Here is a 115,343-nt window from a genome sequence, read left to right on the forward strand (position 1 = left end):
GGCGCCACGCGGGCCGTGGCCAGGCGCTGCAATGCCAGGCCCGGCACGGCGGGTAATTCCTCGAACGCGGCGGCATCATCGGTCACGACCCAGCCGATGCCGGCCGCGCCGGCGGGCCATTGCTGCAGCATGGCGTACAGGGCGGGAATGCCCGTCTCGTCGAGGAAGAGGGCGATTTTCTTTTCGGCGCCGGCAGGAATGACGAACTGCGGGCGCGGTCCCGTCAGGCGGAAGACATCGCCCGCGCACAGCTTGCTACTCCAGCGCATCATCGGACTCGCGTGTGCATGCCGCACGATGTCGAAGGTAAACGTTCCTGCCGGCGCGTCAAAGCTGCGCACGGTGTAGATGCGCGAGGCGCCGCCATACGCGGCCCCGTCGAGATGGATGCGGAAGGCCACGTTGGGCAGCGCCCAGTGGGGATCGTCGCCGGAACGCGCCAGCCTGGCCGTGACGCGCAGCACACTGGGCACGGGGCGCGCGATGGCGGTGACGCTGGCCGTGACTTCATGCAGGCTGCGGTCATGCTCGGCGTTGCGCAGGGCGCCGCCCGATGGCGCTTCGTGGGATGTTGCCATGGCAAATACTCCTGTGTCTTGGGTAATTAGTTTCATCATGCTAAACTAATTACCGCAAAACGACAACGCAGCTGCCGCCACGGAAAATAATGATGACTATTTCACCCACTTTGCCCCGTCCCGGGCGTCCCCCCAGCATCACGCGCGCGCGCATCGCGGACGCCGGCATCGCCATGGGCTTGCCCGCCATGACGTTTACGGGCGTGGCCGCCGTGCTGGGCGTGAGCCACGTGGCGCTGTACAAGCACGTGGCGCACCTGGCCGCGCTCAAGCTGCTGGTGGCGGAGGAAATATTTGCGCGCTGGGAATTGCCGGCGCCTGGCGCGGATGAGCTGGAGCACTATCTGCTGGGTTTCAGCGCCTCGCTGCGCCAGCTGGTCAAGTCGCATCCTGGCCTGGCGCCATATCTGCTGCGCCGCAAGGCGACGACACCGGCCATGCTGGCCCGCATCGACGCCCACCAGGCGCAGGTGGCGCACGCCTACCAGCTGCCGAAGCAGCGCGCCCGCTGGCTGCTGTCGACCGTGGCCTTCCACTGCGTGGCCCTGGCCGACACCGTGTATGCGCCCGCCGGCGAGGCGTGGGCAGACGAGGACGATCAGGCCATCGAGGCCGAGTTCGACCTGGGCATGCGCGCGCTGGTGATCGGGGCGCTGGCCATGCCAACGCAGTGATGCCGCTTCCTGCCTACGCGTGGTCCGGCCGCCATTGGCCGCCGGCGCGCGGCAGCGCCAGGGTCACCACCAGTCCCCGTTCCTCGCCGTTGCGCAGCGACAGCTCCCCATGGTGGGCCAGGGCCACCGTCTGCGCGATGGACAGGCCCAGGCCGAAGCCGCCCGTGGCCGCGTTGCGCGAGGTTTCCAGCCGATAAAAAGGTTCCAGCGCCCGCTGCAGCAGGGGCGCGGGTATGCCGGGGCCGTCGTCGCGCACTTCGATCGTCACCAGGTTTGCCTCGTCGCGCACGTGCACGCGGGCCGCGCCGCCGTAGCGGATGGCATTGTCGACGATGTTTTGCAGGCAGCGCTTCAGGCTGCGGGGGTGGGCGGGCAGGGGCGCCGCCTGGCCGGTGATGCTCACCTGGCCGCCCGTTTCCGCGCAATCGCTGCGCAGGCTGGCCAGCAGGCTGTCGATATCGACCATCTGCCGCTGTTCGTGCAAGCCGCTGTCCTGCACCATGGTCAGGGTGGCGCCCACCAGCGCATCCATTTCGTCGAGGTCGCGGCGAAATTTCACGCGCTCCGCCTCGCCGGGCAGCAGTTCCGTGCGCAGCTTCATGCGCGTGATGGGCGAGCGCAGGTCGTGCGAGACGGCGGCCAGGAAGCGGGTGCGCTCGGCGATATTGTCGATCAGGCGGCGCTGCATGGCATTGAAGGCCTGCGAGGCCTTGCGCACTTCCGTGGGACCGTCCGTACTCAACGGCGGGCTGAAGATGTTCTCGCCCAGCTTGTCGGCCGCGGCGGCCAGCTTGCCCAGCGGCTGCATCACCAGGCGCACGGCCAGCCAGGCCAGCAGCAGGATGGCGGCGATGCGCAGCACGTAAATGCGCAGCAGATAATCGACGGCGGCCGCGCGCGGTGCCGTGCTCATGCCCGCCTGGCCTTCGCGCGCTTCCGCCTGCAGCCAGGCGCCGTCGTGCAGGCGCAGCTGGACGATGAAGTGGCCCGTGGGGAAGGGGTCGCGCAGCAGCGTCAGCCAGTTGCCTTCGCGCGGCACCGCGTGCGCCAGTTCGCTGTCCAGCACGCGCACGCCATGATGGGCCAGTTCGTCGGCCTGGCCGCCCAGGCGCTGGCGCAGCACGTCGAGAAACAGTTCGCTGCTGAAGACGTCGTTGCGGTCCAGGGGCGGCGGCGTCGCGGCGGGGCCGTCGACGGCCCGCACGGAAAAATCCGCGCTGCTGATGGCGGCCAGCATGGCGGGCCGGCTGGCGGGCGGCACGGCGTCGAGCATGCGCACGGCGTCGGCCAGGCGGGTGGCGGCCAGGCGCGTGGGAATTTCCATCGCCTTGCCGTAGCGCATGTCATACCAGATGGTGCCCGTCAGGGCCTGCGCCGCCAGCATGCCGAGCACCAGCACGAGGGCCAGGCGGCCCGACAGGCTGCGCGGCCACAGCCGTTGCAGCAGGCTGCCCGGGCCCGTCATTCCTCGTACGCCACGTCGGCGTTGAGCATGTAGCCGCCGTTGCGGATGGTCTTGATGAGGGCCGGCAGGCGGGGATTGTCGCCCAGCTGCTGGCGCAAGCGGCTGACGCACACGTCGATGGAACGGTCGAAGGGCAGGCTTTCCTTGCCATACACGGCGGCCAGCAGGAAGTCGCGGCTCAGGGTGCGTTTCGGATGGTCGAGCAAGGCCCGCAGCACCAGGTAGTCGGAGCTGCCCAGCGACAAGGTCACGCCCTGGGGCGAGCGCATCTGGCGCGCCCGCGTGTCCAGTTGCCAGCCGTCGAAACGCAGCGTGCCGATGCGGTCCGCTTCATGCTTTTCCGGAAAGCTGCGGGCGCGGCGGATGATGACCTTGATGCGCGCCAGCAATTCGCGGGGATCGAAGGGCTTCGGCAGGTAATCGTCGGCGCCCACTTCCAGGCCCACGATGCGGTCGACCAGGGTGCCGCGCGCCGTCAGCATGATGACGGGAATGTTGCGCCGCGCGCGCAGCTGGCGGCACAGTTCCAGGCCGTCGTCGCCGGGCAGCATCAGGTCGAGGATGATCATGTCGATGGGCGTGCTGGCCAGCACTTGCCACATTTCATCGCCACCCGACGCCGCGTGCGCCTGGTAGCCCGCGTTGTCCAGATAAACTGACAGCAATTGCCGGATTTCCGCATCGTCGTCGACGATCAATACCTGGTCCGCCCGTTTCATTCCTGTTGCCATGTTCCCGTTGTCTATGGTGAAGAGTGTGCCGATTTTTGTAATGGCATGTGACGGCCATGTTGCGCCAACACATTTCATTACATTCCCGCCGCCGGGCCTGTTCTGGCCCTGCCAGCCGGCCATTATAGTGCCTGTAGTGAGAATCATTACAATCTACAAAGGAAGCCACATGCACCAGGGTAAACAATGCAGCCGCAGCAATAGCACGGCCGAGACCATCGAATCGCTGTTCGCGCAGTACGGCAAACTGTCGGCCACCGTCGGCCTGGCGTTGACGTCGCTGGGCGCCACGGCCGCGGCCCTGGCCGTTGACGCGGGCGATGCGGCCACTTCGGCCACGACGCAGCCGCAGCCATTGAACGAGGTGGTCGTCAAGGCCGAACGCGAAGCGCCCGCCTACAAGCCGGAACACCTGAGCTCGGCCAAGTTCGCCCAGCCCCTGCGCGATACGCCGCAAAGCATCACCATCGTGCCGCGCGAAGTGCTGACGGAACAGAATGCGCAAAACCTGCAGGACATCCTGAAAAACGTGCCCGGCATCACGTTTACCTCGGGCGAGGGCAACCTGGGCTGGGGCGATTTGTTTACCATCCGTGGCTTTTCTTCCGAGCAAAGCCTGACGGTGGACGGCATGCGCGACGCCGGCATGTCCAGCCGCAACGACACCTTTAACCTGGAGCAGGTGGAAGTGTTCAAGGGCACCGGCTCCATCGAATCGGGCACCTCGGCCGTGGGCGGCACCGTCAACCTGGTCAGCAAGGAAGCCAAACTGGGCAACGCGAATACGGCGTCCTTCGGCGCGGGCAGCGCGGCCTATCGCCGCTTGACGGCCGATGTGAACCGGCAGCTGGGCACGGGCAGCGCCCTGCGCCTGAATGTCATGAAGCAAAAGAATGACGTGGCGGGACGCGACGTGACGAACAACGAGCGGCAAGGCCTGGCCTTGTCGGCGGGCACGGGCCTGGACGGCGCCACGCGCGTGTGGGTCGACCTGTTCCACCAGGAAGACGACAACGTGCCCGACGGCGGCCTGCCGATCCAGCGCGGCACGGGCGGCCAGCCCATGGCGAACGTGCCGCACAGCGCCTGGTTCGGCGCCGATTCGTACACCCAGCGCACCACCTCCGATGCGGCCACCATCAAGGTCGAACACGATTTCGCCCCGGACGTCAAAATCCGCAACCAGACGCGCTGGGCGCTGACGGACAACCTGTCCGTGATGTCGCCGGCCCGCTTCAACGGGGCCGGCGCGGATGGCGCCACCCTGGGCACGTCGCTGGGCTACACGGGCGTGGGCGGCTTGACGAAAATCAATGGCATCGCCGCGTACACGGCCTTCCGCAACAAGACGGATGCGTATGGCGTGCTGCGCGGCAGCGATTTCGGCACCTCGAAACGCTACAAAATCCTGGCGAACCAGACCGACTTCAGCGTTGCCTTCCAGACGGGGGCCGTGCGGCACGAAGTGGTGACGGGCCTGGACCTGTACCGCGAAACCTATGGCGACTACCAGCGCACGGTCAATGCGCCTGCGGGCACCCTGTGGTTCGACATGGCGCATCCGCAAGTCGCGCAGGGCAGCGTGCCCACCGTCAAGGGCAATGGCGGCCTGGAATCGGTGATCAGCAATGCGGGCCTGTACGTGACGGACGCCATCCGTCTGACCGAGCAGTGGCGCATGGTGGCGTCCCTGCGCTATGACCACTGGAAGGCGGACACGTCGCTGAAGGGCGTGAATACGTCGCGCAGCAGCGACGGCGCCACCAGCGGGCGCATCGCCGCCCTGTACAAGCCCGTCGACGAGGCCAGCCTGTACCTGGCCTACGCGCAGGCGGCCCAGCCATCGGCCCTGGGCGCCTCGACGAACAACGCCATCTACGGTTCGGCGGCGGCGTCCGCGTATGCGCCGGCCACCTCGAAGACCATGGAGCTGGGCGGCAAGTGGGATGTGCTGCGCCACCGCCTGGCGTTGACGGGGGCCATTTTCCGTACGGAAGTGAGCGATTCCTGGGAGTACGGCGACGATGAAGTCTCGCCCGTGCGCGCCTTGCCGGCCAAGCGCGTCAAGGGCGCGGAACTGGGCGTGCAGGGCAATGTCAGCGAGCAATGGTCCGTGTATGGCGGCATGTCGCGCCTGATGAGCAAGCAGACCAAGGGCGCCAACAGCGGCAGCGAAGCGAAGAATGTACCGGACTGGACCTTCAACCTGTGGACCTCGTACACGCCGGTGGCGGGCCTGGTGCTCAGCTATGGCGCCCAGTACGTGGGCGAGCGCCGCTATTCGGACAATGCCTATGTGGGCGGCTTGAACAATAACAGCAGCACCGTTGCCGGCCCTGCGGGCAAGGCGCCCACGTATGTCTTCGACACGGAAAAGGCGCCGTCGTACTGGGTGCAAAGCATCGCCGCGCGCTACCGGGTCAACCCGCGCCTGGCGCTGAACCTGAACGTGCAAAACCTGGCCAACAAGTTTTACTGGGCGCGCATCGGTTCCTCGCTGGACGGTTTCCAGCTGTACGGCGTGCCGGGCGCCAGCCGCAGCATCAGCCTGAGCGCGGACCTGAGCTTTTGATGCGGGCCAGCGTCGAGGCACTGCGCCAGCTGCCTGCGGCGGACTGGTCCGCCATGCTGGCCGGTGGCGCTGGCGAGCAGGCGCTGGCGTGGCTGCAGGCCGCCGCGCGCCAGGGCGTGCCGCGCGCCCAGGCCATCCTGGCGCAGCGCCTGCTGGTGGGGCAGGGCGTGCCGCCCGACCCCGCGCAAGCCGTGCACTGGTTCCGCCAGGCAGCCGCGCGCGACGATGTGGAAGCCGTCAACATGCTGGGCCGCTGCCTGGAGAACGGCTGGGGCGTGGCGGCGGATGCGCAGCTGGCCGAGTACTGGTACCGCCAGGCGGCCGTAGGCGGACTGGACTGGGGCATGTACAACCTGGCCAATCTGCTGATGAGCGGCAAGGGCATCGCCGCCGACCGGCCCGCCGCGCTGGCGCTGTACCGCCAGGCCGCCGGACTGGGGCACGCCAAGTCCCTGAATATCCTCGGTCGTTTCCATGAAGAAGGCTGGGAAATGCCGCCCGATCCGGCACGGGCCGCCGTGCTGTATTGCCAGGCGGCCATTGGCGGCGACTTTCGCGGCCAGTTCAACCATGCGCGCTTGCTGTTGCAACGCGGCAAGCCGCAGCAGGCCGTGGCGTGGCTGCGGCGCATTCCCGCCACGGCCACGCCCGCGTTCATGGCCAACCTGCGCCCATGGCTGGCGCAGGCGGACGCGCCCGCCGTGCGCGGGCTGGCGGGCGAAGCATCATTTACTGAATAAGAGAACAACATCATGCTGCATTTGAAAGCCGTGCTGAACGACACCGAACTGGCCCATGCGCGCGCCGCGCTGACAGGCGCCGACTGGGAGGATGGCAGGATCACGTCGGGCAGTTTGCCCGACAGTATCAAGCGCAACGGGCAATTGCCCCAGCAGGGCCCCCTGGCGCAGCATTTGCAGCAACTGGTGCTGCATGCCTTGCGCCGCAACCAGCTGTTCTTTTCGGCCGCCTTGCCGCGCCACATCGCGCCCCCCATGTTCAGCCGCTACGACGGCGAACGCCAGGACTACCTGGACGACCACGTGGACGTGGCCATGCGCTACCTGCCCGATGGCGAACGGGTGCGCACGGACCTGTCTTGTACCTTGTTCCTCAGCCATCCCGATGAATACGAGGGGGGCGAGCTGGTGCTGGCCGACAGCTGGCGCGACGAACACGTCAAGCTGGCGGCCGGCGACATGCTGCTGTATCCGGCAGACAAGATCCACCGCGTCAACCCCGTCACCAAGGGGTGCCGCTATGCCAGCTTCTTTTGGCTGGAAAGCATGGTGCGCAGCGAAGCGCAGCGCCGCCTGCTGTTCCAGATGGACCGCGACCTGATGCTGCTGCGCATCGAGGCGCAGGATGCCTCGTCCACGGCCGTGCTGGGGCTGACGGGCGTGTATCACAACCTGCTGCGCATGTGGGCGCAGGGCTGAGCGCATTTGCGCTACCATGGCCTGCATTGTCGAAGGAGAACAGCATGAGCCAGGCTTGCCAGCATCTGCAGGACATCCATACCCGTGGCGCCAATAGCGATGGCTGCGAGGAATGCCTGAAAGCGGGCGACAGCTGGGTACATTTGCGCGTCTGCATGGTCTGCGGCCACGTCGGCTGTTGCGACGACTCGAAGAACCGGCATGCGACCCGGCACTTCCACGCCACGGGCCACCCCATCATCCGCTCGAAGGAGCCGGGGGAAAGCTGGGGCTGGTGCTATGTGGACCAGCTATTTTACGATCCCATCTAGCCGGCGCGCCGGCAGCCGCCAGCGCCGGCCTGCCGGTGGGATCGCGCATACCGGAGTAAGATGGCGGTATTGTTCAAGATCTTGAGAGGCCCGGGTGCGCGTGTTGCTGGTGGAAGACGATCCGATGATCGGGGAAAGCATGGTCGAGGGCCTGCTTGGCGAGTGCTATGCCGTGGACTGGGTGCGCGATGGCAAGGATGCGGAACTGGCGCTGGCCGGCTTCGACTATGACCTGATGCTGCTGGACCTGGGCTTGCCCGGCAAGGAAGGCATGGACGTGCTGCGCGCCACGCGCGCGCGCGGCGGCGAATTGCCCGTGCTGATCATCACGGCGCGCGATGGCACGCCGGCCCGCGTGGAAGGGCTCGACAGCGGCGCCGACGATTACCTGGTCAAGCCCTTCGACCTCGATGAGTTGCTGGCGCGCATACGCGCCTTGCTGCGTCGCCGGGTCAGCCGTTCCCGTTCCGTCATCGAGCATGGCGCGCTGGTGCTGGACCTGGCCAGCCATGATGTCACCTTCGAAGGCGAGCTGATCAAGTTGCCGCCGCGCGAGTTTTCCGTGCTGCGTGCCTTGCTCGACCATCCTGGCAAGGTGGTGTCGAAGCGCCAGCTGGGCGAAAAGCTGTATGGCTGGGATAACGAAGTGGAAAGCAATACCGTCGACGTGTATGTGTATCAGCTGCGCAAGAAATTCGGCGCGGAGTGCATCCAGACCGTGCGCGGCGTGGGCTACAAGATGCGGGTCGCGCCATGATGACCATCCGCCGCCAATTGCTGCTGGGTTTGCTGGCGGCCACCTTGCTGTGCGTGCTGGGCGCGGGCATTTCGCTATTCCGTTCGCTGTTGGAAGAAACCAATGAACTGGCCGACCTGCAGCTGCGCCAGCTGGCCGTGGCCTTGCCCGACGAGTTCGAGCCGCAGACGGGCTTGCCGGCCGCGCAGGATCCGGAAGAGGCGTTCGTGCTGCAGGCGTGGGACGAGGATGGCCAGCCATTGCCCGTCTTGCCGGACCAGCTGGAACTGCCGCGCTATGCGCTGGCCGGCTTTGCCGATGTCACCTTGCGCGGCGAGGACTGGCGCCTGTACGGCGAGACGCGGCGCGGGCGCTACGTGCAGGTGGCGCAGGCGCAGGCCGTGCGCGACCAGCTGGCCTGGCAGATGACCGTGCGCGCCGGCGCGCCGCTGCTGGTGTTTGCGCTGATCCTGGCGCTGCTGATCGTCGCCGTGGTGCGGCGCGCGCTGGCGCCGCTGCACCGGCTGGCAGAATCGGTGGCCGGCCGGTCGCCCGACGCCCTGACGCCGCTGGCGGCCGGCGACATGCCGCCGGAATTGCGGCCCGTGGTGCTGGCGCTGAATGGCCTGATGGGCCAATTCGAGGCGGCGCTGGCATCGCAGCGCACCTTTGTCGCCGATGCCGCGCACGAATTGCGCTCGCCGCTGACGGCGCTGAAACTGCAGCTGCAAGTGGCCGAACGGGCGACGACGGAAGAAGAGCGGCGCGCCGCGCTGGCCAAGCTGCACGGCCGCCTGGACCGCAGCACGCACCTGGTGCGCCAGCTGCTCAGCCTGGCGCGCCATGAAACGGCGCTGACGGCCAGCCAGCTGCACACGGTGGACCTGGGGCAATTGCTGGAAGCGGCCGTGGCCGACCACAGCGCCCTGGCGGACAGCCGCGAGATCGACCTGGGCGTGCTGGAAGCGCCGGGGACCATCGCCGCCGCGCCCGTGCTGGTGAAGGCCGACCCTGATGGCTTGCAAGTGTTGCTGAACAACCTGATCGACAATGCCCTGCGCTACACGCAGCGTGGCGGCAAGGTCGACTTGCAGGCGGCGCTGGAAGGAGGGCGGCCGCTGCTGCGCGTGTCCGACAACGGCCCCGGCGTGCCGCGCCAGCACCATGGCCGCCTGTTCGACCGCTTCTTCCGGCCCGACGGCAACGACGCCTGGGGCTGCGGCCTGGGCCTGTCCATCGTGCGCCATATCGCCGAACACCACCAGGCCGACATTGCGCTGGGCGACGGCGCGGCGGGGCGGGGCTTGCAGGTGACGGTGCGCTTTCCGCAGGCGGCATGAGCGAAAAAAAAGCGGCTGCCGTCGCCGGCATCCGCTTTTGCTGAAAGGCGCGTTGCTTACGCCAGCTCGGTGATGAATTGCTCGCGCGCGGGGCGCACTTTTTTCAGGTCCACCAGCCAGTCGCCTTCGTCGGCGCGGTAGCCCAGCGGCAGCATGACGACGGAACGCAGGCCTTTTTCGCGCAGGTTCAGGATCTCATCGACCTTGGCCGGGTCAAAACCTTCCATCGGCGTCGAATCGACTTTTTCTTCCGCTGCGGCGATCAGGGCCGTGCCCACGCCGATATAGGCCTGGCGCGCCGCGTGCTGGTAGTTGGTTTCCGCGTCGCGCTGCGGATACGTGGCCAGGATCTGCTGGCGGTAGGCTTCCCACCCTTCGTTCTTGAAGCCGCGCACGGTGTTGACCAGGTCAAACATCTTGTTGATGCGCTCCACCGTGTAGTTGTCCCAGGCGGCGAACACCAGCAAATGCGAGGCGTCCGTCACTTGCGACTGGTTCCATGCATGCGGCTTGATCTGCTCGCGCAGGGCCGGATTCGTCACCACGAATACTTCATACGGGTGCAGTCCGCTGGAGCTGGCCGTCAGGCGCACGGCTTCCAGGATGCGCTCGACTTTGTCTTGCGGCACCACTTTTGTTGGGTCCATCTTTTTGGTGGCGTAGCGCCATTGCAATGTTTCGAGCAGTGCGGACATGTAAATCCCTTTCATAATGAACAGTTCAGATTGGAAATGATAGCGGATTCTGCCATTTCAAGTGCGCTGGCCAAAAATAGCGCACCGATGCATTGTTGTCTACAGGCCAAGCATGGCAAGCTCATGCTGCGGGTAGCGCGCCCCCTGCACGGCGCCGGGCGCGATGGCGGCGCCGATGGCGGCCAGCTCGCTGCCGCTCAGGGCTATCCGCGCGGCGGCCACGTTCTCTTCCAGGTGGGCCAGGCTGCGGGCGCCGGGAATCGGCACGATGTCAGCGCCTTGCGCCAGCAGCCAGGCCAGGGCCAGCTGCGCCGCCGTGGCGCCGCGCGCGGCGGCCAGGCGCTGCAACTCGGCAACGAGATGCCCGTTGGCGGCCATGGCTTGCGGCTGGAAGCGGGGCAGGCTGTGGCGGTAGTCATCGGCCGCCAGCGCGGTGCTGGAAGGCAACTGGCCCGTCAGGAAACCCCGGCCCAGCGGGCTGTAGGGCACGAAGCCGACGCCCAGTGCGCGGCAGGCGGGCAGTACTTCCGCTTCCACGTCGCGGCTCCACAGCGCGTATTCGGACTGCACCGCCGTGATGGGGTGCACGGCGTGGGCGCGGCGCAGGGTGGCGGCCGACACTTCCGACAGCCCCAGGTGGCGCACCTTGCCCGCCCGCACCAGGCCGGCCATGGTGCCCACCACGTCTTCGATGGGCACGGCGGGGTCCACCCGGTGCTGGTACAGCAGGTCGATGCAGTCGATGCCCAGCCGGGCCAGCGATGCTTCCACGGCTTGCACGATGTGCTCGGGGCGGCTGTCCACGCCCGCCATGCGCGCCACGCCTTGGCCGTGGGGCAATATCCTGAAGCCGAACTTGGTGGCGATGCTGACCTTGCCGCGCAGCTGCTTCAGGGCGCGGCCCACCAGTTCCTCGTTGGCGTACGGGCCGTAGACCTCCGCCGTGTCGATCAGGGTCACGCCCAGTTCCACGGCGCGGTGCAGCACGCGCAGCGAGGCGCCTTCATCCGCGCCGCCGTAGGCAAAGCTCATGCCCATGCAGCCCAGGCCGACGGGGGCGACGCGCAAGCCGGAGGTGCCCAATGTTCTGTATTCCATGCCCATTCCCCTCAAAAAAAGATGCGATGAGTATGCGGGAAGGAACTGCATGCGATAAGATGGCTTATCCTGCATGCATTACTGAATCTGGCTCATGAATTATCCAAGATGGCTGACCTGAATGAATTGACGGCCTTTGCCGCCGTCGCCCGCCTGCGCAGCTTCCGCAAGGCGGCCGTGGAGCGGGGCGTGTCCGCCTCCGCGCTCAGCCATGCGCTGCGCGCGCTGGAAGAGCGCCTGGGCGTGCGCCTGCTGAACCGCACCACGCGCAGCGTCACGCCGACGGAGGCGGGGCGGCAGCTGCTGGCGCGGCTGGAACCGGCCATGCGCGAAATCACGGATGCCTTGCTGGACCTGAGCACCCTGCAGCAGGAACCGGCCGGCAAGCTGCGCCTGAATGTGCCGCGTCCGGCCGCCCGGCTGCTGCTGGCGCCCATGCTGGCGCGTTTTGTCGCCCGCTATCCACGCGTGCAGGTCGAACTGGTCACGGATGACGGCATGATCGATATCGTGCGCGACGGATTTGACGCGGGCATCCGCTTCGGCGAGCACGTGGCGGCCGACATGATCGCCGTGCCCGTGGGCGCCCCGCAGCCCTTCGTGGTGGTGGCGTCGCCCGCCTACGTGGCGGCCCGTGGCGTGCCGGCCACGCCGCGCGCGCTGCTCGAGCACGCGTGCATAGGACGGCGCTTCCCCAGCGGACGCCAGTATGCGTGGGAATTCGGCCCGGCGGGCGAGGGTGTCAGCATCGCCGTCGACGGCCCGCTCGTGTTCGACGACGATGAACTGATGTTGCGCGCGGCCCGCGACGGCGCGGGGTACGCCTACGTGTACGAAGCCGATGCGCGCGCCGATATCGCGGCGGGGCGGCTGGTGTGCGTGCTGGAGCGCAGCCTGCCGCCAGCGCCCCGTTACTTCCTGTATTACCCGGGCCGGCGCCAGATGCCGCCCATGCTGCGCGCCTTTGTCGACATGGTGCGCGCCGATGCGGCCACGCCGCAGGCGCCCGCCTGATCAGCCGGCGGCTGGCGGCGCGCCATGCTCCACCGGCCACTTCACCGTAAACAGGCTGCCGCCCGCCCTGCCGCGCGTGCAGGCCGCGCTGCCGCCGTGGGCGCGGGCGATGGCTTCCACCACGGCCAGGCCCAGGCCGCTGCCCGCGTTCAGGTCGACCCGGGCGCTGTCGCCGCGGCGGAACGCCTCGAACACGTGCGGCGCCAGCTCTTCCGCAATGCCGGGGCCCGCATCCTCGACGCTCAGGTAGTACTGGCCGGCCTGCACGCGGGTGCGCACGCGCAGCAGGCCCGGATGCGCATAGCGGCGCGCGTTGTCGAGCAGGGCCAGCACGATTTGCCGGATGCGCGCCGCGTCGCAGCAGACGGGATGGTCGGACAGCTGCAGCTGCAGGGAAAAGCCGGCCGCTTCCATGTCCGGCGCCAGCAGGCGGCCCACTTCCTCGATTTCCAGGGTCAGGTCCGTCCACGCCATGCGCAGCTGCATGTAGCCGCTGTCGGCCAGGCTCAGGGTGCGCAAGTCCTCGATCAGGCGGCCCAGGTCTTCCACTTGCGACAGCAGGCTGGAAAACGGCACTTCCTCGGGCTTGAAGACGCCATCGACGACGCCTTGCAGGGTGCCGCGCAGGATGGTCACGGGCGTGCGCAGCTCGTGCGCGATGGCCGCATTCCACGTCGCGCTTTCCTTGGCCGTGCGCTGCAGGCGTTCGGCCATGCTGTTGAAGTCATCGACCAGCACGGCCGTCTCGCCCAGGCTGCGGTCGCCCGCGAAGGCGCGCGCGGACAGGTCGCCATGGGCCACGCGGCGCACGCTGTCCATCACGGAATTGATCGGTTTCAGGATGCGCGAAGCGAGCTTGATGGCGAAAAACGCGGCCAGCAGCAGACCGAAGATGGTAATCGAGAGTATCCACAGCCATTCCGCCGTCGTCGGCGACCAGTCGTCCGGTTCGGACAGCATGTTGGGGTCGATCTTGAAGGCGACGGCAAAGAAGATCCACGAGCCTATCCAGATGAGCAGGATGCTGCACACCATCAGCACCGACATCGACAGCACGATCTGCCGGTTCAAGCCCGTGAAGCGCATCAGTCGCTTTCCAGGCGATAGCCCACGCCGCGCAGGCTGGCCGGCATGTTCAGCACGCCCGCTTCCTCCAGCTTCTTGCGCAGCTTGCTGACGTGGCTGTCCACCGTGCGTTCCATCGAATTGCTTTCTGGCATGCACGACTCCAGCAATTCCAGCCGGGTGCAGACGCGGCGCGGCGTGCGCGCCAGGTGCGCCAGCAGGCGAAATTCCGTCAGGGTCAGGCTCAGCGGCACGGCGGCGCCGTCGCGCAGCACGCTGGCGACGTAGGTTTCCTGGTCGATGTCGATGGGGCCGCAGCGCAGGCGCTGGCCGCCGACCGGATGGTGGCGCACGCGCGAGCGGCGCAGCACGGCCGCCACGCGGGCCACCACTTCGGCCGGATTGAAGGGCTTGATGATGTAGTCGTCGGCGCCCACGCGCAGGGCGGCCAGCTTGTCCGCGTCCTGGTCGCGCGCCGTCAGCATGATGACGGGCGTCTCGCCGCGCCGCCGCACTTCCGTCAGCACGCCCCAGCCATCGACACGGGGCATCTGCACGTCGAGCAGCAGCAGGTCCGGCGCCAGCGCCAGGTGCTGGTTCAGCGCTTGCTGGCCATCGGGCGCGAAGGCCGTGCGGTAGCCGTCGCGCTCCAGGTAGCCGGCCAGGATGCGGGCGATTTGCGGTTCATCTTCGGCGATCAGCACGAGGGCGGCGGGCGGGGTGGTGGCAAGGAAGGACGGTTGGCTGGCGCTATGGAGATAGTTCATGGGAAATAGTCTAGCATTCTTCGCCCTCTCCATCGAATCTCCACATTTCTTTGACGGAACATCCACGCACGGCTTTTATGCTGCGCTTATCTGTCGACCGGACCGCCGGTTGGGATCTGCCATAGAGAAAGACCATGCATCCGAGCCATTTCACCAAAAAAAATAGTTTGATCGCCGCGGCGCTGTTCAGCCTTGCCGCCTGTTCCCAGCCCGCGCCGGAAGAAGCGGCCGCGCCGCCCGCCGCCGTGACGGTGCTCAAGCTGCGCGCCGCGCCCGTCGTGCTCAGCGACGAATTGCCGGGCCGGGTGGCCGCCTTCCGCACGGCCGATATCCGCCCGCAGGTGGGCGGCATCGTGCTGCGCCGCCAGTTCGAGCAGGGCGCCGACGTCAAGGCGGGGCAGAAGCTGTTCCAGCTGAACCCGGCGCCATTCCAGGCGGAAGTCGATTCGGCCGCCGCCGCCCTGCAGCATGCGGTGGCCACGGCAAGGCGCGCCAGCAGCCAGGCCGAGCGCCTGAAGCCGCTGGTCGAGGCGGACGCCATCAGCCGCCAGGCGTATGACGATGCCGTGGCCCAGCACGAGCAAGCCGCCGCCAGCGTGGCGCAGGCGCGCGCCACCCTGGCGCGCCGGCGCCTGGACCTGGCCTTTGCCAGCGTCGAGGCGCCGATCGCCGGGCGCATCGGCTCCGAGCTGGTGACGGAAGGCGCGCTGGTGGGCATGACGGATGCGGCGCCGATGGCGCGCATCCAGCAGATCGACAAGGTGTATGTGGACGTGCGCCAGCCAGCCGCCGCGCTGGCCGCGCTGCAAGCCTCCGGCAGCAGCGGCAAGGACGGCGCCGACAAGCTGCCCGTCACCATTGTGGGCGCCGATGGCCAGCCGCATCCCGTCACGGGGCGCATCCTGTTCTCCGGCATCAGCATCGACGCGGGCACGGGCGACGCCACCATCCGCGTGCTGGTGGATAACCCGCAGCGCCAGCTCTTGCCGGGCATGTTCGTGCGGGCCCGCATCGCCCGCGCCGTGCAGCCCAATGGCGTGCTGCTGCCGCAGCAGGCCGTCCTGCGCAGCAGCGATGGCCAGGCGCAGGCCTGGGTGCTCGATGGCGCGCACAAAGCAAGTCTTAAAGCCATCAGCGTGGGCGACGTGATCGAGCACCAGTACGTGGTCAGCGGCGGCCTGCAGGCGGGCGACACGGTCGTCGTCGAAGGCCAGGAACGGCTGCAGCCGGGCGCCACCGCCGCGCCGCAGCCGTGGAAGCCGGCCGTCGTGGCCACGGCGGCTGCCGCCAAGGCCCGTTGATCCGTATTCATTGCAAGCGTACTTGTTGAAAGTCTAATTCCATGCCTCAATTTTTCATCAACCGCCCCGTCTTCGCGTGGGTGGTGGCGGTCTTCATCGTCCTGTTCGGACTGATCGCCATACCGCAATTGCCGATTGCGCGCTTCCCCTCGGTGGCGCCGCCCAGCGTCAGCATCAGCGCCAGTTATCCCGGCGCCACGCCGCAGACCATGAACGATTCCGTGGTGGGCCTGATCGAGCGCGAGCTGTCCGGCGTCAAGCACCTGCTGTACTTCGAGTCGTCCACCGATACCTCGGGCTCGGCCTCGATCACCGTCACCTTCCAGCCGGGCACCAATCCCGAGCTGGCGCAGGTGGACGTGCAGAACCGCCTGAAAGCCATTGAGCCGCGCCTGCCGCAGGCAGTGCGCCAGAACGGCTTGACGGTGGAGTCGGCGTCGTCCGGCTTCCTGATGATCGTCAGCCTGATTTCCGATAACGGCGCCCACGATGAAGTGGCGCTGGGCGACTACCTGGCGCGCAACGTGACGGAAGAACTGCGCCGCATTCCCGGCGTGGGCAAGGTGCAGCTGTTCGGCTCCGAGCGGGCCATGCGCATCTGGGTCGACCCGGCCAGGCTGGTGTCGTACAACATCGCCATGGGCGAGCTGACGGCGGCCGTGGCGCAGCAGAACGCGCAGATCGCGCCGGGCCGCCTGGGCGATGCGCCCGTCGTGGAAGGCCAGCGCGTGACCATCCCGCTGACGGTGCAGGGCCAGTTGCAAACGCCGGCCGAATTTGCCGCCATCGTGCTGCGCGCGAACGCGGACGGCTCGAAAGTGACGCTCGGCGACGTGGCAAGAGTGGCGCTGGGCGCGCAAAGCTTCAATTTCAGCATCCGCGAAAACGGACAAGCCGCGTCGGGCGCCGCCATCATGCTGTCGCCGGGCGCCAATGCCGTGCAGACGGCGGCCGCCGTGCGTGCGCGCATGGCCGAACTGGCGCACACCATGCCGGCCGGGATCAAGTACTCGGTGCCCTTCGATACGGCGCCGTTCGTGAAGATCTCGATCGAGAAGGTCATCGTCACCTTGCTGGAGGCGATGGTGCTGGTGTTCCTCGTCATGTACCTGTTCCTGCAAAAGATACGCTACACCCTGATTCCCGCCATCGTCGCGCCCATCGCACTGATGGGGACGTTTACGGTGATGCTGCTGGCCGGCTATTCCGTCAACGTGCTGACCATGTTCGGCATGGTGCTGGCCATCGGCATCATCGTCGATGACGCCATCGTCGTGGTGGAAGCGGTGGAGCGCCTGATGGCGACCGAGGGCCTGTCGCCGAAGGAAGCGACTTCGAAAGCCATGCGCGAAATCACCGGTGCCGTCGTGGGCATCACCCTGGTGCTGACGGCCGTGTTCATCCCGATGGCGCTGGCCAGCGGTTCCGTGGGCGCCATCTACCGCCAGTTCACCCTGGCCATGGCCGTCTCCATCCTGTTCTCGGCGTTCCTGGCCTTGACCCTGACGCCTGCCCTGTGCGCCACCATGCTCAAACCCATCGGCCCGCACGAGCATGATAAAAAAGGGTTTTTCCTGTGGTTCGACCGCCAGTTTGAGCGCATGACGGGCCGCTATGAGCAGGGCGTGGTGGCGATGCTCAAGCGCGCGGGCCGTTCGATGGTGCTGTATGGCGCCATCGTCGCCGCATTGGGCGTGGCCTTCGTGCAGCTGCCGTCGGCCTTTTTGCCGGAAGAAGACCAGGGCTATTTCATCACCTCGATCCAGCTGCCGTCCGACGCCACCATGGAGCGCACGCTCGATGTCGTCAAGCTGTACGAGCAGCACGTGGCCACGCGCCCCGGCATCGAGGTGAATCAATCGATCCTCGGCTTCAGCTTTTCCGGCGCGGGGCCGAACGCGGGCCTGGCCTTCACCATGCTGAAAGACTGGAAGGAGCGCAACGGCGCCACGGCGCAGGAAGAGGTGGCGCTGGCGCAGGCCGCCATGGCGCAGGCGAAGGAGGGCGTGATCATGAGCCTGATGCCGCCCGCCATCGATGAACTGGGTAATTCGTCCGGCTTTTCCCTGCGCCTGCAAGACCGTGCCAACCAGGGTATCGCGGCCCTGCAGGCGGCGCAGAACCAGCTGCTGGGCCTGGCCGCGCAAAGCGCCAAAGTGGCGGGCGTGTATCCGGACGGCTTGCCGCCCGGCGCCAGCGTGCGCCTCGACATCGACCGCACCAAGGCGGAAGCGTTGGGCGTGTCGTTTGCGGCCATCGCCGACATGCTGACGGCGGCCATGGGGTCGACCTATGTCAACGATTTCCCGAATGCGGGCCGCATGCAGCAGGTGATCATCCAGGCCGACGCGCCCGCGCGCATGCAGCTGAACGACGTGCTGGCCCTGCGCATCCGCAACAGCGCGGGCGGCATGGTGGCGCTGGGCGAGCTGGTGCGCCCCGTGTGGAGCGAATCGCCGCTGCAGCTGGTGCGCTACCAGGGGTATCCGGCGGCGCGCATCTCTGGCAGCGCGGCGCCGGGCGTGTCCAGCGGCGACGCCATGCTGGAAATGGAACGCCTGGCAAAACAGCTGCCGCCCGGCTTTGCGCTGGCGTGGACGGGGCAGTCGCTGCAGGAGAAGGAATCGGCCTCGCAGGCGCCCATGCTGATGGCGCTGTCGATGCTGGTGGTCTTCCTCGTGCTGGCGGCCCTGTATGAAAGCTGGAGCATTCCCGTCTCCGTGATGCTGGTCGTGCCTCTGGGCTTGCTCGGCGCCGTGCTGGCCGTGATGTTGCGCGGCATGCCGAACGATGTGTTCTTCAAGGTGGGCATGATCACCATCATTGGCCTGTCGGCGAAGAACGCCATCCTGATCGTCGAATATGCGCGCCAGCTGCAGGCGCAGGGACGCGGGCTTGTCGAGGCGGCGGTGGAGGCGGCCCGCTTGCGCCTGCGCCCGATCCTGATGACGTCATTGGCGTTCGCGCTGGGCGTGGTGCCGCTGATGCTGGCCACGGGCGCCAGCGCCGAGACGCAGCACGCGATCGGCACGGGCGTCTTCGGCGGCATGATCACCGCCACCGTGCTGGCCGTGTTTTTCGTTCCCGTGTTCTTTGTCGTGGTGCTGGGCGCCGTCGACAAGCTGGACCGCTATGTCAACAAGCGCAGTAATCGCATCGCCGTCAAGGCGGTGGAAGGAGAGTTGTAATGCGTTTGATTTTTATCACGCCGCTGGCCGCGCTGGCCTTGTCGGCCTGTTCATTGACACCGCCGCTGGCCAGGCCGGCGGCGCCGATTCCCGCCGCGTATGCCGGGGTTGCCGCGCCAGGCACGGCCGACACCGCGGCCAACCTGGGCTGGCGCCAGATGCTGCTTGATGCGCGCCTGCAGCGCCTGGTCGATATCGCGCTGGAAAACAACCGCGACTTGCGCGTGGCGGCCCTCAACGTCGAAGCCGTGCGGGCCCAGTACCAGATCCAGGATGCGGGCCGCGCTCCCGCCGTCGGCGCCACTGCGGGCGGCACGCGCCAGCGCGCCGGCGATGGCGCGCGGCAGAACCAGTTCACGGCCGGCATCGCCATGAGCGCGTTCGAGATCGACCTGTTCGGCCGTTTGCGTTCCCTGTCGGATGCGGCGTTTGCCCGCTACCTGGCCACGCAGCAGGGCCAGCGGGCCGCGCGCATGGCCCTGATCGGCGGCGTGGCCGGCGCCTACCTGGAGCAGCGCCTGGCCGAGGAACAGCTGGCGCTGGCGCGGCAGACCCTGTTGGATTGGCGCCAGGCCCTGGAGCTGACGCAGCGCCTGCACGGCGCGCAGCAGGGCAGTGGGCTGGACGTGGCGCAAGCGCAAGGGCAGGCGGCCACGGCGGAAGCGGACGTGCAGGCGCGCGAGCGGGCCAGTGCCCTGGCGCGCAACAACCTGGAATTGCTGCTGGGCGCGCCATTGCCCGCCGACTTGCCGGCCGGCCGCGCGCTCGACGGCCAGCCCGTGCTGACGCAGCTGCCGCCCAGCCTGCCGTCGGACTTGCTGGCGCGCCGGCCCGACATTTTGCAAGCGGAATATGCGCTGGTGGCGGCGAATGCGGAAATCGGCGCCGCGCGCGCCGCCTTCTTCCCCCGCCTGTCCCTGACGGCGCAGCTGGGCCTGGCCAGCCCGGAACTGGGCGACCTGTTTCGTGGCAGCGCGCGCAGCTGGTCCTTCGCGCCGCAGGTAACGCAGCCCCTGTTCCAGGGCGGCCAGCTGCGCGCGGAGCTGCAGCTGTCGCGCCTGCGCAAGGAGGTGGCCGTGCTGCAATACGAGCACGCCATCCAGACGGCCTTCCGCGAAGTGCGCGACGGCCTGGCGGGCAGCGCCACGTATGGCCGGCAGATCGCCGCGCAGGAACGCGTGGTGACGGCGGCGCAGCAGCGCCAGCGCCTGTCGCAGTTGCGCTATGACGCTGGACAGGACAGCCGGCTGGAATTGCTCGATGCGCAGCGCCAGTCGTATGCGGCGCAGCAAACCCTGCTCGACGCGCGGCGCGACCAGTTCAAGTCGGCCGTGGCCCTGTACCAGGCGCTGGGCGGCGGGCTGGAAGAGTAGGCGCGGCGGGGACTTAGCGCCGCCTCGCCTGCGGCGCCAGGGCCAGCGACCACGCTTCCCTGCCAGGACGCAAGGCATAGACGACCAGGGTGCCGTCGCCGCTGGAGTCGGCCAGCACGGCCGCCAGCCCATGGGCCGGATTGCCGGACAGGGCGCGCACGTCGAAGCTTGGCGTGGACAGGCGGCTCCAACTTGGCTGGGCGCCCGTGCTCAGCATGCATAGCTGTCCCTCGCCGTAGGCGAGGAAGCCATCCTCAAAATTCCCCGTCACCATGTCGATGGCGAGCGGTGGCGCCGGCAGCGCCGTCCAGGTGTCGCCGGTGCCGTCGCTCGCCAGCTTCGCTGCCGCACCATCGCCCAGCGCCAGCATGCCATGCTGCCAGTCGCCGGCGATCAGCGTGGCCTTGTCGCCGAAGGGCGGCGCGGCGCAAGGCTTCCATCCGCTCCCTTCACCGCGGCCGTCGGCCATCCCGGCGAGCCGGTACAGGCTGCGCCCATCGGCGCCCAGCAGCAGGTAGCCTTCCTGGGGACCGCCGGCCAGGCCGGCGATGCCCGTGCCGGCGGGCGGCGAGGCGACGTCTTTCCAGCGCGCCTGCGGCTGGCCCAGGGCAGAGAGATAGCGGATGGCTGTGCCATGGGCCACCGTGGCATAGTGCGCGCCGCCGAGCAGGCAGGCAAACGCCGCCTCGCCGCGCACGAAGCCGGCGACCTGCGAGCACTCTAGCCAGACTGGCGTTGGCCCGACCTGGCCCAGGCTGCGCACCGCGCCGTCGTCGCCCAGCAGCACGATGCCGGTTGCGGGGCTGCCGGCGATGCGGATGTAATTGCTCATGCGGCTTTCCTTGTGGAGGTATCGGTCCGGCGCGCGCCTACCATGTCACATGCACGGGCTGCGGCATCCATGGGTGGCGAATGACGGTCATGGACCATGGCAGCTGGCGCATCAGCACATCGAGCGTCCTGCGCTGCACGGACAGGGTGCAGTCTGCGCCGCGCCATTCCAGCCGGCCTTCGCGCTGCAGAAAGGTTTCGCGCAGGGCCGCGACCGAGGCATGGCCGATGGCGGGCCAGTTGCCGATGACGGCATGCAGCAGCTGGTCGCAGACTGCCTGTTCGTCCTGGCCCAGTTCCACGGGCGGGCAGGGGAAATCTGCCGGCAGCCCGCACAGCAGCTTGTTCAGCGGCAGGGCCTGCACTTGCCTCTGTTTCGGCGCATCGCTGCCGCCATCGACCAGGTATTGCAGCCGCCGCACGGCGCGCGCGCCCTGTTCGCCGCGCAGCCGTGGCCTGCCATCGTCGCCAGTGGAGAGCAAGTCCCGCCGCTGGAACAGCGCCGCCAGGAATGGATGGACCAGCGCCAGGCCGGCATTGCCGATGTAGGCGATGTCAGGAGAATCTGCTGCTGCGTGCATGTGCTTATCCCGTGAAGGCCCCGATAGGGCGGTTGCGCGCCAGGCTCCAGCCTGTCGCATGCTGGGTGCCGGGCTGGCCGTCCGCCTGCGGCACGCTGTGGCTCCAGAGGATTTCCGTAAAATGGAGCTTGAACTGCTCGGTCGGCATGTCGTCGGGATGGGTTTGCAGCTGGATTTCGCTGATCAGCGCGTCGCGCAGCGCAATGGTGATGATGTTGGCCGTCTTGCCGTTCGCGTGGCGGGCGATGTGCAGCCTGGTGGGCTGGGCCGCGCCCCTGCCCATCGGCTCGGCGCGCAGGCACAGTTCATACAGCTTGACGGACGTCTGGTCGACATATTTGACGCAGGTAAATTCCGTGATGACGGGCCGTCCCGACGTGCGCGCCGCGTTGCCGACGTCCGTCGTCACCTGCTGCCGCATGCCCTGGTGCAGCGAGACCAGTTCGATGCATGGACCCAGGTCCCGCAGCGCACTGGCAGTGCGCCAGGTGGCGTCGCTGCCGGCGCTGCCAGCTTCGGACGCCTTGCCAAACACGAATTCCGGATTGCCCGGTTCCAGCAAGATCAAATCCATGGCGACGCCTCCTTTCAGTCAGTGTGCACGGGCCCTCATGCGCTACAGGCGGATATGGCGCGGGCGTGGCACTTGCCAGCCCGCTTCGCCGTAGCTGTCGACAAAGCAGATTTTCAGCTGCGCCATGCCCGGCGTGGTAAAGCACAGGAGCGTCGTGGCGCTCTGGCGGTCGCGGGTGAGGTACCACAGGCTGTCGCGCTGCGCCAAGCCCCTGCTGGACACGCGGTGCACCAGCAGGTCGGCGCTGCCGCGTTCCACCAGGGCGACGCGCAGCTGTGCTTCTTCCAATGTTGTTGTCTGATACACGATTGCCACAGTCCGCGCCATTTTTTTGATTGTCTTGCGCAAGACTATACACCGAAAAAATTGCTTAAACACAAGCATAAAGCGAGCTGAAATAATTTTTTTGCGCGACTGCATCCAAACGCGGGCCTGGCGGGTAGTACAGGGGTGCGCTCGCCGCAAACCACGGCATGGGCGGCACATCCACTCACTTTTTCAGGGGCCACGACCATGCCAACTTTGCCGACCTTGCCATACGCCAAGCTGCTGCTTGCTTCCGCCATCGCCATGTCGCTCGCCGCTTGCGGCGGCAGCGACCATGACGATGGCGTCGTCGCGCCACCGCCACCCGTGGCGGTGGCTGGCGACGTCTTCGTCCTCACCGCCAGCAACAAATTGCTGTCGTTCGACCGCGCCACGCCGGCCACCATCCGCACCACGGCGGCAGTGACGGGCCTGCAGGCCGGTGAAAACCTGCTGGGCATCGACTTCCGTCCCGCCGACGGCCAGCTGTATGGCGTCGGCAGCACGGGGCGCATCTATACGCTCAATGGCGTGACGGGCGCCGCCACCCTGAAGGCCAGCCTGGCGGCGGACGCGGCCGACACGACGGCGCCTTACGCGGCGCTGGACGGCACGCAGTTCGGCATCGATTTCAACCCTGTGGCCGACCGCCTGCGCATCGTCAGCAACACGGGGCAAAGCCTGCGCATCAACGTCGACACGGGCGCCACCACGACGGATGGCAATATCAACGGCGGCGCGGCCAATACCGCCATCACGGCGGCGGCCTACACCAACAGCTTCGCCGGCACGGCCAGCACCACGCTGTTCGTCATCGACGCGGCCAATGCCACCCTGTACACGCAAAATCCGCCGAATAACGGCACCCTGGCCGGCGCCGTGCCGCTGGGCGTGGCAGCCACGGGCGTCGCCGGCTTCGATATCGATGCGCGCACCAACACGGGCTACGCCGTCATGACGGTGGCCGGCGCGCGCAATCTGTATACCGTGAACCTGGCGGCGGCCACCGCGCCGGCGACCCTGGTGGCGGCCATCGGCGTGACGGAGGAGCTGCGCGGCATCGCCTTGAAAGGGCCGGGCGCGCCCATCGCCTACGGCTTGACGGACGACGCCCGCATCGTCACCTTCAAGACGGCCACGCCGAATACCCTGGACGCCAACGTGGCCGTCACGGGCCTGGCGGCGGGCGAGCGCCTGCTGGGCTTTGACATCCGTCCCAAGGATGGCCTGCTGTACGGCATATCCTCGATGGGGCGCATCGTCACCATCGACCCGGCCACGGGGGCGGCCACCGTCAAGGCGACGCTGGCCGCCGATGCGGCGGACGCCACCGCGCCGTACACGGCCATCTCCGGCACGGCCTTCGGCGTGGACTTCAATCCCGTCGCCGACCGCCTGCGCGTGATCGGCAACACGGGCCAGAGCCTGCGCATCAATGTCGACACGGGCGCCACCACCACCGATGGCGCCATCAACCGCGCGGGCGCGGCGCCCGTCGTGACGGCAGCGGCCTACACCAACAGTTATGCGGGCGCGACGGCCACCATGCTGTTCGATATCGACACGGCCAGCGCCGCGCTTGCCCTGCAAAATCCGCCCAACGACGGCACCCTGGCGAACGTGGGCCTGCTGGGCGTGGCGGCGGCGGGCGACGCGGGCTTCGATATCGCGGGCGGGGCGAATGGCCTGGCGCTGGCGGCCTTGCGCACGTCGGCCACGGGACCGAGCTCCCTGTACCGTATCGACCTGGCGACGGGGGCGGCCGTGCCGAGCGGCGGCGCGGCCACGCCGGCCGCATCCGCCATCGGCAATGGCACGGTGGGCTTGACCGATATTGCCATCGCGCTGCAATAAAAAACGCCGCCGCGGCTTTGCATTGATTCAATAATTCTAGTATTATGGAATTATTGTTGATATTCACAGGCTGCGGCGCATGGTGCCCGCGATGCCGCATCCACGGGACTTTTCCCCATGCTGACCGCTTTCCTGATCTTTCTCGCCACCTTAACCCTCGTCATCTGGCAGCCGCGCGGCCTGGGCATCGGCTGGAGCGCCGTCATCGGCGCGGCCGTGGCCCTGCTGGCCGGCGTGATCCACTGGGCCGACCTTCCCGTCGTCTGGCATATCGTGTGGAATGCCACCGGCACCTTCATCGCCGTGATCATCATCAGCCTGCTGCTGGACGCGGCCGGCTTCTTCGAATGGGCCGCGCTGCACGTGGCGCGCTGGGGCGGCGGCAGCGGGCGCAAGCTGTTTATTCTGCTGGTCCTGCTGGGCGCGGTCGTCTCCGCCGTGTTCGCCAACGATGGCGCCGCGCTGATCCTCACGCCCATCGTCATCGCCATGCTGCGCGCCCTGAAATTTTCCGCCAGGGCCACCCTGGCCTATGTGATGGCGGCCGGCTTCATCGCCGACACGGCCAGCTTGCCGCTGGTGGTGTCGAACCTGGTGAACATCGTCTCGGCCGATTTTTTCAAGATCGGCTTTGCCGAGTATGCATCCGTGATGGCGCCTGTCAACGTGGTGGCCGTGCTGGCCACCCTGGGCGCCTTGCTGCTCTTTTTCCGCAAGGATATTCCGACTGACTATGCGCTGGCGCAGCTCAAGCAGCCTGGCGCCGCCATCCGCGACCCGGCCACGTTCCGCGCCGGCTGGCTGGTGCTGGCGCTGCTGCTGGCGGGATTTTTCTCGCAAGAACACTTGGGCGTGCCCATCAGCCTGATCGCCGCCGTGGGCGCCGCGCTGCTGCTGGGCGTGGCCGCCAAGGGCCACGTCATTTCGACCCGCCACGTGATCCGCCATGCGCCATGGCACATCGTCGTCTTTTCGCTGGGCATGTATCTGGTGGTGTATGGCTTGCGCAATGCGGGCTTGACGGCCTACCTGACGGGCGTACTCAACCACTGCGCCCAGTACGGCGTGTGGGGCGCGGCCATGGGCACGGGCGTGCTGACGGCTTTATTGTCGTCCGTGATGAACAACCTGCCGACCGTGCTGGTGGGCGCGCTGGCCATCGACCCCACCACGGCGCAGGGCGCCGTGCGCGAGGCGATGATCTACGCCAACGTCATCGGCAGCGACCTGGGGCCGAAGATCACGCCCATCGGCAGCCTGGCTACCCTGCTGTGGCTGCATGTGCTCGACAGCAAGGATATCCACATTTCCTGGGGATACTATTTCCGCGTCGGCATCGTGCTCACCGTGCCCGTGCTGCTGGCCACCCTGGCGGCACTCGCGCTGCGCCTGTCCTGAGTTCCGTGTATGGTTGTGCCTACGAGCAACTCGATAGCAGGCAGCGATGAAGATCTTATTAGCGGGGGCCACGGGCCTCGTCGGCAGCCATGTGCTGCAACTGGCGCTGGCCGATGCCCGCGTCACGGGCGTGGTGGCGCCGGTGCGGCGGGCGCTGCCCGCCCATGCGAAGCTGCAGGCGCCGCTGGTTGACTACGACCGCCTGCCGGCCGGGGCGCCCTGGTGGCAGGCGGACGCCGTCATCTGCACGCTGGGCACGACCATGAAGGTGGCGGGCACGCGCCAGGTGTTCCGGCGGGTCGACCACGACTATCCGCTGGCCGTGGCGCGCCTGGCGCTGGCGGCCGGCACGCCCGCCTATGTGCTCAATTCGGCGGCCGGCGCCAACGCGGCGTCGCGCATCTTTTACAACCGCGTCAAGGGCGAGCTGGAACGCGACCTGGCCGCACTGGGCTTTGCCTCGCTCACGCACGTGCGTCCGGGCCTGATCGGCGGCGAGCGCGCCGAGGCGCGGGCGGGCGAGGGCGCCGCGCTGCGCGTCCTGCGCGTGCTGGGGCCCGTGCTGCCGCCGCGCTGGCGCATCAATCCCGCTTCCAGCATCGCCGCGGCGCTGCTGGAAGCGGCCATTTCCGCCGCGCCCGGCGTGCACGTGGTGACGTCCGAGCGGCTGCTGTAGTCACTGTCAGATGCAGTCGAGCGACAGTCGCCTGATCTGCAGGCCGTTCGGCACGCCCGTGTCGATGCGCAGCGACAGCGAGGAACCGGCGCCTGCGGGCCAGGCGGCGTCGTTCAGGGTCCAGCTCCAGCGGTTCTCGCCGGCGACGATATTCCTGCTGGCCACCGTGACCACCGTGCCCGCCTTGCCATGCGGCGAGTTGCCGCTGCCGGACGTGTTGTTGTCCACGCCGACGGTCAGGTTGCCCGTATCGCTGGCCAGGCCGGCGCTGGCCGCATCGAGCACCAGCGTGCACGCCTTGCCGACGATGTCGAAAACGCCTGGCGGCGCGCCCGACGCCGTGGTGGCGGTATTCGCGGTGGAACCGATCATCAGGATGGCGCTCTTGGCCAGCGTCAGCGCGCCCGCGCCGGCGCTGATCCTGTTGTTGCCGATCTGGTAGTACAGGGGCAGCGCGGCGTCGGTGGGCAGGGGATAGGCGGCCGCCGTCAGCAGGCTGGCCGTGGTCGCGGCGGAAAAATCGCCGCGCCAGCTGGCGGCCAGGCCGCCGCCGGCGGCGGGCGCGTCCGGCGTGGCGGCTTCGCCGCTGTCGGCGCTGGCGCTGGCGTTGCCGGGCACGGCAAAGGCGCCAATGCGGCCTGCGCCGCTATGGATCTGCACCTGCGTGCTGGCCTCGGCGGCGTCGAGCGCGGCATAGGCATACGGCGGCGTCCAGCCGATGTCCGCTGCCGGCAGGGCGGACTTGGCGCAGCCGGCGGCCGTCAGCGCGGCCGTCACGTCGAGCGCACCGGCATAGGTGCCGGCCCAGGGCTTGCCATTGTCATCCTTGTCACTGACAAGCTTGGCGCCCGTGATGCGGTAGCCGAGGGCATCCTTGCCCGACACCAGCTTGCCGCACACCTGGCCCGGCTTCAGGCCGGTAAACAGGTGAAAGTTATTTTCCGCGAACACCGATGCCTGCCAGCGCACGTCCAGGCCGGAACCCTGGCTATGGCCGTCCGCCGCCGCGCTGCCCGTCCAGCCCTGCATCAGGTTGTTGAGCGTATGCAGCTGCGCGTAGCGCACCAGCGGCAGGCGGCTGCCGATGCCGCGCCACCACAGGCGGTGGAAGGTCACGTGCAGGCGGCCCGCGTCGCTCCAGGCGCGGCCGGAATCGCCATTGCCCACCAGCGTGTTCTTGGCGTGGTCGCCGAAAAAGGAATGCGACACGGTGACATAGTCCGAGCCGCGCACGATGTCCAGGTTGCCGTCGTGCCGCGTGGGGGAGGCCAGGCCGGCGGCGAGGGTGTCGGGCGTGTCGCCATCCGTCATGCTCAGGTGGTCCAGCCAGACATTCTGCGCGCGCGACAAGGTCATGCCGTCCGCATAGGCATTGCCCGCGTCTTCCGGGTTGACGTCCCACGGCGTATCGATCTTCAGGTTGCGCACGATGACATTGCGCGTCCAGGTGGGATACAGCTCGCCATCCTTGCCGGCCGCGATCCAGGCCTTGAAATCGTGCTCCGGGTCGCCATTCGCGCCCGCCAGCTGGGCCGTGCTAAGTCCCAGCTCGCCGCCGATCAGCACCGCGGTGCCCGTGATGCGCGCCGGCCGGCCTTGCGCATCGTTGATGCCCACCAAGGTGGTATTCGACGGCACGCTGATCGAGCCGCCGATCTTCTGGTCCGCGTAGCTCGTATATTCGCGAAAGACGCTGTTGCTGGCGCTCATGCGCATGTCGATGTGCCCGACCACGCGCACGATCTTCGGCGCCAGCCCGGCCGCCTTCAGCGCCGCCACCAGCTGCTGGCCGTTATAGACCGTGTAGATATGCTGCGCCGTCGCGTTGCGCCCGCCCGTGACGGTGACTGCTTTATGGCTGATATTGGCCGACGTGCCGCTGTTGCGCGCATAAGCATGCCAGCCCAGCGTGGGCGCGGGATCGCATTCGAGGGCGCCCAGCACGCCATTCGTCGGGTCCTGCGTGGCGAATTGCCAGACGGGCAGCTTGGGCGCCGCCAGGTAGTTGGCCGGATCATGCGAACCGTCGACCAGCACGGGCGCCGAGTAGGTGCGTACGCCATAGCTGTTCATCTGCAGCGGCGTGGTGTCGCCCGTCAGCGTTTGCGCGTCCGTGGCGGCAAGCGCGATGGCGGGGCAGGTGGCCGCGGCGGCCGTCACCGCATCGCCGCCCGCGACGCCATCGAGCTGCGGCGGCGTGGCCGCTTCCGGCGCGGGCGCGGGGACGACCGGCGCCGGCGTGCTGTCGGTGCCGGGCACGCCGGCGATGGCCAGGGCGCTGGCGCCGCCCGACGGGGTGTTGCCGCCGCAGGCCGCCAAAGTGCCAGCCGCCACCAGCAGCGCCAATAGCTGCATGGGGCGCTGGCCTTGCGTTACGTTTTTTAACATGGTGTCTCCTCTGCATCAACAAGGGAATCCCTGTGCCGGCAGGGTGCGCTCTGCCTGGACGGGTTTTTTTCTATCAACAACGCCTGCAGGATGGACGGAAAGCCCGCCGGCACGGCATTGTTGTGATATATCAGAATAGCATGTCTAATATATCAATAAGAAAAAAATTTCTTGGTGTTAATCTCTTCAGGACCGCAAAGGGGAGACGTGGCCGGACAGCCGGGATGGCGCCCGTATAATCGCGTTTTATCGTCGTTGCCGGCCGCCGCGCATGCCATGGGCCCTGCTTGCGGCGGCCGGGCTTTCAAGGAGAAGCAATGCCTTCGCTGGAACACCCCCACATCGCCGCCGTCCCGCTGGAAAAAGCCTACCGCCTGCTCAATCACGGCCCGTCCATCCTCGTCTCGGCGCGCCATGCGGGCGTGGACAACGTGATGGCGGCCGCCTGGGCCTGCGCCCTGGACTTCGCGCCGCCCAAGCTCACCGTGGTGCTGGACAAGGCCACGCGCACGCGCGCGCTGGTCGAGGGCAGCGGCACGTTCGTCATCCAGGTGCCGACGGCGGCGCAGCTGCAGCTGACGCATGCGGTGGGCACGCACAGTCTCGACGCGCAGCCCGATAAACTGGCGCGCGCCGGCGTGCGGCTGTTCCAGATGGACGGGTGGGAGGTGCCGTGCGTGGCCGGATGCTCCGCCTGGCTGGCTTGCCGGCTGCTGCCGGAACCGCATAACCAGCAGGTACATGACTTGTTCATCGGCGAAGTGGTGGGCGCCTGGGCCGACACGCGCGTGTTCCGCGACGGGCACTGGCATTTCGAGGATGCCGATCCCTCGTGGCGCAGCCTGCATTACATCGCCGGCGGGCGCTTTTATGCGATCGGCGAGGCGCTCGACGCGGACAGTTAATCGAGCGGCACGATGCGGTCGTTCGCGCCCGGCACGCAGCCGTCGGCGATGGGGTCCCAGCCCCGGTGCACCACCACCTGTTTGCCGTCGTGGCAGATTTCCACGCGTTCGCTGGCGGGCAGGCGCTGGCGGGCGAACGCTTCCAGGCTGGCCGGCAGGCTCACTTCCAGCTGCATCGAGCGGATCGCCTCGGGCGGGTGGTCGTCCATGTGCACCAGCGGCACGAAGAGGGAGCCAAGCATGAGCCAGCGGGCGCCCACGTCGACGGGCGCAGGCGCGTAGGGGGCGCCGCGCAGCCACTCCTGGGCGCGGGCGCGCAGGTCGGCGCCGTCCGCCAGTTCGCCCCACGCGGCGGCCATCAATTCCACCACCCACTGGTTGCAATTCTGGTATTTCAAATTGAAAGCATAGGCGTTGGCGCTGTAGCGGCCCGCCAGCAGGTGCTGCACGCGCGCCGGGTCGAGCAGGGTGCGCCGCAGCTCCGGCGTGGTTTCCGCCGGCAGCTTCACCAGCGAGATATAGCCGAGGGCGGGATTTTCCGTGCCCATGACGAAACCGGCCGTGCCCTGGTCGAAGATGCGCGGGCGGCCTTCGTCGCAGGCGTAGTACAGCTGGCGCGCGGACCAGCCGCCGTCAGCGTGGCGCCAGGCCAGCGCCGCGTGCGAATAGCGGATGCCGAAACGGGCCAGGTCCAGGCCCGAGCGGCTGATCAGGGCCACGCTGCCTTCGCTGCCGCCCAGCTCGTCGCGCACGACGGCGGCAAAGCGCAGCAGGCGGTCCTGCTGCGCGGCCGTGAGTTCCTGCGCGCGGTCGCAAAAGCGCGAGGAGGCCGGCGCCGTGCCCGCGTGCGCCGCGCTGGCGCCGCCGAACACGGCGCAGGCGCCCAGCAGCAGCGCCAGGTGGCGCAGGGTCGGGCGAAGGATCAAAGGCTGACGGGACGCGTGGCCAGTTCGCCGTACCAGTCGTCTGCCAGCACGAGGAAGAAGGCGGCGCGCGTGTCGTTGCGCGAGAATTCGATGCCGTAGGCGCGGTTTTGCGCATGCACCACGTCGCCCTGCGCCAGCTGCTGCTTGTCGAGCGCCGCCTGCGGCAAATCCAGCACGACGGACGCCTGCGCGGCGTCGGCCTGCAGGGTCAGGCGGGTCATGCCGTCGCGGCCAGGCAAGGCGGCCACGTCGATGATGCGGTAAGGGCCGTTGGCCACCCTGTTGTTGTCGCGCGAGGAGCTGTTGCTCGATCCCTTGAGCGAATCGGAAATGCTGCCGCTCGACTGGGAACCGGCGCTGGAGGCCGAGGAAACGAAGCTGTCGGCGTTGGCGTTGCACGCCACGGTCAGGGCTGCGGCCAGGCCGAGCATGCGTAAGGAGGTAGTCAAGGCAGTTTTCCAGTGTACTGATGTGGCGATGGCATAAAAAGCGCAAGCCGGGTCCATCCCGGCCTGCGCCATCATAGCAGATGGCCCGTCAGCTGAGGAGTACCGCGATCAGGCCCTGCGCCTCGGCCGACGGGTGTTCGCGCAGCGCCTGCAGCACGGGATCGGTGTCCAGGTAGGCCTGCAGCGCTGCACTGACGGTGATGCTGGCCTGCGGCAGGGGCGACGGCACGGGCGCCAGCGCCTTGGCCAGCAACAGGGTGTCGCGCAAGCCGACGGGCGGCAGCATGATGGTCGAGCCGGGCAAGGCATTGACGGCGTCGGCCACGGATGGCGGCACGCCCAGCTGCTGCAGCAGGGCCCGGCCGATGACTTCCAGCGCGGGCGCCATCTGCGCTTCCAGCTGCGCGTACAGGCCTGGCGTGCGGTCGGCCTGCGCCAGCAGGTAGACGCCGGCCACTTCGTGCACGATGCCCGCGAACAGGGCGGTATCGGCGTCCGTGTGCGTCACGGCGCGGGCGATTTCATGCGACAGGGCCGCCACGTGCACGGTGTGCGCCCACAGCTGGCTGGCGCGGGCGCGCAGTGCGGGGTCCTTGATGCCGGCGTTGAGCTGGCGGATGACGGCCGCCGTCGCCAGCGAGTACAGGTTGCGGTGCCCCAGGCGCTCGACGGCGGCGCGCACGCTGGTGATGGCCGGCGCCAGCCCCGGCGCGAACAGGGCCGAGTTGGCCAGCGCCACGGCGCGCGCGGACAGCGTCGGCTCGCACAGCAGCAGGCGGCTGATGTCGGCCGAATGGCAATCGGGATTGGCCAGTTCCTTTTGCAGGAGCAGGGCCGTATTGACGCTGGTGGGGAAGGCCAGGGTTTCCGTTTCGGCGCTGGCCAGGAGTTGCGCCAGGCTGCTGAGGGTGTTGACGTGCATGGTGGGAGGGCCGTGAAATAGCAATGCCCGATCTTATCAGGCTATGCGCCCCGGCAGGCGTTCCGCAGCGCGCGCGCTGTTGCGTATTCGCCTGCTGCCCCGGCTATCGCGTGGCGGGGTGCAAGACTGCGGCGTGACATGGGGATGCGGCAGCGATTCATAAGCAGCGCTTATAGGACTTAGCGGATTTGGCCGTCTAGTCATGCCGCACAGGGGCGGTTACGCTGCACCTGCCGCCGCCTTCCAGGCCCTGGCATTGCGGGAGCTTTCCCTATCCAAGTTGACAAGGAGTTGCATATGCGTGATGAAGTCCCCCGGCCGCCACGGCCCACCTTCCTCGAGACCCCGCCGGCCAGGCGGGACGCCTTCCTTGCCCGGCACCTGGAGGCATGATGCGCGCCATCGCACATTCCCTGCAAGCGGGCGTCCTGGTGGCCTGCCTGGCGTTGCCGGCCTTTGCGCAGGCGCAGGAGGCGGGCGGCGCGGCCAAGCCCCCATCGCGCGCGCAGCAGCTGATGGGCGACATCGCGCCGAAGATGGCCGACCTGACCGACAAGGTGCTGTATGGCGACATCTGGGAACGCCCCCAGTTGTCCAGGCGCGACCGCAGCCTGGTGACCGTCAGCGCGCTGGTGGCCATGCACCGGCCCGACCAGCTGAAATCGCACCTGCTGCTGGCGCGCCAGAACGGCGTGACGGAAGAGGAACTGGTCGAGGCCATCACCCACCTGGCCTTTTATACGGGCTGGCCGAACGCCGTCTCGGCGCTGGCCGTGGCGAAAGAAGTGTTCCGCAAATAAACCATGCCGCCGCGCGCGGCACGAAAGGATCTCGATCATGCAATTAGCCGCCGCGGCGCTCTTGCCGCTCGTCTCGCTCTGCCTGCTGGCCAGCCAGGCCCGGGCCGGGGAAGTCACCGTCACGCGCGCCGCCGCCATGCCCACCAGCACGGGCGACGCGCAGTATTTCACGGGCGCGGTGACAGTCGATGCGCGCTTCCAGCGGCCGGCGCCGGCCCGCGTGGGCGGCGGCATCGTCAGCTTTGCGCCCGGCGCGCGCACGGCTTGGCACACGCATCCGCTGGGGCAGACGCTGATCGTCACCGAGGGCCAGGGCTGGGTGCAGCATTGGCAGGGCCAGCCGCAAGCCATGGCGGCGGGCGACGTGGTGTGGATACCGCCCGGCGTCAAGCACTGGCACGGCGCGACGGCCACGTCCGGCATGCGGCATGTGGCCATTGCCGAAGCGAAAGATGGGCAGACGGTGACGTGGCTGGAGCACGTGGACGATGACGCCTACCCGCGCTGAGGCGCCGCAGTGCCGTGACGGAACGCGGGAGCGGGACGACAGCGGCCGCTTGTGCTACCTTCCGGGAACGTCCTGTCATATCGCGTAGTCTAACTGACCCACTAGCGGAGTTCCCGTGCTGATAGACGCAGTCCGCGTCGCCTTGCGGCGTCCCTATACCTTCGTCGTCATGGCGCTGGCGATCCTGATCATCGGGCCGCTGGCCGCCTTGCGCACGCCCACCGACGTGTTTCCCGAGATCCGCATTCCCGTCATCGCCGTGGCCTGGCAATACACGGGCTTGCCGCCGGACCAGATGGCGGGGCGCATTTCCACCCTGTTCCAGCGCAGCCTGACGACCACCGTCAACGATATCGAACATATCGAAGCCAATACCTATCCCGGCATCAGCATCGTCAAGATCTTCTTCCAGCCGGGCGCGAACATCGCCGTGGCCAATGCGCAGGTGACGGCCGTGTCGCAGGTGGCGCTGCGGCAAATGCCGGCCGGTACCACGCCGCCCCTGATCCTCAATTACAACGCGGCCACCGTGCCCATCCTGCAGCTGGCCCTGTCTGGCCAGGGCTTGAGCGAGCAAAACCTGTTCGACCTGGGCCTGAACACGGTGCGCACGCCGCTGGTGACGGTGGCGGGCGCGGCTATTCCCTTGCCGTATGGCGGCAAGCAGCGCCAGGTGCAGATCGACGTGAAACCCGATGCCCTGCAGGCGCGCGGCCTGTCGGCGCAGGATATTGCCGCCGCCCTGGCGTCGCAAAACGTGCTGGTGCCGGTGGGCACGCAAAAGATCGGCCCGCTGGAATACACGGTGCAGGTCAACAGCGCGCCATCCGTCATCGAGGAACTGGGACGCCTGCCCGTGAAAGTGGTGAACGGCAGCACGATCTACATGCGCGACGTGGCCGACGTGCACGACGGCAACGCGCCGCAGACGAATATCGTGCACGTGGATGGCAGCCGCTCCGTGCTCATGTCGGTGCTGAAGAATGGTTCCGCCTCGACCCTGGCCATCGTCGACGGCGTGCGCGCCAAGCTGGCCGAACTCAAGCCGTCGTGGCCGGCCGCCCTGAACGTCGTGCCCATCAACGACCAGTCCGTATTCGTGCGGGCCGCCATCCAGGGCGTGGCGCTGGAAGGGGCCATCGCGGCGGCGCTGACCAGCGTCATGATCCTGTTGTTCCTCGGCAGCTGGCGCTCCACCGTCATCATCGCCATCTCGATCCCCCTGTCCATCCTCGGTTCCATCATCGCGCTGGCCGCGTTTGGCGAAACCCTGAACCTGATGACCCTGGGCGGGCTGGCGCTGGCCGTCGGCATCCTCGTCGACGACGCCACCGTGACGATAGAAAACATCAACTGGCACCTGGAGCAGGGCAAGCCGGTGGAAACGGCCATCCTCGACGGCGCGCAGCAGATCGTCACGCCGGCGCTTGTCTCCCTGCTGTGCATCTGCATCGTCTTCGTGCCCATGTTCTTCCTGGAGGGCGTGTCGCGCTTCCTCTTCGTGCCCATGGCCGAAGCCGTGATGTTCGCCATGATCTGCTCGTTCATTTTGTCGCGCACCCTGGTGCCCACCATGGCCAACTACCTGCTGCGTCAGCACGCGCACGCCGACGCGCCCGTGGCCGCCACGCGCAATCCGCTCGTGCGCTTCCAGCGCGGCTTCGAGGCCCGTTTCGAACGCCTGCGCGCCGGCTATCAAGAGATGCTGGAAGCGGCGATGGGCGTGCGCAAGCATTTCATCGCCGGCTTCCTGGCCGTGGTGGCGCTGTCGTTCCTGCTGCTGCCCTTTATCGGCAGCAATTTTTTCCCATCCGTGGACTCTGGCCAGTTGCTGATGCATGCGCGTGTGCCCGTCGGTTCGCGCGTGGAGGAGACGGCAGCCCGCTTCGCCCGCATCGAGCAAGCCATCCGCCGCGTGATCCCCGCCGCCGAGATCACCACCATGGTGGACAATATCGGCTTGCCGCCCAGCAGCATCAACTTGACATACAACAATACCGGCGTGATGGGCCCGCACGACGGCGACTTCCAGATCGCCCTGCGCGAAGGCCACCGGCCCACGGCCGACTACGTGCGCCGGCTGCGCGAGGTCTTGCCGCGTGAATTTCCAGACACCACGTTTTCATTCCCGCCCGCCGACATCGTCAGCCAGATCCTGAACTTCGGCGCGCCCGCGCCCATCGACGTGCAGGTGCGCGGGCGCGACACGGAGGCCAACTATGCCCACGCGCAGCTCCTGCTCAAGCGCCTGCGCGCCATTCCCGGCGTGGCCGACGCCCGCATCCAGCAGTCGAACCGGGCGCCCGTGCTGAACGTGGACGTGGACCGCACGCAGGCGCAACTGCTGGGCCTGACCACGCGCGACGTCACCAGCAGCCTGGTGGTAAACCTGGCCGGCAGCAGCCAGGTGGCGCCCACATACTGGTTGAATCCCGCCAACGGCGTCAGCTATCCCATCGTCATGCAGACGCCGCAGTACCAGCTCGACTCGCTGGCCGCGCTGAATAACTTGCCGGTGGGTAATGGCGGCAATGCGAATGCCGCCACCCTGGGCGCGCTGGCCACCGTCGAGCGCGGCGCTGGCAGCGCCCTCGTCAGCCAGTACGACGTGCAGGGCATGGTGCAGATCCACGCCACCACGCAGGACCGCGACCTGGGCGCCGTGGCCGCCGATATCCGCCAGGTGCTGGCCGAGACGGCGTCCCAGGTGCCCAAGGGCTCCACGGTGCAGCTGCTGGGCCAGGCGCGCACCATGGACCGGGCCTTTTCCGGCTTGCTGTTCGGCCTGCTGGGCGCCGTGGCCCTGATTTACCTGCTGATCGTCGTCAATTTCCAGTCCTGGCTGGACCCGGCCGTCATTGTCTCGGCCTTGCCGGCCGCGCTGGCGGGCATCCTGTGGATGCTGTTCGCCACGAATACCACCTTGTCCGTGCCGGCCCTGACGGGCGCCATCATGTGCATGGGCGTGGCGACGGCCAACAGCGTGCTGGTGATCAGCTTTGCCCGCGAACGGCTGGACGTGCTGCAGGATGCGACGCTGGCCGCGCTGGAGGCGGGCCATGTGCGCTTCCGTCCGGTTCTGATGACGGCGCTGGCCATGATCATCGGCATGCTGCCCATGGCGCTGGGCCTGGGCGAGGGCGGCGAGCAGAACGCGCCGCTGGGCCGCGCCGTCATCGGCGGCCTCGTGTTCGCCACCGTCGCCACCCTGGTCTTCGTGCCCGTCGTCTTCAGCCTGGTGCACGCCCAGCCTTCCCGCCGCGCCAGGACGGCGCCGCCGCCACCCCACACCGATACCGGAGCCACGCCATATGTCCCGCCGCATGCCAGCTGATTTCTTCCGTTCCCGCCATGCGCTGGTGGGCCTGGCCCTGGCCGTCATCGCGCTCGCCGTCGTGGTCGCCGGCCTGCTGGGCCGGCGCTCGCACGCGGCCGCCATCGCCGGGCGGGCGGCGCAGTCGCAGGTCTTGACCGTGAAGCTGGTGTCGGCCGGCGCGCTCGATGCGGCGCCACTGGCCTTGCCGGCGCGCATCGAGGCCTGGTCGCGCGCGCCCATCTACGCGCGGGTCAGCGGCTACCTGAAACGCTGGACCGTCGATATCGGCGCACCCGTCAAGGCGGGCCAGCTGCTGGCCGAACTGGACACGCCTGACCTGGACCAGCAGCTGCTGCAGGCGCGCGCCGAGCTGGCCAGCGCGCGCAGCAGCCTGGCCCTGGCGGCCAGCACGGCGCGGCGCTGGCAGGAACTGCGCGCCATCGATGGCGTGTCGCAGCAGGAGACGGATGAAAAGACGGGCGACCTGGCGGCGCGGCAGTCGTCCGTCGCCGCGCTGCAGGCCAACGTCGAGCGCATGCAGACGTTACGGGGTTATGCGCGCCTGCTGGCGCCTTTTGACGGCGTGGTGACGGCCAGGAACACGGACGTGGGCGCGCTGATCAATGTTGGCGGCGCGCCTGGCAGCGAGTTGTTCGTCGTCTCGGACGTGCGCCGCCTGCGCGTGTATGCCAGCGTGCCGCAGCGCCAGGTGGCGCAGGTGAGGCCGGGCGCGAAGGCGCAGCTGGCCGTGCCGGAACGGCCCGGCAAGGTATATGACGCCAGCGTGCTGTCGTCGGCGCAGGCGATCAATCCCGGTTCGGGCGCCATGCTGGTGCAGCTGTCGGTCGACAATGCCGCAGGGGAATTGCTGCCGGGCGGCTTCGCCACCGTCAGCTTTGCCGATGCAAAGGCGGCGCCGGGCGTCAGCGTACCGCCCGGCGCCCTGATCTTCGGCAAGGCCGGCGTGCAGGTGGCCACCGTCACGCCGGACAGCAAGGTGCGGCTGAAAAAAGTGACGATCGCGCGCGACTTCGGCAACGTGGTGGAACTGGCCGGCGGCCGGGCAGGGCTGGAGCGCATCATCGACAGCCCGCCCGATGGCTTGCTGGACGGGGATGCGGTGCGCGTGGCCCAATGAGCGCGGATCAGGGCAACAGCAGGGAATGCTGGCTGGCCGTATGGAAATCGCGCCAGACCCGGTTGATGGCCGTGTCTTCGCGCGCCGCGTACAGCCCGCAATACGGATACAGGCCATCGACGGCGGCGCGGCACGCGGCCACCAGGTCCAGCGCGCTGTCCTGCACGGCCTGCATGGCGGGCGCGTCGAGCGATGCGCCGGCGGCCACCTGTGCCCAGCTGTCGTCCAGCACGGCGTAAAAGCGCGTGCGCGCGGCGGCACATGCCTGCCGTTTCCCCTGCAGCGTGGCGGCCACTTCCGGCACCTCCAGCAGGGGCAGGCCGGCGCGCGCATGGCGCCGGTGGCGCATGCATTCCTCGGCCAGCTGCATGAAGTGGCCGGCCATGCCGGCCACGTTGGCGGCCAGGGTCACGTAGGCGAGCGAATAGAAGGGGTAGCGGTACAGGGGGCCGGGCGCCGTCGCGGCGTCGGGGCGGATGGCGAAGCCGTGTTCCTTGCCGAGCCACTGGCCGTCGATGCGGTAGCTGTGCGAGGCGCTGGCGCGCATGCCCAGGCTGTTCCATGACGGCACCAGCCGCACCAGCGCGGCCGGCACCAGGAAGGCGCGGATGCGCGGCGCACCGGCCTCGTCCAGCAGGGGCTGGCCATCGCGCTGCAGGCGGGCGTTCAGGGTGAAGTGGGTGGCCATGGGCGCGCCGCTGGCGTAGTCCCAGCTGCCCGTGATGCGGTAGCCGTCGCCTTCTTCCTCCGCATGGCCGGTGGCCGCGCCGCTGCCGCCCAGGCAGGCGCGCGGCGTGCCGACGATGCGCTGCGCCAGCTCCGGCGCCAAAAAGCCCGCGAACCAGCCGGCGCCCGCGCACAGGGTCAGCACCCAGCCCATGCTGCCGTCGACGGCAGCGACGGCTTCTTCCAGGCGCACCACCTGCGGCAGCGGCAGCTCGGCGCCGCCCGCGCTGCGCGGCGCCAGCATCGTCAGCCAGCCGCGCCGGTGCAGCAGGGCTTGCTGGGCGGGATGCAAAAAGCGGGCGGCATCGGCCGCCGGCGCATGGCGCGCGATGCGCCGCGCGTCGCGTGGCGAGAGAGTGTCAACGGCAGTGTGCAGCATGGGCAAGATCCGGCAATGGCGAAGGCGGGCATTTTCGCATATGGCGCGACGCGACGGGAGATGATGCGCGGCAGGACCGGCGGGCGGCCTGCGCAGGGGACAGGATATAAGTTTCAAAAATGAAACATTGCAGGTAAAATATTCATTTCCCCAGTGGATATGACATGGACGCACCCGATTACAGTCTTTACACGGCCACGCAGCTGAAACAGGTCTTGCTGCGCATTGACGGCGCGCGCTTTCCCGAGCGGGTGCGGCAAGTGGAGGCGCGCCTGGCCGCGCTGGCCGCCGCGCCCGCCGAAGCAACGGCTGCGCCGGCGGACGGGGCCGCCGTCATCGCCCCCGTGTGGCGCCGGGCGGCCGCTTTCCTCATCGATATACTGATCCTGGGCCTGATCGGCATGGCCGCCGGCGCGCTGCTGTTCGCGCCATTGTCCGCCATGGGAGCGTGGGGGCGCCTGCTGGGCTTTGCCATCGCCGTGCTGTACCTGGGCTGCACGCAAAGCGCGATGGGCGGCGGCCAGTCGCCGGGCATGCGCGTGCTGGGTCTGCGCGTCGTCACGCGGGATGGCGAGCTGCTGTCCTTGCCCGCTGCGTTCTTGCGTGCAGGCATTTTTTGCCTGGCGTACTTCCTCCATGGCGTCGCCGCCGACCCGGGGCCCGGGCTGGCCTGGCTGGCGACCGGCGTGTCCCTGCTGAGCGGTGCCTTGTTGTTTTGCATCATTTACCTGCTGCTGTTCAACCGCCCGGCGCGGCAATCGCTGCACGATCTGGCCGTTGGCGCCGTGGTGGTGAAGGGCGGCCCGGGCAAGGCGGACTTGCCGGCCGGGCCCCTGTGGCGCGGCCACGCCGTTGTCGCTGCCGTGGCGCTGCTGGGCCTGTGCGTGGCCGCCGTGCTGCTGTCGCAACGCCTGGAGCAGGACGCCAGGCTGGCGCCGCTGCGGGCGCTGCAGCAAACCCTCGTGGCCATGCCGGGCGTGGAACAGGCCGGCGTGTTTCTCGGCTCCTACTCGACCACGGGCAGCCCGGCGCCCACACGGCGCCTGGACATCAACATCTTCCTGGCTGCCGACCCGGCCGACCCGGATCGCGTGGCGCGCCGCATCGCGCAAACCGTGCTGCAGAACTTTCCGCAGGCGGACAGCCAGGACGCCATCGTCGTCACCTTCATCGTCGGCTATGACATCGGCATCGCCAGGGCCGCGCGCACGCGGTATTTCGCCTTCACGCCCGCGCAGTGGCGCGCCATGCTGGCGAACGGGGCAACTGCCGCCTGAAGCGCGGGCGGCGCGCGCCGCCGCCTTATTTGCCGATCTGCTTGCTGACCACGTTTTCCTGCTGGTTCAGGGCGCGCTGGTCGGCCCGCGTGATGTGGCCGCGATCGAGCCTGGCCATGCTGCGTTCCTCGCGGCGGATGCCGCGGTCTTCGCGGTGCAGGGCGGCGGCCTGGCCCTTGCTGATCTCGCCTTCCTTGACTTCCTTGTGGATGCGCGCATCCTGATGCGCCAGGCGGTGGTTCACCTGTTCGCGGCGCGGATGGTTTTTCTGCCAGGCGGTTTGCGCGGCAAAGCCGCTGGTGGCGGCCGAGGCAAGGGTGATCAGGAGGATGCTGGACAGGATGGCGGTTTTCATGGCGGTCTCCGGTTGGGCTGCGATCAGGGGTGTCGCACCGCTGAAACGCGCTGCAGGGGCCGCTGGTGCACACGCTATTTGTCTCAAGTGTAAGCAAATGTGGCCGCGCGGGCGGTTTTGCCGCATCATGGGCGGATGCCATCCACCGGGAACGCCGCCATGCCTGCAGCGCCTGTGTCATCCCCGTCGCCGCCGTCCAATCCGTCCAATGTCAGCCGCTGGCAGGATGCCAGCGCCGGGCTGTCGATCGCCGGCCTGCTGCTGCCCGAAGCGGTGGCCTATGCCGGCATCGGCAATATGGCGCCGCAGGCGGGCATCCTGGCCCTGTTCATCGGGCTGCTGTGCTATGGCGTGCTGGGCACGAGCCGCTTTGCCATCGTCTCGGCCACCTCGTCCTCGGCCGCCGTGCTGGCCGCCGCCATGGCATCCATGCCGGGCGGCACGGCGGGCCACCGCCTTATGCTGGCGGCGGGACTGGTGCTGCTGACGGGCGCGTTTTTCCTGCTGGCCTGGCTGGCCAGGCTGGGCAGCATCACGGAATTCATCGCCAAGCCCGTGCTGCGGGGCTTTTCCTTCGGCCTGGCCATCGTGATCATCGTGAAACAACTGCCCGGCGTGCTGGGCGTCCAGCCGGCGCCCGGCGACGTGCCCCACCTGCTGCCCGCCCTGGCTGCGGCGGCGGGGCGGTGGAACTGGAGCGGCGCGGCCCTGTGCGCGGCGGCCCTGCTGTCGCTGTTCCTGCTGCGGCGGCGGCAGCGCTGGCCTGCCGGCCTGATCGTCATCGCCCTGGGCATCGCCGCCGGGCAATGGCTGGATTTGCCGCGCCACGGCGTGGCCCTGGTGGGCGCCGTCGACTTCACCCTGGCCATGCCCGCCTTGCCGCGTTTGACGCAGGCGGAATGGACGCGCCTGGCCGAACTGGCTTTTGCCCTGGCCCTGATCCTGTACGCGGAATCGTATGGCGCCATCCGCAGCTTTGCCTTGAAGCATGACGATGCCGTGGCGCCCGAGCGCGACCTGCTGGCGCTGGGCGTGGCCAACGTTGCGGCCGGCCTGTTCCAGGCCATGCCGGTGGGGGCCGGCTATTCCGCCACGTCCGCCAACGAGGCGGCCGGCGCCATGTCGCGCCTGGCGGGGCTGGTGGCGGCCGCCGTCGTGGGCGTCATCGTGCTGGCCATGCTGCCGCTGGTGGCCCTGATTCCCGTGCCCGTGCTGGCCGCCGTCGTCATCCATGCCGTCAGCCACACCCTCAATCCCGCTGCCCTGCGCCCGTACTTCACCTGGCGCCGCGACCGTTTGCTGGCGCTGGCGGCGATTGCCGGCGTGCTGCTGTTCGGCGTGCTCGACGGCCTGCTGGTGGCCATCGCCATCAGCCTGCTGCTGATGCTGCGCCGCCTGTCGCGCCCGGGACTGTCCGTGCTGGGACGGCTGGGCGACAGCCACGATTACGTGAAGCTGGCCCTGTATCCGGCGGCCCGCGCCCGGCCCGGCATGCTGATCCTGCGCCTCGATGAACCCTTGTTCTTCGTCAATGCCGAACGCAGCCTGCACCTGGTGCGCGCCATGCTGGAAGCGCAGGGCGGGCAGGTGGGCAAGCTGGTCCTCAGCCTGGAAGAGTCGCCCGACCTCGACGGCAGCAGCGTGGAAGCGCTGCGCGATTTTGCCGCCTTTGCGCGCCGCCAAGGCGTGCGCCTGGCGCTGGCGCGGCTGAAGGAGCCGGCCTGCGATGTCTTGCGGCGGGCCTTGCAGGACGTAGGGGCCGTGGTGCTGAGTGAACTGAGCGTGGCAGAAGCCGTGCGCCAGCTCGGCGCCGACGGGCAAGAAAAATGAGCGCGCCTGTGGTACGCTGGCAGCGGGCATGGACTGGCGAGGAGAGGGCATGACGCGCGCAAAACCGCAACTGGCAAAGGCCAGGCTGAACAAGCTGCTGCCCACGCAGATCACGGTCGGCATGGCCGAGGTGGCGCTGAAACGCGCGCACTGGGCCAGCCTGGGCAGGAAGGCGCGGGAGGCGGCGCTGGCCGATCACTGGTTTCCCAGCATCATAGGCCCGGAAGGGCGCCACTACATCGTCGACCACCACCACTTCGGCCTGGCGCTGCACCAGGAAGGCGTGAAAAGCGTCAGCCTGATGATCCTGAAGGATTTGTCCTGGCTGGAACCCGTGCACTTCTGGCACGTGATGGACCACCACCAGTGGGTGCATCCGTACGACAGCGAAGGCTTGCGCCGCGATTTTTCCGCCATTCCCCGGCACCTGAGCGGCTTGCGGGACGATCCCTACCGCAGCCTGGCGGGCGAACTGCGCAGCGCGGGCGGCTATGCCAAGGACGTGACGCCGTTCAGCGAATTCCTGTGGGCCGATTTCCTGCGCAGCCGCATTGCGCCGGCCAGCCTGCAGAAAAATTTTCCCAAGGCATTGGAGCGGGCCATGCAGTTGGCGCGCAGCCAGCAAGCCCGCTATTTGCCGGGCTGGACGGGGATCGTGCCGCCCGCCTGACGGCCCCTACAGCAGGAAGGCGCTGCCGGCCGCCACGATGCCGGCCGCCGCCGCGCCCACGGAACCCCATAGCAGCCAGCGGCGCCGCGTCAGCACGGTGATGGCGGCCAGCGCCACGGCGATCTGGATGAAGGTCAGGGCCATGGCCAGCCGTTCGTGCGGCCGCAGCTTGGCTTCCGACGCCTCGCCCAGCTTGCGCGACTGCTCTTCCAGCTGACGCGCCTGCGCCTGCACCAGCGGCTTTTCCCGTTCCTGCCGCGCCTGTTCCGCCACATAGCGGGCGCGCACCTCGGGCACGCTGGCCAGCGCCGCCGTCGCTTCGGCGATATGGCCCTTCGTCGATTTCGCCTGGTACAAGGCCCACTGGTCGCTGGCCTGTGCCTGCTTCAGGATGCTCTCGTTCTTCAGGAACATGGCTTCGTTCTGCGCATTGCCGCTCTGGTAGCTGATCAGCGCGCCGATGGTAGCGAGGATGGCCGTCATCAGGGCGATCTTTTGCGTCAGGCCATCGCGTTCGTTCTCCGTGGCCTCTTCCACTGCGTGTTCATGGGGGCTGGGCACTTCATATTCTTCTTCCATGGCGGACCTTTCGGGGGCGCGGGGGGAACTGCCCCTGACACGCCGATACTACCGCATTTGCCTGGCAGGCTGGCAAGCGCCGCCGCAAGCGGGTACAGTAGGGCATTGCCACCCCGAAAGCGCATGGCCCATGAGCACGTCCCGTCTCACCGATCCGCATTTCGCCGCGCGCGTGCGCGCCAGCTTCGACCTGCAGCACGCCATGGCCCTGATCCAGGCCAGCCTGCCCGTGATAGCCCATGGCAGCACGGAAATCCACGTGCCCCACTGGACGGGCATCGAGCAGCAGCATGGCTTCGTGCATGGCGGCGTGGTGGGCATGATCGCCGACTCGGCGGCCGGCTATGCGGCCATGACGGTGGTACCCGAAGGCGCGTCCGTGCTGACAGTGGAATACAAGATGAATCTGCTGGCGCCCGCCGATGGGGAAAAGCTGATCGCGCGCGGCAAGGTCGTGCGGCCTGGCCGCACCCTGATCGTCACGCAGGCGGAAGTGTTCGCCGTGCGTGACGGCCAGGAAACTTTGTGCGCGCTGATGCAGCAAACCATCATGGTGATGCACGGAAAGCCCGAAAAGACGTGATCCGTGCACGGGAAGGCGCTGCTCAGTCCGCCTTGGCCAGGCCTTCCGCGGCCAGGGCCGCCTTGACGCTGTCGCGCTGCGCCACCCTGGCCAGGAAGGCTTGCACATTGGCCAGCGCGGACAGGTCCAGGCCCACCTTGGGCGCCCAGTTCGTCACGGCGAACAGATAGGCGTCGGCCACGGTGAAGGTGTCGCCTGTCAAATACGACTGGCCTTCCAGGCGGCCATTCACCCACGCGTATTTCTTGGCCAGCTGCTGCACGTGCAGGGCCTTGGTGGCCGCATCGAAGCGGGGATCGAACAGGGGGCTGAACGCCTTGTGCAGTTCGGACGTGATGTAGTTCTGCCATTCCAGCACCTTGTAGCGGGCCAGGCTGCCCACGGGCGGCAAGAGATCTTGCCGTCCCGCATGTTCCGCGATGTACTGGGCGATGACGGGGCCCTCGCTCAAGGTCGTCCCGTCGTCGAGGGCCAGCAGCGGCACTTGTCCCTTCGGGTTGAGCTCGTAGTAATTGCTGCCTTCCTGCGTCTGGTGCTGGCCCAGGTCGACCTTGGCCAGGGTGAACGGCGTGCCCGTTTCGCGCAGCAGGATGTGCGGTGCCAGCGAGCAGGCGCCTGGGGAATAGAACAGTTTCATGGCAGTCCTTGAAAAGGTGGAAAAGAGACCACTATAGTCCTGCGGCGCCGCACGGTAAATGCGTGTTCGCTTGAATCACCGTGCATGCGCGGCCAGGAATGCGCCGGCTCAAGCGCGCGGCGGCGCCGCCAGGCATGGCCGGCCGCCATGCGTGCGCTGAGGCGGACAGGCATCATGCTAATGTGCGGCAAGGTAACTTAACTTTTGGAAACTTCAGGCCGTGCCACGGGCACGTGGCCTGGGGGACACGATGAGGAGCACGCATGCCATCCCGCCGACACTTCCTGGCCGCCAGCGCCGGTACCCTGATGACCTTGGGCGTGGCCGCGCAGGGGCAGGACGCGCCGGCAGCCATGCGCAAGGTTACGGCCATCACGCAGGTGTTCGGCGACGGCATCCGCCTGACGGCCGCCGCCATCGAATACGCGCTTGCCATCGACGGCACGCAATTGCCGGTCTCGGCATTCGAAGTGGCGGGCCGCCGCATCACCGGGGTGTTCACCAGCACGGCGGCCGATCCGGCGCAGCGGGCGCAAGCGGGGCGCTTTGTCATCCTCGCGCTGTCGCCCGACGATGCGGGCGCCATCCTCGCCGAGCACGTCCAGCCGCAGCGCGGCGCGCAGCCCCAGGCGGCGGGCGCCGGCGGTCCCGGGCCGCTGGGCGGGCCGCCCGTCGGCGGTGCGGACACGGTGTACCGCAGCGCCAGCGTGCAGGTGGCGCAGGTCGCCCCCATTTTCGCCAGCGATGGCAGCAGCATTGTGCCGGATGGGAAAACGTTGAGCAGCAGCGCCGTCATGAACCTGGTGGTGGACGACTTCAGGCAGCTTGAGTTCCATGACCCTGCCACCGGCGACACGCTGCGCTACAACCTGTTCATCCCGCGCCATTACCAGGCGGGCACGACCTACCCGCTGGTGCTGTTCATGCATGACGCGGGCGCGACTAGCGAGATCACGCGCACCACCTTGCTGCAGGGACGCGGCGCCGTGGCCTGGGCCAGCCCGGAAGACCAGGAAAAACGCCCGTGTTTCGTGCTGGCGCCCCAGTATGCTGCCCTGATCGCGAACGACAATTCCGAAACCACCAGCCTGCTCGATACCACCGTGCACCTGGTGCAGGCCCTGTGCCGGGAATACGGCCTGGACACGCGGCGGCTGTATGCGACGGGCCAGTCGGGCGGCTGCATGCAGGCCATCGCCATGAACATCCGGTATCCGGACCTGTTTGCCGCCTCCTACCTGGTGGCCGGCCAGTGGGACGCGGCCCTGGTCAGGCCGCTGGCGCGCAAGAAGCTGTGGATACTGGTGTCGCAGGACGACGCCAAGGCGTATCCGGGACAGAATGCCATCACGGCCGTGCTGGAGCAGGAGGGGGCGCGCATCGGCCGCGCCATCTGGGATGGCACGTGGACGCCGGCGCAGTTCCGCGCCGCCTACGACCGCCTGCACGCGGACGCGCACCAGATCAATTACGTGGCGCTGCGCAAGGGCACGGTGATACCGCCGGGCCAGCCGGCGGCGGGCGCCAGCGGCCACCGCAACACGTGGCGCATCGCGTATGACATCACGCCCATCCGCGAATGGCTGTTCAGACAGGTCGCCTGACGGGGCCAGCCTCCTGCGGCGCCGGATAGCGCAGCGCGTCGAGCAGCACGGTGAACGCGGGCGAGGGGTGGCGCCGGCTCGGGTAGTACAGCTTGTAGCCCGCATAGCGGGGACACCAGTCGTCCAGCACGCGCAGCAGACGGCCATCGGCCACATACGGCAGGACAACGTCCTCGGGCATGCAGGCCAGGCCCAGGCCGTCGAGGGCCGAATGCAGGCGCATGGCCAGGTTGTTGTAGATCATCTGCCCTTCCACCCGCACCTTCAGCTCCTGCCCATCCTTGGCAAATTCCCAGGCAAACAGGCCGCCCAGGGTGGGCAGGCGCATGTTGATGCAGTTGTGCGCCATCAATTCCTGCGGCGTGGCTGGCGGCGCGTGGCGCCTGAAATACGCGGGCGAGCCGACGATGGCCATGCGGAAATCCGGGCCGATGGGCATGGCGATCATGTCCTTGGCCACTTGCTCGCCCAGGCGCACGCCCGCGTCGCAGCGCGCGGCCACGATGTCGGTCATGCCATTGTCGACGACGACTTCGATGTTGATGTCCGGATAGTCGGGCAGCAAGCGGGCAATGGCCGGCTGCAGCACGGTCAGGGAGGAATGCTCGCCCGCGCTGATGCGGATGTTGCCGGCCGGCTTGTCGCGCCGTTCGCTGAGCAGGGCCAGTTCCGTCTCGATCTCGTCGAAGCGGGGCGCCACCGTGCGCAGCAGCTGTTCGCCCGCTTCCGTGGGCGAGACGCTGCGCGTGGTGCGCACCAGCAGGCGCAGGCCGAGCCGCTCTTCCAGCGCCCGCACGGTCTGGCTCAGCGCCGACTGCGACACGCCCAGCCTGGCCGCCGCCCGCGTAAAGCTGCCTTCGCGGGCCACGGCCACGAAAGCGAGCAAGTCATTGAAATTCGTTTGCGCCATGCGTGCCGGCCTTTCTCATTCATTAGTAAAGCTAATAAGTTCATGCGGACTTTAGCATCTATTCACCGTAATGCATACGCCTTACAGTGGCGGCATGAAAAATCTTCCTGCTACCGGGGCCGCGCCGCACAAGGCGGCCATCCTCGCCATCATTCTCGCCAGCTACGTGATGATCGTGCTCGATACGTCCATCGTGCTGACCGGCTTGCCGAAGATCCATCAGGAACTGGGCTTTACGGACACGGGACTGGCATGGGTGCAAAGCGCCTACACGCTGACCTTTGGCGGCTTGCTGCTGCTGGCCGCGCGCGCCGGCGACACATATGGCAGGCGCCGCCTGCTGCAGTGGGGCCTGGCGCTGTTTACCCTGGCATCGCTGGCCATCGGCCTGGCGCGCTCGCCCGCCGCGATGATCGCCGCGCGCGCCATCCAGGGCGTGGGCGCGGCCATCCTGGCGCCCTCGACCCTGGCCTTGCTGCAAACCACGTTCACGGACGCGCGCGAACGCACGCGCGCCATCGCCCTGTACAGCGCCACGGCGGGCATCGCCGCCAGCGTGGGGCTGGTGCTGGGCGGCGTGCTGGCCGAATGGCTGTCGTGGCGCGTGGGCTTCTTCATCAACCTGCCCATCGGCGTGGCCATGCTGCTGGCCGCGCGCCGTTTCATTGCGGAAAGCCCGCGCAGCCAGGGCCGCTTCGACGTGGCAGGCGCGGCCGCGTCCACCATCGGCATGTCGGCCCTCGTGTATGGCTTGATCCGCTCGGCCGGCGCCGGCTGGGGCGATGCCTTGACGCAAGGGTCGCTAGCGGCGGGCGTGCTGCTGCTGGCTGCCTTCATTCTCATCGAGCGGCGCGCCGCGCAGCCCATCATGCCGCTGCGCCTGTTTGCCGACGGGCAGCGCAATGCGGCGTATGCGGCGCGCGTCCTGTTCCTGGGGGCCATGATCGGCTTTTTCTTTTTCACGACGCAATTTTTGCAGGTGGTGCTGCACTATCCGCCGTCGCTGACGGGGCTGGCTTTCCTGCCCATGACCCTGGTCAATTTCGGCGTGGCCCTGTGCGTGCCCCGCCTGACGCGCCGCGTTGGCAATGCGCGCCTGCTGGCCTTCGGCCTGGGCACCACCTTGCTGGGCATGGCGTGGCTGAGCCGGGTTGACGTGGTCACGGCCTACTGGCTGGGCGTGGCCCTGCCCATGCTGCTGGTCGGCGCGGGGCAGGGCATGGCCCTCAGTCCGCTGACGGCGGCCGGCATCGCCGGCGTGCCGGCGCAGGACGCGGGCGCCGCCTCGGGCATCGTCAACGTGGCGCACCAGCTGGGCAATTCGCTGGGCCTGGCCACCCTCGTGGCCATCTCTGCCTTCGGCGCGCGCCAGCTGGCCGGCGCGGCGCTGCTGGCGCACCGCGTCACGCTGGCCCTGGGCAGCGCGGCCGCCATGCTGGCGCTGGCCTTGCTGCTGGTGCTGGCGTCCTGCGTCCGGGCGGCCAGGCGGGAGACCAGCCCTCGGCTATAATCGTGGCACGTTGGCAAGTGTTGCGCAACGTCATCACGGAGCCGCCCATGCATAAACTGATTTCTGAACTGAACCGCCTGTACCTGTTCGAGGAACAGCAGCACTACGTCGATGCGGACGGCGGCGCGCGGCCGCTGACGCCGGCCGTGCTGGCCCATCACCTGGCGGGCGAACAGACGGTGGCCGTGCGCCTGGTGAATGCGCAGGGGCTGGCGCGCGCGCTGGTGCTGGAGTTTGGCGGCAAGGGCGGCGGCGAGGCGCACTGGAGCGCGCTGTGCATGATCGCCAATGCCGTGCAGCACGAGCTGGACTTGCCGTCGCCGGCCGTCAGCATCTCGGGCACGGCGTTCCAGCTGTGGCTATCCTTGGTCACGCCCGTGCCCGTCGCCCAGGCGCGCCAGTTCGCGCAACTGCTGCGCTCGACCTTTCTACCTGCCTCGGCCGACATCCTCGCCGTGGCGCCGCCCGCCTTCGTCGAGCAGGTGGCGCTGCCGCCGTGTTTGCAGCCGTCCGGCAAGTGGGCCGCCTTCATCCACCCCAGCATGGGCGCCGCCTTCGTCGACGAGCCGGGCCTGGACATGGCGCCGCCGCCCACTGCCCAGCTGGGCTTCCTGGAAAGCCTGCGCAGCATCAACCCCGCCCAGTTTGCGCAGGCGCTGGCCAAGCTGCAGGGGCATGCGGGACTGGCCGATGCGGTGCCAGAACCTATCACGGCCGCGCTCGCGCCCGCACCCGTACTCGCGTCTGCACCAGCACCGTCGGCCAGTCCGTCAGGCCTGCTGCTGCAGGACGCCACGCTGGAAGACATCGTGCGCTGGCTGCATGCGCGCAATATTGAACCGACATTCCGGCACCGGCTGGCGTAGGGGCGGCATGGCTGGGCTGATATGAATAAACAATAAAGCCGGATGCAGTCATGTTGACGGATAGTCTTTCGGGAGCGCCTGCAATCAACCAGGAATGGACGGCCGCGCGAACTGCAGGATGTAGCGCATGACAGCCGTTCATCAGCTGAGCAGGCTTGGCAATGCAAGAAGAATCAAAAGAAGAAGTTCGCCGGATCCTGCAGGATGCCTTCGGTCGCCTCAAACTCCATGGTGAGCTTGCATCACGGGAGTCTTACGCGAGACTAAGCGTTGTTGGGCGTCCAGACGTATGGATGCTGATCTATGGCGACTACATGGATTTCTCTTATGCGGAAAATTCTTCACCGGTTTCACTCATCACCGAGGTTTTTGCAGCGCTTCAGCCTGCACAGATCATCGACTGGTCTCCCGGCCGGCTGGCATGCGTTCAGTACAAGTGGGCTGATGCTGACATGCTGTTTCAAGCGATCGATGCATTATTACAGAAACTTTATGACCTTACGGAATACAAGCTCGTTGGCTCCCTGGAAACGTTTGGGCGCGCGTAAGTTCGTGGGGAAAGCTGCTTTATTGGGCGGCAACAATCCGCAGGCGAAAGCGGATGGTCGCACAGGCTCCGAGTCTGCTTGCAGGCTGACTTTTTGTTCGTCCACCCCAGATTATTGAAACAGGGAAATGCCCGCGATGAAGAATATCCTGCTTGCCGTTGCGCTCTGTCTGTCCGCCGGCGTGCCGACCGCGGCGCTTGCCGCCGACGCCGCGCCCGTCGTCACCATCGAGAACGCCTTTTCGCCCGACGGCGGGGCGGAAGCGCTGGTGCTCAAGGTCATCGATGGCGCGGCGTCGAGCATCCGGCTGGCCGCTTATTCGTTCAGCTCGCCCCATGTGGTCGAGGCCTTGCTGCGCGCGCGGCAGCGGGGCGTGGACGTCCGGGTGCTGGCCGATGCGCGGCGCAACGAGCGCAAGAACAGCCGGGCCGCCTTGAACCGGCTCGTCGATGCGGGTATTCCCACCCGCATCATTTCCCGCTATGCATTGCATCACGACAAGTACATCGTGGCCGATGGCGTGACAGTGCAGAACGGCAGTTTCAACTACACGGCCGATGCGGCCACGGCCAACAGTGAAAACGTGCTTGTCGTGTGGCATAGCGCGCCGCTGGCGCAATCGTACCTGGCGCACTGGGAAAACCGCTGGGCCAGCGGCGTCGACTACGTGCGCACGCCGCTGGCGGCGCCGGCAGCGCCGCCGTAATCACAGCTCCCCAGCCGCAGCCTCAGCTGCACCCTCGGCAGCACCCTGCGCGCGCAGCCAGTCGAATACTTGCCCGACGATGGGCGAACGTGGCTGCCCGGCGACGCCCGACAGCCACCACGTGGCGCCGGGCACGCGGGGATAATCTGGCAGCAGGTGCAGCAGGCCGCGCGCCAGGCTGGCGTCCGCCAGCAGGCGCGGCAGGCAGGCGATGCCGCGGCCATCGAGCGTGGCGTCCAGCAGCAGGCGCGCATCGTCATAGATGGCCCGCTTGCGAAAGCGCGCCAGCGGGCCGAGGAACAGGGGCGCCGTGGCGTCGCCCGTCAGGCTTTCTTCCAGGCACACCAGATCCGCGTGCAAGTGCTGCTGCTCCTGCGGCACGCCGTTCAGCCGCGCCGCCAGCTCGCCGTTGGCCACCATCACCCATTCATCGTGCAGCAGGGGAATTTCCTGCAAGTCCGGCTGCAGCAAGGGGCGGCTGCCGATGGCGATGTCGACGTCGATCTCGTCGACGAAGCGGGCGCTCTCGTCCACGGACAGCAGCAAACACAGTTCCGGCAGCTGCGCTTCCAGCGCGCGCAGCCGCCCCTGCAGCCAGCCGTGCAGCAGGGGCGCGGGACATACCAGCACCACCAGGCCCGGATCGAGATACGTGGCGATGCGCCCCAGGCCGCTGCGCAGCACCGTCATCGAGCGCTGCACGCTGCGCAGCAGCACTTCGCCCGCCACCGTCAGCTCCACGCCCCGTCCCGCGCGGCGGAACAGCGGCTGCTTGACCTGTTCTTCCAGCAACTGCACCTGGTGGCTGATGGCCGACTGCGTCACGTGCAGCTCGTCGGCCGCGCGCGAGAAATTGCCGTGGCGGGCGGCCGCTTCAAAGCCCATCAACAGCTTCAGCGAGGGAATGCGATGTTCTGACATATGAGAAAACCTAATGAATTAAAGCAAATCATATCATTTGTTTTCATATCTTGATCCCGCCACAATGCCGTGCATGCCAGCGCACCGGCAAACGGTGCGCGGCACTCTGACTAACTCATCAAGGATGGATATGAATACACGTCGATATTTCTTGCGTCATTGCATGCTGGGAGGCAGCGCGCTGGCCATGGGCGGCATGCTGGCCGCGTGTGGCGGCGGCGCTTCGGAAGCCGGCCCCGTTACGCCCGCGCCGCCCAGCATGGGCGGCGGTGGCGTCAATCAGGCCGACGGCTGGCGCATGCCCGACGAGGCCGAAGCCCACAAGGCCACGTGGATGGCGTTTGGAGCGTCCAGCGCCGTCTGGACGCGGGCGCAGGTGCCGCAGGTGCAGCTGGCGCTGGCGCGCATCGCCAATGCCATCGCCGCGCATGAACCCGTCAACATGCTGGTGCGCCCGTCCGAGCTGGCCGGCGCGCGGCAATTGCTGGACGCCCGCGTGAACCTGATTGCCGCCGAGATGGACGACTTATGGATGCGCGACACGGGCCCCGTCTTCGTGCGCCAGGCGGATGGCGGGCGGGCCGGGGTGAAGTTCAACTTCAATGGATGGGGCAACAAACAGCAGTCCGGCAAGGACGCCCTGGTGGCCGGCGTCGTCGCCGCCCAGGCTGGCGTGCCGCTGCTGGCCACGCGCCTGGTGCTGGAAGGGGGCGCGCTGGAAGTCGATGGCAAGGGCACGGCCATCATCACGGAAAGCTGCGTGCTCAACCCCAACCGCAACCCGGGCTGGAGCAAGGCCGACTGCGAAGCGGAACTGCTGCGCCTGCTGGGCATCCGCAAGGTAATCTGGCTGCCCGGCATCAGGGACAAGGACATCACGGACGCCCACACGGACTTCTATGCCCGCTTCGTGCGCCCCGGCGTGGTGGCGGCGCACCGCGAGATGGACCCGGCATCGTACGACCACGCGCTGACCCGGCGCCACCTGGAGATCCTGCGCGGCGCCACCGACGCGGATAAGCAGCCGCTGCAGGTCGTCGTCATCGACGGTCCCAGCCAGATTCGGCCAGGAAACAACCCGGATAGCTTCGCCGCCGGTTACATCAATTACTATGCCACCAGCGGCGCCATTTTCATTCCCGAATTCGGCGATGCGCAAGCGGACGCCAGCGCCAGGGCGCAGTATGCGCAGCTGTATCCGGGCCGCGCCGTGGTGCAGATCAATATCGATCCCATCGCGGCCGGTGGCGGCGGCATCCATTGCACCACGCAGCAGGAACCGGCATAAGCGCTTATCAAGGAGAACAGCATGCAGCGACGACATTTTCTTTCCGCCGCCATGGGCCTGGCGGCGGGCGCCGCCACGGGCTTGGCAGCCTTGCCGGCACTGGCGGCAGGCGGCGGCTGGCGCATGCCCGACGAAGGCGAGCGCCACGCCGCCACGTGGATGGCCTTTGGCGCCAATGACGAGGTGTGGGGCAAGCGCCTGAAGGCGGGCGCGCAGGCCGACCTGGCGCGCATCGCGCGGGCGATCGCCAGCGTCGAACCCGTGCACATGCTGGTCAACGAGGAAGACTACGACGTGGCCGCGCGCCTGTGCGGCAACAAGGTCAAGCTGCTGGTACAGCCCATCGATGACCTCTGGATGCGCGACACGGGCCCCGTCTTCGTGAAACAGGCGGGCGGGGCGCTGGCCGGCGTGAATTTCAATTTCAATGGCTGGGGTGAAAAACAGGACCATGACGACGATGCGCTCGTGGCCGGCTTTGTCGCGGGGCGCGCCGGCGTCGCCGTGCTGGAAAGCAGCCTGGTGCTGGAAGGGGGCGGCATCGAAGTCGATGGCCAGGGCACGGCCATCATCACGGAAAGCTGCGTGCTGAACCCCAACCGCAATCCCGGCGTCGGCAAGGCGCAATGCGAACGGGAACTGCGCCGCCTGCTGGGCATCGAGAAAGTCATCTGGCTGCCCGGCATCGCCGGCCAGGACATCACCGACGGCCACACGGATTTCTATGCCCGCTTCTGCGCGCCCGGCGTCGTCGCGGCCGGCTTTGAAAGCGACCCGTCCTCGCCCGAGCGGGCCGTCACGCAGCGCCACCTCGACATCCTGCGCAAGGCCACGGATGCGCGCGGGCGCCCACTGACGGTGGTGGTGCTGCCGGGGCCGGGGAGCGTGCGGCCGCGCCATGAAAACAAGGACTTCGCCGCCGGCTACATCAATTTCTATGTCTGCAACGGCGCCGTGCTGTGCCCGGAATTCGGCGATGCGGCCGCCGACCGCAATACCAAAGCCATGCTGCGCGAACACTTCCCGGGGCGCGACATCGTGCAGCTAAACATCGACGCCATCGCCGCCGGCGGGGGCGGCATTCACTGCACCACGCAGCAGCAGCCGGCGTGAGCGTGGCGCATCCGGACGGAATCAGGCCGCCATTTCCGCGGCCAGGGCGGACACCAGCTGCGCCGCCGGCATGGCGCGCGCCAGCGGCGCGCCCTGGCCCGCCCATTGCGCGGCAAATTCGCTGTTGCCGTGCTGGCTGGCCGCCGCATTGAGCTGCTTGGCCGCGTCGTAGGCGACGGGGTAGTCGGCGGGCAGGGGGCTGCCCGGTGCTTCCGCGTATTCGATGAAGCGGTTGAGCATGCCGCGCGCCAGGCGTCCCGACAGGCTGGCCGTCAGGCGCGTGCTGGCGGCTCGCTCGCTTTGCAGGTTGGCGCGGTAGCTGGCGTTGGCCGACGATTCCGGGCACAGCACGAAGGCCGTGCCCAGCTGGGCGGCCGCGGCGCCCAGGTCCAGCGCGGCGCGGATGCCCTGGCCATCCATGATGCCGCCGGCGGCGATGAGGGGCAGGCGGGTGCGGCCCGCCAGCAGACGCAGCAGGACAGTGGTGCTGTGGCGCTCGTCCGGCGCCTGCGGCTCGAAGACGCCGCGATGGCCGCCCGCTTCCACGCCTTGCGCGACGATGGCGTCGACGCCCGCCTGCTCGATCAGCAGCGCTTCGCGCACACTGGTGGCGGTGGCCATGGTGCAGATGCCGGCCTGGCGCAGGGCAGCGATCTGCTGCGGCGCCGGCAGGCCGAAGTGAAAGCTGACGACGGCGGGACGCTGCTCCAGCAACAGGGCATACGCCGCGTCATTGCCAAGAAAGCTGGGGTAGATTTCCTCCAGCACGGCCGGCGCGGCCGCGCCCAGCTCGGCGAACAGGGGCGCCAGGTGGGCCAGCCAGGCCGCTTCGCGCCGCGGATCGCGCACGGCAGGGGCATGGCAAAACACATTGATATTGAAGGGCCGGTCCGTCAGCGCGCGCGTGTCCTCGATCATCTGGCGCGCCTGCGCCAGCGTGCCGGCGCCGATGGCCAGCGATCCCAGGCCTCCCGCCTGCGAGACGGCCGCCGCCATGCGGGGCGTGGAAACGCCCGCCATCGGCGCCTGGATGATGGGGTGCTGCAAGCCGAGGCGGCGGAGGAATGACTGGGAGGTGCTCATGATGTTTCCTTCATGACGTTGAGGAGCCTGCTCATAATTCTTAATTTGAGAATATAATAGCACAATCGTTTTCAAATAAAGAATATGATGGACCTCGAATCCCTGAAGATCTTTTGCTGCGTGGCCAGCGAACTGAGCGTCACCCAGGCCGCCACCCGCCTGGGCCGCGCGCCGTCCAGCGTCACCACGCGCATCCAGCAGCTGGAGGCCGATATCGGCGCCGAACTGTTCGTGCGCACCAACAAGCGCATGGCCCTGTCGGCGGCGGGCGGGCGCTTTCTCGATTATGCGCAGCGCCTGCTGGCGCTGGAGGAAGAAGCGCGGCACGTCGTCGCGGGCGGCGCGGAGGGGGGCGCCTTGCGCGTGGGCAGCATGGAAAGCACGGCCGCCAGCCGCCTGCCGCCGCTGCTGGCCGCGTATCACGCGCGCCATCCGGCCACGCGCCTGGCGCTGAGCACGGGGCCGTCGCGTCCCCTGCTCGAGCAAGTGCGCACGGGACTGCTCGACTGCGCCTTCGTTGCCTTGCCGCCCGCGTTCACCGGGCCAGCCGCCCTGGAAGAGCTGGGCCTGGCCGCGCAAGCCGTCTGGCGCGAAGAGCTGTGCCTGCTGCTGCCGGCCAGCGAAGCGTCCGCGCGCGACCCGGCGCACGTGCGCACGCGCTCGCTGGCGGCGTTTCCGCAAGGCTGCACCTACCGCGCCATGGCGGAAGACACGCTGGGCATCGCCGCATCGACGGACTGGCGCGTGCAGGAAATGAACTCGTATCACACCATGATCGCCTGCGTGGCGGCCGGCGCCTGCGTGACCCTGCTGCCGGCCAGCGTGCTCGAATTGTCCGACGCGCCCGCCTCGCTGCCCGCGCTGTCCGTGGGCCAGGTCGATACCTTGCTGGTCTGGCGCGCCGGCTTTGACTTGCCCGCGTTCCGGCACTTGCAGGCGCAACTGGGCGAGGCAGCCCCGTGAGCGCCGCCGCCCGGCTGCGCCCGGCCATCGAGGCGGCGCTGATCCTGGCCATCGGCATGGGCTTTGGCCGCTTCGCCTTCACGGCCATCTATCCACACATGGTGGGGGAGGGGGTGCTGACCTTGCGCGACGGCAGCCTGGCCGCCTCGGCCAATTACGCGGGCTATCTGCTGGGCGCCATTTTGGCCGTGCGGGCCCGCGCGCACAGCGCCCACCGCCTGTGCCTGTGGTCCGTCGCCGGCACGGTGCTGTGTTTGGGCGCGCTGGCCCTGGCCATGCCCGTCTGGCTCATCGTCGCCGTGCGCGGCGCGGCCGGCGTCTTCAGCGCCTTGTCGATGGTGGCCGCGTCGCTGTGGCTGCTGGAACGGCGGCGCCATGCGCGCGGCGCGCCGCTGCTGTATGCGGGCGTGGGCGCGGGGATAGCCCTGTCGGCCGAACTGCTAGTGCTGGCGGGCCATCTGGGCTGGCACAGCGGCGGCATGTGGCTGCTGCTGGCCGGCGTCACCGCGCTGCTGGGATTGGCCGCCGCGCCGGGCCTCGTCGCCAGCGGCCAGGCCACGCTGGAGGAACCGCTGCAGCCGGCCGCCGCCATGCCGCCCGTGCAGCCCTGGCCGCTGGTGCTGATCTACGGCCTGGCCGGACTCGGTTATATCGTCACCGCCACCTACCTGCCCGTGCTGGTGCAATCCGCCTTGCCGGCGTTGAATGCGGCCCACGTGTGGGCCGTGTTCGGCCTAGGCGCCGCGCCGTCGTGCTTCCTGTGGCACCGCCTGCATGAACGCCTGGGCACGCGCCACGCGCTGCGCCTCAATCTGCTGCTGCAGGCGGCCGGCGTGGCGCTGCCGGCCCTGGCGCCATCGGCCGCCGGCTACCTGCTCAGCGCCGCCCTTGTCGGCGGCACCTTTGTCGGCACCGTCACCATCGCCATGCCGGCCGCGCAGCGCGCGGCGAAGAATGCCGGCCGGTTCGGCGCGCGCATGATGGCCACCATGACCCTCGTCTACGGCATCGGCCAGATCATCGGCCCCGTGCTGGCCGACAGCCTGCATGCGCGCTCGCACTCGTTCGCCAGCGCCTTGCTGGTCGCCGCCGGCGCGCTGCTGCTGGCCATCGCCGTCAGCCTGCGCCTGTAAGCTGCCCGCGCCGGGAGCTGGTCGGGCGCCCGCGCTTCAGAGGCCGAACGCGCAGCGCATGAACTCGCGCCGCAGCCCGTTGATGCGGGTGGAGTCGCGCGTGTAGTACAGCTTGTTCGTCAGCAGCACGCCATAGCGGCCGCGCCGCGGGCTGAGCCACATGGCCGTGCCGGTGAAGCCCAGGTGGCACCAGACGTCGTCTTCCGGTCCGGTGCCTGCCGCCGGGTGCCAGAACAGGCCGCGCGCCGGACGCAAGCTGCCCGTTTGCACCGTCAGCGATGCCCGCACCCAGGCGGCGTCCAGCACGCCGCCAGGCTGGTCCGGCGATGCCGCCAGCATGGCCCGCAGGAAGCGCTGCAGGTCCGGCGCGTTGGAAAACAGGCCGGAGATGCCGCTCACGCCGCCCAGCAGGCGGGCCGAAAAATCATGCACCGTGCCGCACAGATGGGCGCCTGCCTCCTCGCAGTATTCGGTGGGCGCGACCAGCTTGCCGTGCCCTGGCGCCAAGGGGCCGAAGCGCGTGGCGGCCATGCCCAGCGGACGCAGGACATGTTCTTCCAGCGCCTCGTCCAAAGGCATGCCCAGCAGCCGCTCGATGACGAAACCGAGGATCAGGGCCGCGCGGTCCGTGTATTCCACGGCCTGGCCCGGCACGCCTTCCAGCGGCTCGCGCAGCACGCCGCGCACGATGTCTGCATGCACCTCGCCATAGCTGGCGCGCAGGCGGGCGCGCAGCGGCAAGCCGGCCGTATGGGTCAGCAGCTGGAACACGGTGACGGGCGCCAGCGCATAGCCGGCCGTGCCGGGCAGCACGTCGGCCAGCCGGTCGTCCAGGCGCAGGCGCTCGCGGCGCACCAGCCAGCCGACGAGCGACCAGATGCCGATGATCTTGGTCAGGGACGCGATGTCGAACACGGTGTCGGCCTGCATGGCGGCGCTGGCGGGTTCGGGCGTGAGCCGCCCGGCCGCGCCCGTCACGCCGTGTTCCAGGGTGCCCACGGCCCAGGCCGCGCCTGGAAAAATCTGTTCCTGTACGCCCGCCTCAAGCAGCGTCGTCAATGGGGTGCTCAGTGCGTTTATCTGCATGATGATTGTGCCGTGCTTGTCGTATTTTGCTCCGCCGCCGCTACTCCCAGCCAGCGCGCCACGGACTGCGCCACCCACGGCCCTGCGTCGAGCGCCAAGTCGTGGCCCGCCTCGCCGTGGATCAGGCAATCGGCTTGCCAGGCGCGCGCCAGCTGCAGCGAACAGCGGTGGTCGACCAGTTGATCCTGCGCGCCGGCCATCACCAGCACGGGCATGGCCGGGCGGATCGCCGGGGCGCGGTAGCGGGCGGCAGACAGCAGCTGGCGCAGCGCATTGCGGCGGCTGATGGGGTATTGCTGCTGGTAGCCCAACCAGTCGTCCAGCAGCGCCGCCTGGCCCGCCGCATGCCGGCGGCTGGTCAGGCGCAGGATCAGCGCTTCCTGGCTGCGCCGGTCGCCCAGGAACAGCTGGCGCAGCAGCGCCGGGTAATTCTGCCAGCGCAGGCGCCGGTAAAACGGGCTGTACGGGCGCATGCTGGTGTTGAGCAGCACGCAGCGGGCGATTTCCTGTGGGTAGCGATGCGCCCATTCCACGGCCACCATGCCGCCCAGGGACAGGGCCAGCAAGTGATATGGGGCGGGGATGCCGCGCGCCAGCAAGTCCTGGCGGCAGGATTCCACCATGTCGCGCACGCAGGTGGCGCTTGCTTCGCCGTGCCGCGTGCCATTGCCGGGCAGGTCGGGCGTGTGGATGCGGGTGCCGGGCAGGGCGCTGGCCAGGACGGCGGGAAAGCCGCCCCAGTGGCGCTGTTCGCGCATCAGGCCGCGCAGCAGTATCCAGTTTTGCGGCCCGCTCATGATTCATACCATTGCGCGAGCGCGCGCCGGCGCTGGGCCTTTCTCGCCAGGCCTTCCGGCACCCAGCGGCCGTGGCTGCTGGCGGCGCGCATGAGGAAATCGAACCACACCAGATGGCGGCGCAGCACGCGCTGCAGGCGGTGCGCGGCCGTGGGATTGAAGAGGCTGACCCGGTTGAACAGCTGGCGCGGGTTTTTCTTGACCCACAGCCAGGAGCCCATTTCCAGGGTCAGCGGCAGGAAGACGCGCCCGCTGTAGCTGGTGCCGTTCAGGTACAGATAGTCCCACAGGTCGCCGTGCGTGCGGTATTGCCTGCTCTGCGGCTCGAATACATAGTTGTGGTTCGGATAGCTTTGGCTGAACAGTTCTTCCAGGGCGCCGATCTCGGCCAGGTGGGCGATGGGCACCTTGGTATGCGCGTGGGGAAACCAGATGCGGTCGCGCAAGCCGAAGCCGGAATGGCAATCGAGGGCCATGCTGAACTGGCGCGACAGCAGTTCGCGCTCGACGAGGTCGCACACGGCCCGGCTTTCCGCCTCCATCGGCGCATTGGCCGCGCCGCGGTACCAGGGCAGGCGCGGGCTGTAGCGCTGTCCGCCGAGCATGAACGGCACTTTTTCGCGCGCGCTCAGCGGCGCGTTGCGCATCAGGTCCACGCCGCGCGGATTGCTGCGCGTGGCTTGCCACATGCCGCCCGGATTAACCAGCGGCATGAAGACGAGGCGCATGGTTTCCAGCTGCTGGTGCAGGGTGGCGTCCCAGCGCAGGCGCGCAATGACGCTTTCCAGGAAGGACAGCAGCACCTGCGTGCCGATGCGTTCGAGGCCGTGGATGCCGCCAAAGAAGCCGAGAACGGGCACGTCGGGACTGGGATTGCCCAGCGCAATGGTATACACGGGAAACTGGCGCCCATCCATGGCGATGCTGCAGGGCGCGGCCACTTCCAGATGGTTGCCGCCGTCGTCGATGAGGCGCTTCAGCATGACCAGCTCGGGCAGATTCTTTTCGATCATCAGGCGTCTGAAAGGAAGAGTAGCGGCCAGTGTAGCCGAAATCCGGGCCATGCCCGACGTCCCGCATGACGAAATTTATTGTTGCCAAGCATGTCACGAAGCCGTCATGTTTGCTGTGTAGTCTGTTGCAGTTGACGCAAGACTTATTAATTGAAAACACCGTCCTGCGTCCTGTTCCACTCTTCACACGATAGCGACAAGAGAGCGATATGACAGGCAGCCCGGCATCCGTCCATGTGCTTGCGCTGGCCGGATGCCTGGTGCTGCTGGGCTTCCTGGCCGCGGCGGGACCCGTGCGGGCGCAGCCCCTTGACGGCCGCGTGTGGCAATTCGACATTCCCGCGCAAAACCTGGGCGATGCCCTGGACCTGTACAGCCGCCGCACGGGCATCGCCGTGCTGATGGACCAGCGCTATGCGCAGCGCCAGTCTGCCGCCGTGCGCGGCCCGCAGGCGGCCGGCGCGGCCCTGCAGGCCCTGCTGGCGGGCACGGGCCTGCAATCGCGCCAGTCCGACGCGCAAGCCGTCATCGTGTATGCGCCCGCCGGCGCGCCCGCCGCCGCGCTGCCGCAGGCGGCCCACGTGGCCGCCGCCGACATCCCCGGCGCGCAGCAAGGCGGCGAGGTGGCGGCCTACGTGAGCCGGCTGCAGCACGTGCTGCTGGGATTGCTGTGCCGCGCGGCGCAGACGCGCCCAGGCGGCTACCGCCTGGCGCTGCAGCTGTACCTGAACCGCGCCGGCGTCGTGGACCGCGTGCAGCTGCTCGATACCACCGGCTTGCCCGCGCGCGACAAGGCCATCGCGCGCCTGGTGCTGGGCATGCAGGTGGGCGCGGGGCCTGCGCCGTCCATGCCGCAGCCCGTCTCCATCCTGCTGCTGCCGGAAGGGCCGGGCAGCGAAGTCGATTGCGCCGCCGGCGCGGCGGGCAGGAACGCGCCATGAGCCTGCCCGACCTGCGCACCAAGCTGAAGCGGCACCTGAGCGCGCGCTATGCCGTGCTGCGCTGGCGCCTCGAACGCGTCGTCGGCTGCCAGCACAACGCGGCCGATGCGCTGCAGGAAACCTGGCTGCGCCTGGAAGCCATGGCGCAGCCGGCCAGCGTGCACAATCCCGACGCCTACCTGCTGCGCATGGCGGCCAACATCGCCACCGACGCCTACCGCCGCGACCAGATCATCGTCACCGAGCGCGAACGCGACGAGCTGATGCATCTCGGCGAGGCCGAGGCGTTTGCCGACGACATCGCCGACCCGGCGCGCATCGTCTCGGCGCGCCTCGACGTGCAGGCGCTCGACGCGGCCCTGGCCAGCCTGTCGCCGCGGCGCCGGGCCATCCTGACGGGCGCGCGGGTCGACGGCTTGCTCAACGAGGAAATCGCCGAGCGCTTCGGCATTTCCGTGGCGATGGTGAAGAAAGAATTGCAGGCCGCCATGCAACACTGTAGAACGTGCATGGCCGATGCCGATGCGGCCCAGCGCAGCGATGTGTCGGGCCGGCGTAAATATTGAAAATGCTCATGAACAGTTCCAACCGCGATCCCCGCGACTTTCCTGATGTGGCCGACAGCGATGCGGCCATCGGCCAGCAAGCCGACGCCTGGTGGGCGCGCCTGCGCTCGGCCGATTTCACGCGCGCCGATGCCGACGCCTTGCGCGCCTGGTGCGCGCGCAGCCCCGCGCATGCGCGCGCCTGGCGCGAAGTGCAACGGGTATGGCAGGCCCTCGATCCGGCGCTGCAAGGGATGGCGCCGCCGCGGGCCGCCGTGCTGGCGTTTCCCGCCAGGCCGGCGCGCCGCGTCTTCCTCGGCGGCGCGCTGGCCGCCGGCGTGGCCGCGCTGGCCCTGCGTCCGCCCCTGGGCGCCTGGCCATCGCTGCAGGAACTCGGCGCCGATTACCGCACGGGCACGGGCGAGCAGCGCCAGCTGGCCCTGTCGCGGCAGATGACGGTGCAGATGAACACGCAGACGCGCATCAATGTGACCGCGCAGGAATCGATCGAACTGCTGGCCGGCGAGGCGGAAATCCTCGCCAGCGGCGCGCGCCAGCCCGTCACGGTGCAGGCGGGGGTGGGGCGTTTGCTGGCGCAGTCGGCCCGCTTCAATGTGCGCCACACGGACGACGCCGTCTGCGTCACCTGCCTGGCCGGCGCCGTCGACGTCGTCTGGCAAAGCCGCCGCCGGACGCTCGATGCGGGCCAGCAGCTGGTGTACGACGAACAGGGCGTGCAGGCGGCCGGCATGGTGGCCGCCAGCGACGTCAGCGCCTGGCGCACGGGCGCGCTGTCCTTTGTTGGCAAGCCGCTGGCCGAGGTGGTGGCCGAAATCAACCGCTACCGGCCCGGCAAGGTGCTGCTGCGCAATCCCGAACTGGGCCGGCGTCTCGTGCGCATGCGCTTTTCCATCACCCAGATGGATGGCGCGCTGGCGATGATACGCGACCTGACGGGCGCGGACATGACCAGCCTGCCGGGCGGCATCGTGCTGCTGAGTTGATGCGGTTTCCTGCGCGGCCGGGTTGATTGAAAATATTTTTCAAAAAACATTATCCCTTCCGCCATCCAGCTACGTCATGGAGATATGGACGCTTGCGCGACAGCCAGGCTCCGCTCCCTTCTCTCTAGCCAGGAAACCATTGCCATGACCAAGCTTCACACTGCCCAGCGCCCAGTCCCGCACATCGACATGGGCGCGCAGCGTACCTCCACGCTGGGCAGCCGCTTGCGGCTCACGCCGCTCGCTTACGCCGTGACCACCATGCTGATGGCGGGCGCGTTTGCCGCGCCGGCGCGCGCGCAGCAGGCGTTCAGCGGCAGCTGGTTCGCGGCCAAGGGCGCGGCGCAGAATGCGGCCAGCACGTCGGGCCGCTTGCCGAATGGCCAGCCCTTGCCGCCGGGCAGCCGGCCCGAAGGCCAGCAACAGCAGGCCAACGCGCAATTACAGCGCTCGCTCAATAACCTGAACCTGGCCGCGCGCGCCATTGCCGCGCAGCAAGCGGCCCAGGCGCAGGCGCGCCAGGCGGCTGCGGGCGAGGCCAGCGCGCCGAACGGCCTGGTGCAGGGCGGCCTGCAGGTCGACACCAACAGCCTGACGGCCGGCTGGCGCAATGCCCAGGGTCCCGTGCAGACGGTCGCGAACGGCAAGACGGCCGTGGTGGTGCAGCAGACGGCGGACAAGGCCATCCTGAACTGGGAAACGTTTAACGTGGGCAAGGACACGACCTTGACGTTCCAGCAGCAGAAGGATTGGGCCGTGCTGAACCGGGTCAACGATCCGCAAGCCCGTCCCAGCCAGATCCAGGGCCAGATCAAGGCCGACGGCACGGTGCTGCTGGTCAACCGCAACGGCATCGTGTTTACCGGCACGAGCCAGGTCGACACGCGCAGCCTGGTGGCGGCCGCGGCCCGCATCGGCGACGCGCAATTCCAGAAGGACGGCATCTACAGCCCCGGCACGGCCGGCGCCACGACGTTTTCGGAGGCGGCCGGCAAGGTGCAGGTGCAGGCCGGCGCGCGCCTGGCCAGCAATGCGCCCAAGGGCAGCACGGAAGGCGGCGGTTACGTCATGCTGCTGGGGAAAGAAGTGCACAACGGGGGCGAAATCAGCACGCCCAAGGGCCAGGCCCTGCTGGCCGCCGGCGACAGTTTTACCATTAAAAAAGGCGTGGGCACGGACGGCAACCCGCTGTCGACCACGCGCGGCAGCGAAGTCACGCCCCAGTTCGCGGCCGGCAGCACGGCGGGCAAGGTGGTCAACACGGGCCTGATCCAGGCGCGCGAAGGCGACGTCACCCTGGCCGGGCGCGATGTGCGGCAGGACGGCGTGCTGCTGGCCACCACCACCACGGCCGCGCGCGGCACCGTCCACCTGAACGCGCTGGGCAGCGACGCGGCCGTCACCGTGGGCCGCGGCGCCACCACGGCCATCCTTGTCGAGGACGACGGCAAGACGACGGCGTTCGACAGCCAGCGCGACGCCATGCGCGGCCCGGCCGTCGGCACGGAAAACATTGCCGCCGTGAATGACCGCCGCGACCAGTCGCGCATCGAGATCGGCAGCGCCGGCACGGTGGAATTCATGGGCGATTCCTTGACCCTGGCCACGGGCGGCCAGATCGCCGTCAACGCCGCCAGCCGCAGCCTGCTGCGCGACGGCGCGCAGCTCGACGTCTCCGGCGCCGTCGGCGTGAAGGTGGCGATGGAAGCGAACAATGTCGAAATCAACGTGCAGGGCAACGAACAGCGCGACGCACCCGTCAACCGTGACGGCAAGGCCTTGATCAACAACAATATCTGGGTGGACCGCCGCAAGCTCGTGTTCGTACCGAAAGGCACGAACGGCTATGACAGCGACCGCTGGTACACGGATGGCGGCTTGCTGGAAGTGGCCGGCTACCTGGGCACGCAGGGGCACTCCGTCAGCGAATGGATGGCGCAGGGCGGCACGGTCAGCTTCGGCGGCAAGGACGTCGTCACGCAGGCCGGCTCCAGCATCAACCTGTCGGGCGGCACCCTGGACGTGCAGACGGGCAAGCTGCGCCAGACCTGGCTGACGGGCGCGGACGGCAAGCTGTATGAGGCAGGCAGCGCGCCCGCGGACTTGCCGTATGCGGGCGTGTACAAGGGCTACGAGGAAGAGCACGCGCGCTGGGGCAAGGATGCCAGCGCCTTTTACGCCAATCCATTGATCGCCGCGCAGCAGCGGCTGGAAAACGGCTACACGGTGGGCCGCGACGCGGGCAAGCTGGTGGTGGCCACGGGCTCGGCCGTGCTGGAAGGGGGCATCGCGGGCGACGTCTTCCAGGGCGAGCGCCAGGTCCAGGCGCCGCAGGCGCTGCTGGACGGCTACCAGCAGTCGCAGCTGGCGGCCGCGCAGCGGGGGCAGCTGATCGTGGGCCAGTATGTGCCGATGTTCGACAAGCGCACGGGCGTGCTGCAGCATGCGCTGTCGGCCGTCATGGACGAAGTGCGCCTGACGCGCGTGCAGGACGGCATCGCCGCCGGCCTCGACGTGGCAGGCGTGCTGGCGCCGGAACGCGAAGGCAGGCTGCTGCTCGACACCGCCTTGCTGAACAATCAGCAATTGGGCGCCCTGCGCCTCGCCGCGAAAGGCGCGATCACGGTCGACAGCGCGCTGCAGGTGGCCGATGGCGGCAATATCACCCTGTTCGGCAAGGACGTGGCCATCAATGCCAGCCTGCGCAGCCGTGGCGGCAGCATTGCGGCCGGCAACGTGCTGAACCAGATCGGTTCACTGGGCATGCTCGATACCTTCGTCAATCCGGGCGTGCCTCCGGGCACGCTGGTGCTGGCCGACGGCGTCACGCTCGATGCCAGCGGCTTGTTCAGCAATGTGCTGCGCGATCCGCTGGCCGCCGCCGGCCTGCCTTACGTGAACGGCGGCAGCGTTTCGCTGCGCACATATGGCGACGTGCGCATCGGCAATGGCAGCCTGGTTGACGCGAGTTCGGGCGGCGCCGTCCTGGCGCAGGCGAAACAGCAGGGCGGCAAGGGCGGCAACGTCACCCTGGCCAGCTATGGCGCGACGGCCGACCTGGTGCTGGGCGAAGGCGCGCAAGTGCGCGGCCATGGCGTGGCGGGCGGCGGCAAGCTGGAATTGCAGGCCAACAAGATCGCCATCGGCCACATTGAAACACCCGAGGCCGGCACCCTGCAGCTGGGCGGCGACTTCTTCGACAAGGGGTTTTCCAGCTACAGCCTGACGGGCATGCAGCGCCTGGCGGTGCTGGACGGCACGCAGGTGGACGTGCGCATGCCGGTATTGCGCGTGGTGGACAATGAAAAACTGGCCCTGTGGACGCCGGAACAGGTCACGGAAAATCCGCTGAAGGGCACCTTGACGCAGCGCAAGGGCGCCAGCCTGGCCCTGCAGGTGGGCGATATCCAGTCCGGCGCGGCCGACATGGCCATCGCCGAGTTGCTGGTGGGCAAGCATGCCGTGGTCAGCGTCGATGCGGGCCAGTCCATCAAGTTGTCCAGCGTGGGCCAGCTGACGGTGGACGGGCGCCTGAACGCGTGGGGCGGCAAGATCAGCCTGGGCGGCGTCGGCGTCAACGGGGCGGTGTCCGAGGCGGTGGAGGCGGCCGGCCATGGCCGCTCCATCTGGATCGGCGAGCATGCCGTGCTGGACGTGGCCGCGCGCGCCGTCAGTGCCACGGACGCGCAGGGCCGGCGCTACGGCAAGGTGGTCGATGGCGGCAGCATCGTCGTCGGCGGCGAGATCGACCATGCGCAGGGCAGCACCTCGGCGGCCAGCCTGTTTGTCGTCGTGCGCGACGGCGCCATGCTCGACGCGTCCGGCGCGCACGCCGTGCTCGACATCAATGGCGACGCCATCGACGTCGCCAGCGCGGGCGGCAGCATCGCGCTGGCATCGAACAATGGCTTGTACCTGGACGGCCAGCTGCTGGCCAGGGCGGGCGGCGCGGGCGCGGCGGGCGGCACCCTGGCCCTGGCCACGGGCACGCCCGAATACCTGAAAGTGCTGGCCACGCCGCAGGTGCTGCAGGGCCGCCAGCTGGCCATGACGCAGCGCCAGGGCGCCAGCGACCTGGCTTCGCACGCGAGCGCGCAGGACGCCGCGGCAACGCTGCAGTATGGCCACGGCCGTTTTTCCGTGGAGCAGGTGGAGGCGGGCGGTTTCGCCAACCTGGCGCTGCTGGGCGCCGCCAGCTTCGACGGCGACGTGGCGCTGCGGCTGCAGCAAAGCTTCCAGCTATACGGCGCGCCCGTGCTGACGCCCGGCAGCCAGCCCGGCGCGCGCATCAGCATCGCGGCGCCGTATGTGCGCCTGGCCAGCATCAAGCCGGTCGGCCGCGATTTCTATACGACGCCGGGCAGCGCGGGGGCGTCGCCGGTCGCCAGCCAGATCAGTATTGCGGGCGGCCTGATCGACGTGCGCGGCATGGTGAGCATCCTGGCCGACGACGTGCGCCTCACCAGCAGCGGCGACTTGCGTTTCCTGCTGTCGCCGCTGGGCTGGGACGGCAACCAGCCGTCGACGGTATTGTCCTCGCCCGGCGACATGACCCTCGTTGCGGCCCAGCTGTATCCGGCCACGGGCGCCGGCGCCGCCGTGCGCGTGGGCTATGGCGCCGTTGGCGGCAAGTTCGGCTACGATCCCGCGTACAGCCTGACCATCGGGCGCAGCACGGCGGACGTGCCGGCCATGCCGTCTTCCGCCTTCGGCTCGCTGGAGCTGGCGGCCGCGCATATCGAGCAGGGCGGCGTCGTGCGCGCGCCGCTGGGCCGCCTGGAGATCGGCGTGGCCCGCTATGACAATGACAAGAGCCTGACGGTCAATCTGCTGGCCAACAGCGTCACCTCCGTCAGCGGCGCCGGCATGGTCATGCCGTATGGCGGCACCGTCGACGGGCAGAACTGGAACGTGGATGGCAAGGCGGCCACCTTCATCGGCGTGGGCGGCGTCAATGCGCAAGGCGGCTTGCGCATCGGCGTGGAAATGGCGGGCGTGGCCGTGGATGTGCAGCCGGGCGCGCTGCTCGACCTGTCCGGCGGCGGCGAACTGACGGGCGCCGGCTTCATCGCCGGCCGCGGCGGCTCCACCGATGCGCGCTACCATCCGCTGTTGCAGGTGGGAGCGAACGGCGGCTTTGTGCTGCCGGGCCTGGCCACCAACCCCGTGTACGCCATCGTGCCGGGCGTGCAGGCGCCGCAAGCGCCTTCGGGCGGCGAAAAGGCGGCCTCCGACCCCGCCGTGGGCCGCCAGGTGACGATAGGCAGCGGCGTGCCGGGCCTGGCGGCCGGCACCTACACGCTGATGCCGTCCACCTATGCGTTGCTGCCGGGCGCCTTCCGCGTGGAACTGAACGGCCTGGCGGGCCAGGGCGGCGCCGGCAGCGTGGCGCAGCCGCTGCGCAACGGTTCCTGGGCCGCGCCCGGCACCCTGTCGATCGCGGGCACGGACATCCGCGCGCCGCTGGCCAGCCAGCTGATACTCACGCCGGCCAAGGTCTTGCGCACGTATTCGCAGTACAACGAAACGGGCTATGCCGCCTTCGCGCTGGCCGACGCGCAAACGCGGGGCATTCCCCGCGCGCTGCTGCCGTCCGATGCGAAAACGCTCAAGCTGACCATGGCGCCCGGCGGCGGGGCGGACACGCTCCAGTTCCGCGGCACGGGCAAGTTCGCCGCCGCCGAGGGGGGCTACGGCGGCACCGTGGTGCTGATGTCGAGCAGTCCTTCCGCTGGCGACATCGAGATCCTTGGCGACGGCGCGCCGGGCACCAGCGGCGCCGGGCAGGTCAGCGTGCGCGCTTCAAGCCTGAACAATATCGGCGCGGCGCGCATCGTGGTGGGCAGCTCGCCGATCACGGAATTTGGCCAGGGCGGCAATTATGTGAATTTTGGTAATAATTTTGCGCGCGCCATCTACCTGCGCGCGGGCGCCGTGCTGTCCGCTCCTGAAGTATTCCTGATCGCCCAGGACCCCAGCAATACCGAGCTGGGCATCGGCGTGATCGATATCGCCGCCGGCGCCGGCATCAGCACCTTGGGCAAGGGCAAGGCCGCCTACGACGCCAACGACGGCTTCATCTACAAGAGCAAGGCGGACATCCACATGCTGGCCGCGTCGAACGGCTTGCTCAACGTGGCGCCCGTGGGCGGCACGGCGAGCGGCGGCATCCGCATCGGCATGTGCGCAGCGGCGTGCACGGACACGGCCAGCCTGTACTCGGAAGGCACCCTGCTGCTGTCGACCAGCGGCAGCTTCCAGCTGCACGACACGGCCCGCTACGGCACGCGCAACCTGAGCCTGGCCGTGGGCGCCATCAACATCGGCTCGAACGAGGCGCTGGCGGCGGCCCAGGCCAGCGGCACGCGTCCCTCCGGCCTGACCCTGAACCAGGGCGTGCTGGACCGCCTGCTGCGCGGCGATACCGGCACGGGCGCGCCCGCCCTGCAGGCGCTGATGCTGAGCGCGGCCGACAGCGTCAATTTCTATGGCGACGTGGTGCTCGACACCTACGACAAGGCGAGCGGCAAATCCAACCTGGAACGCCTGGTGCTGACCACGCCTGCCATGTATGGCCAGGGCGGGGCCGGCACTGTGGCCACCATTCGCACGGCCAACCTGATCTGGGGCGGCGCCGTGTCGGCGGCCGGCAACGTGATCGCGCACGGCGCCGGCACGGGCAGCGGCACCCTGAACCTGGAAGCGGAACGCATCGATTTCGGCTTCGGCCCGTTCACCCAGCCGGCCGGCGTCGCCACGTTCGACCGCCTGGCGCTGGGCTTTGCCGACGTCAACCTGAAAGCGGGCAGCCAGGTCACGGCCAACCACAAGGGCAGCCTGTCCGTCTACCAGGCGCAGGGCGCATATGAGACGGGCAAGGGCTTCCAGTACAGCGGCGGCAACCTGCACATCAGCACGCCGCTGCTGACGGGCGACGCCGGTTCCGCGCACAGCTACACGGCGGGCGGCGCGCTGACGGTGGCGGCGCCGGCCGGCGTGGCGCCGGCCGCGCCCGTCAAGAACAACGATGGGCTCGGTGCTCAGCTGAGCTTGAACGGCGACAGCGTCAGCGTGGCCACGGCCGTGGTGCTGCCGAGCGGCAAGCTCACCATCAGCGCGCAGCACGACATCACCGTGGCCGACGCGGCGCGCATCGACCTGGCGGGCCGCAAGAGCACCTTCTTTGACGTGGATAAATACAGCTGGGGCGGCGACGTCATCCTGGACAGCCGCGCCGGCGACATCCGCCAGGGGGCGGGCAGCGTGATCGACCTGTCGGCCGAGCATAACCGCGCCGGCAGCCTGAAGGCCGTGGCCCTCGACGGCGGGGCCGGCATGGTGGACTTGCAGGGCAGGATACTGGGCGGCGCCAGCGGCAGCTACGACGCGGGCGGCACCGTGGTGCCCTACAAGCAGGGCAGCGTGGACGTGCGCGCGCAGACCCTGGGCGCGGGCGGCACCCTGGACAGCCAGTTCGCCTCGCTGAACCAGCGCCTGACGGACGGCGGCGTGACGGGCGCGCGCAGCTTCCAGCTGAAACAGGGCGATTTGACGATCGGCAATGAGGTCAAGGCGGGCGAGGTGCAGGTGGCCGTCGACAATGGCAGCCTCACCGTCGCTGGCGTGATCGATGCCAGCGGCGAGCGCGTGGGCAGCATCCGCCTGGCCGGCAAGCATGGCCTGACCGTGGCCGGCAACGCCGTGCTCGACGCGCATGGCACCGTCCTGCGCGTCGACAGCTATGGCAAGATCATCGACAGCCCGAACCGCGCCACGGTGGAACTGAATGCGGGCGAAGGCGCATTGAACCTGGCCGGCGGCGCGCAGATCGACGTGCGCCATGGCACGGCCGCCGTGGCCGGCAAGGGCAAGGGCGAGCACGACGGCGCCGCGCGCGGTACGGTGGAATTGAGCGCGCCGCGCCTGGGCAGCGGCGGTTCCCGCACGGATGCGGACGCCGCCACCTTTGGCGACATCGCCATCGCCGCCGGCGGCGGCTTGACCATCCGCGGCGCGAAATCCATCGCCGTCAACGCCATGCAGCGCTACGACGACGCGGCCTATGCCACAGTGCCGGGCGCCGATGGGCAGCCCGTGCCAGACCTGGGGGCCAGCGGCCGTCCCTATCAGGTGATCAACCAGGCGTATCTGGACAGCAAGCACGGCGACAGCACGGCCTTCATCGATGCGGCGCTGGCGAATACGGCCTTGCGCAACGGCAAGCTGGCCGGCCTGGCCACGGCCGCGTATGCCGATGCGCTGCACGTGCGTCCCGGCGTCGATATCGTCAGCAGGACGGCGGACGGCGACCTGGTGGTGCAGGGCGACCTGGATTTGTCGGGCATGCGCTACGCCAGCCTGAATCCGCGCTTCCAGCAGACGACCGTGCGCGGTTCGGGCGAGGTGGGCAGCCTGCTGCTGCGCGCCGGCGGCGATTTGAGCATCTACGGCAGCATCAATGACGGCTTCGCGCCGCCGCCTGCCACCCAGGACGACAGCGGCTGGAAACTGCTGCCGGGGCGCGACTTCAACGGCAGCGACGTCATCGTGCCGGGCAAGGGCGTGACCCTGGCCGACGGCACCATCTTCCCGGGCGGCGTCACGCTCAATTACGATGTGCCCGTCAATGCCTTCAATTTCCGCGCCAACACGCGCCTGCCCGTGGACGTGGTCCTGAACCAGGTGCTCACCTTGCCGGCCGGCACGGTGCTGGCGGCCGCCGTGCGCGACAGCACCGGCAAGGTCCTCCACGCGGCGGGCACCTTGCTGGCCACGGCGCAAACCTTGCCCTCCGGCACGCGCCTCGACGCGGGCAGCGTGATTGGGCAGCTGATCAAGGTGCGCGCCATGACCTGGCCGAAAGGCGTCGCCTTGCCCGGCTTGCTGGGCGAGCTCAACGTCGTCACCCTCAGCGGCAAGGTGGTGCTGCCCGTCGGCGCGCTGATCCCGAATGGCACGAACGTCAAGCTGCTGCCGGGCGTGGACGCCATCGAACTGCGCCCGGAAGTGGCGGGCCGCCAGGGCCGGTTGTGGGCCATCGCGCCCATGCTGGCCGATGGCTCGCAGGCGTGGGGCATGCGCCTGGTGGCCGGCGCCGACCTGGACGGGGCCGACACGCGCGCCGTGCAGGCGCATCCCGCGCACGGCACCCTGCGCCTGGCCGACAGCCATTACGGCATGTATGGCGTGTTGATACCGCCGAAGGGCGTGCAGTACTGGACCAAGGAAGCGCAGGAGCTGGGCGAGCGGGAAGGCATTCCCGGCATCGTGGCGGGCGAGCCCATCACCGAGGAATTCACCAGCCAGTTCGGCCAGACTGTCGAGGTATTTTGCGCCAACGACCCGAGCATGTGCGTGCTGAAGGTGGCATACGTGTGGACCAGGGCGGGCGCGGAAGAGTTCGCGGACCCCAGCGTGAAGGCGGGCGACGTGGTCGACCTCGACGGCCTGGGCTGGCCCACCATGTGCGAGGAGAACCCTACCTGGTGCGGCGCGTCGCAGCCCACGTTCGACTACAAGGCGTCCAGCCTGCGCTACAGCGTGCTGCGCACGGGCACGGGCGACCTGGACCTGGTCAGCGGCGGCGACTTGCGCATGGACAGCCTGTATGGCGTGTACACGGCCGGCACGTCGTCGGTGGCGACGGCGGCCGGCGACCCGTACAACCTGGCGCGCGCGCGGGGGCTGGACGGCACGGTGCTGTCCAACCCCGATGGCGCGCATGAGCGCCTCGTCGACGGCGGCAGCGACAGCCTCTACCGCGCCTGGTATCCGGACCAGGGCGGCAATCTGCTGCTGCAGGTGGCTGGCGACCTGAGCGGTTCGCTGGTGGGCGCGGCGGCGGCCAGCAACGGGCGTCCCGTCAACAAGGATGGTCTGGGCGGTTCGGTGGCGGTGGGCAACTGGCTGTGGCGCCAGGGCAGCGGTGGCGTGGCCACGGGCGGCCCGGCCCAGCCGACGGCGTGGTGGATCAATTTCGGCACCTATGCTGCCCGCAGCGGCCTGGCCGACACCGTGCTGGGCTTTACGGGCTTCGGCACCCTGGGCGGCGGCAATGTGCGCGCCGACGTGGCGGGCGACGCCGGCATGCTGGCGCGGCAGGTCGGCGCTATCTACGACAGCAACATCAATGTGCGCTCGCAAGGCTTGCTGCTGGCCGTAGCCAGCACCGGCCGCGTGCTGGCCGATGGCAGCCTGCAACTGACGGGCGGCGGCGACCTGGACCTGCGCGTGGGCGGCGCCCTCAATCCCGCCAGCATGCCCGGCGACGGACACTTGAATGGCGCGCTGGCCGACCTGCGCGGCCATGCCGACGTGGCGGCGGGCCAGCTGGGCACCGTTGCGCTGCAGTACGGCACCAGGGGGACCGACCACGTGCCGCTGGAAACGCGCGCCTTCGACGCCTTCCGCGCCACGCGCGCGACGCCACGGGGCGGCATGACCCTGGTGCCCGGCGACGCCACCTTCAGCGTGGCAACCCTGGGCGACCAGGTGCTGCAGGACGTGGCCGATCCCGGCCGCGTCCTGCAGCTCAATACCTCGTCCTATACCAGCGCGTCGGGCGAGCAGGGCGCCGGCTACAGCTGGTTCAGCCTGTGGACGCCGCGCACGGCGCTCGACCTGCTCTCCGCCGGCGGCAACATGACGCCGCTGACGGCGGGCATCGACACGGCCACCGACCTGGCCATCGTCTACCCGTCCATCGTGCGGGTCGCGGCACCGCATGGCAGCCTGTACTATGGCAAGTCCATCACGGACTGGGGCTCCGCATCGCTGTATGCCGCGCCTTTGCTGCTGGCGCCGTCGCCCAACGCCCAGCTGCAATGGCTGGCCGGCGACTCCATCTATGCGGGCGGCTATGCCATCAGCCAGTCCGGCGCTGCCGCCGACAGCATGGCGACGCCGTTCAAGCCCGCCTTCGCGGCGTGGAACCTCAGGCCTGGCAGCCTGACGCCCTTGGCCGGCAATGTCGCGAGCACGGGCGTGCCATCGTCGACAGTAAACTATCCCCTGTTCGCCTTCGGCCCCGATTCCGCCGCCGGCCCGGCCAACAGCGGCACGCAGGCGGCGCGCATCTATGCCGTCACGGGCGACCTGGTGGGCGTGAACAGCGGCCGCATGGTCGCGTTTTACGATGCCCCGCGGGCGGGCGTCACTTGGTACGAGGGGGCGCAGCCGGTGTGGATGAAGGCGGGCCGCGATATCGTCAGCAGCGGCACGGCCCAGCTGGAAGCCGTGGGTGCCAGGGGCGACGGCGACATGATGTTCCGCAATTACAGCAACCTGTTCGTGCACAATAATGCATTTGACGTATCGGTGGTGTCGGCCGGGCGCGACATCCTGAACAGTTCCTTCAACGTGGCCGGTCCCGGCACGCTGGACATCAGCGCCGGGCGCAACATTTTGATGCAGGACAAGGGCAGCGTCGTCAGCCTCGGTCCCGTGGTGGCGGGCGACAAGCGTCCGGGCGCCGGCATCGCCATGCAGGCGGGCGTGGGCGCGGCCGGACTCGACTACCTGCGCTTCGTCAAGCCGTATCTCGACCCGGCGAACGTGGCGCAGGCGGGCGTGCCGCTGGCGGACCAGGCCGGCAAGGTAGTGAAAGCCTACGACGCCGAACTGGCGGCGTGGCTGGGCGAACGCCATGGCTTCAAGGGCACGGCGGCCGAAGCGCTGGCCTTTTATCTCGCCTTGCCCGAGCCGCAGCAGCGGGTGTTCGCCCGCAATGTGTATTTCGCCGAACTCAAGGCGGGCGGGCGCGAGTACAACGACTGGGACAGCTCGCGCTATGGCAGCTTCCTGCGCAGCCGCAACGCCATCGCGGCCCTGGCGCCGGCCACGGACGCCAACGGCAAGGCGCTTGCCTATGCGGGCGACATCGTCATGTACCGCGGCCTGTACGCGGTGCGCAATGACGGCGAGCAGCGCTGGGATTACTACCCCCGCAACGGCTACGTGCATACCAACTTCGGCGGCGACATCCAGCTGCTGACGCCGGGCGGCAAGCAGGTGTTCGGCATCGAAGGCGAGGCGCCGCCGGCGACGTCGGGCGTCATCACCAAGGGCGGCGGGAATATCGAGCTGTTCTCGCACGGCAGCATCCTGCTGGGCCAGAGCCGCATCATGACGACGTTTGGCGGCGATATCCTGGGCTGGTCGTCGGAAGGCGACATCAACGCGGGGCGCGGTTCGAAATCGACCATCGTCTACACGCCGCCCAAGCGCGTGTATGACAACTGGGGCAACGTGACCCTGTCGTCGGACGTGCCGAGCACGGGCGCCGGCATCGCCACCCTGGCGCCGATCGCGGAAGTGCCGGCCGGCGACGTCGACTTGCTGGCGCCGCTGGGCACCATTGACGCGGGCGAGGCGGGCATCCGCGTCTCGGGCAACGTCAACCTGGCCGCGCTGAAGGTGATGAATGCGGCCAACATCCAGGTCAAGGGCGAGGCCAAGGGCATGCCGACGGTGGCCGCCGTCAACGTGGCGGCCCTGAGCAACGCCAGCGCGGCGGCGGCCCAGGCCACGGCGGCAGCGCAGGACGTGGTGCAGCGCGAGCGCGCCGCCACCCGTTCCGCGCAGCCATCCGTGTTCACGGTGCGCGTGCTGGGTTTTGGCAACGAGGCGCCGCCGGACAGCGCGCAAGCGGCCCCGCAGGACGGCGCGCGCAGCGAGGCGGCCGACTACAACCCGCGCAGCGCCGTGCGCGTGCTGGGACTGGGGACGTTGCCGGAATCGGCCACGCGCCAGCTGACGGCGCAAGAGCGCAGCAGGTTGTCGCCATGATGGCCGGCATGGCGGGCGCATCGGGCGCGGCCGGGGCGATGCGGCATGCTGGCATGGCCTGGTACCGGCCCGCCATCCGGCCGCGCCTGCAGGCGGCCAACGACGTGGGGCTGGCGCCGGCGCAGGGCAGCCAGTTGCAGGCGGTGCTGGCAGATCATTACGCGGTGCTGCACCGGCGCCTGACGCGCCACCTGGGCTGCGCCGAACTGGCCAGCGACAGCCTGCACGATGCTTGGCTGCGCCTGGGCGGCCTGGCGGGGGACGGTGGCGCGCCGCTGGCCCGCAGTCCCGTCGCCTACGTGTTCCGCGTGGCATGCAACGCGGCCACGGACAGCCTGCGCCGCAACCGCGCCTGGCTGTACGCGGACGAGGGCGACGGCGCCGCCGGCTTGATCGATTTCCTGGCCGATACGGCGGCGGGGCCGGAACGCCTGGCCGAGCTGCAGGCGGACGTGCGCCGGCTGGCGCAGGCCGTCGAACTGCTGCCGCGTCGCCACCGGCAAGTGCTCGAAGCGCTGCGCGTGGACGAGCTGACCCGCCAGGAAGTGGCGCAGCGGCATGACATGTCGCTGCGCAACGTCGATACGGCCCTGCGCCAGGCGCTCGACCATTGCGCCCGCCACACGGGCCATGCGGCGCAGGGCGGCGTCGCCACGGCGCGCCGCAGCCTGCGCTTGCGCCAGGGATAGGCGCCACCGCGGTTTACGTTCGTTCGCGTACAGACGCGCAAGCATTCTGCGGGTAGACTGGAACTTCGGGCCTGCATGCGCCCACCCAGCCACCAGCCAGGAGGAAGCGCAAGATGAACGAATTGAATCAGGTGAATACGGGCAGGCGTGGCCTGCTGATCGCCGGCGCCTTGTCGGCCACTGCCGTGGCCGTGCCCGGCGTGGCGGGGGCGGCCGAGGCAGCCAGGACGGCCGCCGAGCCCAGCGCTGCGCCGCCGCCCGTGCTGATGAAGGTCGGCCTGGACATCAACGGCCAGCGCCACAGCCTGGAACTCGACACGCGCACCAGCCTGCTCGACGTCCTGCGCGAACATGTGCACCTGACGGGCACAAAAAAGGGCTGCGACCACGGCCAGTGCGGCGCCTGCACCGTCATGCTGGACGGCCAGCGCATCAATGCCTGCCTGACCCTGGCCGTGATGCATGACGGCGCCAAAGTCACCACCATCGAGGGGCTGGGCACGCCGGACAAGCTGCACCCCATGCAAGCGGCCTTCATCGCGCATGACGGCTATCAATGCGGCTACTGTACCCCGGGGCAGATCTGTTCCGCCGTGGCCGCGCTGGCCGAGATACGCCAGGGTATTCCCAGCCATGTCAGCGCGGACTTGAACGCGCGCCCGCAGGCGACGCCGGAAGAATTGCGCGAGCGCATGAGCGGCAATATCTGCCGCTGCGGCGCCTATTCCAACATCATCGAAGCCATTGCCGAGGTGGCGGGGAGGCCGGCATGAGAGTCTTCAGCTACCAGAAGGCGGCCACGCCCGCCGAAGCGGCGGCCGCCGCCGTGCGCACGCCGGGCGCCAAATTCATCGCCGGCGGCACGAATCTGCTCGACCTGATGAAACTGGAAATCGAGACGCCCGCGCATTTGATCGACGTCAATGGCCTGGCGCTGGACAAGGTGGAAGCGACCAAGGACGGCGGCTTGCGCATCGGCGCGCTGGTGCGCAACACGGCGCTGGCCGCCCATGCCACCGTGCGGCGCGATTACGGCGTGCTGTCGCGCGCCTTGCTGGCCGGCGCCTCGGCGCAACTGCGCAACAAGGCGACGACGGCGGGCAACCTGCTGCAGCGCACGCGCTGCGCGTATTTCTATGACACCAACCAGGCCTGCAACAAGCGCGTGCCGGGCAGCGGCTGTTCCGCCATCGGCGGTTTCAGCCGGCCGCTGGCCATCCTGGGCGGCAGCGAGGCGTGCATCGCCACGCACCCCAGCGACATGGCCGTGGCCATGCGCCTGCTCGACGCCAGCATCGACACGGTGCGCCCCGACGGCGCCGCGCGCAGCATCCCCATCGCCGACTTTTACCGCTTGCCGGGCAACACGCCGCACGTGGAAACCGCGCTGCAGCCCGGCGAATTGATCACCAGCGTCGTCTTGCCGCCGCCGCTGGGCGGCACGCACCTCTACCGCAAGGTGCGCGACCGCGCCTCGTACGCGTTCGCGCTGGTGTCCGTGGCGGCCGTGATCTTGCCGAACGGCACGGGCCGGCTGGCCCTGGGCGGCGTGGCGCCGCAGCCGTGGCGCGTGGCCGCGGCGGAACAGGCCCTGCCCGACGGCGCCGCCGCCGTGGCCCAGCCCCTGCTGGCCGGAGCCAGGCCGACTGAGGACAACGCCTTCAAGGTCACGCTGGCGCAGCGCACGGTGGCATCCGTGCTGAAGGAAGCACACGCAGCACAAGCGAAGAAAGGCTGAGGCCATGAAATTTTCCACACCCGCGACCACCAATCCCATCGACCAGCTGAAGGTCGTGGGCCGCCCCACGGACCGCATCGACGGCCCATTGAAAACCACGGGCACGGCGCCGTACGCCTATGAACAGCATGCCGCCGCGCCGAACGCCGCGTATGGCTACGTGGTGGGCGCGGCCATTGCCAAGGGACGCATCGCTTCCATCGACAGCGGCGCGGCGCGCCGGGCGCCTGGCGTGCTGGCCGTCGTCACGGCCGAATCGGCGGGCAAGCTGGGCAAGGGCAAGATGAACACGGCGCATCTGCTGGCCGGACCGGACATCGAACATTACCACCAGGCCATCGCCCTGGTGGTGGCGGAAACGTTCGAGCAAGCCCGCTCGGCCGCCCAGCTGCTCGACGTAAAGTACGCGGAGCAGCCGGGCGCCTTCGACCTGGCCAAGGCGAAAGGCGGCGCCACCAAGCCGAAAGACGACCAGCCCGACAGCAAGACGGGCGACTTTGCCGGCGCCTATGCCAACGCGCCCGTGCGCCTGGACGCCACCTACACAACGCCGGACCAGTCGCATGCCATGATGGAACCGCACGCCTCGATTGCCAGCTGGAATGGCGATGCGGTGACGGTATGGACGGCGAACCAGATGGTGGACTGGGGCCGTGGCGACCTGGCCCGCACCCTGGGCGTGCCGAAGGACAAGGTGCGCATCGTCTCGCCGTATATCGGCGGCGGCTTCGGCGGCAAGCTGTTCGTGCGCGCGGAAGCCTTGCTGGCGGCCCTGGGCGCGCGCGCGGCGCAGCGGCCCGTGAAGGTGGCCCTGACGCGGCCCCTGATGTTCAACAACACGACGCACCGGCCCGCCACCATCCAGCGCCTGCGCATCGGCGCCACGCGCGACGGCAAGATCACGGCCATCGGCCATGAGTCATGGTCGGGAGATTTGAAAGGCGGCAAGCCGGAAACGGCCGTGATGCAGACGCGCCTGCTGTACGCGGGCGCCAACCGCATGACGGCCATGCGCCTGGCCGTGCTGGACTTGCCGGAAGGCAACGCCATGCGCGCGCCGGGCGAGGCGCCGGGCCTGATGGCGCTGGAAATCGCCATGGACGAAATGGCGGACAAGCTGAAGATGGACCCCATCGTCTTTCGCATTCTCAACGATACGAAAGTGGATCCGGAAAAGCCCAGCCGTCCGTTTTCCCAGCGCCGCCTGATCGACTGCCTGCGCACGGGCGCCGTGGAATTCGGCTGGAAGGACCGGTCCAGCCAGCCCGGCATGCGGCGCGACGGGCGCTGGCTGGTGGGCATGGGCGTGGCGGCCGCCTTCCGCAACAACCTGGTCATGAAATCCGCAGCCAGGGTGCGCCTGGATGGCAACGGCATCATTACCGTGGAAACGGACATGACGGACATCGGCACGGGCAGCTACACCATCATTGCCCAGACGGCGGCGGAAATGCTGGGCGTGCCACTGAACAAGGTGGTCGTGCGCCTGGGCGACTCGGACTTTCCCGTCTCGGCCGGCTCGGGCGGGCAGTGGGGCGGCAACAGTGCCACGGCGGGCGTGTATGCGGCCTGCGTGCGCCTGCGCCAGGTCATCGCCGGCAAGCTCGATTTCGACGAGAAAGAGGCGCGCTTTTCCGACGGGCAGGTGAGCCAGGGCGAACGCAGCGTGCCGCTGGCGGCGGCCGCCTTCCATGGCGATATCGTCGCGGAAGACCACATGGAATACGGCGACCTCGACAAGAAATTCCAGCAATCCACGTTTGGCGCGCATTTCGTGGAAGTGGGCGTGGACGGCGACACGGGCGAAGTGCGCGTGCGCCGCATGCTGGCCGTCTGCGCGGCCGGCCGCATCCTGAACCCGAAAGCGGCCCGCAGCCAGGTGATCGGCGCCATGACCATGGGCGTGGGCGCGGCCCTGATGGAAGAACTGGTGATCGACCAGCGCCGCGGCTACTTCGTCAACCACGACCTGGCCGGCTACGAAGTGCCCGTGCACGCCGACATCCCGCACCAGGACGTCATTTTCCTCGACGAAACGGACCCCATGTCCTCGCCCATGAAAGCCAAGGGCGTGGGCGAACTGGGCATCTGCGGCGTGGCGGCCGCCATCGCGAATGCCGTGTATAACGCGACGGGGGTGCGGGTGCGCGAATATCCTGTGACGCTGGACAAGCTGCTGGCGACATTGCCGGACTCCCCCCGGCTTGCCTGAGCGGGGCCGGCTATTCGGATGTTGTGCCTGCACTGCTATATTGTCGAAACAGTCAACGATCATATGGGAGTGGCATGCAGCGCAAACTGCTGCTGGTAGGTCTTTTTACCTTGAATATGGCCGCCCAGGCCTCGTCCCTGCCCGATTATCCCTTCATTTTCCAGACAGGGACGGCCCAGGTGGAAGTGCCGCCGGACATGGCCGTCATGGAAATCACCGTTGCCAGCCGGGGCGCCGATGCGGCAAAAACCTTGGGCGTGGTTAATGCTGGTACCGCCGAGGTCTTCCAGTTGCTGGGCAAGGTGAAAATTGCGCAAGCGGATATCCAAGCCTCCGAAATCATGCGCACGCTCGATTATTCTGGCAGCGAAAAACGCGATTCGCCGCCCATGTATGTCATCAACCGCAACCTGCGCGTATGGGGCCGGGATTTGGCGGCATGGACGCCGCTGGTGTCGGAGCTGGCCGGCATGAAAAACATCACCCGGATGGATACGGAATTCAAGACCAGCGCGCACGACGCGCTGGTCGCCGAACTGGACCTGAAGGCTGCCAGGGATGCGGAAACGAAGGCGGCGCGCATTGCCAAATCGTTCAACCGGAAGATCGTCTCCGTCATGGCCATATCGGAAGCGTCGTTCCAGTCGCTGGGGCGCACGCTGATGCGTGCCGGCAATGAAGGTTTCGCGCCGCCGCCCTTTATTCCTCCCACGGAGCCTTTGTCGGCCGTCCGCGCGCCGGGCAGCATCGCACTGGAGAAGAGCGTGAATGTCTAGTTCAAGTTGGAATAAGTGCAGCTGGCGGCGTGGCATGTCACCGCGCGCCCGCATTAGCTAAACAAGCGCTTTCCAGGCGATAACTTCCGCGTCCGTGAGGGGCGGCCCCCAGCCTGCGCGCAGTGACGCATCGTATTGCCCATATTGCTCCAGCTCCGGCACGGCCACGCCGTGTTGCCCGCAGATGCGCAAGACCGCTTCCAGCTGCCGCCTGCTTGCCGGCAGATCGTCGCCATACCAGATCGATGCGCTCGTTTCCAGCACGTGTTGCACCAGTTGCATCAGGGTGTCGCGCAGATGCGCGGGGACGGCCTGGCATGCGTCGTCCGGCCATGGGTCGCCCAGGCCCGTAATGGGCAGGAAGGCGAAGCCTTGCTGCCAGGCGGCAAAATCGCCGGGCCCGAGCTGCGCCACCTTCCAGACGTGTTCGGTGAATGCGGACAGGGCCGGATGGCCGATGCCATGGCGCCGGCAAAAACGCTGCATGCAGCTAGCGGCAATGCACTGGCGTGCAATCACGGAGAGGGCGTCTATCGGGAGGCTGGGCATGGACGGGCAGTGCTTTCAAAAGGTTGGGAGCGTTGTTCGCGCAGGACAACCATAGCAAAATTGCGCGACATCCTCCAGTCTCTGCAATATAATGAGAATCATTGTCATTCATATCGCCGGATCGCTCCTTGTCTGCCTTGCTTTTTCCTTCGAATGACGCCGCCCTGGCCGCCAGCCTGTTCACGGGCCACCAGGGCTGGCTGCTGCAGCGCCTGCTGTTGCGCTTGCGTAACCGGGCGGAAGCGGAAGATGTGGCGTCGGAAACCTTTGTGCGCGTGCTGCATGCGGGGCGCCTGGCCGCCATCCGCGAGCCGCGCGCCTACCTGACGACGGTGGCGAAAAGCATCTTGCTGCAGCAGTGGCGGCGGCGCGATATCGAGCAGGCGTATATCGCGACTCTGGCCCAGCTGCCGGACGCCGTGCATCCGTCGCCGGAAGAGCGCGCCGTGCTGCTCGAAGCGCTGGAGCGCCTGTCGCGCGCGCTCGACACCCTGTCCGTCAAGGCGCGCCGCGCCTTCCTGATGAGCCAGCTCGACGGCCTCACGTATGCGCAGATCGCCGATGAACTGGGCGTGTCGGCCAGCATGGTGCGCCAGTACATGGCGCAAGGCTTGCGCTGCTGCCTGGCCGCCGCGGACGCGGCATGAGCGTTTCCGCATTGATGCCTGTCCCTTCCGTACAGGATGCCGCCATCGGCTGGCTGGTCGAGCTCAGTTCGGGCGAGGCCGATGCGGACCAGCACCAGGCGTTTGCGCGCTGGCTGGCGGCCGATGCGCGCCATGCGGCCGCCTGGCGCACCCTGGGGCAAGCCGTGGAACGCAGCGTCGGCCCGTTGCAGGGGGCGGGCGGGGCGGGGACCGTCGGACAGACTTTGGTCCTCGCCGCGCTGCACGACAGGCAGCGGCGCCAGCTGCTGCAGGGCGCCCTGTGCCTGGCGGGCGCGGCCTTCGGCGGCGCCTGGCTGCTGCGCGGCAGTCCTTTCTTGCCGGACTGGAGTGCCGACCTGCATACGGCCACGGCCGCGCGGGGCCGCTTTGCGCTGGCCGACGGCAGCGTGCTGACCCTCGATGCCCGTTCCTCGGCCGACACGGATGTCGGCCGAGGACACCGGCAAGCCACCTTGCGCCAGGGCCAGCTGCTGGCGCGCGTGGCGGCGGGCTCTTCCCCCTTCTTGTTGCGCAGCAAGCACGGCACGGTGGCGGCGCAGGGCGGCGCGCTGATGCTGCGGCGCGAAGAACGGGGCACCGTGGCGCTGGCCGTGCATGGCGACGTGGAAGTGCGCCCCGCCGGCAACGGCTTGGCGCGCGTGCTGCGCCAGGGCCAGGCGGCGTGTTTCGACGGGGAACGCCTGCGCCTGCTGCCGGAGCTGGCGGCAAGCCAGGCGACGGCGTGGGAGCAGGGCATGCTGGTGGCCGTCGACCAGCCGCTGGGCGACCTCGTGGCCGCCTTGCGGCCCTACCGCCACGGCTACCTCGACATCACGCCGGCCGCCGCCGCGCTGCGCGTGTCCGGCAATTACTCGCTCGACGACAGCGGCGCCACCCTGCTGGCGCTGGCGGAAACCCTGCCGGTCACTTTGCGGCAAGGTCCCGGCGGCTGGTGGTCCGGCATTGATCTGAAACACGGCTGATTTATTTTGCGTCGGCACTGTCACTTTTGGCGCGCCGCGGCTCATACCTGGTGTAGCACCACTTTTCCTTCACCACCAAGATAGAGTCCCAGCATGCCACCATTGTTGATGCGCCAGATTCCCCTGGCTGTACTGTTACTTTCCTGCGCCGCGCCCGCCGTCCTGGCGCAGATGCCCTCCGTGCAAACCGCGCCTGCCACCATGCGCTACGACGTGCCCGTTCAGCCGTTGAACGCGAGCCTGATTGCAATTGCCAGCCGTGGCGGCGTGCGCATTTCCATCGATGCGGAACTGGCGCGCGGCGTCAGCGCCGCCCCCGTGCAGGGCGATTTCACGGCGGAACAGGCGTTGCGCCGCGCCTTGCAGGGCACGCAGCTGGCCTTGCTGAAGACGGACAGCGGTGTCTATACCGTGCAACGCGCAGTGCAGGCCGCCGCCCAGCCCGAGGCCACCATGCCGGAAGTGCTGATCACCACCAATTACCTGGGCCAGGTGACGGAAGACACGGGTTCCTACACGACGGGCGCCGTCAGCACGGCCAACCGTCTGGTGCTGTCGCCGCGCGAAACGCCGCATGCGATCAGCGTCGTCACCCGCCAGCAGATGGACGATTTCGGCCTGGTGCAGCTGAGCGAAGTGCTGAACCATACGCCGGGCGTGTACGTGCAGCACATCGACAGCGAACGCACGATCTACTATGCGCGCGGCTTTTCGCTCGACAATTTCAGCTACGACGGCTTGCCGTGGACGCGCGACGCGTCCTTGAACCTGGGCGAATCGCTGGCCAATATGGACCTGTACGACCGGGTCGAAGTGCTGAAGGGCGCGAACGCGCTGATGAGCGGCGCCGGCACGCCGGGCGCCACCGTCAACCTGATCCGCAAGAAGCCCACGCGCGAACTGCGCGCGCTGGCCGACCTGTCGGCGGGATCGTGGAGCAACTACCGCGCCATGGTTGACGTGGGCGGCCCCTTGAACGACAGCGGCAGCGTGCGCGCGCGCGCCGTGGCTTCGTACCAGGACAAGCACTCGTTCGTCGACCGCTACCAGCGCCGTTCAGAATTCGCGTATGGCACCGTGGAAGCGGACCTGTCGCCGCGCACCTTGCTGACCGTGGGCGCCGACTACCAGCACACGGTGCCGCGCAACAGCGACTGGGGCGGCGCACCGCTGTTCGACGCGGACGGCAAGCGTTTTACCATGCCCCGTTCGTTCAACGGCGCGCCCACCTGGAGCACGCAGCAGACGGAAGCCAAATCCGTCTTTGCCTCGCTCGAACACAGTTTCGACAACGGCTGGATGGCCAATCTGCGCCTGATCCACCAGGCCAACGCCCTGTACGCGCCCGTCGCCTACCTGGACAGCTTCCCGAAGGCAGACGGCAGCGGCACCGCCGTCACGGCACGCCAGTACAACAGCGACGCCACCAGCAATGGCCTGGACGTGTACGCGAAGGGCCCGTTCACCTTGCTCGGCCGCACGCATGAACTGGTGGTGGGCGCGAACGCCTACCGCAAGCAGTCGGACGACGTCTTCAGCCCGTATTCCTTCATCAAGGTCGACAATATCTATACCTACCGGGGCGAGGTGCCGGAGCCAACGTGGGTGCTGGACACGGCGCGCGAAGTCATCCGCCAGAAGGCCGTGTACGCGACGGGCCGGTTTTCGCTGCCGCAGGGCGTGCACGTGATCCTCGGCGGGCGTTTGTCCTCGTATGAAAACCCCACGGCCGACATCGACGAATCGTCGGTCTTCACGCCATACGCGGGCCTGACCTGGGATTTCGCGCCCAACCTGACGGCGTTTGCCAGCTACAGCGATATCTTCAGCCCGCAAAACAGCCGCGACGTGAACAACCGGACGCTGGACCCCGTGCTGGGCAAGAATATCGAGGCGGGCGTGAAGGGCGTGTTCCTGAACGGCCGCCTGAATGCCAGCGCGGCCGCCTTCGAGGTGCGCCAGGATAACTACGCCGAATCGGTCGACGAGGTCAACAGGGTGACGGGCATGGATGCCTACCGCGCCATCGACGGCGTGCGCTCGCGCGGCGTGGAGCTGGAAGTGTCGGGCCAGCTGATGCCGGGCTGGCAGCTGCAGGCCGGCTACACGCACAAGGTGGCGCGCGACGCCGGCGGCAAGGTCAATACCCTGGCGCCGGAAGACCAGCTGAGTCTGTACAGCACCTGGCAGCCCTTGCCGCGCCTGACGGTGGGCGGCGGCGCCCGCTGGCAATCGCGCACCTGGCAGCAAACCCGGGCCGTGCGCGGCGGCCTGACCACCGTACATCAGGGTTCCTACGCCGTGTTCGACGCCATGGCGCGCTACCAGATCTCCGACCGCCTGGCCTTGTCCCTCAACTTCAACAACCTGACGGACCGCAGCTACTACGGCATCAGCACGGGCCGCCGCGTCAGCTACGGCGACCCGCGCAATGCGATGCTGAGTTTGAACTACCGCTACTGATTGATCCGGATGTCGCGCAAACCGGGCGCTGGTCGCCCGGTTTGCATGGCCATCAGAAGCGGTACGTCAAGGTCCCGCGCACGCTGCGCGGCATGCCGTACGTGCCTTGCGCGTAGGTGTTGATGTTGATGTAGCGCGTGTCCAGCGCATTTTCCACGTTCAGCTGCGCCAGCAGCTGGCGTGACAGTTGCCAGGCAGCCATCAGGCTGACGGTGCTGTAGGCGTCCTGCGTGACCCGTTCCGTGCCGCGCGGGCCTTCGCCGTCATAGTAGAACTTGCTTTGCCAGTTGACGCCGCCGCCCACGGTGACGTCGTGGCGTACTTTCCAGGTGGCGAACAGGCGCGCCGTCGAGCGGGGCGAGAGGCTGTTGATGTCTTGCCCGTCGCGGTCCCTGGCGCGGAAATGGCTGGCGCTGGCCGTCATGTTCCAGCCCGGCGCCAGGTGGCCCGACAATTCTCCCTCGATGCCGCGGCTGGTGGCGCCGCGCGCCGCGACATAGGCCTGCGTGGTGGTGCCGGGCACCCGGCGGGCGCCGTCAGGCTGGGCCAATTTATCCTGCCTGATCTCGAAGATGCCGACGGCAGCGTTGGCCTGGCCGCCCGCCAATTCTCCCTTCACGCCGACTTCCATGCTCTGGCCCGTCAACGGGTCCAGCCAGGCGCCCGCGCGGTCCTGGTTTTCCTGCGGACGGAAGATGTCCGTGTAGCTGGCGTATGCGGAATACGTATCGTCCAGGTCCACCACCACGCCCGCATACGGCACGAACTTGCTCTTGGCAAAGGCGAAGCGCGCGCTGCCGTCAAAGCCGATGCGGTCCTTGTCCCAGCGCGTCAAGCGCCCGCCGAGTATCACTTTCGTGTTGTCGGCCAGATTCAGGCGGGCTGCGCCATACGCGCCATACTGCGTAGTCGTGTACTTTTCCGACAGCACGGGTTCGCCCCAGGCCGGCTGCGGGTAGCTGCCATCCCAGGCGAGGAAATTGCCGATGTCTGCGGGGTCCAGCGCTTCCTTGACCTTGAATTCGGCGTGCTGCAGCGTGTAGTTGGCGCCGGCGATGATTTCATGCGCGCGTCCGCCCAGGCTGAACGGTCCCGAGATTTTCACGTCCGCGCTGCTCTGGTCGCGCTGGCCGATGTAGCGGTTCGGATAGCCCAGCATGCCCAGGCCCGTGACCCTGTCCGGCCATTCGGCCAGGAAGACCAGGGGCGTGTCTTCCGTGTGCTTGCTGTACATGGCTTGCGCCTGCGCCTTCCAGCCCTGGCCCAGCGCGTGCTCCAGGGTGGCGTGCACGTTGGTCTGCTGCGTGGCCCAGGCGGCCCAGCGGGGCGCCGTCGTGACGGAACGGTCGAAATGGGTGCGCGTGCCGTCGCCGTACCACAGGGGGAAGCCGCCCCAGTTGCTGCCTTTCGGATCGTTCTTCTGGTAGCTGGCGCCCAGCGTGGCCACCGTGCCGGGCGCCAGGTCCGCCTCGACGGTGGTGTAGACGAGCTGGCGCTGGTTCGAATAGCCATTGGTAAACGACTTGCGGTCTTGCCAGGCGCCGGCCACCCGGCCGCGCACGGAGCCGTCTTCGCTCAGCGGCGTGGCGAGGTCGGCCGTGCCCCGGTAGTCGCTCCACGATCCGGCCGCCAGCGACAGCTGCCCCTCGAATTGTTTTGCGCTGGCCCGTTTGCGCACCAGGTTGATCGAGGCGGACGGGTAGCCGGCGCCTGTCAGCAGGCCCGTGGCGCCGCGCGTCACCTCCACCCGGTCGTAGATCAGCGCATCCATCTCCGATTCGCCGCCCGAATACTGCACCTTGTACGTGGTGGGCACGCCGTCGTACTGGAAATTGTCGACCTCGAAGCCGCGCGCGGAAAACGTGCTGCGTTCCGTGTCGAACTGGTTGACGGCGATGCCGGGCGTGTTGCGCAGCACCTCGCGCACCGTCTGCAAATCCTGATCTTCCATGCGCTGGCGCGTGATGACGCTGACCGATTGGGGCGTCTCGCGCAGCGACAGCACCAGTCCCGTGGCGGTGGCCGTGGCCGGGGTGGTATACGATCCCGTGCCTTCCGTGCTGGCGTCGCGCTGGGCCGTGGCGCGCACGGCGATGCCGGGCAGGGTGGCGGCATCGGCGGCGGACGGCGACGGGCGCACGGCATAGTTGCCGCCACCGTGGTCGACGGCGACCAGGCCGCTGCCAGCCAGCAGGCGGGCGAAGCCGTCTGCCACGGTATAGCTGCCATGCAAGCCGTGGCTGCGTAAGCCCGCGTACAGGCTGGCGGCGCCGGAGATGCTGACCCCCGCGTCGGCCGCGAACGCGGACAGGGCAGTGCCGAGGGGGCCGGGTGCCACCTGGTAGTGGCGCGCGGCAGCCTGCTGCAGCGGCTGTGCCTGCGCGCCCGGCGCCAGGGCCAGGCTGCCCAGCAGAGCCAGAGTGATGCCGGTAGTGCGGTAGTGCTTCATTGCTTGTTTCCCTTCGTTCATGTGTTGGTCCTGTGTGGATTGACGGGGCACATGTCGGAAAGGGACATCATTTTTCAAATTTTTATGCGGGGCCGACCGACGTCCACCAGCGGCCGTGGCGCCGCACGCGCACGGGCAGCGACGCCTGCAGCAAGTCCAGCAGCGCATCCGTGTCGCGCAGCTGGTACACGCCTGTCACGCGCAGCCGCGCGACGGCCGGATCGCAGCGCACGACGCCATGGCGGTAGCGGCCCAGCTGGGCCAATACCTGGGCCAGCGGCGTGGCGTCCGCGTACAGCAGGCCCTTGAGCCAGGCATCGGCATGCGGCGCCAGCGGCTGCGGCGCGCTGACGGCCGCGGCGTTGAAGCTGGCTTGCCAGCCCGCCCGCAGCATCACGGCCGGCGCGTGGGCGGGCCGCACTTCCACGGCGCCCTGCGACACGGCCACGTGGCTGCGCGCCGCCAGCAGGCTGGCGTCGTGGCGCACCGTGAAGCGCGTGCCGATGGCGCGCACGCTGCCGTTGCTGGTGCGCACGATGAAGGGACGCTGGCGCGCGTCGGGGCTGGTCGCCACGTGCAGTTCGCCGGCGCGCAGTTCGACCAGGCGCAGCGCATCGCTGAAGACGATATCGGCGGCGCTGGCCGTGTTCAGGCTCAGTGCGCTGCCATCGGCCAGGGTGAGGTGGCGGATTTCGCCCGTCGCCGTGTGCAGTCCGGCCGACCATTGCCGCCATGGCGCCAGTTCCAGCATGGTCCAGCCGGCCGGCCCGGCAACGATCAGCAAGGCCAGGGTTTTCAGGGCGGCGCGGCGCCGGGCGCCGGCCGGGCGGTCCAGCACGGGCATGGCCAGGGTCGTGGCCAGCGGCGCGGGCAGCATGCCGAAGGTGCGGCAGACGTGCTCGGCACGTTGCCAGGCCGTTTCGTGATCGGGGTGGGCGGCGCGCCAGCGGGCCAGCGCCTGCAGCGCGGGCGCGTCGAGTTCGCCCCCTTGCAGGCGCATCATCCAGTGCGCCGCCTCGCGCGCGGCGCGCGCGCCGATGGCCGCGCTCATGCCGCCAGCAGTATGCATTGCGTCAACGCCTGCACCATGTAGCGCTTGACCGTGCGCTCGCTGATGGCCAGGCGCGCGGCGATGTCCGCATAGGCCAGGCCTTCCAGCTGCGACAGCAGGAAGGCCGTGCGCACCCTGGCGCCCAGGCCGTCGAGCATGGCGTCGATCTGGTGCAGGGTTTCCAGGATCAGCAAGCGCTCTTCCGCCGATGGCGTGACGGGCGCGGGCAGCTGCGCCAGGGTGGCCAGCCACGCCTGCTCCAGCGACTGGCGGCGGTAATGGTCGATCAGCAGGCGCCGCGCCACCGTTGTCAGGTAGGCACGCGGTGCGCGCAGGCTGGCGGCCCGTTCGTCCGGCGTGGCCAGCAGTTTGACGAAGGTATCCTGCGCCAGGTCGGCTGCGTGGTCCGTGCACGACAGCTTGCCGCGCAGCCAGCGCAGCAGCCACGGATGGTGGTCGCCATACAGCTGGCTCAGGGAAGACGGGTCTCGGGGCTCGGCGGCAGGGGCTACGGCAGACGTCACGGCACACTCCAGGTTGGCGCTGAAGTCCTCCATGCCGCTGGGAGAGGGCGCGTGCAGGTGCTTCTTGAATGCGAATGGTTCTCATTTTACATTGACATGCCTGAATGTCAATGTGTGGCGGCAGCCGCTGCCGTCAGCTGGCCTGGCGCCGCTGCGCATAGCTGCGGCAATGCTCCAGGTAGCCCGTCTCGTGGCTGGCGATCAGCTGCAGCACGCTGTTCCACAGCCAGGGAGGAATCGGATTGCCGTTGTGGCGGTCCGTCTGCAGTTCCTTGATCCAGTGCATGCCCGTCGACCAGTCCATCTGCCGCGCGTGCGCGCAGCCGACAACATATGCCAGGTAGCTGGCCGTGCTGGCCGCGTCTTCCACGCTGAGCTCGTCGATTTCCAGCTTCAGGTCTTGCGGCAGCAGTTCGCGCACGAAGATGCCGCGGCCCAGGAAGCGCTGCGGCATGGTGCGTTCGCCCAGGGCCGGCGACATGTGGCGCGCGCCGGCCACCACGCGTTTGGCGTTGTCGCGCGGCATGCTGGCATGCGCATAGCGCACGGAGGTGGCTTGCACGGCTTCCTTGATGTCGATCAGGCAGTATTCGCCGTCGCCCAGGCCCAGCAGCACGGCATAGCGCAGCAAGCCCAGCGAACTGCAGCCCTTGACCCAGTAGGCGGCGTCGATGACTTCCAGTTTCACCTTCTTGCTGCGCGACTTCAGGCGCGTCACCAGCGCCCGCAAGTCCGACGAGTCGCACAGGGCGGCGATGGCTTTCTTTTCTTCCTTGGAAATGGGCCAGAAGTTGCGGCCCATGGGAATGATGGGCCGCGTTTCCAGGAAACGCTCCTCGGCCAGTTCCTTCCACGAGCGCTGCACGGCGCCGCGCAAGGCCGTGCGCACGACGGCGGGGCGGGGCAGGGCGACTTGCAATTCGCCGGGCAGGAAGGCAAAGGCGTAGCCGTCGAGCAAGTGCTGCAGCATGCTGGCCGTCACCACCCCGGGCAGGGACGAGCCGCGCGCGGCCGTCGCCAGCGACAGGGCCAGGCGTACCAGGTCGTGCGCGGGATTGCCGATCACGCTCTGGTCGAAGTCGCGGATCTGCATTTCCACGCTGCCGTCCGCGCCAGCCAGCGGACCCAGGTTGCCCAGGTGGCAGTCGCCGCAGATCCAGATGGGCGGTCCTTCGGGCAGGCTGTGGCCTGGCTGCGCCTGCAGCCATTCGTAATACTGCGCCGTATTGCCGCGTACATAAGCATGGGGCGAGCGGGCCATTTTTTCATCGCGGCGGTCCAGCAGCAGCTGGCGGCGTTGATCCGGGGCGGGCAATCTGGGCAAGGTGCGTTCCTTTTGGTAAGTTTCCTCCATACTATGCCTGTATGCATTATTTCGCCGTGAAATGCTTAACAGAGCGACAACTTCACCTGGATTAAGCTGTCACTATCTTTTATTTTTTGGAAAACAACATGGATTTGAGCCAGCACGCCGCCGTCGTCAACTGCGAAGCCTACCGCGACGGCAGGAAGATCGCGCACTTCGATATCGACAAGGTGGGCGACTTTCTCGACGACCCCGCCTGCTTCGTGTGGATCGGCCTGGCCGGCCCCGACACGGCCGCCATGCAGGCGCTGCAGTCGGCCTTCGGCTTGCACGAACTGGCCGTCGAAGATGCGGAAGGGGCGCACGAGCGGCCCAAGCTGGAGGAATATGGCGATACGCTGTTCATGGTCCTGCACACGGCCAGCCTGGACGGCGAGGCCATCGTCTACGGCGAAACCCATGTCTTCCTTGGCTGCCGCTTCATCATCACCGTGCGCCACGGCCCGTCCGCCGGCTACGCGAAACTGCGCGAGCGCAAGGAAAGCGTGCCGGAGAAACTCGCCAGCGGTCCCGGCTACGTGCTGTATTCCATCATCGATTTCATCGTCGACCAGTACCAGCCCTGCATCGACCATTTGCAGGCGAAGTTCCAGCAATATGAGCTGGCGCTGTTCAAGCCCAGCCTGTCCGAAGACAAGCTGCAGGATTTCTACCAGCTCAAGACGGAACTGCTGAAGCTGGACGCGGCCGTCAACCCGCTGCATGAAATCTGCACCCAGCTGATCCGCTTCCATGGCGATATCGTGCCCAAGGAAAACCGCATCTATTACCGCGACATTCTCGATCACGTGAAACGGGTGACGCACACGGCCAACCAGATGCGCGAGCTGGTCAATTCCGCCATGCAGGTGGCGCTGGGGCAGATTTCCATCCGCCAGAACGAAGTGGTCAAGCGCCTGGCCGCCTGGGCCGCCATCCTGGCCGTGCCCACCATGGTCTTCAGCCTGTACGGCATGAACTTCGAATTCATGCCGGAGCTGAAATGGCGCGGCAGTTATCCCGCCGTGATCGTCGTCATCATCGCCGGCTGCTACTGGCTGCACCGGCGCCTGAAGCGCGAAGGCTGGCTGTGACAGACAACCGCCCGCCGGCATGCAAACATTGGAGAGTATTGCCGCAAAATTAGCTGCTACGATGAAGTTGTAGCGTCGAAGGCTGCTGCCAGACCTCCTTGGCGCGGATACCGTTTCCTGCTGGCGCCGCCACCCCAGAGGCGCCAGCCCGGACGACGGCGCGTATCCGGCGCCACAAGGCTCCTGGTTTCCAGGAGCCTTTTTTTGCCTGTTACGCTTCCACCGCCCTTGCCGCTTCGAGGATCAGCGCCGCCACTTCGGCGGGACGCGAGGCCAGCGAGGCGTGGCTGGCGTCCAGGGTGATGACCTTGCGCGCTTGCAGGCGCGCCGCCATGCGTTCCTGGTTGACGGGAGAAATCATGCGGTCGGCGCTGGAAATCTGGTACCAGCTGGGCTTGTGCCGCCAGGCCGGATCGCCGACCGTGTCGCCAAAGGTGCTGGCCAGCGGCGCCTTCTGTACCACGCCCAGCACGGCGCCTTCTTCCGCGTCGAGGTCCTGGCAAAAGCTTTCATGGTATTTGTCGGGTTTGACCCACAGGTAGCCGTCGCTGTCGCCTTCCAGGTTGGGCACGCCGATGGGCGGGTGCTCCTGCGTGAGGCTGCCCGGACTTTCGCCGGCGTCGGGCGCGAAGGCCGCGATGTACACGAGGCCGGCCACGTTCGGCGCGTTGCCGGCCACGCTGATGACGGCGCCGCCGTAGGAGTGGCCCACCAGCAGCACGGGGCCCGGCACCTGCGCCACCATCTTGCGCGTGCGTTCCGCATCGTCGGCCAGCGACGTCAGGGGCAGTTCGACGGCGCGGATGGCCGTGCGGCCTTCGCGCCGCAAGGCGAGGATGACGCGGCTCCAGTGGGCGGCGCCGCCCCAGAAACCGTGGACGAGGACGATCGTGGCTTGCTTGCTCATGCGGATACTCCTTTGGCAAGGGAGACGGCGAAGACCGCGCAGCTTGCCGGGAGACAGCGGCGCGGCGGTCAGGTGCGCATCCATTGTAATCCCGCGCGCTGGCCGCGGCATCGTCCTAGTTGTCCCAACGCATGGCCTCGATGGCGTCCACCACGGTACTCTCGTATTCGATGAAGAAATCGCTGTGGAAGCCGTCGCGCAGCACCAGGTGGCTGCTGCCGGGCAGGGCGGCCGCCAGGCGTTCGCCGTCGGCCAGGCGCAGCGGGCGGATGAAGTCCAGCGTTGCTTGCGCCTGGGCCAGCACGGCAGGATCGGACTGCGGCGTGAGCCATGGAAACAGGTTGCGCAAGCTGCCTGGATCGACGGTGATGACCAGCGCCGGCGCGCGCACGCGGCGGTAGTCGGGTGAAAAATTGTGCGCGGCCATGTCCATGGCCCTGGCGATGGCGGGCGGGGTATTCGGCCGCACGGCGCCGCCGGGCAGCACGTCCAGGCTGTCGCGCCAGTTCGCTTCCAGCGCCGGCCACCACTGCTTGGCGAGGCGCTTGGCATAGGCGATCGAGGCGGCCATCGACGCCAGGTCGGCCGGGCCGGGCTGCGGTTCGTCGAGGGGCGAGGCTTCGGCTTCCTCGTAGCCGCCGAGGGCCAGGTAATCCCAGGTCGTGTCCAGGTAGGCGAGTCCCCGCACGCGCTGCGGGTGGCTGCCGGCGAACAGCGTCAGTTCGTTGCCTGCGATCGAATGACCGGCCAGGATGATGCGCTTGACTTGCAGGGCGTCGAGCACGGCCAGCAGGTCGGCCACCAGGGTGGCGGGGGCGTAGCTGGCATCGCCGGCGCCGCTGGCGGGCAGCGGCTTGCCGGACGCGCCATAGCCGCGCCGCGTGATGGCCAGCACGCGGTGGCGGCGCGCCAGGGCGGGCGCCAGGCTGTCGAAGGCATGCGCATTGGCGCCCAGGCCCGCCAGCAGGACGATCACGTCAGCGCTGCCGCCCCGCGCGCATGGCCAGTCGCGCACGTGCAGGCTGACGCCGGGAGCGGCGCCGATCTGCCGGTCCGTGACGGTGGCGGTGCGCGCTCCGCCGCCGCAGGCGGAAAGCGCGGCCAGGGCCGTGATGCCCAGCAATACATGCCTGCGGGCGTGGAAATGCGGTGTCTTGTCGTCAGGCTGGTGCATGGCGTGTTCCTTGTCGGGTGGTGATGGCTGCCAGTATCGGCGGCGCGCATGAAGCGCGGCTGAGCGGGGCGTGAAGATCGCCTGAAGAAAAGACTTTGACAAATTTTCCAGAACTGGATAATCTGTCTGAATGAAAAAACCTGCCGCACCACCCGCCGCCACGCGCAATGCCGAACAAGCCCTGCTGCTCGACCAGCTCAAGCAGGTGGCCGATGGCCTGGCGCGCACCTTCGCGCCATTTTGCGAAGTGGTGGTGCACGACTTGCTGGCGCCCGAACACGCGGTGCTGGCCATCCACAACAATCTGTCGGGACGGGCCGTGGGCCAGCCGGCCACGGAACTGGGCCTGGCGCGCATCCTCGACCCGGACTTTGCCCAGGTGGTGGCCAATTATCCCAATAAATTTGCCGATGGCCGGCAAGCCAAGAGCACCTCGATCGGCATCAAGGATGGCGACGGCAAGTACATCGCGGCCCTGTGCCTGAACGTGGACCTGACCCTGTTCCAGAGTTTTCAAAGCGCGATGAACCAGTTCGTGGCCGTCGACGCTGGCGCCGCGCCGCGCGAGTCGCTGGACCCGGCGGGCGCCGACGCCATCCGCGCCCGCATCGACCAGTTCGCGGCGCGCTTGGCCGCCTCGCCGCGCACCCTGAAAACCCCGGCGCGCCGCGAACTGCTGCGGCAATTGCGCGCGGCCGGCCTGCTCGACGTGCGGCGCGCCATGGAAATCATCGCCGAACACCTGGGCGTGTCGCGCGCCGCCGTCTACACCTATGCCCGGTAAGCGCATGCATGCTTCGCCTGATACCCCTCCGTCGGCGGCGCGCCTGCTGCTGCTTGACGCTGCCGCCGTCGCCCTCCACCTGCAGGCCGACGCTGTGCTGGCCGCCGTGCGCGACGCCTTCGTGCTGCACAGCCGCCAGCAGGGCCGCGTGTTTCCCGTCATCCGCGAAACGCTGGCGACGGGCGGCGTGTTCGGCATCAAGGCGGGCGACGTGCCGGCCGAGAACCTGCTGGGCTTCAAGGCGGCCGGCTTCTGGCCTGCCAACAGCGCCGCGGGCGGCGAGCCGCACCAGGCCACCATCATGCTGCTCGATCCGGCCACGGGACGGCCCGTGTGCATCATCGACGGCAATGCCATCACCACGGCGCGCACGGGCGCGGCGGGCGCCCTGGGCTTGCGGCAGCTGGCGCGGCCCGACAGCGCAAGCCTGTGCGTATTCGGCACGGGCGTGCAGGCCAGGGCGCAGGCCGAATATGCGCTGCGCGTGCTGCCGCATCTGCGCCAGCTGCGCTATGTCAGTTCGAATGGCCAGCCGCATGCCGCCTTCGAGGCCGTTTTTGACGGCCGCATCGCCATCGCCCATGTCCCCGACGCGGATGCGGCCGTCGCCGCCAGCGACGTGGTGATCACGGCCACGCCGGGACGCGGTCCTTTGTTCGGCGCGGGCGCCGTGCGGCCGGGCACCCACATCAACGCCATCGGCGCCGACACGCGCGGCAAGCGCGAACTGCCGGAGGGCTTGCTGGCGCTGGCGCGCCTGGTGGTCGACGACGTGGCGCAGGCGCGCAGCATCGGCGAAGCGCAATGGGCGCCGGACACTCCCTGCCAGACCCTGGGCGACTTGCTCGACGGGCGCGCGGCGCCGGCGCGGTCCGCCAGCGACATCACCGTGCTCGATCTGACGGGCCTGGCATTGCAAGACCTGACGGTGGCGCGCCTGATTTACCGGCAGGCGCTGGCGGCCGGCAGCGGCATCGACATTTCCTGGCCGTGGCAGGGCCATTCCTGACTTTTTGAAAGGCACACAGCATGCAGAACCTGACACTTCCCACCTATGCCGACGTGGTGGCCGCCGCCGGCCGCATCGCCGGCCATGCCCACAGGACGCCCGTCATCACCTCGCGCACCGTCGACGCGGAGTTCGGCGCCCAGGTCTTCTTCAAGTGCGAGAACCTGCAGCGCATGGGCGCCTTCAAGTTCCGCGGTGCCTACAATGCGCTGTCGCAGTTCGACGCGCAGCAGCGCCGCGCCGGCGTGGTGGCTTTCTCGTCGGGCAACCACGCCCAGGCGATCGCGCTGTCGGCCCAGCTGCTGGGCATCCCCGCCACCATCATCATGCCGCAGGATGCGCCTGCCGCGAAAATCGCCGCCACGCGCGGCTACGGCGGCAAGGTGGTGCTGTATGACCGCTATACCGAGGACCGCGAGCAGATCGGCCGCGAGCTGGCGCAGCGGCAGGGCATGACCCTGATACCGCCGTACGACCATGCGCACGTGATCGCCGGCCAGGGCACGGCCGCCAAGGAACTGTTCGAGGAAGCGGGACAACTCGATGCCTTCTTCGTGTGCCTGGGCGGCGGCGGCCTGCTGGCCGGTTCGGCCCTCTCCACGCGCGCGCTGTCACCCGCCTGCAAGCTGTATGGGGTGGAGCCGGAGGCGGGCAACGATGGCCAGCAATCGTTCCGTTCGGGGCAGATCGTGCACATCGACACGCCCAAGACCATCGCCGACGGCGCGCAGACGCAGCACCTGGGCAGCATCACCTTCCCCATCATCCGGCGCGACGTCGACGACGTGCTGACGGTCAGCGATGCGCAGCTGGTCGAGCGCATGGCCTTTGCCGCCGCGCGCATGAAGCTGGTGATCGAGCCGACGGGATGCCTGGGTTTCGCTGCCGCCCTGCAGATGAAGGCGCAGCTGCGCGGCCAGCGCGTGGGCATCCTGATCAGCGGCGGCAACGTCGACATGCCACGCTTTTGCGCATTGCTGGGAAGCGCATAATTTGCGTGCAGGCGGCCAGGGCCCACCTTACAATGGGCGATCCCCCATTGTGATGGAAAGGTGCCACTGATGAAGCCAGCCCTGTTTGCATTGCCGTTTGCCCTGGCGCTGGCCGCGCCACCCGTCCTGGCTGCTGGAGCGGGCACGCCGCTGCCGGGCCTGGGCGCCGATTTGGGCCAGGTATCCGTCTCCGGCCTGTCGTCGGGCGCCTTCATGGCGGCGCAGATCGCCACCGCGTACTCTTCCATGTTCAAGGGCGTGGGCATCATCGCCGGCGGACCGTACGACTGCGCCTCGACCTATCCCGCGCAATCGCCGCTGGTGAATGCGAGCACGGTCTGCATGCAGCCCGCGTCGCCATCGGCAGGGCCGGATGCGGTCGTGTCCTGGCGCAGCGCCCAGCGCCGGGCGCAGGAGGGCCAGATCGATGCGGTAGCCAACCTGGCGCGCCAGCGCGTGTATCTGTTCAGCGGTGCGGCGGACCCGGTGGTGAAGACCACGGTGGTGAACCAGGCGGAAAAATTCTATCTGCTGGCTGGCGTGCCCCTGTCCGCCATCCGCTATGTGAAAAACCTCGCGGCGGGCCATGCCATACTGACGGCGCGCGCCGACGACAGTCCATGCGGCGAAACGCGCGCTCCCTACATGAATAATTGCGGTTTCACCCAGGCGGCGGAATTGCTGCAGCACCTGGCCGGCCCCGGGGCCAAACCGGCGGCCATGGGCGCGCTGACGGGACAGATCATCCAGTTCGACCAGCATGAATTCATCCAGGGCCTGCGCAGCAGCATGGATGACAAGGCGTATGCCTACGTTCCCGCTGCCTGCCGCGAGCAGTCCTGCGCCGTGCACGTGGTGTTCCATGGCTGCCAGCAGGGCGCGTCTCAGGTGGGCGAGCGATTCTACGGGCATGCGGGCTATAACGAATATGCGGACACCAACAGGATGATCGTGCTGTACCCGCAAGTGCGTCCGTCCGGCGTCATTCCACCCAATCCCAAGGGCTGCTGGGATTTCTGGGGCTATTCCGGCGAAGACCAGCGCCGGCCCGATTTCCAGACGCGCGGCGCGCCGCAGATGGCGGCGGTGATGGCCATGCTGAAGCGCCTGGGCCAGCCGCGCGCCACGGCGCCGTAGGCGCGGCTGGCCTCAGTGCGACACCAGCACCGGCACCGTCATGTCCTGCAGCACCGTGCGCGTGACGCCGCCCAGCAGCGCTTCGCGCAGGCGCATGTGGCCGTAGCAGCCCATGACCAGCAAGTCGCACTGGCGCTGCGCGGCCATGGCCAGCAGGACAGTGCCCACGTCCTGGCCCGGCGGCGTGTCATGCTGCAGCACCTCGACGTTGATGGCGTGGCGCGCCAGATACAGGGCCAGGTCGGCGCCCGGCTGCTCGCCGTGCGTGGCGCTCTGCTGGTATGAATTGACGACGGCCAGCGTCACCTGCTGCGCGCGTTGCAGCAGCGGCAGCGCATCGGTGATGGCGCGCAGGGCTTCGGCGCTGCCGTTCCAGGCCAGCAGCGGGTGCTGGCCGATGGCCGCAGGCGGTGTCGATGGCGCATGCGGCACCATCAGCACGGGACGGCCGCAATGCAGCATCAGGTATTGCGCCGTACCGGCGATGACGCGCGAGGGCGTGTCCTGCGCGTCCGTCTGGCCCAGGATCAGCAAGTCGCAATAGCGCGCCTGCAGCAGCAGCGCGCCTTGCGCATCGTCGTCGACGAAGCGCGTCTCGTAGGTGGCCAGTCCTTCTTCGCGGGCGATGCGCTCGAAGGCGTGCAGCGCGTCGCTGGCCTGGCCGCGCAGCGCCTGCATTTGCGCGGGCGCAAACTGCAGGGCGTTGACGCCGCCGCCATACGCATAGCGCGAAATGCCGCTCATGGCCGAGCCGATCAGGTGCGCCCCCTCGGCAACGGCCAGGCGCACGGCCAGGCGGATGCGCTGCGCGCAGTGGCGTGAATTGTCTACATGGACCAGCAGGGTAGTGTAGGGCATGGCGTTTTCCTGGAAGGTGGAGAAAGGGGAGGGATCAAGCCTGCAGCACGTAGCTGCCTGGCGCGTCGCCCAGCGCGGGGCCCATGGCGGGCGCGGCCACCTGGGGCCCCGAGCGTTGGGCCAGCCACGCCTGCCAGGCGGGCCACCACGAACCGTCATGGTGCGGCACGTCGCGCTGCCAGCTGTCCGCGTCGATGTAGGCGTCGTCATGGCCGTGCGTGGCCATCTGGTAGCTGCGCCGCGGCTGGCCCGGCGGCGAGACGACGCCCGCGTTGTGGCCGCCCGAGGTGAGCAAAAATGTGATGTCCGTGTCCGTCAGCAGCTGTAGTTTGTACACGGAGCGCCACGGCGCCACGTGGTCCGTCACGGTGCCGACGGCGAAGATGGGCGCGTCGATGTCGGGCAGGGCGATGTGGCGGCCCGCCGTGCGGTAGCGGCCCTCGGCCAAATCATTGTGCAGGAACAGGCGGCGCAGGTATTCCGAGTGCATGCGGCAGGGCATGCGCGTGGCATCCGCGTTCCAGGCCATCAGGTCGCTGTCCTGTTCATCTTTTCCCAGCAGATAGTGGTTCAGGCGGCGCGACCAGATCAAATCATTCGAGCGCAGCAGCTGGAAGGCGCCCGCCATCTGCTTCGTGTCGAGATAGCCCTGCTTCCACATGGCCGCTTCCAGGAAGCTGACCTGGCTTTCGTCGATGAACAGCGACAGCTCGCCCGGTTCCTTGAAGTCCACCTGGGACGCCAGCATGGTGAGGCTGGCCAGGCGCGCATCGCCATCGCGCGCCATGCTGGCGGCGGCGATCGCCAGCAGCGTGCCGCCCAGGCAGTAGCCGGCGGCGTGCACCTGCGGCGCGTCCGTGATGGCACTGACGGCGTCGAGCGCCTCCATGACGCCCAGCTGGCGGTAGTCTTCCAGCGACAGCTCGCGGTCTTCCTCGCCCGGGTTTTTCCACGACATCATGAACACCGTATGGCCCTGGCCCACCAGGTAGCGCACCAGGGAATTGTGCGGCGACAGGTCGAGGATATAGAACTTCATGATCCAGGCGGGGACGAACAGCACGGGCGTGGCATGCACGCTGGCTGTCGCCGGCGCGTACTGGATCAATTCGATCAGGTCGTTTCGGTAGACGACCTTGCCCGGCGTCACCGCCACGTGCTCGCCCACCTTATAGGTGTGCCGGTCGGGCGCATAAGTGCCCATGGCGGCGCGCTGCCAGTCGTCGGCCGCGTGGGCCAAGCCGCGCGCCAGATTGGCGCCGCCGCTTTCCACGGTGGCCTGCTGCGCCACGGGATTGGTCAGCAGGAAGTTCGATGGCGCCAGCATGTCGAGCCACTGGCGCACGGTAAACGTGACGACATCCTCATGGTGGGGCGAGACGCCGCGCACGCCCGTGGTGGCCCGGTGCCACCATTGCTGCTGCAGCAAAAAGCCCTGGTAGGCCAGGTTATAGGGCCAGCGCTGCCAGGCCGGATCGTCGAAGCGCCGGTCCTGCGGCAGCGGCGCGATGCACGGCTGCCGCGCGCCGGCGCCCGGCAGCGCCGATGGCACGGCCGATTGCCAGCAATACTGCTGCCAGCGGGCGATCTTTTTCCACGCCTCCTGCAGCAGGGTTTGCTGCTTCGACGGCGCCAGGGCAAGGTGGCTGAGCCAGTCCGCATAGGCATTGCCCAGCGCCGCCGGGGAGATGCCGCCCGTAAACTTGCCCAGCCAGGCGTTCAGCAGCAAATCCAGCGTCGCGCCCTCCGGCGCGCTTTCCGGATAGTCGGGAGGCGGCACGCCTTGCCAGGCGCTGCCCTGGCGCTCATGTTCCGCTGCTGGTGCCGCTGCCAACTCCGCTTGTGCCTGCCGCCTTGTGTTCATCCACGACTCCTGTCATTTTTTGACAGGATAGCAAGAGCTTGTTTAAAAAATTATGATCTACATCAAGTTTGGCCGGATGGGGCGCCGGCCCGCGCCGTGCCGCGCTGGTGAGCATGGTTCAAAACGCCTGGCTGAGCGTATAAATCAGCAGGCCGGCCAGGCCGCCGACGACGGTGCCATTGATGCGGATGAATTGCAGGTCGCGCCCGATGGCCAGCTCGATGCGCTCGCTCATTTCCTCCTTGCTCCACAGGTCCAGGCGGCTGGCGATGAAGGCGCCCACCTCGCCCCGGTAGCGGCGCACCAGCGCGCCGCTGCCGGCGACGATGGCGCCGTTCAGCCACTCGCGCGCCTGCCTGTCCCTGTCCAGCACCGTGCCCGTGTTGCGCGCCAGGCTGGCGATGGCTTGCGCCAGCGCCGGCTGGTCGGCGTGCAGGTCGGCCAGCATGCGCGCGCGGATATTGTTCCACAGCTCGCCCAGCATGGCTTGCACCGTGTCGCTGGCGACCAGCTGCAGCTGGTAGCGGCGCACGGTTTCCTGCCAGTGCGGGTCGGCCTTCAGGTGCAGGGCGCTGTCGGCGATCCAGCCGGCGATGCGCTGGCGCAGCGGGTGGCCGGGATCGAGGCGCACGGCGAGGGCGAATTTTTGCAGCGAGGCGATCATGCGCGGCTCGTATGCCTTCACGGCTTTTCTTACCAGCGCGTTCTCGATCTGGAAGGCGCCCAGCACGAAGTCGCCGATGGCCGCGTGGTGGCGCTCTTCGTCCAGGTAGGCGGCGCCGCGGTCGAGCATGAAGTCCAGCAGTTCCTGCGGCTTGCCATCGGCGATCAGCGCATCGATGCAGTCGGCGGCCACGTCCGACACATTCAATTGTCCCAGGTAGCCGCTGGCCTGCTCGCGCAGCAGCCGTCCCAGCTGCTCATGGTCGGCCATCGCCAGCAATTGTCTGGCGACACCGGCGCTGGCCATGCCCAGCTGCCGCGCGTGGGCCTCGTCCATCAGCCAGGCGCCCAGGCGCGCGGCCGGATCGGCCTGCATGATGCGTTCGGCGATGCCTTGCTCGGTAATGAAATGGTTTTCCACGAAGGCGCCAAGGCTGCGGCCGATGTCCGCCTTGCTGTTCGGGATGATGGCCGTGTGCCACAGGGGAATGCCCAGCGGGTGGCGGAACAGGGCGACGACGGCGAACCAGTCGGCGATCGCCCCCACCATGGCCGCTTCGGCGAACGCTTCCACATAGCCCCAGGCGGGGTGGCCGCCGCGCTGCGAGCGGGCCACGGCAAACACCAGCGCGGCCAGCAGCAGCAAGCCGGCGGCCAGCCACTGCATGCCGCGCAGGCGCGCGCGCTTGAGCTGGTCCGTGCTGTGGTCCAGCTGCTTGATGAGGTCGGGGGAGCGTTGCATGGATGGCGGCCTGCAGGGTTGCGAGACCGCCATCTTACGGCGCCGGCGGCGAAACGTGTCGCCGGCGTGGGGATTTACTGTGGCGGGTGCAGCAGCGAACGGCGGCGCGCGTAGCCGAAGTAGATGATCAGGCCCAGCACCAGCCAGATCGAGAACGCCATCCAGGTGATCCAGCTGAGGAAGGTCATCAGGCCCACGCACAGGATGACGGCCAGCGCCGGCACGTAGGGCACGCCGGGGCAGCGGAAGGCGCGCGGCAGGTCGGGACGGCGCTTGCGCAGCACCACCACGGCGACGGACACCATGGTGAAGGCGGCCAGGGTGCCGATGTTGATCAGCTCGGCGAGGATGTTGAGCGGGATCACGGCGGCGATCAGGCCAAACACGATGCCCACCAGCCAGGTGGCAAAGAACGGCGTGTGGAAGCGCGGGTGCACGGTCGACAGGCGCTTGGGCAGCAGGCCGTCGCGCGACATGGCGAAGATGATGCGCGTCTGGCCGAAGGCCATCACCAGGATCACGGTGGTCATGCCCAGGATGGCGCCCAGGTCGACGAAGCCGGCGATCCAGTTTTCGCCCGCATATTGCAGGGCCAGCGAGACGGGGTGGTCGACGCCGAGGAATTTCTGGTACGGCACGATGCCCGTCATGATGGCCGACACCACCACGTACAGCACGGCGCACACGGCCAGCGAGCCGATGATGCCGATCGGCAAGTCGCGCGACGGCTTCTTGACTTCCTCGGCGGCCGAGGTGACGGCGTCAAAGCCGATGAAGGCGAAGAACACGAGCGCGGCGGCGCTCAGCATGCCGTGGTAGCCGAAGGGCATGTAAGGCTGCCAGTTGGCCGGCTGCACGTGGCGCGCGCCGAAGATGATGAACAGCAGCACCACGCCCACCTTGATGGCCACCATGATGTTGTTCAGGCGCGCCGATTCGCGCACGCCCCAGCCCAGCATGGCGGTCAGGGCCAGCATGATGACGAGGGCGGGCAGGTTGATGATGGTGCTCACGCCGGGCAGGGCGCCGGGCGCGGCGGTGAGCGCGACGGGCAGCACGATGCCAAAGCCCGACAGCAGCGACTGGAAATAGCCGGACCAGCCGACGGAGACGGCGGCGGCGGCCAGGCCGTATTCGAGCAGCAAGTCCCAGCCTATCATCCAGGCGGCCAGCTCGCCCAGGGTGGCATAGCTGTAGGTGTAGATGGAGCCCGCGACGGGCACGGTGGAGGCGAATTCCGCATAGCACAGGGCGGCGAAGCAGCAGGCGACGGCCGCCACGACAAACGACAGCGACAGGGCGGGGCCGGCCGTCAGTGCGCCCGTGCCGGTGAGCACGAAAATGCCCGTGCCGACGATGGCGCCTATGCCCATGAGGACAAGGTCGAAAGGCCCCAGCACCTTGGCCAGTCCTCCCGGCTTCTTGCTGTGGGCGATCATATCATCCAAATTCTTGGTTCTAAATAAGCTCACTGTATCTCCTGGTAATTTTTGTCATGGCGCCATTGCCGCCTCGTGAGTAGCACGACGCAGCCAGATTCTAGCCCAGGCGGTCGCCATTCCAGAAGGAAAACTGAACGGTGCCGTGCGCGCCGGCCTTGCAAGCTTGCCTGGCAGGCAAAAAAACAGCCCCGGGAAGATGCGCCGGGGCTGGAAAGGAGACTGCTGGAATGGTGTAATTCAGTTATCCATTGGCCTATTTCGCAAAATGGGCTTCGATCTCTTCCAGGGTCTTGCCCTTCGTCTCCGGCAGCAGGAACGCGGCGGCCAGGAAATACAGCACGGTGCAGCCGGCGCCGAAGAAGAACAGGGTGGAATAGCCGTGCAAGCCCACCGTCGGCAGGAAGATGGCGGCGATCACGGTCGAGACGAACTGGTTGACCAGCAGGGCGATGCTCATGCCGTTCGAGCGGATGCGGGTCGGCATCAGCTCGGACAGGGCCAGCCACACGCACACGCCCGGTCCCACGGCGAAGCTGGAGACGAACACGCAGATGGCAATGGCCACCAGCCAGCCATGCGTGGACGAGGGCACGGGACCCAGGCTGGCCTTTTCGATGCGCAGCGGCGCCTCGCGTCCGGCGGCCGGGTCGGCGAACGGGTTCAGGCGCAGCTTGCGGAAGAACACGCCGATCACGCTGTCGGCCTGCACGGCATCCGCGCGGGCGATGGACACCTGGCGCAGCACGGGATCGTCGCTGCGCAGGCTTTTCACGTTGGTGAACGGGCCATAGGCATAGGCGATGGTCAGCTGCTGCGGCGTGCCGTCGGCGGCCGCGCCCAGCGCCTGCAGGGCAGGCGCATCGAGGCGCACGGTCAGAGCATCGGCCTGCACTTGCGCGGCGATGGCGGGGCGCACGTCGGCCAGGTGGGCTTCGGCGCCGCGGAACAGCAGGCCGGCTGCCAGCAGCGAGACGACGATGCCGCCCGTGCCCAGCATCAGCAGGAACTTGCGGCCCTTGCGGTCCACCAGCAGCACGGCCACCACCGTCATCACGGCGTTCAGCACTTTCAGCAGCACGTCGGCCATGTTGGCCGAGGCGCCCGACAGGCCCGCCTGGTTGAGGATATTGACGACGTACGCAAGGATGGAATTGATGCCCGTCGCCTGCGTGCAGGCGAGGATCAAACAGGCCAGCAGGAAGGGCAGCACATAGCGGCGGCTCAGCAGCGGGTCCTTGGCCCTGGCGTTGCCGCTGGCCTTGGCCGCGTTCTCGGGCGTGTCGAGCATTTCGCGCAGTTCCAGGTCGGCTTCGGCGGGCAGGCGCGTGCGCAGCAGCGACTGGCGCGCCTGTTCGACGCGGCCGCGGCGGGCCAGCCAGCGCGGCGACTCGGCCAGCAGCAGGGCGCCGATGGTAAACACCAGGCCCGGCGTCAGGCAGACCCAGAAGATGCTGCGCCAGGCGTGGTCCTTGGCGCTAAAGATGGCGGCGATGCGGCCCGCTTCCGGCAAGGCTTGCGCCGCCTGCGTGGCCGCTTCCACCGTCTGCGCCTGCAGCAGGCCGATCAGGGCGGCGGCCACCAGGCCGATGGTCAGCAGCAGCTGGAACAGGGCCGCGCCCCGTCCCCGCTGCTGCGCCGGCAGGCATTCGGCCAGGTACAGGGGCACGACGACGCCGATCAGGCCGCCGCTGATGCCTTGCAGCAGGCGGCCCAGCAGCAGCGGCGTGTAGCCGTCGGCCAGGGCGATCAGCGGGATGCTGGCGCTGAACAGGGCGCCGGCCAGGAACATCACCCAGCGCCGGCCCAGGATGTCGGCCAGGGCGCCGGCAAACAGCGACGACAGGACCGAGCCCAAGAGCACGGCGGCGACGATAAAGCTCAGCTGCTGGGCCGTCAGTTTCCAGGCCACCGAGGCCGTCGATTCCAGGTAGGGCAGGGCGCCGGCGATGATGCCGATGTCTATGCCGTACAGCAATCCCCCCATGCCGGCAATAAATAGCAGGTAGCGCATGGCCCACACGGGGGCCTTGTGTGTCGTGTCGTGCATGAAAACTCCGGAGCAGGGGGTTGAAGAGGTCTAGCGGGTGGAAAGATCGATGGCCGCGCCTTCGACGAAGACGGACACGGGCTGTAACTGGGAATCGAGGACGACGATGTCGGCCCAGGCGCCGGGCGCCAGGCGGCCCCGTGCGGATTCGCCCAGGTAATCGGCGGGATACAGCGAGAGGCGGTTGGAGGCGTCGGCCAGGTCCAGGCCCAGTTCGACGAAATTGCGCAGGGCCTGGTCCATGGTCAGCACGCTGCCGGCCAGCGAGCCCGTGGCCAGGCGCACGCAGCCCAGGCATTTGTAGACGCGCTGCGTGCCCAGGCCATATTCGCCATCGGGCATGCCGGTGGCCGAGGTGGCGTCCGTCACGCCGTACAGGCGCGGGATGGCGCGCAGGGCCGCGCGCAGGGCGCCCTTGGCCACGTGCTGCAGGTCGGGGATGATTTCCGCGTATTCGGCATGCGCCAGCGCGGCGCCCACCATGCCCGGGTCGTAATGCGTCATGCCCGTCATGCCGTTGTACAGGTGGGTAAAACCGGAGACGCCGGCTTTCAGCGCCGCCAGGCCTTCGTCGTACGTGCCGGCGCTATGGCCGATCTGCACGCGGATGCCCATGGCCGCCAGCTGCGGGATCAGTTCCAGGTGGCCGGGGATTTCCGGCGCCATGGTCAGCACCCTGATGGGGGCGATGGCGTGGAAGCGCTGCACCAGCGCCAGGCTGGCCTGCACCACGTCCGGCGGCTGCGCGCCCAGGCGGTGCAGATTCAGGAACGGGCCTTCCAGGTGCACGCCCAGCATGCGCGCGCCGTTGGCGGGGCGCTCGGCGATGACGCCGGCCAGGCCTTGCAGGGCGCGCAGGATGGATGGCTCCTTGGCCGTCAGGGTGGTGCCCAGCAGGGCCGTGGTGCCGTGGCGCGCGTGCACCTGCGCCACGGTGGCGCCCGCGTTGCCGCCTTCCATGATGTCGACGCCGGCCGCGCCGTGCACGTGCAGGTCGATGAAGCCGGGCAGGATGGTCAGCGCGCTGTCGGCGGCAGGGTCTTCCTGTATCTGGACGATGCGCCGGTCAAAGGTGATGGTGCCCGTGATCCAGCCAGATGGGGTAAGGATTCTGCCGCTCAGCATGGTTTATTCCGCTATGAAAAGTTCGATGCCCAGCTTGTGCAGACCTTCGCGGTACTCCTGGCTGATGCTGGCATCGGTGATGACGGTATCGACGCGGTCCAGCTGCACGATGCGGTGCAGGCTGACGCGGCCGAACTTGGAGGCGTCCGTGAGGACGATGATTTTTTTCGCCCGTTCCACCATCTTGTGGTTCAGGCTTGCTTCCGCTTCGTGGTGGGTGGTCACGCCAAACTGCAGGTCGAAGCCGTCCACGCCCAGGAACAGCTTGTCGAAGCTGTAGGCTTGCAGGCAGGTCTCGGCCTGGCTGCCCTGGATCGACAGCGACTGCTTGCGCAGCAGGCCGCCCGTGAGGATCAGGTCCACGCCGGGCGCGTCGGCCAGTTCCCACGCGATGTTGAGGCCATTCGTGGCCACCGTCACGCCGGTGGCGTCGCGCAAATGGCGCGCCAGCGAGATGGTGGTGGTGCCCGAGTCGATGATGATGTTGTCGCCCGGTTCCACCAGCCGCGCCGCATAGGCCCCGATGCGCTCCTTCTGCTCGTGGTTGATGGCGTCTTTCTGGCGTATCGTGTGCTCGGGCGGCGGCGTGCGCGTCAGGGTCGCGCCGCCGTGGCTGCGCGTGGCCATGCCCTGCGCTTCCAGCGCATTGAGGTCGCTGCGGATGGTGACCGCGGACACGCCGAGTTTTTCCACCAGATCGGTCACTTGCACCGAGCCCTGCTGGGCAAGCATTTGGAGGATGGTTTCACGGCGTTGGCTGGTATTTCGCATGGTGGCGGGCTCAGTAAAAAATGAAAATACTGAGCTTAACAGATTGCCGCTTCGGCAATGGCAGCCACCGCCGCATTGCGGTTGCAGGCACGCGCATACTGCGCCAGCAGGCTGCCGATCTTGTGCTCGATCAGGGCCGGCGCTTCGGCTCTCAGGCTGCCCTGCACCACGGCCAGGTACTGTTCCGGCAGGTGCTGGCTCAGGAGCGGCAGCGGGATCGCCACGGTCTCCAGGTTGGCCAGCAGCTTGGCGACGGCGGCCGCCACTTCCGGCTCGCCCCAGTAATAGCGGCAACGGTCGCTCAAGCCGTAGCGGCGCATCAATCGCTGTTCTTCCTGCGTGCCCAGGTAATGCTTGATCCAGTTCTTCGGCTTGGCGACCATGACGTCGTCGAGCACCTGCATCAGCTGCGACGTGGCGGGCGCCGGCAGCAGCTCGTCCTCGATCTGGCACAGGGCGAACAGCGCTTCGCGCAGGGCGAAGGTGGCGGCCGGGCCCACTTTCAGAATGGCGAAATGGTCGCGCACCATGGCGTGCAGGGCGGACTCGCGCTGGTAGTCGGTGGAGTGGGCTTCAAACACCAGGCCGGGCTGCTCGGCGACGAAGGCCGACAGCTCGGCGGCGGCCTGCGCGTCGTAATGCTGGATGCTGTTCTGGTCGAAATCGACGCCGGGCTGCACCACCATGGCGATCACGCGGCGCCAGGCGCCGTGCAGGCCGTTGTCGAGAAAGGCGCGGCAATGCACGTCCAGCGTGCGGCGCGCGGCCTGCGGGCTGGTGACGGCGCCGGCCTGCGACAGCGACGCTTCGCCGCCGGGAATCGGCACTTCCGTGCCGATCACGTAGACGGGCGGCGTGAAGCCGGCGGCCGCCGCTGCCGCCTCGGCCACCAGGCACAGGCGCGCCGAGCGGGCGGCCACGGTTTCATCGTCAAGCTGCAAGGGGTCATCAACGCAGCGCATGCTGCAATCGAGGTGAATCTTGTGGAACCCGGCGGACGCATAGGCGGCGATCAGGGTCTCGGCGTTGGCCATGGCGGTGGCCGCGTCGAGGTGCTGCCAGGCGTTCGGCCCCAGATGGTCGCCGCCCAGCACCAGGCGCTCGGCGGGGAATCCCTGTTCCCTGGCCATTGCCAGCATGGCGTCGCGGAAGACGGCCGGCGTCATGCCCGTGTAGCCGCCGAACTGGTCGACCTGGTTCGAGGTGGCTTCCACCAGCAGCACCGTGTCGTAGTCCAGCGCCACGCGCATGGCGGCGCGCAGCACGCTGGGGTGGCTGCAGCAGACGGCATACAGGCCCACGCGCTCGCCGCGGCGGTGCGCCTTGATCACTTGCTGGATCGGGGACAAGGTAAAAGTCGGGGTTTCCACTTGGTTCATCGTTCTCAAGCCTTTGTTTGTTGTCGGATCAAAAGAGCCGCGCCGCGCGCGCCGCCCGCGTCGCCAAAGCGGGGCGGCAGGATGGGCGGCACGTGCACGCCGGGGAACAGATGGCGTTTCACGGCGGCAGGCAGCCTGTCGTACAAATGCGGCAGCTTGGACAGGCCGCCGCCGAGCACGATGGCGTGCGGGTCGTAGGCCAGCACCAGGCCGGCCAGCGCGTGCCCGAGCAGGTCGAGATGCACGGCCACCGTGCGTTCGGCCACGGCGTCGCCCATGTTGGCGCGCGCGACGATGGCCAGGGGTTCCGCGCCATCGCCGCCGAAGTGCGCATGCAGCTTGCGCATGGCGGGGCCGGAGACATAGCGCTCCAGGCAGCCCGCCTTGCCGCACGGGCAGGCGTAATCCATCAGGCCGTGCTGCGCCAGCAGGGTGGCGGGCAGGCTCCAGTGGCCCCATTCGCCGGCCACGCCGTTGAAGCCGCGCAGCAGTTGGCCGCCCACGCAATAGCCGCCGCCGGCGCCCGTGCCGAGGATGGCGCCGAACATGCTGGGCACGTGGTCGGCCGCGCCGCCCTGCGCTTCCGACAGGGCGAAACACTGGCAGTCGTTGCCGATGGCGACAGGCCTCTGCAAGGCCTGCTGCAGGGTCTGCGCCACCAGGCGGCCGTTCAGGGCCGGGACGTTGGAACTGAGCTGGCGGCCGCTGGCGCTGTCGATCACGCCGGGCAGGCCGATGCCCACGGGCGCATTCACGCCCAGGGCCGCATCGCCGCGCGCCACCAGGCCGGTGATGGCTTGCACGAAGGCGTTGAAATCGTCGCCCGGCGTGGCCACGCGCTCGCGGAAGACTTCCTCCAGCGCGCCATCGCGGTCGGCAAACGCCACCAGTTCCATCTTGCTGCCGCCGATGTCGATGCCGTGAAAGCCTTGCAGTTGCTTAGAATTGGTCATGGCCATAGATGGTGACGCCCTGCACGACACGGTTGACGATGCCGCCGGCGAATGGATTGTCGGGGCGCAGTTCCAGCAGCGCGGACTGGTGCAGCGCGTATTGCTGCGCCATCAGCAGCCACAGCGGGGCCAGCCAGGCGTCGGGCCAGGCCGGCGCGTCGGCTGACAGGTCGCCGCCGACGCCCACCGTCAGGCATGCCTGCGCCACGCTGTCGCGCTGCAGTTCTTTCAGCAGGTCGTCTTCATACTGGCGTGCCAGCGGCTTGCTGCTGCGTAGCAGGATCACCAGCGATTCCGTGGTGACGGCCGATTTCGGGCCGTGGCGGAAACCCAGCGGCGTATTCGCCATGGCCATCACGCGGCCGCCCGTCAGTTCCAGGATTTTCAGGGCCGCTTCCTTGGCCAGCGCTTCCAGCGGGCCGCTGCCCAGATAGACGACGCGCTGCACCGGCTGCGAACCGAGATCCGCCACGGGCGCCGCCCAGTCGCGCAAGGCCTGTTCGCCCAGGTCGGCCAGCGTTTCCAGGCGGGCCACATCCGTGTCCTTGCCCAGCACCGCCAGGGCCGCCAGCAGCATGCTGCTGAAACTGCTGGTCATGGCGAAGCCGCGGTCGCAGCTGCCAGCCGGCATCAGCAGGTTATAGGTATGCGCGTCATTCGCGCCCTGGCGCGCCAGCTTGCCGTCCGCGTTGCAGGTGATATTCAAGAAGCGCGCGCCGGGCACGACCTGGCGCAGCAGCTCCACGGCCGCCAGGCTTTCCGGGCTGTCGCCGCTGCGGGCAAACGAGACGAGCAGGGTGGGCGCATCCGCTTCCAGGTACAGCTCGTGGTGCGTCAGCAGGGTAGTGGTGGCGATGGCGCGGATCTGCGCGGGCCATGCCGCATTCAGGGTGTCGACGACGATCTCGCCCACGTAGGCCGAACTGCCGGCGCCCGTCAGGATCACGCGCTGTGCCGGATTGGACAGCGCGTCGCCCAAAAAGGCGGCCAGGCTGGCCCGCTCGTTGCGCAGGATGGCGGCCAGTGCGCGCCAGATGGCTGGCTGATGGGAGATTTCCTCGGCCGTGTGCAGGCCGCCGATGTCGCGCCAGGTTTGAATGTCACGCTGAAGAAGGGTAGTCATGTGAGGTCAGTAAAGTGTCTGTTGTGAGAAAGCATAAATACTATATTTCGAAAAGTCAAATACGAAAGTAAAACGAAAGTAAATTGTTTGCCTGCTTGCGAAAAAATGTCGTTTTATTGGCGGTGACGTGTGCTGCAGTGTCGCATGCGTGCCACGCAAAGCCCGCTGTGGTGGCGGCCTGTCGCTGAAATGCCACGATAACGAAAGCATGTTTTGTGACATTTTGGTGAAACGTAAGAAAAACGCGCCAATTTTGGGCATTTTATTAATAATTTGATGCTAAAACTTTCTTTTGATTGACGATATTTATTTTTCTTCTTAAAGTATTTCCATCACTTTGATTTTCTGAAAGCCAATAGATGAAACCACTCCCGCTTCCCCGCCGCGCCCTTGCCGCCTGTGTCCTGGCCGCGCTGGCCACCCTGGCCGCACCGGGCCTGCAAGCCGCGCCGATAGGCAACCTGACGAGCCTGAGTGCCGTGCACGCCGCCAATGTGGGCAGGGGCGAGGCGCTGGGCTGGGACGTGCGCAGCGACACGGGCGCACAGCTGCGTATCAGCCTGCCGCAGCCGGACGTGCTGCGCATCGAGGCGGGCGGCAAGGGGGGCTTGACGGGTCCCGGCGACAAGGCCGCACCCATCGTCGTGGGCCAGCCTGCCGCGCAGGTGGCATACCAGATCGACGAACAGCCCGGCCATATCGTCATCAGCACGGCGGCCCTGAGCCTGCGCATCGACCGCAAGCCCCTGCGCTTCACGCTGTTCCGCGCCGGCGACGCGGTGCCGCTGTGGCGCGAGGTGCAGCCGCTGTCGCTCGACGACAAGCAGGGCGTGCAGGTGCTGTCCAGCCTGCCGGGCGAGCGTTACTTTGGCGGCGGGCAGCAGAACGGCCGCTTCGAATTCAAGGGCAAGCAGGTGCCCGTGTCGTATTCGGGTGGCTGGGAAGAGGGCGACCGCCCGAATCCCGCGCCATTTCTGATGAGTTCACGCGGGTGGGGCATGCTGCGCAATACCTGGTCCGACGGGAATTACGACTTGCGCGACCAGCAGCAGATCTCGCTGCAGCACGCGGAAGGGCGCTTCGATGCGTATTTCTTTGTCGGCAAGGACCTGCGCGACGTCGTCGCCCGCTACACGGACCTGACGGGCCGCGCGCGCATGCTGCCCCGCTGGGCGCTGGAATATGGCGATGCCGATTGCTACAACGACGGCGACAATGTGAAGAAACCCGGTTCCGTGCCGAAGGGCTGGACCGACGGCCCCACGGGCAAGACGCCGGACGTGGTGGAAACGGTGGCGCGCCAGTACCGCGAACACGACATGCCGGGCGGCTGGATCCTGCCCAACGACGGCTACGGCTGCGGCTACACGAACTTGCCGGAAACGGTGAAGGGCCTGGCTGGTTATGGATTCCGCACGGGCCTGTGGACGGAAAACGGCGTCGACAAGATCGCCTGGGAAGTGGGCCAGGCGGGCAGCCGCGTGCAAAAGCTGGACGTGGCGTGGACGGGCAAGGGCTATCAATTTGCCATGGATGCGAACAAGTCGGCCTATGACGGCATCCTGAACAACTCCGACAGCCGCCCCTTCCTGTGGACGGTGATGGGCTGGGCCGGCATCCAGCGCTACGCCGTGGCTTGGACGGGCGACCAGAGCGCCAGCTGGGACTACATCCGCTGGCACATCCCGACCCTGATCGGCTCGGGCCTGTCCGGCCAGGCGTATGCGTCCGGCGACGTGGACGCCATCTTCGGCGGCAGCCCGGAAACCTATCTGCGCGACTTGCAGTGGAAAAGTTTTACGCCCGTCCTGATGGGCATGTCCGGCTGGGCCGCGGCCGAACGCAAGCACCCGTGGTGGTTCGAGCAGCCGTACCGCGACATCAACCGCCGCTATCTGAAACTCAAGATGCGCCTCACGCCGTATATGTATACGCTGGTGCGCGAAGCGGAGCAGTCGGGCGCGCCGCTGGTGCGCGGCCTGATGTGGGATTACCCGCAAGACCCGGCCGCCTACACGGAAGCCTATAAGTACCAGTTCCTGCTGGGGCGCGACGTGCTGGTGGCGCCCGTCTACCGCAGCCAGGCCGTCAGCGGCGGCTGGCGCAAGGGCATCCACCTGCCGCAGGGCACGTGGTACGACTACTGGGATGGCCGCCAGGCCACGGCGGACGCGAAAGGGCGCGACCTCGATATGCAGGTCACGCTGGACAAGCTTCCGGTTTTTGTCCGCGCCGGCGCCATCCTGCCCATGTACCCGGAAATGCTGTACGACGGCCAGAAGCCGAAGGATCAGCTGACCCTGGATATCTATCCGCACGGCGATTCCGAATACACCCTGTATGAAGACGACGGCAATACGCGCCAGTACCAGGGCGGCGCCTTCAGCCAGCAAGTCATCCGCATGCGCCAGGCGGGCGGCGACGTGCAGGTCGACATCGGCGCCGTCGATGGCCGGTATGCGGGCCAGGAAGCGCGGCGCGGCTATGCGCTGCGCATGCTGGCGGGCCGTTCCCCGGCAGCCGTGCGCGCCGGCGGACGGCTGATCGCGGCAGCGGCCGACCGCGCCGCCTACGACAAGGCGGCAGAGGGCTGGTTCTTCGATGGCGCGGAGCGGCAAGGCACCTTGCACGTGAAGGTGGCGGCGCAGGATATCCGCCAGCCCGTGAGTTTGCAGGTCGAGGGAGCGCTGGCCGTGGCCCGCGCCGATGCCGACTTCCCGGCCGCCCCCGTGCCGGGCCGTGCCCTGCCGGCCGACGCCATGCAGGTGGTGGCGCGTCCTGCGGAGGAAAGCGGCTATCCGCTGGAAAACGCCTTCGACGGCAAGCCGGAGACATGGTTCCGCACCGTGCGCAGCCCTTCCGTGAAGAGCGGTCCGCACGAATGGGTGATCGGCTTCACGGAACGGCGCCTGGTGGACGGCATCGAACTGGCGCCGCGCAACGACCAGCACTGGAAGCATGGCCAGGTGCGCGATTATGAAATCTACATCGGCGACAACAACGGCGAGTGGGGGGCGCCGCTGGTGCGCGGCACCTTGAAACTGCAGGAGGGCACGCAGACCATCAGCTTCCCTGCCACGGCCGGGCGCCTGCTGCGCTTCCGCGTCATGAGCACGCAAAATCCGGAAGGCGACGGCGCCGCCTCCACCGACCCGATGGTGACGGCGGCGCAAGCCGGTCCGGTGGCGCGCGCCTTTGACGCGGCCCTGGCCGCCGACGTGGCGCCCGTGACCTTGTCCGAGTTCCGCGTGCTGGAGCACCGCGTGGCCGAGGGCGAGGAAGTGCAGCGCTATCTGTCGGACCTGGCGCTGCCGAAGCATGTCGCGAAGGACCGGCCTGCCGGCAAGGCGGCCGAGATGCGCATGAACGGGCTGTGGTTCCGCAAGGGCCTCGGCGTGGGGCCTGCCAGCCGCATCGACTTGCAGCTGGCGGGCAACTGGAATCTGCTGCGCGCCGACCTGGGCGTGGACGACAGCTGCCGCAGCGCGGGCGGCTTGCAATTCCAGGTATGGAGCGGTGAGCGTCTGCTGTATGACAGCGGCCTGGTCACGGCTCCCGGGGTGGTCAAGCCCGAAATCGACGTGCGCGGCCTGAGCCAGCTCAGTTTGCGCACCCTGGGCGCGCGCGGCGCCCACCCGGCCCAGGTATGCGGCAACTGGGCCAATGCCGTCCTGACCGGTACGGAAGGCGCGACAGTCAAGCCGCGCTAAGCACGCTTCAATCAATCATTTCACGAAAAAAGAGCCCCTCTTCGGAACGGGGAGGGGCTCCTGCAGCCTGACGAAAACAAATCACTTATAAAAGGGGAGTTGAGTATGCATTTGAAAAAACTGATGGCCGCGATGGTGGCGGTGGGGCTGGCTTCCACGGCGCTGGCAGCGGAGGAGGAGAAACTGGCGCGCGTCGAAGTGACGGGCTCCAGCCTGAAGCGCATCAACGCGGAAACGGCGTCGCCCGTGCAGGTGATCAACGCCAAGCAGATCGAGAACATGGGCGCGCTGACCTTGCTGCAAGTGCTCGACAACCTGCCTGCCGCCCGTCCGGCGCAGCAGGATTTCCGCTCGATGTTCACGGGGTCCGA

93 protein-coding genes (2 of these 93 cut by a window edge) are annotated in these 115,343 nt (G+C 68.1%); 51 read left to right on the plus strand and 42 right to left on the minus strand.

The genetic code is table 11. The features are described 5' to 3' along the window. A protein-coding gene (locus ACZ92H_RS15875) for a siderophore-interacting protein (RefSeq protein ID WP_465050222.1) crosses the window boundary here: on the minus strand, positions 1–578 show its 5' portion. The gene continues 271 nt to the left of window position 1, outside the view; only the first 578 of its 849 coding nucleotides appear in the window; it begins with the start codon at positions 576–578; its stop codon lies off the left edge, out of view. 89 nt (positions 579–667) lie between these two features. Here ACZ92H_RS15875 and ACZ92H_RS15880 point away from each other — a divergent pair, with 89 nt between their 5' ends. Next, positions 668–1,252 (plus strand): TetR/AcrR family transcriptional regulator, encoded by a 585-nt coding sequence (locus tag ACZ92H_RS15880; protein WP_465050221.1) that lies wholly within the window; start codon positions 668–670, stop codon positions 1,250–1,252. 13 nt (positions 1,253–1,265) lie between these two features. On the opposite strand, the gene ACZ92H_RS15885 is transcribed toward ACZ92H_RS15880, so the two are convergent. Beyond that, entirely contained in the window at positions 1,266–2,717 is a 1,452-nt protein-coding gene (locus tag ACZ92H_RS15885; RefSeq protein WP_465050220.1) for an ATP-binding protein, read from the minus strand. Next, positions 2,714–3,436 carry a response regulator gene (locus ACZ92H_RS15890; protein ID WP_131370399.1) on the minus strand — a complete coding sequence of 241 codons (723 nt, stop codon included), beginning with the start codon at positions 3,434–3,436 and terminating at the stop codon, positions 2,714–2,716. Before ACZ92H_RS15890 ends, ACZ92H_RS15885 begins: the two co-directional genes overlap by 4 nt. A gap of 181 nt (positions 3,437–3,617) precedes the next feature. Between ACZ92H_RS15890 and ACZ92H_RS15895 the strand changes: the two genes are divergently transcribed. From ACZ92H_RS15895 to ACZ92H_RS15920, 6 genes are all read left to right on the plus strand, one after another. Then, positions 3,618–6,020: a TonB-dependent receptor gene (locus ACZ92H_RS15895; protein WP_465050219.1), complete on the plus strand. Its 2,403-nt coding sequence runs from the start codon at positions 3,618–3,620 to the stop codon at positions 6,018–6,020. Beyond that, on the plus strand, positions 6,020–6,760 hold the full coding sequence (locus ACZ92H_RS15900) for a tetratricopeptide repeat protein (RefSeq protein ID WP_465050218.1): 741 nt from the start codon (positions 6,020–6,022) through the stop codon (positions 6,758–6,760). Before ACZ92H_RS15895 ends, ACZ92H_RS15900 begins: the two co-directional genes overlap by 1 nt. A 9-nt stretch (positions 6,761–6,769) precedes the next feature. Continuing rightward, the gene (locus ACZ92H_RS15905) at positions 6,770–7,459 is read left to right on the plus strand and encodes a Fe2+-dependent dioxygenase (protein WP_465050264.1); all 690 of its coding nucleotides are present in this window, start codon (positions 6,770–6,772) and stop codon (positions 7,457–7,459) included. Between the two features lie 44 nt (positions 7,460–7,503). After that, on the plus strand, positions 7,504–7,770 hold the full coding sequence (locus ACZ92H_RS15910; RefSeq protein ID WP_131370387.1) for a UBP-type zinc finger domain-containing protein: 267 nt from the start codon (positions 7,504–7,506) through the stop codon (positions 7,768–7,770). A gap of 94 nt (positions 7,771–7,864) precedes the next feature. Then, positions 7,865–8,527, plus strand: coding sequence for a response regulator (locus tag ACZ92H_RS15915; protein WP_465050217.1), 663 nt, complete (start codon positions 7,865–7,867; stop codon positions 8,525–8,527). Further along, positions 8,524–9,846 (plus strand): ATP-binding protein, encoded by a 1,323-nt coding sequence (locus ACZ92H_RS15920; protein WP_131370380.1) that lies wholly within the window; start codon positions 8,524–8,526, stop codon positions 9,844–9,846. The genes ACZ92H_RS15915 and ACZ92H_RS15920 overlap by 4 nt, the downstream gene beginning before the upstream one ends. Before the next feature lie 56 nt (positions 9,847–9,902). Here the strand turns inward: ACZ92H_RS15920 and ACZ92H_RS15925 are convergent, their stop codons facing one another. Beyond that, the gene (locus ACZ92H_RS15925; RefSeq protein ID WP_131370376.1) at positions 9,903–10,541 is read right to left on the minus strand and encodes an NAD(P)H-dependent oxidoreductase; all 639 of its coding nucleotides are present in this window, start codon (positions 10,539–10,541) and stop codon (positions 9,903–9,905) included. Between the two features lie 99 nt (positions 10,542–10,640). After that, entirely contained in the window at positions 10,641–11,639 is a 999-nt protein-coding gene (locus ACZ92H_RS15930) for an aldo/keto reductase (protein ID WP_465050215.1), read from the minus strand. Positions 11,640–11,747: 108 nt separating this feature from the next. Here ACZ92H_RS15930 and ACZ92H_RS15935 point away from each other — a divergent pair, with 108 nt between their 5' ends. Further along, on the plus strand, positions 11,748–12,653 hold the full coding sequence (locus ACZ92H_RS15935) for a LysR family transcriptional regulator (RefSeq protein WP_465050214.1): 906 nt from the start codon (positions 11,748–11,750) through the stop codon (positions 12,651–12,653). Here ACZ92H_RS15935 and ACZ92H_RS15940 read toward each other — a convergent pair whose 3' ends face one another. Together ACZ92H_RS15940 and ACZ92H_RS15945 are read right to left on the minus strand one after the other, a co-directional pair. Continuing rightward, positions 12,654–13,739: an ATP-binding protein gene (locus ACZ92H_RS15940; protein ID WP_465050213.1), complete on the minus strand. Its 1,086-nt coding sequence runs from the start codon at positions 13,737–13,739 to the stop codon at positions 12,654–12,656. Next, entirely contained in the window at positions 13,739–14,485 is a 747-nt protein-coding gene (locus tag ACZ92H_RS15945; protein ID WP_465050212.1) for a response regulator, read from the minus strand. Before ACZ92H_RS15945 ends, ACZ92H_RS15940 begins: the two co-directional genes overlap by 1 nt. A 134-nt stretch (positions 14,486–14,619) precedes the next feature. Between ACZ92H_RS15945 and ACZ92H_RS15950 the strand changes: the two genes are divergently transcribed. From ACZ92H_RS15950 to ACZ92H_RS15960, 3 genes are read left to right on the plus strand one after another with little or no spacing between them, the layout of a single operon-like run. Further along, positions 14,620–15,786, plus strand: a complete 1,167-nt coding sequence (locus ACZ92H_RS15950; protein WP_465050211.1) for an efflux RND transporter periplasmic adaptor subunit — start codon at positions 14,620–14,622, stop codon at positions 15,784–15,786. A gap of 41 nt (positions 15,787–15,827) precedes the next feature. Then, on the plus strand, positions 15,828–18,974 hold the full coding sequence (locus ACZ92H_RS15955) for a multidrug efflux RND transporter permease subunit (protein WP_465050210.1): 3,147 nt from the start codon (positions 15,828–15,830) through the stop codon (positions 18,972–18,974). Further along, on the plus strand, positions 18,974–20,347 hold the full coding sequence (locus tag ACZ92H_RS15960; protein ID WP_465050209.1) for an efflux transporter outer membrane subunit: 1,374 nt from the start codon (positions 18,974–18,976) through the stop codon (positions 20,345–20,347). Before ACZ92H_RS15955 ends, ACZ92H_RS15960 begins: the two co-directional genes overlap by 1 nt. 13 nt (positions 20,348–20,360) lie before the next feature. Here ACZ92H_RS15960 and ACZ92H_RS15965 read toward each other — a convergent pair whose 3' ends face one another. Genes ACZ92H_RS15965 through ACZ92H_RS15980 form a run of 4 tightly spaced genes read right to left on the minus strand, consistent with a single transcriptional unit; the run spans position 20,361 to position 22,660 of the window. Then, complete coding sequence (locus ACZ92H_RS15965) at positions 20,361–21,179, minus strand: hypothetical protein (RefSeq protein ID WP_465050208.1); 819 nt, start codon at positions 21,177–21,179, stop codon at positions 20,361–20,363. A gap of 37 nt (positions 21,180–21,216) precedes the next feature. After that, positions 21,217–21,759 carry a contractile injection system tape measure protein gene (locus tag ACZ92H_RS15970; RefSeq protein ID WP_465050207.1) on the minus strand — a complete coding sequence of 181 codons (543 nt, stop codon included), beginning with the start codon at positions 21,757–21,759 and terminating at the stop codon, positions 21,217–21,219. A 4-nt stretch (positions 21,760–21,763) separates the two neighbouring features. Continuing rightward, the gene (locus ACZ92H_RS15975) at positions 21,764–22,333 is read right to left on the minus strand and encodes a type VI secretion system tube protein Hcp (RefSeq protein ID WP_465050206.1); all 570 of its coding nucleotides are present in this window, start codon (positions 22,331–22,333) and stop codon (positions 21,764–21,766) included. A gap of 42 nt (positions 22,334–22,375) precedes the next feature. After that, a complete protein-coding gene (locus tag ACZ92H_RS15980; RefSeq protein WP_465050205.1) occupies positions 22,376–22,660 on the minus strand; it encodes a 7(1) septoil knot domain-containing protein in 285 nt (94 codons plus the stop codon). Between the two features lie 186 nt (positions 22,661–22,846). On the opposite strand from ACZ92H_RS15980, the gene ACZ92H_RS15985 reads away from it, so the two are divergent. The 3 genes from ACZ92H_RS15985 (at position 22,847) to ACZ92H_RS15995 (ending at position 26,567) form a co-directional block, all read left to right on the plus strand. Beyond that, entirely contained in the window at positions 22,847–24,493 is a 1,647-nt protein-coding gene (locus ACZ92H_RS15985) for a DUF4394 domain-containing protein (protein WP_465050204.1), read from the plus strand. Positions 24,494–24,610: 117 nt separating this feature from the next. Beyond that, on the plus strand, positions 24,611–25,891 hold the full coding sequence (locus ACZ92H_RS15990) for an arsenic transporter (protein ID WP_465050203.1): 1,281 nt from the start codon (positions 24,611–24,613) through the stop codon (positions 25,889–25,891). Between the two features lie 46 nt (positions 25,892–25,937). Continuing rightward, complete coding sequence (locus tag ACZ92H_RS15995) at positions 25,938–26,567, plus strand: Rossmann-fold NAD(P)-binding domain-containing protein (RefSeq protein WP_465050202.1); 630 nt, start codon at positions 25,938–25,940, stop codon at positions 26,565–26,567. A 6-nt stretch (positions 26,568–26,573) separates the two neighbouring features. Here the strand turns inward: ACZ92H_RS15995 and ACZ92H_RS16000 are convergent, their stop codons facing one another. Further along, positions 26,574–28,955, minus strand: coding sequence for a pectate lyase family protein (locus ACZ92H_RS16000; RefSeq protein ID WP_465050201.1), 2,382 nt, complete (start codon positions 28,953–28,955; stop codon positions 26,574–26,576). Between the two features lie 317 nt (positions 28,956–29,272). Between ACZ92H_RS16000 and ACZ92H_RS16005 the strand changes: the two genes are divergently transcribed. After that, positions 29,273–29,860: a flavin reductase family protein gene (locus ACZ92H_RS16005; protein ID WP_131370340.1), complete on the plus strand. Its 588-nt coding sequence runs from the start codon at positions 29,273–29,275 to the stop codon at positions 29,858–29,860. Here the strand turns inward: ACZ92H_RS16005 and ACZ92H_RS16010 are convergent. The 3 genes from ACZ92H_RS16010 to ACZ92H_RS16020 form a co-directional block, all read right to left on the minus strand. Beyond that, positions 29,857–30,786, minus strand: coding sequence for a DUF2145 domain-containing protein (locus ACZ92H_RS16010; RefSeq protein ID WP_465050200.1), 930 nt, complete (start codon positions 30,784–30,786; stop codon positions 29,857–29,859). The two genes, ACZ92H_RS16005 and ACZ92H_RS16010, sit on opposite strands and share 4 nt — an antisense overlap. After that, complete coding sequence (locus ACZ92H_RS16015; RefSeq protein WP_465050263.1) at positions 30,783–31,217, minus strand: hypothetical protein; 435 nt, start codon at positions 31,215–31,217, stop codon at positions 30,783–30,785. The genes ACZ92H_RS16010 and ACZ92H_RS16015 overlap by 4 nt, the downstream gene beginning before the upstream one ends. Positions 31,218–31,323: 106 nt before the next feature. Beyond that, a complete protein-coding gene (locus ACZ92H_RS16020) occupies positions 31,324–32,157 on the minus strand; it encodes an HDOD domain-containing protein (protein WP_465050199.1) in 834 nt (277 codons plus the stop codon). A 392-nt stretch (positions 32,158–32,549) separates the two neighbouring features. Between ACZ92H_RS16020 and ACZ92H_RS16025 the strand changes: the two genes are divergently transcribed. The 4 genes from ACZ92H_RS16025 (at position 32,550) to ACZ92H_RS16040 (ending at position 37,919) form a co-directional block, all read left to right on the plus strand. Beyond that, positions 32,550–32,957 (plus strand): carboxymuconolactone decarboxylase family protein, encoded by a 408-nt coding sequence (locus ACZ92H_RS16025; protein WP_465050198.1) that lies wholly within the window; start codon positions 32,550–32,552, stop codon positions 32,955–32,957. A 37-nt stretch (positions 32,958–32,994) separates the two neighbouring features. After that, the gene (locus tag ACZ92H_RS16030) at positions 32,995–33,465 is read left to right on the plus strand and encodes a (R)-mandelonitrile lyase (RefSeq protein ID WP_465050197.1); all 471 of its coding nucleotides are present in this window, start codon (positions 32,995–32,997) and stop codon (positions 33,463–33,465) included. A gap of 118 nt (positions 33,466–33,583) precedes the next feature. Beyond that, positions 33,584–36,799 carry an efflux RND transporter permease subunit gene (locus ACZ92H_RS16035; RefSeq protein WP_465050262.1) on the plus strand — a complete coding sequence of 1,072 codons (3,216 nt, stop codon included), beginning with the start codon at positions 33,584–33,586 and terminating at the stop codon, positions 36,797–36,799. After that, positions 36,777–37,919 (plus strand): efflux RND transporter periplasmic adaptor subunit, encoded by a 1,143-nt coding sequence (locus ACZ92H_RS16040; RefSeq protein ID WP_465050196.1) that lies wholly within the window; start codon positions 36,777–36,779, stop codon positions 37,917–37,919. The genes ACZ92H_RS16035 and ACZ92H_RS16040 overlap by 23 nt, the downstream gene beginning before the upstream one ends. Before the next feature lie 7 nt (positions 37,920–37,926). Here the strand turns inward: ACZ92H_RS16040 and ACZ92H_RS16045 are convergent, their stop codons facing one another. Beyond that, positions 37,927–39,024, minus strand: a complete 1,098-nt coding sequence (locus ACZ92H_RS16045) for an acyl-CoA dehydrogenase family protein (RefSeq protein WP_465050195.1) — start codon at positions 39,022–39,024, stop codon at positions 37,927–37,929. A gap of 164 nt (positions 39,025–39,188) precedes the next feature. Here ACZ92H_RS16045 and ACZ92H_RS16050 point away from each other — a divergent pair, with 164 nt between their 5' ends. After that, entirely contained in the window at positions 39,189–40,301 is a 1,113-nt protein-coding gene (locus ACZ92H_RS16050) for an RDD family protein (protein WP_465050194.1), read from the plus strand. Between the two features lie 25 nt (positions 40,302–40,326). Here the strand turns inward: ACZ92H_RS16050 and ACZ92H_RS16055 are convergent, their stop codons facing one another. After that, positions 40,327–40,656, minus strand: a complete 330-nt coding sequence (locus ACZ92H_RS16055; protein ID WP_465050193.1) for a hypothetical protein — start codon at positions 40,654–40,656, stop codon at positions 40,327–40,329. 159 nt (positions 40,657–40,815) lie between these two features. Between ACZ92H_RS16055 and ACZ92H_RS16060 the strand changes: the two genes are divergently transcribed. Continuing rightward, positions 40,816–42,486, plus strand: a complete 1,671-nt coding sequence (locus ACZ92H_RS16060; RefSeq protein ID WP_465050192.1) for a SulP family inorganic anion transporter — start codon at positions 40,816–40,818, stop codon at positions 42,484–42,486. Positions 42,487–42,535: 49 nt separating this feature from the next. Continuing rightward, positions 42,536–43,156 (plus strand): ParB-like protein, encoded by a 621-nt coding sequence (locus ACZ92H_RS16065; protein WP_465050191.1) that lies wholly within the window; start codon positions 42,536–42,538, stop codon positions 43,154–43,156. A gap of 6 nt (positions 43,157–43,162) precedes the next feature. Here ACZ92H_RS16065 and ACZ92H_RS16070 read toward each other — a convergent pair whose 3' ends face one another. Further along, entirely contained in the window at positions 43,163–43,735 is a 573-nt protein-coding gene (locus ACZ92H_RS16070; protein WP_465050190.1) for a DUF4337 domain-containing protein, read from the minus strand. A 130-nt stretch (positions 43,736–43,865) separates the two neighbouring features. Between ACZ92H_RS16070 and ACZ92H_RS16075 the strand changes: the two genes are divergently transcribed. Continuing rightward, positions 43,866–44,318, plus strand: a complete 453-nt coding sequence (locus ACZ92H_RS16075) for a PaaI family thioesterase (RefSeq protein WP_465050189.1) — start codon at positions 43,866–43,868, stop codon at positions 44,316–44,318. Positions 44,319–44,340: 22 nt separating this feature from the next. On the opposite strand, the gene gstA is transcribed toward ACZ92H_RS16075, so the two are convergent. Continuing rightward, entirely contained in the window at positions 44,341–44,955 is a 615-nt protein-coding gene (gene gstA / locus ACZ92H_RS16080) for a glutathione transferase GstA (protein WP_465050188.1), read from the minus strand. 263 nt (positions 44,956–45,218) lie between these two features. On the opposite strand from gstA, the gene ACZ92H_RS16085 reads away from it, so the two are divergent. Next, the gene (locus ACZ92H_RS16085; protein ID WP_465050187.1) at positions 45,219–46,559 is read left to right on the plus strand and encodes a PHB depolymerase family esterase; all 1,341 of its coding nucleotides are present in this window, start codon (positions 45,219–45,221) and stop codon (positions 46,557–46,559) included. Here ACZ92H_RS16085 and ACZ92H_RS16090 read toward each other — a convergent pair. Next, positions 46,543–47,469 carry a LysR family transcriptional regulator gene (locus tag ACZ92H_RS16090; protein WP_465050186.1) on the minus strand — a complete coding sequence of 309 codons (927 nt, stop codon included), beginning with the start codon at positions 47,467–47,469 and terminating at the stop codon, positions 46,543–46,545. The two genes, ACZ92H_RS16085 and ACZ92H_RS16090, sit on opposite strands and share 17 nt — an antisense overlap. A 94-nt stretch (positions 47,470–47,563) precedes the next feature. Here ACZ92H_RS16090 and ACZ92H_RS16095 point away from each other — a divergent pair, with 94 nt between their 5' ends. The 4 genes from ACZ92H_RS16095 (at position 47,564) to ACZ92H_RS16110 (ending at position 51,099) form a co-directional block, all read left to right on the plus strand. Beyond that, positions 47,564–48,979 (plus strand): MFS transporter, encoded by a 1,416-nt coding sequence (locus tag ACZ92H_RS16095; RefSeq protein WP_465050185.1) that lies wholly within the window; start codon positions 47,564–47,566, stop codon positions 48,977–48,979. A 47-nt stretch (positions 48,980–49,026) separates the two neighbouring features. Beyond that, positions 49,027–49,845 carry a hypothetical protein gene (locus ACZ92H_RS16100; protein WP_465050184.1) on the plus strand — a complete coding sequence of 273 codons (819 nt, stop codon included), beginning with the start codon at positions 49,027–49,029 and terminating at the stop codon, positions 49,843–49,845. Between the two features lie 161 nt (positions 49,846–50,006). Further along, positions 50,007–50,393 (plus strand): hypothetical protein, encoded by a 387-nt coding sequence (locus ACZ92H_RS16105; protein WP_465050183.1) that lies wholly within the window; start codon positions 50,007–50,009, stop codon positions 50,391–50,393. Positions 50,394–50,529: 136 nt separating this feature from the next. After that, positions 50,530–51,099: a phospholipase D family nuclease gene (locus ACZ92H_RS16110; RefSeq protein ID WP_465050182.1), complete on the plus strand. Its 570-nt coding sequence runs from the start codon at positions 50,530–50,532 to the stop codon at positions 51,097–51,099. Here the strand turns inward: ACZ92H_RS16110 and ACZ92H_RS16115 are convergent, their stop codons facing one another. Continuing rightward, complete coding sequence (locus ACZ92H_RS16115; RefSeq protein WP_465050181.1) at positions 51,100–52,020, minus strand: LysR family transcriptional regulator; 921 nt, start codon at positions 52,018–52,020, stop codon at positions 51,100–51,102. It abuts the gene before it with no gap. A 130-nt stretch (positions 52,021–52,150) separates the two neighbouring features. Between ACZ92H_RS16115 and ACZ92H_RS16120 the strand changes: the two genes are divergently transcribed. Next, positions 52,151–53,308, plus strand: a complete 1,158-nt coding sequence (locus ACZ92H_RS16120) for an agmatine deiminase family protein (protein ID WP_465050180.1) — start codon at positions 52,151–52,153, stop codon at positions 53,306–53,308. Positions 53,309–53,329: 21 nt separating this feature from the next. After that, a complete protein-coding gene (locus ACZ92H_RS16125) occupies positions 53,330–54,421 on the plus strand; it encodes an agmatine deiminase family protein (RefSeq protein ID WP_465050179.1) in 1,092 nt (363 codons plus the stop codon). A gap of 21 nt (positions 54,422–54,442) precedes the next feature. Here the strand turns inward: ACZ92H_RS16125 and ACZ92H_RS16130 are convergent, their stop codons facing one another. After that, positions 54,443–55,504 carry an NAD(P)H-dependent flavin oxidoreductase gene (locus ACZ92H_RS16130; protein WP_465050178.1) on the minus strand — a complete coding sequence of 354 codons (1,062 nt, stop codon included), beginning with the start codon at positions 55,502–55,504 and terminating at the stop codon, positions 54,443–54,445. Positions 55,505–55,591: 87 nt separating this feature from the next. Here ACZ92H_RS16130 and ACZ92H_RS16135 point away from each other — a divergent pair, with 87 nt between their 5' ends. Further along, positions 55,592–56,467 (plus strand): LysR family transcriptional regulator, encoded by an 876-nt coding sequence (locus ACZ92H_RS16135; RefSeq protein ID WP_465050261.1) that lies wholly within the window; start codon positions 55,592–55,594, stop codon positions 56,465–56,467. Further along, positions 56,464–57,600, plus strand: a complete 1,137-nt coding sequence (locus ACZ92H_RS16140) for a YbfB/YjiJ family MFS transporter (RefSeq protein WP_465050177.1) — start codon at positions 56,464–56,466, stop codon at positions 57,598–57,600. Before ACZ92H_RS16135 ends, ACZ92H_RS16140 begins: the two co-directional genes overlap by 4 nt. Positions 57,601–57,636: 36 nt before the next feature. Here ACZ92H_RS16140 and ACZ92H_RS16145 read toward each other — a convergent pair whose 3' ends face one another. The 3 genes from ACZ92H_RS16145 to ACZ92H_RS16155 are packed head-to-tail and all read right to left on the minus strand — an operon-like array spanning position 57,637 to position 60,496. Further along, positions 57,637–58,686, minus strand: coding sequence for a serine hydrolase domain-containing protein (locus tag ACZ92H_RS16145; RefSeq protein ID WP_465050176.1), 1,050 nt, complete (start codon positions 58,684–58,686; stop codon positions 57,637–57,639). After that, positions 58,677–59,483, minus strand: coding sequence for an alpha/beta fold hydrolase (locus ACZ92H_RS16150; RefSeq protein WP_465050175.1), 807 nt, complete (start codon positions 59,481–59,483; stop codon positions 58,677–58,679). Before ACZ92H_RS16150 ends, ACZ92H_RS16145 begins: the two co-directional genes overlap by 10 nt. Then, entirely contained in the window at positions 59,480–60,496 is a 1,017-nt protein-coding gene (locus ACZ92H_RS16155; protein ID WP_465050174.1) for a M14 family zinc carboxypeptidase, read from the minus strand. Before ACZ92H_RS16155 ends, ACZ92H_RS16150 begins: the two co-directional genes overlap by 4 nt. A 209-nt stretch (positions 60,497–60,705) precedes the next feature. Here ACZ92H_RS16155 and ACZ92H_RS16160 point away from each other — a divergent pair, with 209 nt between their 5' ends. The 9 genes from ACZ92H_RS16160 to ACZ92H_RS16200 all read left to right on the plus strand — a co-directional run bounded on the left by ACZ92H_RS16160 (position 60,706) and on the right by ACZ92H_RS16200 (position 81,187). Continuing rightward, positions 60,706–61,437, plus strand: a complete 732-nt coding sequence (locus ACZ92H_RS16160; protein WP_465050173.1) for a hypothetical protein — start codon at positions 60,706–60,708, stop codon at positions 61,435–61,437. Beyond that, positions 61,434–62,003, plus strand: coding sequence for an RNA polymerase sigma factor (locus tag ACZ92H_RS16165; protein ID WP_465050172.1), 570 nt, complete (start codon positions 61,434–61,436; stop codon positions 62,001–62,003). Before ACZ92H_RS16160 ends, ACZ92H_RS16165 begins: the two co-directional genes overlap by 4 nt. Before the next feature lie 8 nt (positions 62,004–62,011). Continuing rightward, positions 62,012–62,986, plus strand: coding sequence for a FecR family protein (locus ACZ92H_RS16170; protein ID WP_465050171.1), 975 nt, complete (start codon positions 62,012–62,014; stop codon positions 62,984–62,986). 144 nt (positions 62,987–63,130) lie between these two features. After that, positions 63,131–75,772, plus strand: a complete 12,642-nt coding sequence (locus tag ACZ92H_RS16175; protein ID WP_465050170.1) for a filamentous hemagglutinin family protein — start codon at positions 63,131–63,133, stop codon at positions 75,770–75,772. Then, the gene (locus ACZ92H_RS16180) at positions 75,769–76,461 is read left to right on the plus strand and encodes an RNA polymerase sigma factor (RefSeq protein WP_465050169.1); all 693 of its coding nucleotides are present in this window, start codon (positions 75,769–75,771) and stop codon (positions 76,459–76,461) included. Before ACZ92H_RS16175 ends, ACZ92H_RS16180 begins: the two co-directional genes overlap by 4 nt. 113 nt (positions 76,462–76,574) lie before the next feature. Continuing rightward, positions 76,575–77,234, plus strand: coding sequence for an aldehyde dehydrogenase iron-sulfur subunit PaoA (paoA, locus tag ACZ92H_RS16185; RefSeq protein WP_465050168.1), 660 nt, complete (start codon positions 76,575–76,577; stop codon positions 77,232–77,234). After that, positions 77,231–78,199, plus strand: a complete 969-nt coding sequence (locus tag ACZ92H_RS16190) for an FAD binding domain-containing protein (RefSeq protein ID WP_465050167.1) — start codon at positions 77,231–77,233, stop codon at positions 78,197–78,199. The genes paoA and ACZ92H_RS16190 overlap by 4 nt, the downstream gene beginning before the upstream one ends. 4 nt (positions 78,200–78,203) lie before the next feature. Beyond that, on the plus strand, positions 78,204–80,411 hold the full coding sequence (paoC, locus tag ACZ92H_RS16195; RefSeq protein WP_465050166.1) for an aldehyde oxidoreductase molybdenum-binding subunit PaoC: 2,208 nt from the start codon (positions 78,204–78,206) through the stop codon (positions 80,409–80,411). 74 nt (positions 80,412–80,485) lie between these two features. Further along, on the plus strand, positions 80,486–81,187 hold the full coding sequence (locus tag ACZ92H_RS16200; RefSeq protein WP_465050165.1) for an SIMPL domain-containing protein: 702 nt from the start codon (positions 80,486–80,488) through the stop codon (positions 81,185–81,187). A gap of 57 nt (positions 81,188–81,244) precedes the next feature. On the opposite strand, the gene ACZ92H_RS16205 is transcribed toward ACZ92H_RS16200, so the two are convergent. Continuing rightward, on the minus strand, positions 81,245–81,673 hold the full coding sequence (locus ACZ92H_RS16205) for a hypothetical protein (RefSeq protein WP_465050164.1): 429 nt from the start codon (positions 81,671–81,673) through the stop codon (positions 81,245–81,247). A gap of 191 nt (positions 81,674–81,864) precedes the next feature. On the opposite strand from ACZ92H_RS16205, the gene ACZ92H_RS16210 reads away from it, so the two are divergent. The 3 genes from ACZ92H_RS16210 (at position 81,865) to ACZ92H_RS16220 (ending at position 85,829) form a co-directional block, all read left to right on the plus strand. Beyond that, positions 81,865–82,383, plus strand: coding sequence for a sigma-70 family RNA polymerase sigma factor (locus tag ACZ92H_RS16210; protein ID WP_131370244.1), 519 nt, complete (start codon positions 81,865–81,867; stop codon positions 82,381–82,383). Continuing rightward, complete coding sequence (locus ACZ92H_RS16215) at positions 82,380–83,366, plus strand: FecR family protein (RefSeq protein WP_465050163.1); 987 nt, start codon at positions 82,380–82,382, stop codon at positions 83,364–83,366. The genes ACZ92H_RS16210 and ACZ92H_RS16215 overlap by 4 nt, the downstream gene beginning before the upstream one ends. Positions 83,367–83,459: 93 nt before the next feature. Next, complete coding sequence (locus ACZ92H_RS16220; protein WP_465050162.1) at positions 83,460–85,829, plus strand: TonB-dependent siderophore receptor; 2,370 nt, start codon at positions 83,460–83,462, stop codon at positions 85,827–85,829. A 52-nt stretch (positions 85,830–85,881) separates the two neighbouring features. On the opposite strand, the gene ACZ92H_RS16225 is transcribed toward ACZ92H_RS16220, so the two are convergent. From ACZ92H_RS16225 to ACZ92H_RS16240, 4 genes are all read right to left on the minus strand, one after another. Further along, positions 85,882–88,299 carry a TonB-dependent siderophore receptor gene (locus ACZ92H_RS16225; RefSeq protein ID WP_465050161.1) on the minus strand — a complete coding sequence of 806 codons (2,418 nt, stop codon included), beginning with the start codon at positions 88,297–88,299 and terminating at the stop codon, positions 85,882–85,884. A 61-nt stretch (positions 88,300–88,360) separates the two neighbouring features. Continuing rightward, entirely contained in the window at positions 88,361–89,347 is a 987-nt protein-coding gene (locus ACZ92H_RS16230; RefSeq protein WP_465050160.1) for a FecR domain-containing protein, read from the minus strand. Continuing rightward, a complete protein-coding gene (locus ACZ92H_RS16235; protein WP_465050159.1) occupies positions 89,326–89,853 on the minus strand; it encodes a sigma-70 family RNA polymerase sigma factor in 528 nt (175 codons plus the stop codon). Before ACZ92H_RS16235 ends, ACZ92H_RS16230 begins: the two co-directional genes overlap by 22 nt. 133 nt (positions 89,854–89,986) lie before the next feature. Beyond that, entirely contained in the window at positions 89,987–91,177 is a 1,191-nt protein-coding gene (locus ACZ92H_RS16240) for a DUF2252 family protein (protein ID WP_465050158.1), read from the minus strand. Between the two features lie 128 nt (positions 91,178–91,305). On the opposite strand from ACZ92H_RS16240, the gene ACZ92H_RS16245 reads away from it, so the two are divergent. Beyond that, the gene (locus ACZ92H_RS16245; RefSeq protein ID WP_465050157.1) at positions 91,306–92,292 is read left to right on the plus strand and encodes a magnesium and cobalt transport protein CorA; all 987 of its coding nucleotides are present in this window, start codon (positions 91,306–91,308) and stop codon (positions 92,290–92,292) included. 211 nt (positions 92,293–92,503) lie between these two features. Here the strand turns inward: ACZ92H_RS16245 and ACZ92H_RS16250 are convergent, their stop codons facing one another. Together ACZ92H_RS16250 and ACZ92H_RS16255 are read right to left on the minus strand one after the other, a co-directional pair. Continuing rightward, positions 92,504–93,199, minus strand: coding sequence for an alpha/beta hydrolase (locus ACZ92H_RS16250; protein WP_465050156.1), 696 nt, complete (start codon positions 93,197–93,199; stop codon positions 92,504–92,506). A 115-nt stretch (positions 93,200–93,314) separates the two neighbouring features. Further along, positions 93,315–94,373 carry an alpha/beta hydrolase gene (locus ACZ92H_RS16255; protein WP_465050155.1) on the minus strand — a complete coding sequence of 353 codons (1,059 nt, stop codon included), beginning with the start codon at positions 94,371–94,373 and terminating at the stop codon, positions 93,315–93,317. A 130-nt stretch (positions 94,374–94,503) separates the two neighbouring features. Here ACZ92H_RS16255 and ACZ92H_RS16260 point away from each other — a divergent pair, with 130 nt between their 5' ends. The 4 genes from ACZ92H_RS16260 (at position 94,504) to ACZ92H_RS16275 (ending at position 98,295) form a co-directional block, all read left to right on the plus strand. Then, a complete protein-coding gene (locus ACZ92H_RS16260; protein WP_131370209.1) occupies positions 94,504–95,157 on the plus strand; it encodes a helix-turn-helix transcriptional regulator in 654 nt (217 codons plus the stop codon). Positions 95,158–95,161: 4 nt separating this feature from the next. Further along, positions 95,162–96,166, plus strand: a complete 1,005-nt coding sequence (locus ACZ92H_RS16265; protein ID WP_465050154.1) for an ornithine cyclodeaminase family protein — start codon at positions 95,162–95,164, stop codon at positions 96,164–96,166. Positions 96,167–96,186: 20 nt separating this feature from the next. Then, a complete protein-coding gene (locus ACZ92H_RS16270; RefSeq protein WP_465050153.1) occupies positions 96,187–97,158 on the plus strand; it encodes a threo-3-hydroxy-L-aspartate ammonia-lyase in 972 nt (323 codons plus the stop codon). 69 nt (positions 97,159–97,227) lie between these two features. Beyond that, entirely contained in the window at positions 97,228–98,295 is a 1,068-nt protein-coding gene (locus tag ACZ92H_RS16275; protein WP_465050152.1) for an extracellular catalytic domain type 2 short-chain-length polyhydroxyalkanoate depolymerase, read from the plus strand. A gap of 12 nt (positions 98,296–98,307) precedes the next feature. On the opposite strand, the gene ACZ92H_RS16280 is transcribed toward ACZ92H_RS16275, so the two are convergent. From ACZ92H_RS16280 to ACZ92H_RS16325, 10 genes are all read right to left on the minus strand, one after another. Further along, positions 98,308–99,153: a universal stress protein gene (locus ACZ92H_RS16280; RefSeq protein ID WP_465050151.1), complete on the minus strand. Its 846-nt coding sequence runs from the start codon at positions 99,151–99,153 to the stop codon at positions 98,308–98,310. 34 nt (positions 99,154–99,187) lie between these two features. After that, positions 99,188–101,017, minus strand: coding sequence for a PHA/PHB synthase family protein (locus ACZ92H_RS16285; RefSeq protein ID WP_465050150.1), 1,830 nt, complete (start codon positions 101,015–101,017; stop codon positions 99,188–99,190). A gap of 118 nt (positions 101,018–101,135) precedes the next feature. After that, on the minus strand, positions 101,136–102,422 hold the full coding sequence (locus tag ACZ92H_RS16290) for a DUF445 domain-containing protein (RefSeq protein WP_465050149.1): 1,287 nt from the start codon (positions 102,420–102,422) through the stop codon (positions 101,136–101,138). A gap of 74 nt (positions 102,423–102,496) precedes the next feature. After that, the gene (locus ACZ92H_RS16295; protein ID WP_465050148.1) at positions 102,497–103,894 is read right to left on the minus strand and encodes a branched-chain amino acid transporter BcaP; all 1,398 of its coding nucleotides are present in this window, start codon (positions 103,892–103,894) and stop codon (positions 102,497–102,499) included. 223 nt (positions 103,895–104,117) lie between these two features. After that, positions 104,118–105,911 (minus strand): MFS transporter, encoded by a 1,794-nt coding sequence (locus ACZ92H_RS16300; RefSeq protein ID WP_465050147.1) that lies wholly within the window; start codon positions 105,909–105,911, stop codon positions 104,118–104,120. Positions 105,912–105,941: 30 nt separating this feature from the next. Beyond that, positions 105,942–107,036, minus strand: a complete 1,095-nt coding sequence (locus tag ACZ92H_RS16305) for an N-acetylglucosamine-6-phosphate deacetylase (RefSeq protein ID WP_465050146.1) — start codon at positions 107,034–107,036, stop codon at positions 105,942–105,944. A gap of 3 nt (positions 107,037–107,039) precedes the next feature. Further along, positions 107,040–107,807, minus strand: coding sequence for a DeoR family transcriptional regulator (locus tag ACZ92H_RS16310; RefSeq protein ID WP_131370173.1), 768 nt, complete (start codon positions 107,805–107,807; stop codon positions 107,040–107,042). A 35-nt stretch (positions 107,808–107,842) separates the two neighbouring features. Then, entirely contained in the window at positions 107,843–109,186 is a 1,344-nt protein-coding gene (locus ACZ92H_RS16315) for a D-tagatose-bisphosphate aldolase, class II, non-catalytic subunit (protein WP_465050145.1), read from the minus strand. Positions 109,187–109,191: 5 nt separating this feature from the next. Beyond that, entirely contained in the window at positions 109,192–110,139 is a 948-nt protein-coding gene (locus ACZ92H_RS16320; RefSeq protein ID WP_465050144.1) for an ROK family protein, read from the minus strand. Continuing rightward, the gene (locus ACZ92H_RS16325) at positions 110,126–111,262 is read right to left on the minus strand and encodes an SIS domain-containing protein (protein WP_465050143.1); all 1,137 of its coding nucleotides are present in this window, start codon (positions 111,260–111,262) and stop codon (positions 110,126–110,128) included. The genes ACZ92H_RS16320 and ACZ92H_RS16325 overlap by 14 nt, the downstream gene beginning before the upstream one ends. Positions 111,263–111,621: 359 nt before the next feature. Here ACZ92H_RS16325 and ACZ92H_RS16330 point away from each other — a divergent pair, with 359 nt between their 5' ends. Beyond that, positions 111,622–114,972, plus strand: a complete 3,351-nt coding sequence (locus ACZ92H_RS16330; RefSeq protein ID WP_465050142.1) for a TIM-barrel domain-containing protein — start codon at positions 111,622–111,624, stop codon at positions 114,970–114,972. 105 nt (positions 114,973–115,077) lie between these two features. Continuing rightward, positions 115,078–115,343 carry the beginning of a TonB-dependent receptor plug domain-containing protein gene (locus tag ACZ92H_RS16335; RefSeq protein ID WP_465050141.1) on the plus strand. It continues 2,680 nt past the right edge of the window, so only the first 266 of its 2,946 coding nucleotides appear in the window; the start codon lies at positions 115,078–115,080; the stop codon falls past the right edge of the window.

The sequence above is a fragment of the Janthinobacterium foliorum genome (genome assembly GCF_978021625.1).

Bases quoted from the DNA above. Each gene is read 5' to 3' on its own strand.
- ACZ92H_RS15880 (WP_465050221.1), top strand. From the start codon at position 668: ATGATGACTATTTCACCCACTTTGCCCCGTCCCGGGCGTCCCCCCAGC.
- ACZ92H_RS15885 (WP_465050220.1), bottom strand. From the start codon at position 2,717: ATGACGGGCCCGGGCAGCCTGCTGCAACGGCTGTGGCCGCGCAGCCTG.
- ACZ92H_RS15890 (WP_131370399.1), bottom strand. From the start codon at position 3,436: ATGAAACGGGCGGACCAGGTATTGATCGTCGACGACGATGCGGAAATC.
- ACZ92H_RS15895 (WP_465050219.1), top strand. From the start codon at position 3,618: ATGCACCAGGGTAAACAATGCAGCCGCAGCAATAGCACGGCCGAGACC.
- ACZ92H_RS15900 (WP_465050218.1), top strand. From the start codon at position 6,020: ATGCGGGCCAGCGTCGAGGCACTGCGCCAGCTGCCTGCGGCGGACTGG.
- ACZ92H_RS15910 (WP_131370387.1), top strand. From the start codon at position 7,504: ATGAGCCAGGCTTGCCAGCATCTGCAGGACATCCATACCCGTGGCGCC.
- ACZ92H_RS15920 (WP_131370380.1), top strand. From the start codon at position 8,524: ATGATGACCATCCGCCGCCAATTGCTGCTGGGTTTGCTGGCGGCCACC.
- ACZ92H_RS15925 (WP_131370376.1), bottom strand. From the start codon at position 10,541: ATGTCCGCACTGCTCGAAACATTGCAATGGCGCTACGCCACCAAAAAG.
- ACZ92H_RS15930 (WP_465050215.1), bottom strand. From the start codon at position 11,639: ATGGAATACAGAACATTGGGCACCTCCGGCTTGCGCGTCGCCCCCGTC.
- ACZ92H_RS15935 (WP_465050214.1), top strand. From the start codon at position 11,748: ATGGCTGACCTGAATGAATTGACGGCCTTTGCCGCCGTCGCCCGCCTG.
- ACZ92H_RS15940 (WP_465050213.1), bottom strand. From the start codon at position 13,739: ATGCGCTTCACGGGCTTGAACCGGCAGATCGTGCTGTCGATGTCGGTG.
- ACZ92H_RS15945 (WP_465050212.1), bottom strand. From the start codon at position 14,485: ATGAACTATCTCCATAGCGCCAGCCAACCGTCCTTCCTTGCCACCACC.
- ACZ92H_RS15950 (WP_465050211.1), top strand. From the start codon at position 14,620: ATGCATCCGAGCCATTTCACCAAAAAAAATAGTTTGATCGCCGCGGCG.
- ACZ92H_RS15955 (WP_465050210.1), top strand. From the start codon at position 15,828: ATGCCTCAATTTTTCATCAACCGCCCCGTCTTCGCGTGGGTGGTGGCG.
- ACZ92H_RS15960 (WP_465050209.1), top strand. From the start codon at position 18,974: ATGCGTTTGATTTTTATCACGCCGCTGGCCGCGCTGGCCTTGTCGGCC.
- ACZ92H_RS15965 (WP_465050208.1), bottom strand. From the start codon at position 21,179: ATGAGCAATTACATCCGCATCGCCGGCAGCCCCGCAACCGGCATCGTG.
- ACZ92H_RS15970 (WP_465050207.1), bottom strand. From the start codon at position 21,759: ATGCACGCAGCAGCAGATTCTCCTGACATCGCCTACATCGGCAATGCC.
- ACZ92H_RS15975 (WP_465050206.1), bottom strand. From the start codon at position 22,333: ATGGATTTGATCTTGCTGGAACCGGGCAATCCGGAATTCGTGTTTGGC.
- ACZ92H_RS15980 (WP_465050205.1), bottom strand. From the start codon at position 22,660: ATGGCGCGGACTGTGGCAATCGTGTATCAGACAACAACATTGGAAGAA.
- ACZ92H_RS15985 (WP_465050204.1), top strand. From the start codon at position 22,847: ATGCCAACTTTGCCGACCTTGCCATACGCCAAGCTGCTGCTTGCTTCC.
- ACZ92H_RS15990 (WP_465050203.1), top strand. From the start codon at position 24,611: ATGCTGACCGCTTTCCTGATCTTTCTCGCCACCTTAACCCTCGTCATC.
- ACZ92H_RS15995 (WP_465050202.1), top strand. From the start codon at position 25,938: ATGAAGATCTTATTAGCGGGGGCCACGGGCCTCGTCGGCAGCCATGTG.
- ACZ92H_RS16000 (WP_465050201.1), bottom strand. From the start codon at position 28,955: ATGTTAAAAAACGTAACGCAAGGCCAGCGCCCCATGCAGCTATTGGCG.
- ACZ92H_RS16005 (WP_131370340.1), top strand. From the start codon at position 29,273: ATGCCTTCGCTGGAACACCCCCACATCGCCGCCGTCCCGCTGGAAAAA.
- ACZ92H_RS16015 (WP_465050263.1), bottom strand. From the start codon at position 31,217: ATGCTCGGCCTGGCCGCAGCCCTGACCGTGGCGTGCAACGCCAACGCC.
- ACZ92H_RS16020 (WP_465050199.1), bottom strand. From the start codon at position 32,157: ATGCACGTCAACACCCTCAGCAGCCTGGCGCAACTCCTGGCCAGCGCC.
- ACZ92H_RS16025 (WP_465050198.1), top strand. From the start codon at position 32,550: ATGCGCGCCATCGCACATTCCCTGCAAGCGGGCGTCCTGGTGGCCTGC.
- ACZ92H_RS16030 (WP_465050197.1), top strand. From the start codon at position 32,995: ATGCAATTAGCCGCCGCGGCGCTCTTGCCGCTCGTCTCGCTCTGCCTG.
- ACZ92H_RS16040 (WP_465050196.1), top strand. From the start codon at position 36,777: ATGTCCCGCCGCATGCCAGCTGATTTCTTCCGTTCCCGCCATGCGCTG.
- ACZ92H_RS16045 (WP_465050195.1), bottom strand. From the start codon at position 39,024: ATGCTGCACACTGCCGTTGACACTCTCTCGCCACGCGACGCGCGGCGC.
- ACZ92H_RS16050 (WP_465050194.1), top strand. From the start codon at position 39,189: ATGGACGCACCCGATTACAGTCTTTACACGGCCACGCAGCTGAAACAG.
- ACZ92H_RS16055 (WP_465050193.1), bottom strand. From the start codon at position 40,656: ATGAAAACCGCCATCCTGTCCAGCATCCTCCTGATCACCCTTGCCTCG.
- ACZ92H_RS16060 (WP_465050192.1), top strand. From the start codon at position 40,816: ATGCCTGCAGCGCCTGTGTCATCCCCGTCGCCGCCGTCCAATCCGTCC.
- ACZ92H_RS16065 (WP_465050191.1), top strand. From the start codon at position 42,536: ATGACGCGCGCAAAACCGCAACTGGCAAAGGCCAGGCTGAACAAGCTG.
- ACZ92H_RS16070 (WP_465050190.1), bottom strand. From the start codon at position 43,735: ATGGAAGAAGAATATGAAGTGCCCAGCCCCCATGAACACGCAGTGGAA.
- ACZ92H_RS16075 (WP_465050189.1), top strand. From the start codon at position 43,866: ATGAGCACGTCCCGTCTCACCGATCCGCATTTCGCCGCGCGCGTGCGC.
- gstA (WP_465050188.1), bottom strand. From the start codon at position 44,955: ATGAAACTGTTCTATTCCCCAGGCGCCTGCTCGCTGGCACCGCACATC.
- ACZ92H_RS16085 (WP_465050187.1), top strand. From the start codon at position 45,219: ATGCCATCCCGCCGACACTTCCTGGCCGCCAGCGCCGGTACCCTGATG.
- ACZ92H_RS16090 (WP_465050186.1), bottom strand. From the start codon at position 47,469: ATGGCGCAAACGAATTTCAATGACTTGCTCGCTTTCGTGGCCGTGGCC.
- ACZ92H_RS16095 (WP_465050185.1), top strand. From the start codon at position 47,564: ATGAAAAATCTTCCTGCTACCGGGGCCGCGCCGCACAAGGCGGCCATC.
- ACZ92H_RS16100 (WP_465050184.1), top strand. From the start codon at position 49,027: ATGCATAAACTGATTTCTGAACTGAACCGCCTGTACCTGTTCGAGGAA.
- ACZ92H_RS16105 (WP_465050183.1), top strand. From the start codon at position 50,007: ATGCAAGAAGAATCAAAAGAAGAAGTTCGCCGGATCCTGCAGGATGCC.
- ACZ92H_RS16110 (WP_465050182.1), top strand. From the start codon at position 50,530: ATGAAGAATATCCTGCTTGCCGTTGCGCTCTGTCTGTCCGCCGGCGTG.
- ACZ92H_RS16115 (WP_465050181.1), bottom strand. From the start codon at position 52,020: ATGTCAGAACATCGCATTCCCTCGCTGAAGCTGTTGATGGGCTTTGAA.
- ACZ92H_RS16120 (WP_465050180.1), top strand. From the start codon at position 52,151: ATGAATACACGTCGATATTTCTTGCGTCATTGCATGCTGGGAGGCAGC.
- ACZ92H_RS16125 (WP_465050179.1), top strand. From the start codon at position 53,330: ATGCAGCGACGACATTTTCTTTCCGCCGCCATGGGCCTGGCGGCGGGC.
- ACZ92H_RS16130 (WP_465050178.1), bottom strand. From the start codon at position 55,504: ATGAGCACCTCCCAGTCATTCCTCCGCCGCCTCGGCTTGCAGCACCCC.
- ACZ92H_RS16135 (WP_465050261.1), top strand. From the start codon at position 55,592: ATGGACCTCGAATCCCTGAAGATCTTTTGCTGCGTGGCCAGCGAACTG.
- ACZ92H_RS16145 (WP_465050176.1), bottom strand. From the start codon at position 58,686: ATGCAGATAAACGCACTGAGCACCCCATTGACGACGCTGCTTGAGGCG.
- ACZ92H_RS16150 (WP_465050175.1), bottom strand. From the start codon at position 59,483: ATGAGCGGGCCGCAAAACTGGATACTGCTGCGCGGCCTGATGCGCGAA.
- ACZ92H_RS16155 (WP_465050174.1), bottom strand. From the start codon at position 60,496: ATGATCGAAAAGAATCTGCCCGAGCTGGTCATGCTGAAGCGCCTCATC.
- ACZ92H_RS16160 (WP_465050173.1), top strand. From the start codon at position 60,706: ATGACAGGCAGCCCGGCATCCGTCCATGTGCTTGCGCTGGCCGGATGC.
- ACZ92H_RS16165 (WP_465050172.1), top strand. From the start codon at position 61,434: ATGAGCCTGCCCGACCTGCGCACCAAGCTGAAGCGGCACCTGAGCGCG.
- ACZ92H_RS16170 (WP_465050171.1), top strand. From the start codon at position 62,012: ATGAACAGTTCCAACCGCGATCCCCGCGACTTTCCTGATGTGGCCGAC.
- ACZ92H_RS16175 (WP_465050170.1), top strand. From the start codon at position 63,131: ATGACCAAGCTTCACACTGCCCAGCGCCCAGTCCCGCACATCGACATG.
- ACZ92H_RS16180 (WP_465050169.1), top strand. From the start codon at position 75,769: ATGATGGCCGGCATGGCGGGCGCATCGGGCGCGGCCGGGGCGATGCGG.
- paoA (WP_465050168.1), top strand. From the start codon at position 76,575: ATGAACGAATTGAATCAGGTGAATACGGGCAGGCGTGGCCTGCTGATC.
- ACZ92H_RS16190 (WP_465050167.1), top strand. From the start codon at position 77,231: ATGAGAGTCTTCAGCTACCAGAAGGCGGCCACGCCCGCCGAAGCGGCG.
- paoC (WP_465050166.1), top strand. From the start codon at position 78,204: ATGAAATTTTCCACACCCGCGACCACCAATCCCATCGACCAGCTGAAG.
- ACZ92H_RS16200 (WP_465050165.1), top strand. From the start codon at position 80,486: ATGCAGCGCAAACTGCTGCTGGTAGGTCTTTTTACCTTGAATATGGCC.
- ACZ92H_RS16205 (WP_465050164.1), bottom strand. From the start codon at position 81,673: ATGCAGCGTTTTTGCCGGCGCCATGGCATCGGCCATCCGGCCCTGTCC.
- ACZ92H_RS16215 (WP_465050163.1), top strand. From the start codon at position 82,380: ATGAGCGTTTCCGCATTGATGCCTGTCCCTTCCGTACAGGATGCCGCC.
- ACZ92H_RS16220 (WP_465050162.1), top strand. From the start codon at position 83,460: ATGCCACCATTGTTGATGCGCCAGATTCCCCTGGCTGTACTGTTACTT.
- ACZ92H_RS16225 (WP_465050161.1), bottom strand. From the start codon at position 88,299: ATGAACGAAGGGAAACAAGCAATGAAGCACTACCGCACTACCGGCATC.
- ACZ92H_RS16230 (WP_465050160.1), bottom strand. From the start codon at position 89,347: ATGCATACTGCTGGCGGCATGAGCGCGGCCATCGGCGCGCGCGCCGCG.
- ACZ92H_RS16245 (WP_465050157.1), top strand. From the start codon at position 91,306: ATGGATTTGAGCCAGCACGCCGCCGTCGTCAACTGCGAAGCCTACCGC.
- ACZ92H_RS16250 (WP_465050156.1), bottom strand. From the start codon at position 93,199: ATGAGCAAGCAAGCCACGATCGTCCTCGTCCACGGTTTCTGGGGCGGC.
- ACZ92H_RS16255 (WP_465050155.1), bottom strand. From the start codon at position 94,373: ATGCACCAGCCTGACGACAAGACACCGCATTTCCACGCCCGCAGGCAT.
- ACZ92H_RS16260 (WP_131370209.1), top strand. From the start codon at position 94,504: ATGAAAAAACCTGCCGCACCACCCGCCGCCACGCGCAATGCCGAACAA.
- ACZ92H_RS16265 (WP_465050154.1), top strand. From the start codon at position 95,162: ATGCATGCTTCGCCTGATACCCCTCCGTCGGCGGCGCGCCTGCTGCTG.
- ACZ92H_RS16270 (WP_465050153.1), top strand. From the start codon at position 96,187: ATGCAGAACCTGACACTTCCCACCTATGCCGACGTGGTGGCCGCCGCC.
- ACZ92H_RS16275 (WP_465050152.1), top strand. From the start codon at position 97,228: ATGAAGCCAGCCCTGTTTGCATTGCCGTTTGCCCTGGCGCTGGCCGCG.
- ACZ92H_RS16280 (WP_465050151.1), bottom strand. From the start codon at position 99,153: ATGCCCTACACTACCCTGCTGGTCCATGTAGACAATTCACGCCACTGC.
- ACZ92H_RS16285 (WP_465050150.1), bottom strand. From the start codon at position 101,017: ATGAACACAAGGCGGCAGGCACAAGCGGAGTTGGCAGCGGCACCAGCA.
- ACZ92H_RS16290 (WP_465050149.1), bottom strand. From the start codon at position 102,422: ATGCAACGCTCCCCCGACCTCATCAAGCAGCTGGACCACAGCACGGAC.
- ACZ92H_RS16300 (WP_465050147.1), bottom strand. From the start codon at position 105,911: ATGCACGACACGACACACAAGGCCCCCGTGTGGGCCATGCGCTACCTG.
- ACZ92H_RS16305 (WP_465050146.1), bottom strand. From the start codon at position 107,036: ATGCTGAGCGGCAGAATCCTTACCCCATCTGGCTGGATCACGGGCACC.
- ACZ92H_RS16310 (WP_131370173.1), bottom strand. From the start codon at position 107,807: ATGCGAAATACCAGCCAACGCCGTGAAACCATCCTCCAAATGCTTGCC.
- ACZ92H_RS16315 (WP_465050145.1), bottom strand. From the start codon at position 109,186: ATGAACCAAGTGGAAACCCCGACTTTTACCTTGTCCCCGATCCAGCAA.
- ACZ92H_RS16320 (WP_465050144.1), bottom strand. From the start codon at position 110,139: ATGACCAATTCTAAGCAACTGCAAGGCTTTCACGGCATCGACATCGGC.
- ACZ92H_RS16325 (WP_465050143.1), bottom strand. From the start codon at position 111,262: ATGACTACCCTTCTTCAGCGTGACATTCAAACCTGGCGCGACATCGGC.
- ACZ92H_RS16330 (WP_465050142.1), top strand. From the start codon at position 111,622: ATGAAACCACTCCCGCTTCCCCGCCGCGCCCTTGCCGCCTGTGTCCTG.